We start from the raw sequence: 115,343 nt of genomic DNA on the forward strand, positions 1-115,343 counted from the left end.
CGAGTGGGCCGATCGCAAGGGCATCGCCTTGGACTTCATCGAGCCTGGGCGTCCAATGCAAAACGGTTTTATCGAACGCTTCAACGGCAGCTACCGGCGCGGCGTGCTGGACATGCATATCTTCCGCACGCTGAGCGAGGTCCGCAAACAGACCGAACACTGGCTGGCCGACTACAACCAGCAGATCCCGCACGACAGCCTGGGCGGGCTAACGCCCNTCTTCCGCACGCTGAGCGAGGTCCGCAAACAGACCGAACACTGGCTGGCCGACTACAACCAGCAGATCCCGCACGACAGCCTGGGCGGGCTAACGCCCACCGAGTTCCGTGATCAACATCAACCGCAGACCTCTAGTTTTAGCTGGCATTGAATTGAGGGGAGTCGACACGCTGGCGGTGACCACCTACTAATTGTAAGCGGCTGACAAAAGCGGCAGGCATCTGCCAGGTGGATGCGTATGGCGAGTACTGGGCATGCAAGTTATGTATGCCACTCGCGAACACCAGCCGCATCCACCTGACGGCTGCGAAGCAGGCCTCCTCGCCGCTCTTACTGACAGGCCTTGCCTTCCATCGTCTGCTGCGCAGCGAACATCGGTACCTGCGGGATCTTGCCGGCGGCGGCTTGTTGCTTGGCATCTTCCAGGTAGATGCGTGACTGGCCTTGGCCATCGAGCTGTGGTTTGGCATCTACCGGCTTGCGCCAGACGCGCACCACCGCCTGCTGCGCGGGGCAGGCCGCACTGGGGACGCGGATCACATCGTTGAAGATCCAGCCAGATGCGACGCTGGGCGTGGCCTTGGCGAAGTCCACGAAGCGTGCGCGCGGCTGGCAGGTGGGGCTGCTGCGCACCACCGACAATGTATACGGCTGTGCAGCATTGCCGGTGAACACGCCCTCCAGGCGTGCGCAGGCTTCGGGAATCTGGCGCAGGGTGTGCACGGCGCCGACCGCTTGGGCGGTGCCGGCTGGGCGCTGCTTCAATTCCGGCGTCGGTTCGGCAGCGAGCGCTTGGGCGCTGAGCAAGACTGCAGCGATCGTCACGGCATATTTTGCGGCATGGTTCGACATCGTCACTCCTGGATCGGCTCGATCACGTTGGCCGCAGGCTGTCATGCCGCAACTGAACGACGCGCCAAAGCCCGCGGTGGTGGCAGCGGCGCAAGGCGCGGCGCATACTCGCCCGCAATCCGGCCACCCGAACATCGCGACGCGCGTTACGGCCCCATGGCCGTCGAGTCCGTATTCGCCACTCCACTCGCTGCGTGCATCGCCCTTGGTTCGTCCGACCGGACGACATCCATTCGCTGGGAGGGGTCATGCTGGAACACTACGGGTTGTTACTCGCGCTGGGTTGTGCGGTCCTGGCAATCGTCTATGGGGGGGTGTCTGCACGCTGGGTGATCGCGCAGCCGAGCGGCAACGCACGCATGCAGGAGATCGCCGCCGCGATCCAGGAAGGTGCACGCGCGTATCTCAACCGGCAATACCTCACCATTTCGATTGCCGGCGGCGTGCTGTTCGTCCTGGTCGGGCTGTTTTTGAGCTGGTACACCGCCAGCGGGTTTGCGATCGGCGCGGTGCTGTCGGGGCTGGCCGGCTACATCGGCATGAACGTGTCGGTACGCGCCAACGTCCGTACGGCCGAGGCCGCGCGGCATGGCATCGGCCCTGCGATGGATGTGGCGTTCCGTGGCGGTGCCATCACCGGCATGCTGGTGGTCGGCCTGGGATTGCTCGGCGTCGCCGGCTATTACGCGCTGTTGCAGGCGCTGGGACTGCCGCTGGAGCGCAACCTGCATGCGCTGGTGGGGCTGGCATTCGGCTCGTCGCTGATCTCGATCTTCGCGCGCCTGGGTGGCGGTATTTTCACCAAGGGTGCGGACGTGGGCGCGGATCTGGTCGGCAAGGTGGAAGCCGGCATCCCCGAGGACGATCCGCGCAACCCGGCGGTGATCGCCGACAACGTGGGCGACAATGTCGGCGACTGCGCCGGCATGGCAGCGGATCTGTTCGAAACCTATGCAGTCACCGTGATCGCCACGATGCTGCTGGGCAGCCTGACCCTGGCCGAAACCGGTCCGCATGCGGTGCTGTACCCGCTGGTGCTCGGTGGCGTATCGATCATCGCCTCGATCGTGGGCGCGGGCTTCGTCAAGGTCAAGGCGGGCGATTCGATCATGGGCGCGCTTTACAGGGGCGTGATCGTCTCCGGCGTATTGGCCGCACTGGCCTACTGGCCGATCACCCAGTCGCTGATGCGCGACAACGCACACGGTGCAACATCGTTGTATGTCTGCGCCTTGATCGGGCTGGTCCTCACCGGCCTGATCGTGTGGATCACCGAGTACTACACCGGCACCCAGTACAAGCCGGTGCAGCACGTGGCCGCCGCAAGCACCACCGGTCACGGCACCAACATCATTGCCGGCCTGGGCGTCTCGATGAAATCCACTGCGCTGCCGGTCATTGCGGTCTGTGCGGCAATCTGGGGCGCGTTTCATTTTGGCGGCCTCTACGGCATTGCGACCGCGGCGACTGCGATGCTGTCGATGGCCGGCATGATCGTTGCGCTGGATGCATACGGGCCGATTACCGACAACGCCGGCGGCATCGCCGAAATGGCCGAGTTGCCGCCGGAAGTACGCAACATCACCGATCCGCTGGATGCGGTGGGCAACACCACCAAGGCGGTCACCAAGGGCTATGCGATCGGCTCGGCCGCCCTGGCCGCGCTGGTGCTGTTTGCCGACTACACGCACAACCTGCAGGCGGCCAATCCCGGCCAGGTCTTCGCCTTTGACCTGTCCGACCACACCGTGATCATCGGCTTGCTGATCGGCGGCTTGATCCCGTATCTGTTCGGCGCGATGGCGATGGAAGCGGTGGGGCGCGCGGCAGGCGCGGTGGTCGAGGAAGTGCGTCGCCAGTTCCGCGAGATTCCGGGGATCATGGCCGGCACCGCCAGGCCGCAGTACGACCGTGCGGTCGACATGCTGACCCGCTCGGCGATCCGCGAAATGATCCTGCCCTCGCTGCTGCCGGTGGTGGCGCCGGTGGTGGTCGGGTTGCTGCTCGGACCGCGCGCACTGGGTGGATTGTTGATCGGCACGATCGTGACCGGCCTGTTCCTGGCGATTTCGATGACCACCGGCGGCGGCGCCTGGGACAATGCCAAGAAGTACATCGAAGACGGCCACTTCGGCGGCAAGGGCAGCGAGGCGCACAAGGCTGCCATCACCGGCGACACGGTGGGCGACCCCTACAAGGACACCGCCGGTCCAGCGATCAACCCGCTGATCAAGATCATCAACATCGTGGCCCTGCTGCTGGTGCCGCTGCTTTGAGGGCGACCTGCCGCAAGCCGCGATCCGGCCGAAGCTAACGCGGTGGGACCCGGAACGTGCCAACGCACGTCCGGGTCCCCTACACCGCGCCAGGCCTTACAACGCCGGCAGCGCTTACCTGACGGCCACTGCGGGCCGGCCCCGTTGGCCTGCGGCCGGCGGTGCTGGCGTGCTGCATGGCCCGATCGCGACAGCCGCGCCTGCCCCGCTGCCCTGCCCTACCCTGACCGGACGCAATCCCTGCACCAGGCAGCACCGCGCAACAGCCTGCGGTGCCGCATGTCCTCAGAGGCAGCCGATCAAGCCATCGTAGATCGGCGGCGCGCCACCGGGCAGTGGCTCGAACAGCGGGTTGTTCACCGCCAGGGTGCGATACATCTCGTCCAGCCGCGTCCCGGCCTTCAGTGGCGCCGTGCAGCGCCAGACCCGGCTGTCCGAGCGCAGGTATCCGCTGCCGGGATCGACGCTGACCTCGCTGGCGCCGAAGGTCCAGATGCAGCTGCGCACCACCCCGCTCACCCGATGCACCGAGCAGCGGAAGCGCAGCGACTGGTAGTCGCTGAATTCACCGCCGCAGAAGGTGTCGCCGCAGATCTGGTCGAAGTCGTGTTCCAACCGCTGCTCCAGATCGACGAAGGCCTCCCAGCCCTCGCCATTGGCGGGCCAGTCCACCGCATCGACGTAGGTCGGCGGCGACGCAGGTGTTGCCGCGCCAGCGAGCTGGACAGCACCGGAGAGCAGCAGCACAAGAAGCAAACGCACAGGCTTGAACATGGCAGTTCCCGAGCAGTGGAGGAGTCTGCAGCGTGCGCCACGCCCCGGGCCACGACGATCAGGGAGCTTCCCGGGATGAATGCGGGCTATGCCGCACCCGGCAGTCAGAACATCGCCCATTCAGTGTCGCTGCACCGCAACAGCCGAACGCGTAGAATCGCGCTCCACACACTAGATGACGCCTCGGGAGTTACGCGCATGGGTCTTGAACTGGTCACCTCTGGCAAGAATCTGCCGGAAGAAATCAACGTCGTCATCGAAATTCCGAAGGACTCGGAACCGGTCAAGTACGAAGTGGACAAGGCCAGCGGCGCGATCTTCGTCGACCGCATCCTCTCCACCCCGATGCGCTACCCCTGCAACTACGGCTATGTGCCCAACACCCTGTGCGGCGACGGCGATCCGGCCGACGTCCTGGTGGTGCTGCCGCTGCCGTTGGTCCCCGGCTCGGTGGTGCGTTGCCGCCCGGTCGGCGTGCTGCGCATGAGCGATGAAGCCGGCAGCGACGAAAAGATCCTGGCGGTGCCGATCGAGAAGATCTTTTCCGGTTACGCGCATATCGAGGATATCAACCAGGTCTCCAGCCACTGGATGGAGCGCATCGGGCATTTCTTCGAGCATTACAAGGACCTGGAGAAGGGCAAGTGGGTCAAGCTGGACGGTTGGGGCGGCGCGGCCGAGGCCAAGCGCATCCTGGTGGAGTCGGTGGAACGCTATAATTCCGACGCACCCTGATCCAACGAGCGTGATGCAGCCCCGCAACCGCGGGGCGATCGGGATCACGCTTCCGGCGTGATCCCGGTGACCGCCGGCGGCAGATTGGGTACATTGCCGACAGCGTTTGGCCGGTGTCTGTCACCGGTGACTCTTGGGGAAGTGTCTTGCGTATTCTGTTTGTTGGGGACGAAGCCAGCCTTCCGTCCGAACTGAGCGACTACGTCGCCGATCTGGGTGATCAGTGGCAGGTGCAGCAGGTGGCCGACGGCAATTCGGCGATCGAAGCGGCTGCGTTGTCGCCATTCGATGCGGTCATCGTCGCTCCCGTCCTGCCCGACCTCACTTCCGCCACGTTGCTGGGGCAGATCCGCACGCTGCGGCCGGACACCATCCGTATTGCCTTGATCGACGCCCAGGACGGCCAGCGCACGCCGCCGGCGCGCATCATCGGCGTGGCGCACCGCTTCCTGCCGATGCCGCTGGCCCCGGAAGTCCTGCTTGAAGCCATCACCAGCCTGGAAGAACTGCGCGACCTGCTCGGCAATCCGCGCTTGCGCGCTGCGATCGGCCGGATCGAAAAACTGCCGTCGCCGCCGCACCTGTATCTGAGCCTGATGCATGCGCTGGAAGAGGAAGAAGGCACCGATGCGGCCGACATCGCCAAGCTGATCGCCGGCGATCCGGCAATTGCGGCCAAGGTGCTGCAGCTGTGCAATTCCGCGTTCTTCTCCGGCGGCCGCAGCATCACCGACCTGCGCACCGCAGTGACCCGCCTGGGCGTGGCCACGCTGCGCGACCTGGTCCTGGCCAGCGAGGTGTTTTCGGTACAGACACTGACCCCGGCCGAGCGCAGTGCGCTGCAGCGCCGCGCCCTGCTCTCGTCACGACTGGCAGCCAAGGTGTTGCCGCCCACCAGCGCAGAACTCGGCTCCACCGCGGCGCTGCTGGCCGACATCGGCCTGTTGCTGCCCGGCGTGCGCGACGAGCGCGAACCGCCAACGGAAGGCGGCGACGATCGTCTGGGCCACGCCGAAGCCGGCGCGTACCTGCTCGGTCTTTGGGGCCTGCCGATGCCGATCATCGAAGCGGTGGCCTTCCATCGTCACCCGCAGCGCTCCAGCCTGCGCAGCTTCTGGGTGACCGGCGCGGTGCATGTGGCGACCGCATTGGCCAGCGGCGAAACCGTGGACGAGGAGTACCTGTCCAAGGTCGGCGTGCTCACCCGCCTGCCGGCCTGGCGCGAGCAGGCCGATACCTTGCTGGGGCTTGCCGAGGCCTGAGGACGGCACCAGGGTGATGCAACAGGAAAGGCGCGACCTGGTCGCGCCTTTTTCTTTGCCTGTTTGCGAGAACGCAAATGCAGTCATGGCGCGATGCTGCTTGTCTGCGCATGCATCACCGCGCTCGCGATTTGCATGGATATCGCCACATGACTGGCGCGGCGACGTGCAGCAAGCCAGCAAGCGCGCTGGTCATCCCAGCACGGTGCAGCGCATGCTCAGGCAGACAGACACACGACGGGCATGGCAGCGCCAGCGCTTGCCAGACCTTGTCCCCACTCACTCTCCGGAAACAAAAAAAACGGGCCTTTCGGCCCGTTTTTTCAATCCTTACGACGCTTCGGTGATCAGAAGCGCTGGTTGTACTGCACAAACAGGAAGCGGTCGTAGTCGAGCATCGGATCGATCGCCGCGGTGCTGCTGTTGGTGATCGAGTAGGTGATCGGCGGCTGCTTGTTCCAGATGTTGCGGGCACCAACGGTCACGCTGCCATCCCACGGAGCCTGCCAGGTAACCGAGACGTCCTGGTAGGAGATCGAGCCCTTCTTGTTGGAACCGGTGCCACCGCCCCAGCCCGGATTCGGGGTCTGGTAGTTCGGGTTGTTGCACTCGATGCCTGCGGCTGCATCCCAGCAGTAATCACGGAAACCGCCGTAGTAGCGCAGGTTCCAGTTGGCCGACAACGCACCCAGCGACCAGTCCAGACCCAAGGTGGCACGCACGCGCGGGAAGTTCCAGTAGCCGGCGCTGTTTTCCCACTCTGCACCGGCTTCTGGTTGCGACTTGTAGGTCGCCAGGTAGTTGGTGTCGAGGTTGACGGCGAACTTGCCGTAGGCGGTTTCTGGCATGCGGTAACGCACGCCGAAGTTATAGCCTTCGGTTTCCAGGCGGCCCAGATTGACGTTGCCACGGCTCAACGTGGTGACCTGGCCAGTCACCGCATCGCGGCCGAAATCGGCGCAGTAGCTTTCCAGATTGTTGAGGTAGCAGTTGTTCAGCACATCATTGGCCGTCAGCGCGGTGATGATGTTGGAGATCGAGATGCGGTACCAATCCAGCGAGAAGTCCAGGCCCTGCACCCAATGCGGGCTGTAGACCATGCCGACGGTGCGGGTGATGCTGCGTTCCGGCTCCAGCTCGGCATTGCCCACGCCCGAGTTGAACGGCGCATTGCCCTGCACGTCGCGGCGGGTGACCGGATTGCCTGCGGTGTCGGTCTGGCGGAAACCAGCCGGCACTTGGCCTGCGCAACGTGCTGCCACGCTGCCGGTACCCAGCGAACCGAAGGTCGCATCGCACGGATCGGTGAAGGTATCGAACGTCTGCGAGCCACCACCGAAGGTGTCGGCCAGCGTCGGCGCGCGGAAGCCGGTGCCGTAGGTACCACGCACCAGCAGGTCGTCGATCGGCTTCCAGGTGAAGCTGAACTTGCTGTTGGTGGTATCGCCGAAGCGGCTGTAGTTGCTGTAACGCGCGGCCACGTCGAACGACAGTTCCTTGGCGCCCGGCAGATCCTTCAGCACCGGAATCAACAGCTCCAGGTAGGCTTCGTTGGTCTGGTAGCTGCCTTCGGTGGCCTGCGCGGCCAGATCGGTGGTGTAACCAGCGCTGGACAGCTGATCCGGATAGTCGTACCCGCTGATCTCACGGTGTTCGAAGCCTGCAGCGAAGCCCAGCTCACCGGCCGGCAGGTCGAACAGGCCGCCGGTGACGTTGGCGGTCCACTGCTTGCTCAGGCTCTGCTGCGTGGACTGACCCAGTGCATTGATGTACTGCAGCGCATTCGGGGTGGAGGCCGACGGGCCGCCCAGGATGTTGAACGGGGTGCACTGGCCCAGCGCATTGCTGGTGCCCAGCGGCAGCGGGCTGGCCGCGGTACCGCACTGCACCTGACCCTGCGCATTGAGGAACGACGGGCCCAGTGCCTTCTGCAGCGCCAGCAGGTTGATGTTGCCGCGCGAAACCTGGGTCACGTCGTACTTGTTGTAGTTGAAGCCCACGTCCCAGTTCCAGCCGTGGCTGCCGACATCGAACACGCCTTCCAGCGCTGCATCGAAGTGGGTGGACTTGACGTTGCTTTCGGTGGTGCGCGGCAACTCAACCGTACGACGGAACCAGCTGTTGATGTCCTGGCCGATCGGGTTGTAGTAGCTGGCACCGCTGATCGCCACCGGGAATTGCGGCTGCGACGTGGCTTGCAGCGGGTAACCGGCGATCTGCCGGTTGGACTCGCGCTCGGAGTACATCGCGGTGGACTTGAAGGTGATGCTGTCGGTGATGTTGTAGCTGCCGCTTGTGAAGACCGACTTGTTCTTGCTGGACTGCTGCAACATCATCTGGTCGACGGAGTTGTAATAGTCGTCCACGCCTGCGCCAACGTGATAGTTGGAGAGGTCGCGCGAATCAGCGCCAACGCCCTTGCCGTCGAAGGAACCGGTGTGATTCAGCACCCACTGGTTCGGCGACCACGTGCCCTGGCCAGCACCGACAACGTTGCCGTCGGTGTCGAGATAATTGCCTGCGCCTGGAGTTCCCACTGCACGCGGATCGTTGAAGCGACCCCACGGGCCAGTTGCGCTCAGGCTGTCTTCGATATGGTTCGGGCCGGCCGAGTAACGGGTCAGCGCCCGATCCTTGGCCCACACCGGATCTTCCTGGGTGTAGTTGACGCCGAACACCAGCGAGGCCCGGTCGGTGGTGGTGCCGGCGGTGAAGGAGTACTGCTCCTTGGAACCGTCGCCACGGCCGTTCTGGCCGAAGTACGCCGACGCTTCAGCGCCCTCGTAGTTCTGGCGCAGGATGATGTTGACCACGCCGGCCACGGCGTCGGAGCCGTAGATCGCCGAGGCACCGTCCTTGAGGACTTCGATGCGGTCGATCAGCGAGCTGGGAATGGTCGACATGTCGCTCAAACCTGCCAGGCTGCTGGTCCAACGCTTGCCGTTCACCAACACCAGCGTACGGTTCTCACCCAGGTTGTACAGGTTGACGTACTGCCCGCCCTGTTCCGGATTGGAGCTCAGCACCGCGGCCTTGCTGAAGGTCTGGGTACCGGCAATCGACAGGTTCTGGAGGATGTCGCCGACGCTGACCAGGCCCGATTTCTGGATGTCCTGCTGGCTGACGGTGAACACCGGCTGTGCGGTTTCGACGTCGACCGAGCGGATGCGCGAGCCGGTGATTTCGATGCGGTCCAGGGTCGTGGTCGACGGGGCGGACTGCTCTTGTGCATTGGCGGCAAAAGCCGGCGTCAACGCGATCGCAATACCGGCGGGCAACAGGCCCAGCCGCACTGCGGAGGTGCGAAGGTTCATCAATCTCTCCAGGGTTCGTTAGTGGCGCGTTAAGCGCCCCTGTGCAAATTACGATTGCGTGAACATCGTCGCTTTGCGCGTCACGTTCCGTGGCTTTGCCGAATCTGGCGGATTTGTCGTTTGGTCCCGGTAATGCGATGCGGAGACACCGAAACGCGCGCGGAACGCCCGCGCGAAACTGCAGCAGTTGTCGAAGCCGCTTGCGGCCGCAACCTCACCGATCATCATCGAGGTGTCGCGCAGCAGGTCGGAGGCGCGCTCCAGGCGCAGACGTGCCGACAGGGCCTGCGGGCTTTCCTCGTACAGGCTCTGGAACGTCTTGGAGACATACCAGCTGGAGAAGTTGGTCAGCTGCGCCAGCTCGCTGATGCGCACGACGCGGTCGCTGTTGCCTTCCAGATAGAGCCGTGCGCGTTGCATGCGACCGAACACCTGCCGGCGGCGACTGCGCGAGCGTCCAGGACAGCGCTGCTCCTGCGCGATGAAGTCGCGCTGCATCGCGGCCAGATGCAGCAACAGTGGGCGCGCCGATGCGCCGCCGTTCTGCGCGGCCGCGTTGCGCCACAGGCGCAGCGCAATCCGCAGATCGCCGCGCGACAGCTGGCTGCGCCCCGGATACAGGGTGGCATCGGTCAACTCGGTCAGCGATTGCAGGCTGTCGCCATCCAGGCTGACGCCGACACACAGCGCGCTGCGGTCGGCCTGCACGGTGGGATGCGATTCCTTGTCAAAGGCGATCCAGTCGCCGGCACGCAGGCGGAAGCGGCCTTCCTTCGACTCCACCCAGGCGCGACCGCGCAACTGCACCCACAACGTGAAGGTCGTGGCGGCGGTGCGGATGCTGCCCAGGCGCGAGACGGCCAGACAGGTCGTCGACGTCGGCTCGCTGGCACCGTCCAATGAAAGTGCGAGTCCGCGATCTGCGGTGATGACCTGTTGCATGGTGGCAGCCCCCTGTACAAAAGAGGGCGTAGTGTTTTGCCGAATCTGGCGTGAGTCAGGAAGTTCCGACGAAGGTCTGCCGAAATTGCCACGAAGTCTTTCCGAAGAATTTACGAGGTGATTTTCCGCAATACGATCAACAGGTTGGACACGACACCCAGGGGCGTGGCGAGGCGTTCCGGCAACTGCATGAAGGCGATCGAGCTGCCATCTTCCTCCGCCAGTGCCACGTACAGCGCGCCGCTGCGCTGATCCACGCTGAAGCCGTTGATGGTGGTGTACTTGGCCACATCCAGGCAACGCCCTGCCCCGGCATGCAGGTCGCTGTCATAAGTGGCGCAGGTGTCGGTGGACGACAGGTAATGCACCTGACCGCGCGCACCGGGCGCCCAGCTGCGATAGCGCCAGCGCGATGGCCGGTGCGGATCGACCGGCTGCAAGGTGTCGGCCGCCAGCGACGGAGCGACCTGCCATAGCCCACCGCCGGTCAGCCGCGTCAGTAACACCTGGCCACTGACGCGGTCCAGCCGCGCCTGCGAGACGTCCTGCAACGATGCCAGCGCGCGCCAGGGAGCGCTGCGCCTGTCGTAGAGGGTGGCGAAGGTACGACCGTCATCCGCTGCAGCCACGACCAGCAACCGGTCGGGATCGGGAAGATGGATCGCCTGCAATGGTCGCGCCTGCGGCACCGGTAGCCGCACCGCCTTGCCGGTGCTCGGGGTCACCTCGAACAGCGCCGCGTGCCCCTGCGCGTCGCTTCCGCTGACCAGCACGCGCTGCGAGTCGGACGACCAGTCGGCGGCCTGGCGCGCATCCGGCCGCAGGCCTTCGATCAGGCGCACCGAGCCAGGTTTGCCGACATCGCCCCACCACAGGCCGTACGCCCCGGAGCGGTTGGAGGCAAAGATCAGCTGGCGGCCGTCCGGCGCGATCATCGGCTGGTCGTCGCGCCCGCTGGAGGCAAACAGCCGGCGACGGATGTAGCCGCCATTCATGGGGTCGTGAATGACCTGATACACGCCAAATTGCGGCTTGCGCTGCACGAACACCAGCTGGCCATGCGCCACGTCCGGCGCCTGCGCATCGTCCACGCCCATGTCATGCAGGCTGCGGTCGACCAGATCGAGCCGATAGAGCCGTGCCTCGCTGTCCACGCGGCGCCCGAAGATCAGGCCACTGCCGTCGGGCAACCAGCTCCAGCCGCGGATATCGGCGTTGTCGTGAGTCAGTCGCTCGGCAGTGCCGCCGCCTGCCGGAATGCGCCACAGATCGCCAAGCTGCGGGTTGCGCAGGAAGACGATCCAGTGCCCGTCCGGCGAATAACGCGGCATGTAATCGAAATCGGTCGGCTGCGCGCTGTAGTTCAGCGGCTGCCATTGACCGGTTTCCAGCTCCAGCCGACGCATGCGCAGCGCACCGTGCGCGCCGGTCATGCTGCCGAACAGCAAGGCACGGCCGTCCGGCGACCAACTGAAACTCAGCATGTCCGCGCCATCGCAGCGCGCCACCTCGCGTGCGGCGGCCGGGCCGTTTGCAGCGGCAATCATGATGCGGCAGCTGCCATCGGGCGCCTGCCGCGAGAAGGCGATCTGGCGTCCGTCTGGCGACCAGGCCGGCAGCCGATCGGAGACGCCGGCTGCCGGCGTCTCCAGCACGCGCGGATAAGCGTTGTTGGTGGTCTTGACCAGGATCGAGGTGCCCGCGCGATCGCTGATCAACGAGGCGTAGGCCACCATCGCTCCATCCGGCGACAGGCTGGGCGTGAGATCGAAGCCGCCGCCCGCAGTGATGATCTGGTAAGGGCGCTTGGGGCTGCCCGGCACCGCCGAGGCCACCGTGGTGTCCTGGGCTGGCGCCCGCATCCATAGTGTCCGTGCTGCCAGCCCCAGCACCGCCAGCACCACCAGCAAGGCCACGCCGGCCACTGCCAAGGCCCGCCATCGGCGCTGCCGTGCCATCTCCGGCACCGATGGCGCCGGCGGCACCAATGGCGGGGGCTGCCGGATTGCCGGGCTGGGCTCCGCCGCGGCAGTGGCCGCTGCGCCGGCTGTGTGATCGCGGTCGCCAAGCACATCGGCCGATGCAGGTGCAGCCGGTGCACGCGCGGCGCCATCGGCCGACCTGTCCACCTGCTGCTCCCACGCGACCGGCGCCAGCAGGCGATAGCCGGTCTTGGCGATGGTCTCGATATGCTCGAAACGCTGGCTGCCGTCGCTGGCCAATGCCTTGCGCAGTTGCGTGACCGCCTGGGTCACCACATCGTTGGTCGGCAAAGTGTCGGGCCAGACCTCGGCCAGCAGTTGCTCGCGCGCCACCACCTGGCCCTGCTGCCGCGCCAGCGTCAGCAGCACCGCCAGGGACTTCGGCGCCAGCCGCGCGGGGCGCCTGGCGCCGGGCGCATGCACCTCGCGCGAGGCGACATCGACCACGCACTGGCCGACACGCAACCGGTCCGATGGCATCGCATTAGCGGGAGGAACACTCATCGGCAGGAAGACGCATCGGCATGCAAGGACTACAAAGAACGCATCACGCAGTTCGCGCGAAACGCCAAATTCAGCAAAGGACCACAACCAACTGTGTCATGCATCCATTTGGTGCAAATTTTACTCTATGCCTCGTTGCTTCCCTACGACAGGTGGCGACGTCAGGCTCTCTCTCTCGCCGACGAATTCAAATAATTACGATGTCCCCTTCGCGCCCCTGGCGCGATTTTTTTATCTGCGATTCAGCCAAATGCCGTGAAATGCTTGCGGAATGTAACCGCTTGCAGGACGCCGGTTGACGCGGCACTTGCGCACCGCGTCGTGATCTGCCTAAGCCGAAACTGAATTCTCCTTAAGCAAGCTGTCCGCTTTGCGGCACTGCATCGCCGATGCCACATGTCATGTGGCGCGATAGACCTGCGCCCCCTCTGCCAGGAACTGCGCCGACTTTTCCTGCATCCCCGCAGACAGCGCGTGCGCTTCGCCCATGCCATGCTCGGCCGCGTAGTCGCGCACGTCCTGGGTGATCTTCATCGAGCAGAAGTGCGGCCCGCACATCGAGCAGAAGTGCGCCAGCTTGTGCGCGTCCTTGGGCAGGGTTTCATCATGGAACTCCCTGGCCTTTTCCGGATCCAGCCCGAGATGGAACTGGTCGTCCCACCGGAATTCGAAACGCGCCTTGCTCAAGGCGTTGTCGCGCACCTGCGCACCGGGATGCCCCTTGGCCAGATCCGCCGCATGCGCGGCAATCTTGTAGGCCATGATGCCGTCGCGTACGTCCTGCCGGTTGGGCAGGCCCAGATGCTCCTTGGGCGTGACATAGCAAAGCATGGCAGTGCCGAACCAGCCGATCATCGCCGCGCCGATCGCGCTGGTGATGTGGTCGTAGCCGGGTGCGATATCGGTGGTCAGCGGCCCCAGGGTGTAGAACGGCGCCTCGCCGCATTCGCGCAGCTGCTTGTCCATGTTTTCCTTGATCAACTGCATCGGCACATGCCCCGGGCCTTCGATCATGGTCTGCACATCGTGCTTCCAGGCGATCCTGGTCAGCTCGCCCAGCGTTTCCAGCTCGCCGAACTGCGCTGCATCGTTGGCATCGGCAATGCAGCCCGGGCGCAAGCCGTCGCCCAGCGAAAACGCCACGTCATAGGCCTTCATGATCTGGCAGATGTCTTCGAAGTGCGTGTAGAGAAAGTTTTCCTTGTGATGGGCCAGGCACCACTTGGCCAGGATCGACCCGCCGCGCGAGACGATGCCGGTCACCCGCTTGGCCGTCAGCGGCACGTAGCGCAGCAGCACACCGGCATGGATGGTGAAGTAATCCACGCCCTGTTCGGCCTGCTCGATCAAGGTGTCGCGAAAGATCTCCCAGGTCAGCTCTTCTGCGCGCCCGTCGACCTTTTCCAGCGCCTGGTAGATCGGCACCGTGCCGATCGGTACCGGCGAGTTGCGGATGATCCATTCGCGCGTTTCGTGGATGTGCTTGCCGGTGGACAGGTCCATCACCGTGTCGCCGCCCCAGCGGATCGACCACACCAGTTTTTCGACCTCTTCTGCAATACCGGACGACACCGCGCTGTTGCCGATGTTGGCGTTGATCTTGGTCAGGAAATTGCGACCGATGATCATCGGTTCGCTTTCCGGGTGATTGATGTTGTTGGGCAGGATCGCGCGGCCGCGGGCAATTTCCTCGCGTACGAACTCCGGCGTGATGCGTTGCTGGATCGCGGCACCGAAGGCTTCGCCCGGATGCTGCTTGCGCAGGATCGCGTCGGTCACCGCTTCCAGGCGCTGGTTCTCGCGAATCGCCACGAACTCCATTTCCGGCGTGATGATGCCGCGCCGCGCGTAATGCATCTGGGTGACGTTGGCACCGTCGCGCGCCACCCGCGGCAGGTGCCGTGCGGGGAAACGCACCGCATCCAGGCGCGCATCGTGCTCGCGGCCGCGGCCGAAGCTGGAACTCAGGCCGTCCAACGCCACGGTGTCGTCGCGCTCGGCGATCCAGCGCGCGCGCAGCGGCGCCAGGCCGGCGGCAAGATCGATCGCGGCATGCGGGTCGGTGTACGGCCCGGAGGTGTCGTAGACACTGAGCGGGGCATTGTCTTCGCCACCGAACAGCGTGGGCGTGCGGGTCAATGCGATCTCGCGCATCGGCACCTGCAGGTCGGCGCGCGAGCCCTGCACGAAGATCTTGCGGGACCCTGGAATCGGCTGGGTCACGGCCCCGGACAGCGACCGGGCTTGTTGCTGCAAAACGGTAGGCGCGGCATTCATGGCATTCGTCCTGTGTGCTGGAAAACCAGCACCCACGGCGCTGGCTCTGCGAAGGAGTCGCAGGCGGACGAAGCGGCGGCGCTCAATGGCGATGCGCCCGTGCACGGCACGGACCATCGCATCTAACGAAGCTTCCCTACGCCGGTATCAGCCGGATCAGGTTCGAAGGGACTGTCTCAACCGCAGCGCACTGCGGTACCCCCACTTCGGCGGCGATTAAACCACATCGCACCCTGCGCGGCGAAAAAATGGCGCCAGCCGTCGGCACCGCGCTCGGCGACGAGATGCGCGCTTGGTGCATGCCGCTACGTGCAGCGGCCGCGCTCGCCTGGCGATGACCAACGCAGTGTTGTCACGGTCCGCTGCCTGGACACACCGGTTGTCACAACGCCCCCGTCGGGAAGTCGTTGTCCATGTGCCAGGACTGCCACGCCACCGGCCGCCTGGCACGCAGCAGCGCGATGGTGCCATGCAAGGACATTTCCACGGCGCATCGCACCGCTAGCCTGCAGTCACTACAACAAGAAACCTGTTCTCTCTCCCTGCCGCCGATCTTCGGCGGCTTTTTTTCCCCCTTGCCACAGCGGTCGCCACTTCGTTATCGTTCTGTGAAACAGGGGACGGACGACGCAGATGCAAGGGATGCACCGGTTTGGCTGGGCAGCAGTGCTGCTGATGGGAGTGTGCTCGGTGACCGCGCAGGCCACCCCTCCGCCGCCTGCAGAGGCCTTCGTCGAATCCGGCCCGATCTCTTCGCCGGCAATGTCGCCGGATGGAAAGCATCTGGCGGTCAGCGCGGATCTGGGCGACGGCAACTACGCGCTGGTGGTGTATCGCATCGCCGGCATGCAATCGACCACGATGCTGCGCCTGCCGCGCTATGAATTGCCGGTACGCATTGCCTGGGTCAGCGACCGTCGGCTGGTGATCGGCAAGGGGCGCAAGCTTGGCTCGCTGGAAGAGCCCATGCCGATGGGCGAGATCATCGCCACCGACCTGGATGGCAGCAATCAGCGCTATGTGTACGGCTACCTGCAAAGCACCCGCAACGCGGGGCTGGAGCGCGGGTTCGGCTACATCGAGGGCCTGCCGAGCCGCCGCAACGGGCACTTCTACATGCGGCGGTTGTCGCTGGATTCGCGCCACTCGATGCTCTATGACGTCGATGCCAGTACCACCACCCATCGCCTGATGGCCGATATCGACGTTCCCGATCTGCGCTTCGTGCTCGACCACGATGGCGTGGCGCACTACGCCTACGGCACCGACGACAACGATAACCCGTTGCTGTTCCGCCGATCGGGCAATGGCTGGTCGCCGATGACCCAGGTCCAGGCCAACTGGCGACCGATCGCATTTGCACGGCAGCCGGGCCGTGTCTACGGCTGGTACAGCGAGGCCGGCGGCCCGGCAGTCCTGGTGGCCAGCGATCCAGACGGCCAGCAGCGCAGCGTGCTCGCGTCGGATCCGTTTTACAGCGTGGACGATCTGCAGTGGGGCCCGGCACCGCAAACGCCGTTTGCTGCACGACTGGGACCCGGGCGACCGACATTGCGCTATGTCGAGCAGGACACTGCCGAAGCGCAGCTGCACCGGAGCTTGAGCCAGACCCTGGCCGGCCAGTACGTGGACTTCATCAACTTCACCGAGGACGGCAACGGCCTGCTGCTGCGGGCCTACAGCGACCGCGATGCCGGGGCCTGGTACATCTTCGACCGGCCAAGCAACACGCTGAAACTTGTCATCAAGGCACGCAGTGCGCTGCAGGCGGCGCAGATGAACGAGCGGCGCATGGTGACCTTTCAAGCCAGCGACGGGTTGATCCTGGACGGCGTGCTTACCGTCCCCGCCGCTGCTGCAAAGGGGCAGCGACTGCCGATGATCCTGCTGCCGCATGGGGGACCGCATGCAGATGGCGATGGCTGGGCCTTCGATACCGATGCCCAGTTCCTGGCCAGCCGCGGCTATCTGGTGCTGCAGGTCAATTACCGCGGCGGCCTGGGTCGAGGCAACCGGTTCGAGCGCGCCGGGTACCGCCAGTGGGGCGAGCGTATCCAGGACGACCTGATCGACGGCGTTCGCTGGGCAGTGAGCCAGGGACTCGCCGATCAGACGCGTATCTGCAGCTATGGCGCCAGCTTCGGCGCGTATGCCGCCATGATGGTGCAGGTCAAGGCGCCGGAGTTGTTCCGCTGCGCGGTCGGCGTGGCCGGCATCTACGATCTGCAGATGATGTACAGCAAGGGCGACATCAACCGCAGCGACTACGGCCTGAATTATCTGGAGCGCGCCATCGGCCGTGACGCGGCCGAACTGGCGGCGCACTCCCCGGTGACGCTGGCCGACCGCATCAAGGTGCCGGTGCTGCTCGTGCACGGCGAAGAGGACGAACGTGCCCCCTTTGCACAGGCCAAGAGCCTGCGCGCGGCATTGACGCGCAGCGGCAACGCGCCGCAGTGGATGGCCGTTGCCAAGGAAGGACACGGCTTCTACAAGGAGGCCAACCAGATCACGTTCTATCGCACCCTCGAACGCTTCCTGGCCGAGCAGCTGGATGGCAGCACTGCGGCAAAGACATCCAGTACGGTATCTGCCGCGCCGCAGTAACCAGGCGAGCTAGTCCAGCGTATAGCCCACCCGCAAGCCGCCCCAGTGCTTGCGGCCGACGTAGACCGGGGCCGACAGGTCGAACATGATCTGGCCGGTGTCGCGGCGATAGACCTGCAGGCGGTACGGGTCGGTATGCGCGCCCACGCTGCGGCCGACGCGGTCGGTGAACTTGCGCTTGGTGCGGTTGCCGACCAGATCGCGTTTGGGATCGCCGGTCAGCGGCTGGGTGAAGCGCAGGTTGTGCGTGGGCACATAACCATCGGGATTGGCGCAGATGGCGAACACGATCCAGGGATGCGCATCCAGCAGTGGCTCCTGCAGGGCGGGCAACACCTCGTCGCACAGCGCATCGAAGTCGGTGCTGAACTTGGCCGGCTCCACGCCGGCAATCGGCGTGTAGCTGCGTGCGAACAGCGCCGCTTCGTCGATCTGGCCGCGTGCGATGGCCTGCGCCAAGGCAGTGCCGATGCGGCCGGCGGTCGCCACGGCAAGTTCCTTGACGCGCGCGTGCCTGGGCACTGCCAGCGGGTCGGCCGGCAGACGGAACAGGCCCACGCAGTCGCGCAGGGTTTCGGTGCCGCGCTCCAGCGCCTCGCTGCGTTCGGCCACGTGCGCGGCATGCTGCAGATTGCTGCGGCCCAGCGCCACCACGCCATCGACGGCACGTTCGATGCCGCGGATCTCGCCGTCCTGCGCCTGGATCCGCCCGGCCACCGTGGTCATCGCGCTGCTGGCCTGGCCGAGCACGCGGGTGATGCCATCGAGCACCGCTTCGGTGCCGCGCGCGGAGGCAGCGCCCTCGCCCACTGCGGCACTGGTTTCGGCCAGGATCGCGCGCACGTCGCGCGCTGCCGCTGCCGCCCGTTCGGCCAGGCGGCGGATCTCGGTGGCGACCACCGCAAACCCGCGCCCGGCATCGCCGGCATGCGCAGCTTCGATGCTGGCGTTGATCGACAGGATGTTGGTCTGGAACGCCACCGCGTCAATGACTTCGATGACCTCGCCGGCACGCGCCGCGCGACGCTCCACCTCATGCATGGCCTGGCCCAGCGCGTGCGCCGCCGCCACGCCCTGCCGTGCGCTTTCGTCGGCGCCGGCAGCCAGTGCGATCACCTGCCCCAGCTCGGCATTGACGTCCTGCAGGCTGGCCGACAAGCGCTCCACCGCAGTCCGCGCACCATCCAGCGCCTCGGTCTGCGCCTGCGACTGACGCACCATCTGGTCGTTTTCGGCCACCAGCGGCGGCACTTCGGCAGCGATCTGCACCGACAACGCCACTGCCTGGCGGATCGCCTCGGCCAGATTGCCGAAACCGGCCTGCAGCCGGCGGCCCATCTCGGTCTCAGCCAACCCGGGCGGCAGCAACAGTTCCAGCGCGCAGCCGGCCAGCGCCTGGGCGGTGCGCTCGAGCACGGTGCGGTCTTCGTGTTCGGCCTGCAGCCGCGCCATCAACGGCTGCAGCAGCGGCGAGATCGGCACCGGCCGGCTGTCTTCGGCCAGACGGGTGGCTTCGCGCAGCAGGATCGCGGTTTCCACGTGCGGCAGCGACAGCATCCAGCCACCGTGCTCGCGGTCGCGGGCATAGCGCACGCGCCGGGCGGGGTCGTCGCCCGGCGCGGCCCACACGCCGTCTTCGCCGACCAGATCGGCCGCATCCAGTCCCCACAGCACCGACGCCGGCGCGCCCTGCAGCTCGCTGGCGGTCCTGCCCAGGACATCCAGACCGGCGCGGTTGCAGGCCACCACGCAGGCCTCGGCCGATAGCCGCAGCAGCGCGACCGGTGCATCGGGGAGCAGCGCCGCCTGCGTTTGCGACGGCGGATCGCGCGGTTGCATCGAGCTCATGGGAACTCCTAATCCATCACGATCATTAGCGGCGCGCCGCCGCTGGAGTTGAGCGGCGCCGCGCACCCGCAAGCGCTTTCCCGGTCGTCAGTAACCGGCGGCCTGCCCGTCCTTGCGGCTTTCCGACGCACCGTAATACACCCCGCTGGCCGGGTCGCGCGCGATCGCCTGGTACCCGCCATACGGACCATCGGCAAAGATCACCCGGTGGCCCTTGCGCATCAGCGCGCGAATGGTGTCGTAGGAAAAGCCGGTTTCCAGGTTGAGCTCGCCGCCGTCGCTCATCGCGGTGGCCTGCCCGGTCGGCTCGGTGGAGCCTTCGTGCTGGATGCGCGGCGCGTCGCCGGCTTCCTGCAGATTCATGTGGAAGTCCACCAGGTTCATCACGATCTGCACGTGGCCCTGCGGCTGCATCGCCCCGCCCATCACCCCGAAGCTCAGCCATGGCTTGCCGTCCTTGGTGACGAATGCCGGGATGATGGTCTGGAACGGCCGCTTGCCCGGCGCATAGCCGTTGGGGTGGTCCTTCTTCAGCACGAACATCTCGCCACGGTCCTGCAGGATGAAGCCCAGCCCCGGCGGCGCCATGCCGCTGCCCATGCCGCGGTAGTTGGACTGGATCAACGACACCATCATGCCGTCGGCATCGGCCACCGTCATGTAGATGGTGTCGCCTTCTTCCAGCTGCCTGGGCGTGCCGGGCTGCACCTCCTTGAGCGCCTTGTCCATGGAGATCAGCGATCGCCGTTGGGCGGCATACTCCTTGGACACCAGCCTGCCCAGCGGCGCAGGCTGGAAGGCCGGGTCGGCATAGAAGCGCGCGCGGTCGGCGAAGGCCAGCTTCTTGGCTTCGGTGAACAGGTGCACGTGCTCGGCCGAGCCATACGGGATCTTGGAAAAATCGTAGCCCTCCAGGATGTTGAGCATCTGCAGCGCGGCGATGCCCTGGCTGTTGGGCGGCAGCTCCCATACGTCGTAACCGCGGTAGTTGGTGCTGACCGGTTCCACCCATTCGCCCTGGTGGCTGGCCATGTCCTCATAGCTCAGATAGCCGCCATTGGCCTTGAAGTAGGCGCCGATGGTGCGGGCGATGTCGCCCTTGTAGAACGCATCGCGGCCGCCGTCGGCGATCTGCTGCAAGGTATTGGCCAGGTTCGGGTTCTTCCACAGCTCGCCCTTGCGCGGGGCGTGGCCGTCGATGGTGAACTGCTCCTTGAAGCCGGGGTACTGCGACAGGCGCGGCACCGAACGGTCCCAGTAATAGGCGATGGTCTCGGCCACCGGATGGCCTTCGCGGGCATAGCGGATGGCCGGGGCCAGGTTCTGCGCCATCGGCTTGCGCCCGAAGCGCTCATGCAACGCGAACCAGCCATCCACCGCGCCCGGCACCGACACCGGCAACGGGCCGGTCGGCGGGATGTCCTTCAGCCCACGGCGCTGGAACTCGGCCAGGGTCAGCGATTTGGGCGAGCGGCCCGAGCCGTTGTAGCCGTAGAGCTTGCTGGTCTTGGGGTCCCAGACGATGGCGAACAGATCCCCGCCGACGCCGTTGCCGGTCGGTTCCATCAGCCCCAGCGCGGCATTGGCGGCGATCGCCGCATCCACCGCCGAGCCACCGCCCTTCATCACATCCAGCGCGATCTGGGTGGCCAACGGCTGCGAAGTCGCCGCCATCGCATGCGGGGCGATGACTTCCGAGCGGGTGGCGAACGGCTGCCCGGTGATCCGGTCGGCAGCACTCAGAGGTGGCGCAAGCAGCGCCAGGGCAGACATTAACAACACAGGTACGCGACGCATGACAGAAGATCCCCGGACACCACAGGTGAGTGGCCAACCATACCAGCGGGTCGGGCCGACTCGCTCGGTGAGCACTGTCTGCCAGCACAAATGCCGCGCATTTAGTGACTCGCATCGCCCGTTACCGCCCTGCAGCGATGCGGTTTCAACAGCAACCATGCTGCTGCCACGCGGTTTCACGCGACACAGCGCCGATTGATGCGGCCGTTTCATGCGCAAGGGTTGACACCCGCACGGCAGCGGTGGTTATCTCAGTCGCATGCCGCACCGCCACACCACCTCGAACGCCCCAGTGTCCGCGCCCATCGGCGCGTCGGCAGCGTCGCTTCTCGTGCTCGTACTTATTACCTCGCCAACCGCTGCGGGACGGGACTTCGTGTAGGCAACAGACACACAAGGCTTCGATCAGACCCCGCACCGGCAACGGCGCGGGGTTTCGCGTTTCAGGGACCACCAAAAGTTTCGAATGACATGAACGACATCACTGACATCGCCGCAATGCCCATCACGCGCGCCCACCGGCGCGCTGGTGATTGCGCGCGCATGCGCAGTGCCATCGTCCATCCCCGCTGTGTTCGGCCGGCCAGTGTGCGCACTGCCGGCTGACCCGTTGATCCGCCACCCCTCTCTACTGCCAACCCCGCAAGGACATTCCATGAGCAACGACACCCAACCGAAAATCGCGATCATCGGCTACGGCAGCCAGGGCCGCGCGCATGCGCTGAACCTGCGCGATTCCGGCTTCGACGTCACCGTCGGCCTGCGTGCCGGTGGCCCGACCGAATCCAAGGCCCAGGCCGACGGCTTCACCGTCGTGGCACCGGCCGAGGCGGTGAAGAGTGCCGACCTGGTCGCGATCCTGACCCCGGACATGGTGCAGAAGAAGCTCTACGAAGAGGTCATTGCCCCGAACATGAAACAGGGCGCCTGCCTGCTGTTCGCGCATGGCCTGAACGTGCATTTCGACATGATCACCCCGCGCGCCGACCTGGACGTGGTGCTGGTCGCGCCGAAGGGCCCGGGCGCACTGGTACGTCGCGAGTACGAAATCGGTCGCGGCGTGCCGTGCATCTACGCGGTCTACCAGGACACCAGCGGCAAGGCCGAGCAGTTCGCGCTGACCTATGCCGGCGGCCTGGGCGGGGCGCGCGCCAACATCATCAAGACCACCTTCAAGGAAGAGACCGAAACCGATCTGTTTGGCGAGCAGGCAGTGCTGTGCGGCGGCGCCTCGTCGCTGGTGCAGGCCGGTTTCGAAGTGCTGGTGGAAGCCGGCTACCAGCCGGAGATCGCGTACTACGAAGTGCTGCACGAACTGAAGTTGATCGTGGACCTGTTTTACGAGGGCGGCATCACCCGCATGCTGGAATTCGTGTCCGAAACCGCGCAATACGGCGACTATGTCAGCGGTCCGCGCGTGATCGACGCCAGCACCAAGGCGCGCATGAAGGACGTGCTGACCGACATCCAGAACGGCACCTTCACCAAGAACTGGGTGGCCGAATACGAAGCCGGCCTGCCGAACTACACCAAGTTCAAGCAGGCCGACCTGGAGCACCCGATCGAGGAAGTGGGCAAGAAGCTGCGCGCCAAGATGGTGTGGCTCAACGGCGAACAACAGGCCACTCCCGCACCTGCGAATCAACAAGCGGCGTAATGCCGCCGCACCCCCACCGCTAACACCGAAGGTCCGCAACGCATGAACACCTCCGCACACAGCACGCCCCGCAACGGCGCGCGCTGGCTGACGCAGGCCCTGGAAGCCGAGGGCGTGGAAACGCTGTTCGGTTATCCGGGCGGCACCATCATGCCGTTCTACGACGCCCTGGTGGATTCCAGGCTCAAGCACATCCTGGTCCGTCATGAACAGGGCGCCGCCCTGGCCGCCAACGGCTACGCCCGCGCCAGCGGCCGGGTCGGCGTGTGCGTGGCCACCTCCGGCCCGGGCGCGTCCAACCTGGTCACCGGCATCGCCGATGCGATGCTCGATTCGGTCCCGATGGTGTGCCTGACCGGCCAGGTCGCCACCCCGTTGCTGGGGACCGATGCGTTCCAGGAACTGGACGTGTTCGGCATGACCATGCCGATCGTCAAGCACAGCTTCCTGGTGCGGCGCGTGGAGGATCTTCCGGACATGGTGCGCGAAGCGTTCCGCATCGCGCGCGAGGGACGTCCCGGGCCGGTGCTGATCGACCTGCCCAAGGACGTGCAGATTGCCGATGCGGCGCATCTGCCCGACCACGTGCCGGCGGCGGTGCTGCCGCCGCCGGCCCCGGAAGATGTAAAACTGGCGCAGGCCCTGGCGGCCATCGCCAGTGCCGAACGCCCGGTGGTTTATGGCGGTGGCGGGATCGCGCTGGCCGGCGCGGTGGAGGCGTTCCGGCGCTTTGTCGAAGCCACCGGCATTCCGACCGCGCTGACCTTGCGCGGCCTGGGCGCGTTGCCGCATGCGCATCCGGATTATCTGGGGATGCTGGGCATGCACGGCACCCGCGCGGCCAATATGGCCATCCAGGAATGCGACCTGCTGGTCGTCGTCGGCGCGCGCTTCGACGACCGTGCCACCGGCAAGCTGAGCGAGTTCGCACCCTTCGCGCGCGTCATCCACCTGGATGCCGACGCCTACGAGATTTCCAAGCTGCGCACGGCCGACATTGCCGTGCCCGGCGACGTGGCGGCCAGCCTGAAAGCGCTGAGCGCGGCACGCGGCAATTGCCAGGCATGGCGCACGCGCTGCTTTGCAAACCGCGAGAAATTCGGCGCCCGTTACGACGCGCCTGGCACCGATATCTACGCGCCGGCGCTACTCAAGCGCCTGAGCGAAGTGGCCCCGGCCGACACCATCATCGCCTGCGACGTGGGTCAGCATCAGATGTGGGTGGCCCAGCATTGCCGCTTCAACGATCCGCGCAACCACCTCACCAGCGGCGCGCTCGGCACGATGGGCTTCGGCCTGCCGGCGGCAATGGGTGCGCAGTTCGCCTGCCCCGACCGCACCGTGGTGCTGGTCTCCGGCGACGGCAGCTTCATGATGAATGTGCAGGAGCTGGTCACCATCGCGCGCTGCAAGCTGCCGGTGAAGATCGTGCTGCTGGACAACAGTTCGCTGGGCATGGTGCGGCAGTGGCAGGAACTGTTCTTCGCCGAGCGCTACAGCGAAATCGATCTGTCCGACAACCCGGATTTCGCGGCGCTGGCGCAGGTGTTCGGTATCCCGGCAAAGCGCATCATCGCGCGTGGCGACGTGGACGCGGCACTGGCCGAGCTGCTGGCACAACCCGGCCCCGGCTTGCTGCACGTGGCCATCGACGCGCGCGCCAACGTGTGGCCGCTGGTGCCGCCCAACAACGCCAACAGCACCATGCTGGACAGCAATCCCGCACATGCGGTCAAGGAGACGCCACATGCGTTACCGGCTTGATCTGGTGCTGAAGCCGGCCGAAGGCGCCTTGGTGCGCGTGCTCGGCATGACCGAGCGGCGTGGCTTTCGTCCCTGCGCCATCCAGGGCGCCTGCGCCCCGGACGATGCCGGCCGCTGGCATCTGCAACTGGACGTGGATAGCCCCCGGCCGCCGGAGACGCTGCGCCTGCAACTGGAAAAGGTCTACGACTGCGAGTCGGTGGTGATCACCGCACTGGACTCGGTCGAGGTCGCGGCATGAACGCCCAGACCTCGCGCGACCAGCAAACCGCCATCCGGAGGTATCTTCTTCCGGATCGGCCGTGCGCGTGCCGCAATGCCTGATTCCGGCCGCCCCTCCCCGCAGGAGCCAGACGTAGGCGACGTGGCCGTCAGCGTGGCCGACGTGCTGGCCGCACAGGCCCGCCTGCGCAAGTACCTGTCGCCCACGCCGCTGCATTACGCCGAACGCTTCGGCGTGTGGTTGAAGCTGGAAAACCTGCAGCGCACCGGCTCCTACAAGGTGCGCGGCGCATTGAACGCGTTGCTGGCGGGGCTGGAACGCGGCGACGAGCGTCCGGTGATCTGCGCCTCGGCCGGCAATCACGCGCAAGGTGTCGCGTGGTCGGCCTATCGGCTGGGTGTGCAGGCCATCACGGTGATGCCCTACGGCGCGCCGCAGACCAAGATCGCCGGCGTCGCGCACTGGGGCGCCACCGTGCGCCAGCATGGCAACAGCTACGACGAAGCGTTTGCGTTCGCGCGCGAGCTGGCCGACCAGAACGGCTATCGCTTCCTGTCCGCCTTCGACGACCCGGACGTGATCGCCGGGCAAGGCACGGTCGGCATCGAACTGGCCGCGCATGCGCCTGACGTGGTGATCGTGCCGATCGGCGGCGGCGGGTTGGCCTCCGGGGTGGCGCTGGCGCTGAAATCGCAAGGCGTGCGCATCGTCGGCGCGCAGGTGGAGGGCGTCGACTCCATGGCCCGTGCCGTGCGCGGCGATCTGCGCGAGATCACTCCCGTCGCCACGCTGGCCGACGGCGTGAAGGTCAAGATTCCCGGCTTTCTGACCCGCCGCCTGTGCTCCAGCCTGCTTGACGATGTAGTGATCGTGCGCGAGGCCGAATTGCGCGAGACGCTGGTGCGTCTGGCCTTGGAAGAACACGTCATCGCCGAGGGCGCTGGTGCGCTGGCCCTGGCCGCCGGTCGCCGCGTTTCAGGCAAACGCAAGTGCGCGGTGGTCTCTGGCGGTAATATCGACGCAACCGTGTTGGCCACACTCTTGTCCGAGGTGCGGCCGCGTCCGCCACGCAAGCCGCGTCGCCGCAATACCGAGCGGCTGCGCAGCGAACGCAGCGCCAAGTCACTTCCCGAAACACCCGCTTTTTCCCGCCCATCCGCAGTCGCTTCAACGCCTGTCACCGCCATCGCCGTAGAGGAGTCATCCTGGTGAACACGACCGTATCCAACCAGACCCCGCGTATCCGAATTTTCGACACCACCCTGCGCGACGGCGAGCAATCCCCCGGCTGCAGCATGACGCCCCAGCAGAAGCTGGTCATGGCGCGCGCGCTGGACGAGCTCGGCGTGGACATCATCGAAACCGGTTTCCCGGCCAGTTCGCTGTCGGACCGCGAGGCCGTTGCGATGATCGGCCGCGAGTTGCGTCGCCCCACGCTGGCGGTGCTGTCGCGCTGCCTGCAGGCCGATATCGAAACCTCCGCACGCGCGCTGGAAGCGGCCGCCAATCCGCGCCTGCATGTCTTCCTGTCCACCAGCCCGTTGCACCGCGAGCACAAGCTGCGCATGAGCCGCGAGCAGGTGCTGGAATCGGTACACAAGCACGTGACGTTGGCGCGCAGCTACATCGACGATGTGGAGTTTTCTGCCGAAGACGCCACGCGCACAGAGGAAGATTTCCTGATCGAGGTCACCCGCGTGGCGATCGCGGCCGGCGCCACCACGATCAACCTGCCCGACACGGTGGGCTTCACCACGCCGGAAGAAATCCGCGGCATGTTCTCGCGCCTGATCGCCAGCGTGGAAGGCGCCGACAGGGTCATCTTCAGTGCGCACTGCCACAACGACCTGGGCCTGGCCGTGGCCAATTCGCTGGCTGCCATCGAAGGCGGCGCACGCCAGGTCGAATGCACCATCAACGGTATCGGCGAGCGTGCGGGCAACTGCGCGCTGGAAGAAATCACCATGGCACTGAAGGTGCGCGGTGCGTTCTACAACATCGATACCGACATCAACACCCCGCGCATCGTCTCCACCTCGCAGTTGCTGCAGCGCCTGGTCGGCATGCCGGTGCAGCGCAACAAGGCGGTGGTGGGCGGCAACGCGTTCGCGCACGAATCGGGCATCCACCAGCACGGCATGCTGCGCCATCGCGGCACCTACGAAATCATGCGCCCGGAAGACGTGGGCTGGGAGTCCTCGCAGATGGTGCTTGGCCGCCACAGCGGCCGCGCCGCGGTGGAACAGCGCCTGCGTGCACTGGGTTACTTGCTGGAAGAAGAAGAAGTCAAGCTGGTGTTCGAGCAGTTCAAGGCGCTGTGCGAAAAGCAGCGCGTGGTCACCGACGCCGACCTGCAGGCGATGATGCAGGACGCCACCGTGCAGGAAGGTTACCGCCTGGCGTCGATGACCATCAGCGATGTGGGCAGCCGTGCGAACGCCTTGGTGGAATTGTCCGATCCGGAAGGTAACCGCGTGGCCGAGACCGCGCAGGGCAACGGGCCGGTGGATGCACTCTTCGGGGCCTTGGCCTCGGCCACCGGCGTGAAGCTGGAGCTGGACAGCTACCAGGTCCACAGCGTGGGCATCGGCGCGGATGCGCGTGGCGAAGCCAGCCTGAGCGTGCGCCACGACGGCGTGGAATACGAAGGCACCGGCACCAGCAAGGACATCATCGAAGCCAGCGCACTGGCGTGGCTGGATGTGGCAAACCGGTTGCTGCGCCAACGCGAGCGCGGCGTGGTAGCCGGCAAGACGGCGGCGGTGGCGTAACACACAGTGTAGCGATCTACCGCTCCGATCCACTCCGGGCGCCCAACGAAGCGATATGTTGGCCGTTCGGATTTGAGCCCGAGCGCAGGGTCGGCAGGAAATCGTGATGGCGCAATCCGGGTTCTGCTCAGCCCTTGCGGCAGCTTCCTGTCGCCCCCGTGGCACAACAGGTGCGTACTTCAAAATTTGTAGGTGAAGTTGGCGTACAACTGTCGCCCGATCGCGCTGTAGACGCGCGGAAAGTATGGCCACGCAGTATAGGTATCGTCGCGCGGGTGGATCCTATCGAATATGTTCACCACGCTGAGGCCGAGCGTGGCCTTGTCAGTGATCTGCTTGGCGATGTCCGCGTTCCAGATCACGTACGGCGCCACCCGCCCGGTCTCGGCGTAGTTGGGGCGCGAGCCGTATCGATAGCCGTACATGCTGGTCGTCCACTTGCCGACGCTCCAGTTCAGGCGCCAGTTGGCGCGGGTGCGGAACGCCAGGTAATCGACATCGTTCATCACGTCCACCGGCTTGGCACCGGCGAACTGCGCCACCTCCATCTTCAGCACGCGGGTGTAGCCGGCCTGAAGGCCCAGCGCGCCCCAGTCGCCGAGGTCGAGGCGGTAGCGCAGGGTGGCGTCCACGCCGTCGGTGCGCATCAGCGACTGGTTGATCGGGAAGGTCTCGAACGCGGTGATTTGGCCCTCGGCGGTGAGATCGGTGCCAGGGCTGCGGGTCACCGACTGGATGTAGAACTGACAGGCGGCCGACGCGGTATCGACCGGATTGCCCGCGCGATCACGGCCGAGCAGGCAGTTGGCGTTGTTCTCCAGTAGGCTCTCGCTGGAGATTGATTCGACCCGCCCTCGCAGTTCGATGCGGTAGTAGTCCGCGCTCAGCGACAGCGCCGGCAGCACGTCCCAGACCAAGCCCAGTGTGGTCGAGGTGCCCTTCTCCTCTTCCAGCAGCGGATTGGACGACTGGGTGGAGAAGGTCTGGTATTCGTGCGCGCTCGAACAGGCGACCGACAGCGGATCCAGCCCGTCGCGGCGGCATAGGTATTCGTCGGTGACGGTGGGGTTGTTGGCGCTGGTGCCTGCGTAGATCCACAACAGGTCCGGCGCGCGGAAACTGGTGGCATGGCTGCCACGCAGCAGCAGACTGTCGAACGGCCGCCATTCCAGCCCGACCTGCCAGGTGGTGGCGTCGTCGACCGAGGTAATGTCGTCGTACTTGTCGTAGCGCCCGGCCAGCGTCGCGTTGAGCCGGCTGAAGATCGGCACACGCAGCTCTACGCCGGCGGCGTAGCGGTCGCGCGGGCCGCCGCCGGGGGTCTGGGTGAGGTTGTAGATGCGCTCGTTGCCGGTGTAGTCCACGGTGGTGCGCGGATCTGGCTGAAGCTCGTACGTCTGCCGCGCCGCCTCCAGCACAGTGGCGATCTGCAGCATGCCGGCCGGCAGTTCGAACAGGTCGCCGCTGAACACGAACTGCGCCTGGTCGGTGCTGGATTCGCCGCGGCTGACTACGTCGGTGGTGAGCTGGTCGTACAGCGCCGCGCTGCCCGGCGCGAACAGCCTGTCGGGATAGAACTGGCGGATCTCGGTGCCGTCCGGGCGATGGCCCAGCACCGGACCCATGTAGTAGTCGCGCACCGCGTTGGTGAGGAAGCGCGGCCGATGCGTGGTGATGTCGTAGCGCGACAGCGACACGCTCGCATCCCAGTCGAAGCGGCCGTCGAACAGCTTGCCGCGCACGCCTGAGTTGAGGTTCCAAGACGTCTCGTCGTACTCGATGTTCTTGATCCCACCCACTTCCGAAGGCAGGAAGATGCGCTGCGCGGTGACCAGGCCCAGGGCCGGGTCGTAGACGGTGAACGCGCCTTCGCCGATGTAGTAGTGGGTCTGGCTGGAGCTTTCGTCCTTGGAACGGTTGGCCAGCACCTGCGCGTAGCCGGTGACGCTGTCGCTGAAATCGAAACTGCCGGACAGGTAGCCCGAGGTCTTGCCGTAGCCATTCTGCACCGAGCGGCCTTCGTAGTAGCCGAACGCCCCGCAGCGGTTTGGCGCGGCCAGGTTGTCGGAGGTCTTGTACGGCACGAACGACGGGTTGGTCGCCGCGCAGGTCGCGTCCAGCGCGCTGGCCGAAGTCGACAACGCGCCGCCGCTCGGCCAGAGATAAGTGTTGCCGCGGCGCAGGTAGATGCCGGAGATCGAGGCATTGGGGCTGACCGGGTCGGCCTTGTTGTCGGGATGGTCGTAGTACGAATCCAGGAAGTCGCGCTGGCGGGCAACGATCGCTTCGCGGCCAAGCCTTTCGAACGCATAGGTCAGGCTCCAGCGGTCGCCGGTGCGCCCGCCGCTCCATTGCAGCTGGCCGGTATCGCCGCCGCCGCGCGTGGTTGTGCCGCCACGCAGGCGCAGCGTGTTGCCGCTGAAATCGCGCTTGGTGATGATGTTGACCACGCCGGCCACCGCATCGGAGCCGTAGATCGCCGAGGCGCCGCCACTCATCACCTCGATGCGCTCTACCGCTGCGGCCGGGATGCTGCCCAGGCTGACCGCGGTGCCGTTGGCGCCGTAGGACTGCGGATAATCGGCCATGCGCTTGCCGTTGAGCAGGATCAGCTGATAGCCCGGGCCCAGGCCACGCAGGTTGAGATACTGGCCGTTGGGCGAACTGCCTGTCTGGTCGCTTTCGTTGAAGGCACTGCCACTGAACTGGGTCAGCGTACCGAGGGATTCCCACACGGTGCTGAAGCCCTGCTTGCGGATGTCCTCGGCAGTGATGACGGCCACCGGCGCCGGACCCTCCACCTGCGCACGCGCGATGCGCGAGCCGGTGACGGTGATCGTGTCCAGCTGGCGCGTGGCGGTTGACGTTTCCTGCGCCGCTGCAGGAAACGACGGCGCCGCTCCCGCCAGCAGCACAAGCGCCAGGCGCGACGGTCGTAGGTGAAAGCTGGGATGTACGACTCGGACGGACATGCAGATCTACCCTGCAAACGACGGGTTAACGATGACGATGACACGCGAGTCGACGCGCTGCCGGCATACGACGGCAGGCCCAATGCCTACACGCCCACACCATCGCACACCGCAGCGACTGGGTGACCGTGCCGAACGAATTTTTGTGTCGATTGCGATGTCTGGAGATAACAGTCTCTCGTGGAGACCACGCCGGAGGCTACCGGCCGGGACGACTGCGACACTCCAGCACTATCTGCCCGGACACGCTGCACGTCCGTCCAGGCAGGCCACATAAGCGGCCATGCCAACATGCGCTCAGACACCGCCGGTGGTTATCGACGGCAGGTAGATAAACGGGGAGTTTGGCTGGCTGATCATGCTCGGGAAGCATTCAACCAGCCAAACAAAGTGGCCAGCGTCCAGCACCATGACAGCCCCACTGGAGCCGCATGACTCAAGGAGGCAAGCGCTTTTCACAGCGCGGCCACCACCGCATCACCCATTGCCACCGTGCCCACCTTGGTGGTGCCTTCGGACCAGATGTCGGCCGTGCGCAATCCCTGGTCGAGCACCTTGCCGACCGCCTGCTCGATCGCATCTGCTGCAGCAGCCTGCGCGAAGGTGTAGCGCAGCATCATGGCCACCGACAGGATGGTGGCCAGCGGATTGGCGATGCCCTTGCCGGCGATATCCGGCGCCGAGCCATGACACGGCTCGTACATGCCCTTGCTGTTGGCATCCAGCGAAGCCGAAGGCAGCATGCCGATCGAGCCGGTGAGCATCGACGCCTGGTCGGACAGGATGTCGCCGAACATGTTGTCGGTCACGATCACATCGAACTGCTTGGGCGCACGCACCAGCTGCATCGCCGCGTTGTCCACGTACATGTGCGACAGCGCGATGTCCGGATAGTCCTTGGCCACTTCTTCGACGACGGCACGCCATAGCTGGCTCGATGCCAGTACGTTGGCCTTGTCGACCGAGCACAGCTTCTTGCCGCGCAGGCGTGCCATCTCGAAGCCGGCCTTGGCGATGCGGCGGATCTCGCTTTCGCTGTAGGGCAGCGTGTCGTAGGCCTGGCGCTCGCCGTTATCCAGCGTGCGCGTGCCCCGCGGCTGACCGAAATAAATGCCGCCGGTGAGCTCGCGCAGGATCAACAGATCCAGCCCGGACACCACCTCCGGCTTGAGCGTGGAGGCCTCGGCCAGCTGCGGATACAGCAGCGCCGGGCGCAGATTGGCGAACAATCCGAGCTGCGAGCGGATCTTGAGCAGGCCGCGCTCCGGGCGCAGCGCCGGATCGATGCTGTCCCATTGCGGGCCACCCACCGCGCCCAGCAGCACCGCATCGGCGGCGCGTGCGCGCTCCAGCGTTTCGTCGGCCAGCGGGCTGCCGTACTTGTCGTAGGCCGCGCCGCCCAGTTCGTCGTACACCAGGCCGAAGCCCAGTCCGTGCTGCGCATCGATGCGCGTCAGCACCTTGACCGCTTCGGCCATGATCTCCGGGCCAATGCCGTCGCCGGGAAGAATCAGAATCTGCTTGCTCATGCAATCCTCGTCAGTGAAATCAACACAGCGCAGCACGTCCTGACGCAACCGGGGCGTTGGTACGTGCCGGCGGAATTACTGCAGCGCGCCGAACAGCCACGGTTGACGCGCGCGATGCCCTTGCTCGAAGCGGCCGATCGCATCGGCGTCCTGCAGGGTCAGGCCGATATCGTCCAGCCCGTTGAGCAGGCAGTGCTTGCGGAACGCATCGATCTCGAAGCCGTATTCCACGCCATCGGGGCGGCGCACGCGCTGTGCGGCCAGATCCACGGTGAGTCGGTAGCCCTCGGTGGCCAGGCATTGCGCGAACAAAGCGTCCACTTCCGCTTCGGCCAGCACGATCGGCAGCAGGCCGTTCTTGAAACTGTTGTTGAAGAAGATGTCGGCAAAGCTGGGCGCGATCACCGCACGGAAGCCGTATTCGTCCAGCGCCCACGGCGCGTGCTCGCGCGAGGAACCGCAACCGAAGTTCTCGCGCGCCAGCAGCACGCTGGCGCCCTGATAGCGCGGGAAATTGAGCACGAACTCCGGGTTGAGCGGGCGCTGGCTGTTGTCGCGGCCGGGCTCGCCGATATCCAGATACCGCCATTCGTCGAACAGGTTCGGCCCGAAGCCGGTGCGCTTGATCGACTTGAGGAATTGCTTGGGAATGATCTGGTCGGTATCGACATTGGCGCGATCCAGCGGCGCCACCAGTCCGGTGTGTTGGGTGAAAGGGGTCATTGGGAGGCCGGGATTGGGGATTGGGGATTGGGGATTCGAAAAGGCTGGGGATGGCGGAGCGCTTTTTACGAATCCCGAATCCCTATTCCCGAATCTCCAAGGTCACGCACATCGACAAAATGCCCGCTGACCGCCGCCGCTGCGGCCATTGCCGGGCTGACCAGATGGGTGCGGCCGCCGGCGCCCTGGCGGCCTTCGAAGTTGCGGTTGGAGGTGGAGGCGCAATGCTCGCCGCTGCCCAGCTTGTCCGGATTCATGGCCAGGCACATCGAGCACCCCGGCTCGCGCCATTCGAACCCGGCCTCCAGGAACACCTTGTCCAGGCCTTCGGCTTCGGCCTGCGCCTTGACCAGGCCCGAGCCCGGCACCACCAGCGCCTGCTTGATGGTGGAAGCCACCTTGCGGCCCCTGGCCACCGCGGCGGCCGCGCGCAGGTCCTCGATGCGCGAGTTGGTGCACGAGCCGATGAACACGCGATCCAGGCGGATCTCGGTGATCGGCTGGTTTGCCCGCAGGCCCATGTACTTCAGCGCGCGCTCGATCGAGTCGCGCCGGGTCGGGTCCTGTTCGGTGGCCGGGTCCGGCACCTGCTGGTCCACCGCCAGCACCATTTCCGGCGAGGTGCCCCAGCTGACCTGCGGCTTGATGTCTTCGGCACGCAGCTCCACCACGGTGTCGAAGTGCGCGTCCGCATCGGAGACCAGCGTGCGCCACAGTGCAACGGCAGCCTCCCAGTCGGCCCCCCTGGGCGCGAACGGGCGGCCCTGCACGTAGGCAATGGTCTTTTCGTCCACCGCCACCATGCCCACGCGCGCACCGGCTTCGATGGACATGTTGCAGATGGTCATGCGCCCTTCCATCGACAGGTCGCGGATCGCGCTGCCGGCAAATTCCAGCGCATGGCCGTTGCCACCGGCGGTGCCGATCCTGCCGATCACCGCCAGCACGATGTCCTTGGCGGTCACCCCGAACGGCAGCGTGCCTTCCACCCGCACCTGCATGTTCTTCATCTTCTTGGCGATCAGGCATTGCGTGGCCAGCACATGCTCGACCTCGGAGGTGCCGATGCCGTGCGCCAGCGCGCCGAACGCGCCATGCGTGGAGGTGTGCGAATCGCCGCAGACCACGGTCATGCCCGGCAAGGTGGCGCCCTGCTCCGGGCCGACCACATGCACGATGCCCTGGCGCGCATCGTTCATCTTGAACTCGAGGATGCCGAAGTCGTCGCAGTTCTCGTCCAGGGTCTGCACCTGCAGGCGCGAGACTTCGTCGGAGATCGACTCCAGCCCGCCCTGGCGCTCGGCCCGCGTGGTTGGCACGTTGTGATCGGGCGTGGCGATGTTGGCATCGATGCGCCACGGCTTGCGCCCGGCCAGGCGCAGGCCTTCGAACGCCTGCGGCGAGGTCACTTCATGCAGGATGTGGCGGTCGATGTAGATCAGCGACGAACCATCGTCGCGGCGCGTGACCTCGTGCAGGTCCCACAGCTTGTCGTACAGCGTCTTGGCAGTCATTGCGGCGATCCGGTTGGCGGATGGTGGGAGTGCCCACCTGGCTGCATTCGATGCTAGGAGCTTGCCTTCGATAACGCAAATTCATATTGTTTATTCAACAAATGAAATTTGGGAATGGCAATGGACCTGGCAAGCCTCAGCGCCTTCGTGGCGATTGCCGAAAGCGGCAGCTTCTCGGCCGCCGGCGAGACCCTGCACCTGACCCAGCCGGCGGTGAGCAAACGCATCGCCCTGCTGGAAGGGCAGCTGTCGGCGCGATTGTTCGACCGCCTGGGCCGCCAGGTAGTGCTGACCGAGGCCGGCCAGGCCTTGCTGCCGCGCGCGCAACGCATCCTGGCCGAGCTGCAGGACACCCGCCGCGTGCTGGAGCATCTTGGCGCAGCGGTCGGCGGGCGGCTGAGCCTGGCCACCAGCCATCATGTCGGCCTGCATCGCCTGCCCGCCCTGCTGCGCCGCTTCGCTGCGGAGCATCCTCACGCAGCGCTGGACATCCAGTTCCTGGATTCGGAGCTGGCCTATGCCGCGGTGCTGCGCGGCGAGGTGGAGCTGGCGGTCACCACGCTGGCACCGGACACGCGTGCGCCGCTGCGCGCGCAACCGATCTGGCATGACCGCCTGCAGTTCGTGGTGGCGCCCGATCACCCGCTGGCGGCATTGCGCGCGGTGTCGCTGGAAGATGTGGTGGCGCATCCGGCGGTGCTGCCGGACCCGGGCACGTTCACCCATCGCATCGTCGCCGGCCTGTTTGCCGAACGCGCCCTGGTGCCGAGCCTGCGCATGACCACCAACTATCTGGAGACGATCAAGATGCTGGTGTCGGTCGGCCTTGCGTGGAGCGTCTTGCCGGAACGCATGATCGATCACCAGATCGTGGCGCTACCCTTGCCCGATGTGGCGCTGTCGCGCGAGCTGGGCTGCGTGACCCATGGCGGGCGCACCTTGTCGCGCGCCGCGCAGGCCTTTGTCGCCTTGTTGAATGCCCAGGCGGACCACGTGCAGGAGTGAGCGCGGCAGCGCCACGCACCCGGCAACGCGACAGGCTTACCGGTCCACCAGGCGGTCGCGCCCCAGCCGCTTGGCCTGGTACAGGCGGCGGTCTGCCAGTGCCAGCAATTCGCGGCGGCTCGGTGCTTCATCGCTCATCGCCATGCCCATGCTGGCGGTGCAGCGCACCGTCGCTCCCTGCGCCTCGATGCCGATTGCCGCCAGCCGCCGACGCATGCGCTCGAACAGCGCGCGCGCCTGTGCAACGTCCACGCCCACTGCCGCCAGCAGAAACTCTTCGCCGCCATGGCGCGCGGCGAAGCACTGCGCCTGATCCTGCTCGCTGAACGCTTCGCCGATCGCGCGCAGCACCGCATCGCCGACCTCATGGCCGTACTCGTCGTTGATGCGCTTGAAGTGGTCGATATCCATCAGCACCAACGCCAGCGGGGGGCCTCCGGCGCGCGCATCATCGAACCAGTGCTGCAGGACACGCTCGGCCTCGCGCCGATTGGGCAAGGCGGTCAGCACGTCGTGGCTGGCGCGGTATTCGAGCTGGCGCATCAGGGCTTCGCGCTCCTGGCTGGCCTGCTGCAGCGCGAGGTTCTTGTCGCTCAGCTCGCGGGTGCGCGCGTCGATCACCGTGTTGAGCTGGCGCTGACGACGGCGATAGCTGGCGGTACGCCACAGATAAAACCCGTAGATCAGGCCGCACAGCCCGACGATGCCCAGGGCGATCACTTCGCCACGCCGCCACCACGGCGGCGCCAGTGCGATCAGCAGGCTGGATTCGCCCAACAACGCGGTCTGCCGCCAGTCCACCGGCAGCGACATCGCCTGGACGCGGAAACGGAAACGGCCCGGCGGCAGATTGGTGTAGACCGCCTCGCTGGCGCTGTCGGCGTCCACCCAGTCCGGGTCGAAGCCTTCCAGCCGGTAGCGGTAGCGCACCTTGTCCGGGCCACGAAAATTCAATCCGGCATAGCCGATGGCGATGCGCCGGGTCTCGGCACCGAAGCGATGCGGGCCATTGAGCGGCTGCACCATGCCGTCGACCAGCAGCCGCTCGAACACGATCGGCACGCGATGGCCTTGCAAGGTGCCCACGCGTGCCGGGTCGATCACGCCCAGGCCGGCGGCGGTGGGAAACAGCAACTGCCCGGACCGGGTCATCCAGCCGGCCGGTGCGCTGCTGCCGTTGCCCTGATTGCCGGGCATGCCGTCGCTGCGATCCACCACTTCCACACTCAACTGCTCGCGCGTGCCGGCATCGATCTGGTCGAAGTTGCTGCGCGCGATGCGGAACACGCCATGGTTGCTCGACAACCAGAAGTAACCGCGGCCGTCGTCGATCACCCGGAACACCTTGTCGCGCGGCAGCCCGACCCGGTGGTCGTAGACGCGGAAGGTCTCTCCACTCAGGCGCAGCAGGCCGCGGTCGCTGGCGATCCACAGATCCCCCTTGGCATCGCGCAGGAAATCGAAGGCGTTCTGCCCGGGAAAATCCTGCTCGCCCAGCCATGCGCGCGTGCTGCCGTTTGCCGACAGCGCGGTCATGCCGCGATCGGTGCCGATCCACACGTTGCCCTGCGTATCGCGATACAGCACCTGCACCGAGCCATCGGGGACGCCATCGGCGGCGGTGTAGCGGCGTGCCTTGCCATTGCGCCAACGTACCAGCCCGGCAGTGGTGCCGATCCACAGCGTTTCCCCGTCGGGCAACACCGCGCGCACCGACAGCGACGGCAGGCCCTCGGCCGCGCCGATGCGCGCCAGCACGCGACCTTGCGCGTCCAGGCGCACCACGCCCTGGCTGTACGTGCCGGCCCAGACCCCGCCATCGCCGGCATCGGCCAGGGCCAGCACCGATTGCTCCAGCACGCGTCCGCCCTGCTTCGGCACCACCGACACCCGGCTGATCCGATTGTTGCGCCAGCGGTCCAGGCCCACTGCGCTGCCCACCCACACGGTGCCGTCGCCGGTCTGCAACACGGTGCGCACGTAGTCCGAAGCCAGGCCGTCCTCGTGGGTGACGCCGTGCGCGGCGCCTTCGGCAATGCGGAACAGGCCGTGCGTGCTGCCGACCCAGATCAGGCCCTCGGCGTCTTCCAGCAGCGCCGGGCTGGCGACGCCTGAAATGGCGATCTGTTCGTCCGGCGCGTCCGCACCGCCGTGCACCACCAGCGTGCCCGACGGCAGGCTCATCCACAGATGCCCACGCCGATCCAGCAGCAGGGCATCCACCCGCTGGCCCTGCCGGAACCGCTGCAGGCCGCCGCCGCGGCTCCACCACCACACGCCGTCGTCACCGGCGACCAGCAGGCCGTCCTGACGATCGCTGGCCAGCCGTCGCACCGGTGCGGCGCGCATGCCATGCGCCTTGCCCCAGGCCTCGGCGGCAGCCCCATCGGGGGGCAGACGATAGAGCCCGACTTCGGTACCCACCCACAGAGCGCCGTCGGTATCGGCCGCCAGCGCGGTGATGCGCGCGCGCGGCAGGCCGGCCTGGCGACCGACGTCCACCATCCGCCCGTCCGGCTCGATGCGGTACAGCGTCTGCGGCGTGCCTACCCACAACGCGCCATCGGCGCGTCGCAGCAACGCGCTGACCGCCAGATGCCGCGCCGACGCACCGCCCAGCTGCTGCCAGTTGCCGTCCTGGTAGTGGTAGACCCCGTCGAATGCGGTGCCGAACAGCATCCCGCCGGTGCTGTCGCGGACCACCACGAATACGCCCCCCAGCTCGACGCCCGGTGTGTTCTGACGGTCATACACGGTGAAGTCGCGGCCGTTGAAACGCGCCACGCCTTCCCAGGTGCCCAGCCAGATCAGGCCATCGGCCCCCTGCGCCACCGCATGCACCAGGTTGTGCGGCAGGCCGTCGTCCATGCTCCAGCGCGTGACGGTGTGATACGCGGTATGGGTCGGCAGCTGGGCGCCGGCCGGCCACGCGCCGAACAGCACGCAGGCCAGCACGACCCACCGCCACAGCAGCCCGGTCCGCCGCACGCATGTGCTGCGGACGCAGCCCGTATGCGTATGCGCCCCGACCCTGTCCACGCTCCCGTCCCTCGTTGTGTTGGCAAAAGGTGCCGCCGGCTTTGCGCCGACGCACCGTTAGTCAATCTATCACCGGGGCTTTTTCAACGCGCTAGGTGGATTCCCCACACGGATGAGACACACCATGACACCGGTAGGCATTCAGGTGAAACAATTACCCGCCATAACCAAGCTGGTGCGCAACCAACGCGTGGACGTAACCGTTTCTGAGTGCTTCAAGGCCTTTGGCAGGCGGCGAGTATAAATATAGAACCGGATGGTCTAGTATTGGCGACATGTCCAGCTCGCCCCCCCTCAAGTCCAAGGCCAGGAGCAACGGCCCCGGACGACCCAAGGATCTTGGGAAACGTGCCGCCATTCTTGGCGCCGCCCGCACCATGTTCATGGAGCAGGGATATGCCGGTGTCAGCATGGATGGCATCGCTGCCCAGGCGGGCGTGTCCAAACTCACCGTGTACAGCCATTTTGGCGACAAGGAGAGCCTGTTTTCCGAGGCGATCCGTGCACAATGCCAGCACATGATGCCGGACGACCTGTTCGATCACGCTCCCGAGGGGGCGCTGCGCGACCAGCTGATCGAAATCGCCGACGCCTTCTTCGCCATGGTCAGCACCGAATCGGCCATCGCCACCCACCGCATGATGATGGCGCCCGGCACGGGCGACGTGCATGTGCGCGAGATGTTCTGGGATGCCGGCCCCAAGCGAACCCAGCAGGCGCTGGCCGATTTCCTGTCCGCGCGCGTGACCGACGGCCAGTTGATGATCGACGATGTGGCACGTGCTGCCTCGCAATTCTTCTGCCTGCTCAAGGGTGAGCTGTATGCGCTGATGATGTGCGGCCTGCACGGCCAGCCCACCCGCGCGCAGGTGGACGAGCACCTGCAGGCCAGCGTGGATTTCTTTTTGAGGGCGTATGCGCCGCGCTGACCGTGCCCGGCCTTTGGTGGCGATGACTTCCGGCACTGCGTCGTTTGCCGGTGCGCAGCGATGCTAGATGCGCCAGTTGCCCCGTGCACCGGTAAAATGCCTGCCCCACCGCGTTGGATGACTGCACCATGACGATCGATTTCTCCCAGGCCCGCGAAAAGATGGTCGAACAGCAGATCCGGCCATGGGACGTGCTGGACCTGCGCGTGCTCGAGGTGCTGGCGCGCCTGCCGCGCGAGGCCTTCGTGCCCGAGGCCTACAAGACCCTGGCCTATGTCGATGTGGAAATCCCGCTGTCGGCCGGCCACAAGATGATGAAGCCGGTGGTGGAGGGCCGCATGCTGCAGGCGCTGGACCTGCAGCCGGGCGAAGACGTGCTGGAAATCGGCACCGGCAGCGGGTTTTCCACCGCCTGCCTGGCTGCGCTGGCGCGCGAAGTGCTGAGCCTGGAGATCGATCCGGCCCAGGCCGCCACCGCACGCGCCAATCTGGATGGCAGCGGGTTGGGCAGCAACGTGCGTATCGAAACCGCCGATGTGTTCGGCTGGCAGAGCGAGCGCCGCTTCGATGCCATCTGCGTGACCGGCGCGGTCGAGTCGCTGCCGACGCAGTGGCTGCAGTGGCTGCGCCCGAACGGGCGTTTGTTCGTGGTTCGCGGTCACGCGCCGGTGATGGAAGCCGTCCTGGTCCGTGGCGACGTCAACGCTCCGCGCATCGAATCGTTGTTCGAAACCGACCTCGCCTATCTCCAGGGCGCCGCACCGACGCCCCGATTCCAATTCTGATTCTGATTCCCAAGGAAGCTTCCCCGATGATCCGCCGATCCCTCGTCCTGGCGCTGGCCGCCGCCCTGTCTCCGATGGCCGCGAACGCCACCGATCTGCTGCAGGTCTACGAAATGGCCCGCAACGGCGATCCGCAGCTGGCAGTGGCCGAGTCCACCCGGCTGGTCAATCGGGAGGGTCAGGTGCAGGCGCGTGCGGCCTTGTTGCCGCAGTTGGACGGCACTGCCGGGTTCACGCAAGCGCATCGTGAACTCGAGGGCTTGCCTGGTCGGTCCACCACCAAGCAGCGTCAGTATGCAATCCAGGGCAGCCAGACCATCTTCAACTGGTCGCAGTTCGCCACCCTGCGCGCGCAGCGCGAAGTGGCCAAGGCAGCCGACTTCACATTGGAATCGGCCAACAACGACCTGATCACCCGCACCTCGGCGGCGTATTTCCAGGTCCTGGTCGGCATCGAATCGCTGGCGGCGGCAGAGACCAACGAAGCGGCCGCCAAGAAGCAGTTCGACTACGCCGACAAGCGCCTGGAAGTGGGCCTGGCCCCGATCACCGACGTGCACGAAGCGCGCGCCCAGTACGACCAGGCGCGTGCCGACACGATCAACGCGCGCAACACCTTGAAGGATTACTACCAGGCCTTGACCGAACTCACCGGCCAGCCGGTCACGTCCTTGCGCGCACTTCCCGAAGATTTCCGCCCGGAAGTCCCGGCGGCGTACAGCAATGTCGATCAGTTGGTGGCCACTGCCATCGCCGACAACCCGGCGCTGAAGTCGCAGCAGTTGCAGGTCAGCGCTGCCGAGGCACAGGTCGATGCTGCGCGTGCAGGTCATTACCCGACCCTCAATCTGTCCGGTAGCGTGGGGCGAACCAACAGCTGGGGCGGTGGTGGCCCGGTGGATGAAGCCGCGGGCAACTTCACAACCAACAATCGCGATATCGACACCGATTCGATCGGCATCACGCTGTCGATTCCGATCTTTGCCGGCGGCGCCACCCAGTCGGCCGTGCGCCAGGCGTTGTCACGCCGCGATATCCAGCAGGACACCTACGAGCAGCAGAAGCGCGCGCTGGACCGCAATACGCGCAATGCCTACCAGACCGTGGTTGCCGGCATCAGCGAAGTGGAAGCGCGTCGCCTGGCCGTGGTCTCCGCGCAGGCCGCATATGACGCCTCGCAGGTCGGCCTGGAAGTCGGCACGCGCACCGTGCTGGACGTGGTGCAGAACCAGCGCACCCTGTTCCAGGCGCAGCTGAACTACGCACAGTCGCGCTACACCTTCCTGCAGAACCGCCTGCTGCTGGGCCAGGCGATCGGCAAGCTCGACATCACCGACCTGCAGGACGTGAACCGCCTGCTGTCGCAGGATGCCGAGTCCAAGCTGCAGGGCAGTGGCTCGCTGCAGTAACGCAAGCCGCAGGTAACTGAAAAGGCGGGCGCAGGCCCGCCTTTTTCGTGGGTGATGCCATCGCATGCAAGCCGATCATCCACGCGTTGGCAGCGAGCCCTTGCCCGCCCACCATCGCGGGACAGGCCGTGAATCCGTGCCTGAAGGCGCTTATGCGGCATCCGTGCTGCATCAGGTCCGGCGACGGTGGGCAAAGACCACCAAGCTGGTCGGCATGCATGTTTCAGTGGCGCTGCACACTGCGACGCAACAGCAATGAGATGCTCAGGACGCCACGCCCTCGCTCACCACCGGCGGCAGGTCCGGCGCGATCTGCACCAGCGTCCTCGCCACTGCGCCCTTGCCGTTGGCGACCAGTGCCAGCCCTGCCGCGGCCATTGCTTCACGCTGGGCAGGGTCGCCGAGCAGGCGCGCGAGATCGTGATACACGCTGTCTGCGTCCTCGCAGATGGCCACCGCGTCGGCCTCGCGCATGCGCCGCGAAATCTCCGAGAAGTTATGCAGATGCGGGCCGGTGACGGCCGGCGTGCCGACTGCCGCCGGCTCGAGCAGGTTGTGCCCGCCGATCGGCTGCAGACTGCCGCCGACGAAGGCGACCTGTGCGCAGGCATAGAAACTCATCAGTTCGCCCAGGGTATCGATGACGAACACCTTGTCGCGCGCCTGCGGCCATTGCTGGCTCTTGCGCGTGGACACCGCCCAGCCACGCTCGCGCGCCACGGCCTCGACCTTGGGAAAGCGCTCGGGGTGGCGCGGCGCCCATAACATCAGCAGATCCGGAAACTGCAGCAACAGGCGCGCATGGATGTCGGCCACGGCCGCCTCCTCGCCTTCGTGCGTGCTGGCGGCAATCCACACCGGCCGCGAGGCCGGCACGTGCGTGCGGAACTGCGCGACCAGGGCCTGCAGCTGCGCAGGCGCGGCGATATCGAACTTGAGATTGCCCAGCGCGATCACCTGGTCGGGCCGCGCACCCAGCGTGACGAAGCGTTCGGCATCGTCGTGCGACTGCGCCGCCACGCAGGTGACGCTGCGCAGCGCGCGGCTGATCAACGGTGCCAGCAGGCGATAGCCACGCAGCGAGCGCGCCGACAGCCGCGCATTGAGGATGTACACCGGAATCCTGCGGTCGCGGCAGCCGAACAGCATGTTCGGCCACAGCTCGGTTTCCAGGATCAACGCCAGGCGCGGGCGGAAATGCTCCAGGAAGCGGCCGACGCTGCCCGGCACGTCATAGGGCAGATACACGTGGTCCACTGCATCGCCCCAGACCGCGCGCACACGCTCGGAGCCGGTGGGGGTGATGGTGGTGATGACCCAACGGATATCCGGGCGCTGCGCACGCAAGGCGTTGACCAGCGGCGCGGCGGCATTGACCTCGCCCACCGACACCGCATGCACCCACACGCGCGGGCGACCGCAGGCATGCGTGTAGGAGGCGTAGCGCTCGTTCCAGCGGTTGAAGTATTCGCGCACGCGAAACCCACGCCACACCAGGTGGTACACCGTCACCGGCAGCAACAGGTACAACAGCGCCGAGTACAGTCCGCGCAACAGCCATTCGATCGGGTCTTTCCGCATCGGTGCAGGATACGGGAGCGTTGCAGCGTGCGCATGTGCGCGCCGCCCCGCACACGCGATCCCTTAGAATTGGCGCATGTCCGAGTCCGCCAACGTCGCTGTCCGCCCTTCCCTGCGCAATCCCAGGCACTGGCCGATGTACCTGGCCCTTGCCGTCATGGTGATCGCCGGACGCCTGCCCTGGATGCTGCAGCGTGCGCTCGGGCGCGGCGTGGGCTGGATCGCGATGCGCCTGGCGGGCACGCGCCGGCGCGCTGCCGAGGTCAATCTCAAACTGTGTTTTCCCGAGCAGGACGATGCCTGGCGGGCGCGACTGTTGCGCGACAGTTTCGATGCGCTGGGCGTGGGCCTGTTCGAATTCGCGCGTGCCTGGTGGGGCAGCATCGATGCGATCCGTCCGGGCGTGCAGGTCGAGGGGCTGGAGCACCTGCAGCGCCTGCAGGAACAAAAGCGCGGTGTATTGCTGGTGTCCGGCCACTTCATGACGCTGGAAATGTGCGGGCGGCTGCTGTGCGACCACGTGCCGCTGGCCGGCATGTACCGCAGGCATCGCAACCCGGTGTTCGAGTGGGCGGTCAAGCGCGGGCGGCTGCGCTATGCCACGCACATGTTCGCCAACGAGGATCTGCGCGCCACCATCAAGCACCTCAAGCGCGGCGGTTTCCTGTGGTACGCGCCGGACCAGGACATGCGCGGCAAGGACACCGTGTTCGTGCCGTTCTTCGGGCATCCGGCGTCCACCATCACCGCCACCCACCAGTTGGCGCGGTTGACCGGCTGCGCAGTGGTGCCGTATTTCCATCGGCGCGAGGGTGGCCGCTACCTCCTCAAGATCGCACCGCCGCTGGCCGACATCCCCTCCGACGATGTGATCGCCGATACCACGCAGGTCAATGCGGCGATCGAGGACATGGTGCGCGAGGCGCCGGACCAGTACCTGTGGATCCACCGCCGCTTCAAGCGCCAGCCGGGTGGGCGCAGCGATTTTTACCGGTGATGCCGCCGCAGCGCAGCCGCATCACGCCTGCGTTCGCAGCCTCCTGCCTTGTTGTGCATCTCCCAGCAGCGGAATGGGTCGCGGCGGCTTTCCGCATGCATGCGCACAGCGCGCCTGCAACCGCAGTGGACGGGTGATCTAAGCCTGCCGCGCCCTTCCGCCGATTACGGCAATCGCCTTGATCGCCAGGGTTAGCGCAATTGCGCCTGGTCGGCATCGTCGTTGAGCAAGGCACCGGCATACAGGCCGGCCAGCATCAGGCTCAGCCCGCCCCAGAAGCTGGAATAGAACGCCAGATGCGTATTGAGCGGGAACACGGTTGCCACCAGCGCGATCATCGCCGGGCGTGCCTGCGCGCGCGCGGCCAGGCTGGAGTAGCGCCACGCGCGCCAGGCCTGGGCCGCACCGGCCAGCCACAGCAGCAAGCCGATCACCCCGGTTTCGGCAAGGATTTCCAGCACGATCTGGTGCGCATGGAAGGCCGGCCCGTCACCCCATGCCGGCGCCTGCGCGGGGGCCGGATTGCAGGCCGGATACGCCTGCCGAAATCCGCGTGCGCCCACGCCATTGAGCGGATGCGCGCGGATCATGCACAGCGCCGCGCCCCAGATCTGCGCACGCCCGGACAGGGCCTGGTCGACGCCTTGCTCGCCATCGCTAAAGGCCAGGGCGGTGCGCTGGATGCGCTCGCGCGCCTGCGGCGCCACCGCCACCACGCCGGCCGCCAGCAGCGCGCCGATCAGCGCCACTCCCAGCAGGCGACGGCCACCCAGCAACTGCCAGCCGGACAGCAGCACGATCACGCCATAGGTGATCCACGACGCCCGCGAACCCGCCAGCACCAACACCACCCCGACCGCCGCCGCCGCGCCTGCCCAGGCCCAGGCATGGCGCCGGCCAAGCGCCAGCAACAGGAAGGGCGACAGGCTGGCCAGGGTCTGGCCGAACTTGAGGTTGCACGGCCCCAGCACGCCGCTGAGGCGGTCGACCAGGGCCAGCTCCTGCGGCGTGCACAGGCCATGCCCGCTGATCAGCTGCTTGATCTGATCCAGGCCGAAGAACAACGGGCTGTTGCCGAACGCGGCCTGCAGCAGCGCATCCAGCGTCCACACCGCGCCGATCACTGCCAGGCCGGTGAAGGTGCGCCGACGCCGCTGCGCATTGGCCACCGCGATCGCGCACAACCACATGAACGGCAGATAGCGCAGATCGGTGGCCGACTTGCGCAGCGCGCGGCCCACGTCCACCGCATCGAACGCCGACAGCATCTGCGGCAGCCAGTACGCGAAGAAGAACACGCTGGTCAGCGCCCAGGCCGCACCGCTGAGCAGCCGGGTGCCGCCGCGGAACCGCGCATGCAGCAGGCGATACGCCGCAAACAGCGCGCCCAGCGACAACACCGTCTCGGCCAGCCCAGGCGTGGGCCACAGCGCCACGAACAGGAGCACCCACAGCGGCGCCCAGCGACCGGCATCGGGCGTCAGCACGGACGCGGGAGGGATGGCCTCAGCGGCGGAGTTCGTCATAGACCTTCAGGGTGGCCGCTTGCATGGCCTGCAACGTATAGGGAAGCACGGCGGGCGGTGGCGGCGCCTGCTGCAGCAACTGGAGCGCCTGGGTGCGCAAGGCAGCGGCATCGAAGGCCGGCACCGCGCCGCCGGGTTGCAGCTCGGCCAGCAGCTCGCCGACGCCGCCATGCGCCCACCCCAGCACTGGCCGGCCCACCGACAGGGCCTCCACCACGGTGCGGCCGAAGGCCTCGGGCTTGCGCGACAGCTGCAGCACCAGATCGCTGGCGGCATAGGCCTCGGCGATGCGTGCGGTGGGTTCGGTGAAGGCGACCGCCTCGGCCACGCCCAGTCTGGCGGCCTCGGCTTCCAGCTCGCGCAGATAGGCATCGCGGCCCGGCTCGCGCGCGCCCGGCAGCCACAACCAGGCCGGCACGCCGGCAGCGCGGACCTCGGCGAGCAATTGCAGGCCGTCGGCGTGCCCCTTCAGGCGCGTGCCGCGCCCGGGCAGCAGCAGCAGCGGCGCATCGGCCGGCAAGCCGGGCAGCACGCTCTGTGCCCAGCTGCGCGCACGGCGGTCCGGCTGCGGGCGACGCGGAAACTGGGCGATGTCGACACCGCGCGGGATCGTGCGCAGGCGCGCGGTGTCGGTCTGCGGATAGTGCGTGCAGACGTACTCGCGCACCGTCTGCGACACGCAGATCACCCGCTCGCCATAGGTCATCACCGCGCTGTAGCGGCTGGGCGAGTTGAGCCCGTGCACGGTGGTGACGAAGCGTGGCCGGGTGGCCTGCGGCATGCCGCGCAACGCGTACCAGCCCAGCCAGGCCGGCAGGCGCGAACGTGCATGCACGATGTCGGCGCCCAGTTCGGTGAACAGCCGGCGCAGGCCGACCACGTGACGCAGGGTCAGCAGCGACTTGCGTCCGATATCGAGGGTCAGATGTTCGCCGCCCGCCTCCAGCAGCGGCTGGACCAGCCGGCCACCGGCCGACACCACCACTGCGCGGTGGCCGGCACGCACCAGCGCAGCGGCGATTTCCAGGGTGGAGCGCTCGACGCCGCCGGACTGCAGCGCCGGCAGCAGTTGCACCACGGTCAGGCGGTGCATCCGGCCAGGATCAGTCGGCGAGCACGAACAGCGCGCCGCAGTACGGGCACTTGGCTTCGCAGTTGGGCTCGTCTTCGATCGGCAGATACACGCGCGGATGCGAGTTCCACAACGCCATCTGCGGCGTCGGGCAGCTCAGCGGCAGATCGCCGCGATGCACGGTGTAGCGCGATTCGGCATTGGCGGGCGCGGTGGCGGTCTGGCTCATGGCGGCACGATCGTAGGGGCAAAGGCAGAGCGCGGATTCTAGCAGCCTGCGTGGTGATCGGCCCATTGGCCCGACCAGGCCGGTTCGGGTGCTTGTTTCGGCGCTCCCCTGGCGCGGCCAAGGTCTGGGAACGCTGCGGCAGCTCCGGCGCTGCCTGCCCCCGGCCGGCAGCGCCAGGCAGCCACACCGGAACATCGCGCTTATCATCGCCACACGATGGCGCACCGCCCCGGCGTGCGCGCCGTGCCCGGATCGCGCGCACCGACCAGCCGGCCCTGCCCTGCGACATCGCCCCCAAGGAGACATCGCCACGTGACCTCGTCTGTTGTGCTGCTGCATCCGCGTGACCTGTGGTTCCGGCTGGTTGTTGCCCTGGGCGTCGCTGCGCCGCTGTCGGTGGGTGCGGCGACCGGGTTGTCGACCTCGTTCGAAGCCGGTCAGCCGTTGCCGGTGAGCGCGGCGGCAGGCGATGTGCAGATCGCCATCGGCACCGGTCCGGCCGCGCCGTATGCGGCCAGGCCGAACGCCGGCTACAGCGGTGCGCATGCGCTGCGGTACGACAGCCGTGGCGCAGGTGGGCGGCGCACCTTGTTGACCGGCGAGATCCCGATCGATGCCGATACCACGCTGTCCTGGCTGGTATTGCCCGAGAGCGTGGACGGCGCGCATGTGGCGTCGACCTTTGTGTCGCTGGATCTGCTGCTGGACGACGGCACACGCGTGTCGGCCAGTGCTGCGCGCGATCAGCATGGCATCGCGCTCGGTGCGCGGGCGCAAGGCGAGTCGAAGACGCTGTATCCGCAGCAATGGGCGCGCAAGGCGGTGCGGCTGGGCGACGTGCCCGGCCTGCGTGGCCGCCGTGTGCGTGCGATCGAGCTGGACGTCGTGCCGCCCGCAGGCGCGACCGCTACCGGCTGGATCGACGATATCGCGCTTGCCGAGGTACCGCTGACGCCGGTAACGCGCCCGTCGGATTGGGTGCTGACCACGCGCGGCACGCAGTCCAATGGCACGTTCTCGCGCGGCAATAATTTTCCGGCAACCGCGGTGCCACATGGCTTCAACTTCTGGACGCCGGTGACCGATGCGGGCACGCTGACCTGGCTGTACCGCTGGAACGAACACAACGATGCGGACAATCGCCCGCGCCTGCAGGCCTTGTCGCTCAGCCATCAGCCCAGCCCGTGGATGGGCGACCGCCAGACCTTTCAGGTGATGCCGTCGCTGGCGGCCGGCGTGCCGCCAGCCGATCGCAAACAGCGTGCACTGGCGTTTTCGCACGCCAATGAAACTGCGCGCCCCTATCGCTACGCGGTGCAGCTGGACAACGGGATCCAGGCCGAGATCGCACCGACCGACCATGCCGCGCTGTTCCGCTTTCGCTTCCCGGCGCACGGCGATGCCAATCTGGTGTTCGACAATGTGGACGCGCGCGGCGCGCTGCGGCTGGATGCGGCGACACAGACGCTTTCCGGCTACACCGATGTACGTAGCGGGCTGTCGACCGGCGCCACGCGCATGTATGTCCATGCCAGCTTCGACACGCCGTGGAAAGCCAGCGGCCTGAGCGACACCGGCCGGCCCACCGGCTGGATCAAGTTCGCTGCAGGCAGCACCCGGCAGGTGCAGATGCGCATTGCCACCTCGCTGATCTCGCTCGAGCAGGCCAGGCACAACCTGGCACTGGAAATCGCGCCGCAGGCAACATTCGAGCAGGTTGCCGCGCGGGCGCAGCAGGCCTGGGATGCATTGCTGGGTCGCCTGGAGGTGCCCGACGCCACCGCCGACCAGAAGACCACGCTGTATTCCAACCTGTACCGCCTGCACCTGTATCCCAACTCCGGCCACGAGAACGTCGGCAGCGCCAGCGCACCGGACTGGCGTTACGCCAGCCAGAGCAGCTGGTCGGACGACAACATCGATGGCAGCGCGGTGCGCAGCTTTGCGCCGATCCGCGATGGCCGGGTCTATGTCAACAACGGCTTGTGGGACACCTTCCGCACCGCGTGGCCGGCGTACGCCTTGTTCGCGCCCGACGCTGCCGGTGCGCTGGTGCAAGGCTTTCTGGAGCAGTCGCGCGCGGGCGGCTGGGTGGCGCGCTGGTCGTCGCCCGGGTATGCCGATCTGATGGTGGGCACCAGTTCCGACGTGGCGTTTGCCGATGCCTGGCGCAAGGGCGTGCAAGGCTTCGATCCGGCCGAGGCGTATGCGGCAGCGCTGAAGAACGCCACCGTGGTGCCACCGGATCGGCATGTGGGCCGCAAGGGCATGCCACGTTCGACCTTTCGTGGGTATGCCGATACCGACACGCATGAAGGCCTGTCGTGGTCGATGGAAGGCGCGCTCAACGATTTCGGTATCGCCAACATGGCCGATGCGTTGTCCAAGCAGGCGACGGCGGCAGCAGCGCGCGAGCGTTATGCGACCGAAGCGCTGTATTTCCGTCATCGTGCGGCCGGGTATGCGGCATTGTTCGATCCGGCGATCGGGTTCTTCCAGGGCCGCACACCGCAGGGCCACTGGCGCGTGGACGCGGCACGGTACGACCCGCGCGTATGGGGCCACGATTACACCGAGTCCAGCGGCTGGACGTTTGCATTCACTGCGCCGCACGATGGTGAAGGCCTGGCGACGTTGCATGGAGGACGCGCGCGCCTGGCAGCGAAACTGGATACGTTCTTTGCCACTCCCGAGACCGCCGAGGCCAGGTTCGCCGGCTCCTACGGCAACACCATTCACGAGATGACCGAAGCGCGCGATGTGCGGATGGGCATGTATGCGCACAGCAACCAGACCGCGCACCATATCCCGTGGATGTATCTGTACGCCGGGCAGCCGTGGAAGACGCAACGCATCACCCGCGAGATCCTGGCACGCCTGTACCTGGGCAGCGAGGTCGGCCAGGGCTATCCCGGTGACGAGGACAACGGCGAAATGTCGGCGTGGTATCTGTTCGCGGCGCTGGGACTGTATCCGTTGCGCATGGGCGCGCCGGAATACGTGATCGGCTCGCCGCTGTTCAAGCATGCCAGCGTGCGCTTGCCTGATGGCGGGACGCTGACGGTCAATGCGCCGCAGAATTCGCCGCAGAACGTGTACGTGCAATCGCTCAAGGTCAACGGAAAGCCCTGGCGCAAGACCTGGTTGCCGCATGCGGACATCGCCAGGGGTGCGACGCTGGACTTCGTGATGGGGCCTGCGCCCTCGCGCTGGGGCACCGGGCCGGACGATGCGCCACCGTCGCTGACCCCTGCGGGCAAGCGCCCTGCCCCATTACAGGATGTGCTCGGAGACACGGCGCGCATCACGCTGGCCGATGGTGGCGATGTCACTGCCTTGCATGACGACGATGCGGCAACGATTGCCACAGTTGCATCAACATCGACGCTGACGCTTGGCGGCATGGCGCGCGGCACGCCGACGCTGTATACGCTGACCAGCGGCAATACGGCCATTGCGGCCAGTGGCTGGACATTGGAAGCGCGTGCGGCCGATGGTGCGTGGACGGTGGTCGATCAGCGCCGTGAGGAAACCTTCGAATGGCCGTTGCAGACACGGCCGTTTCGTATTGCCGCACCTGGCGCCTACGCCGCGTATCGGCTGCGATTCAGTGCGCCTGCGAAAGTGCAGCTGGCGGAGATCGAGTTGCTGGGGGCGGAGCCTGCGGTGCGTTGAGGCGGAGGTTTATCGAAACGACGGTCGCACTGCTTTTTTTGAGGCAAGTGGGCTACCGCGCACGCATGCACTCAATCTAGATTCGCGTGACTGCCATCGGAGCTGGGTGCCATTGCAACGTCAGCGAGGCTGGTGAACCGTACCCTCACCCCAACCCCTCTCCCGGGGGGAGAGGNGTGACTGCCATCGGAGCTGGGTGCCATTGCAACGTCAGCGAGGCTGGTGAACCGTACCCTCACCCCAACCCCTCTCCCGGGGGGAGAGGAGCCTTGGGCGGTGCGACCGCGCATGCGTGCACGCATGCAATCTGGAGTCGCGTGACTGCCATCGGAGCTGGGTGCCATTGCAACGTCAGCGAGGCTGGTGAACCGTACCCTCGCCCCAACCCCTCTCCCGGGGGGAGAGGGGCTTTGAGCGGTGCTTATGGTGCAGCTGGCGGGTAGGTTTTCGGTGTTTTCCCGGTGCGCGGGTCAGCTACTGCTCNCCCCAACCCCTCTCCCGGGGGGAGAGGGGCTTTGAGCGGTGCTTATGGTGCAGCTGGCGGGTAGGTTTTCGGTGTTTTCCCGGTGCGCGGGTCAGCTACTGCTCTTTTCGCCAGCGTTCTTCTCGGCATCGCGCTGCTTGCGGATCTGCGCGTCCACCGCTGCGATCGCGGTCATGTTCATCACCCGGCGCGAGGTGGCGCTGGTGGTGAGGATATGCACCGGCTTGGAGATGCCCATCAGGATCGGGCCGATCGCCACGCCGTCGGTGAACACGCGCACCAGGTTGTAGGCGATGTTGGCCGCTTCCAGGTTCGGCAGCACGAACAGGTTGGCACGGCCCTTGAGCGTGCTGTTGGGCATGATCTGCTTGCGCAGCGCTTCGTCCCAGGCGGTGTCGCCCTGCATTTCGCCATCGATGTTGAGCTCGGGCTTGCGCTTGAGCAGGGCTTCGCGCACCTGGCGCATCTTCAGCGCATCGCGCGAGTCGTGGCTGCCGAAGTTGGAGTGCGACAGCAGCGCGATATTGGGCTCGATGCCGAACAGCTTGAGGCGGTACGCGGCCTGCAGCGTCGCTTCGACCACCTGCTCCACGGTCGGGTCTTCCTGCACATGCGTGTCCAGGAAGAAAAACACGCCCAGCTGGTTGATCACGCCGGTCATCGCCGAGGTGGAGCTCACCCGCGGTTCCAGCGGAATCACGCTGCGCGCGTAGCCCAGCTTCTTGTGGAAGCGGCCGACCACACCCGACAGCATCGCATCGGCTTCGCCACGCGCCACCATCACCGCGGCGATCAGGGTCGGACGCGAGCGCATCAGTTCCTTGGCGGCAGTGACGGTCACGCCGCGACGCTCGGTAAGCGCGTGGTAGTACTGCCAGTATTCGTTGAAACGGGGATCGTCGAGGATGTTGGTGATCTCGAAATCCACCCCGGCGGTCAGGCGCAGCCCCATGCGCTCGATGCGCGCCTCGATCACGTCCGGGCGGCCGATCAGGATCGGGAAGGCCAGGCCTTCGTCGACCACGTTCTGCACCGCGCGCAGCACCACTTCCTCCTCGCCTTCGGCATACACCACGCGCTGCTTGTCGGCGCGCGCACGGTCGTAGACCGGCTTCATCATCAGGCTGGTGCGGTAGACGAACTGGCCGAGCTTGTCGCGGTAGGCCTCCATGTCGGTGATCGGGCGCGTGGCCACGCCCGAATCCATCGCCGCCTGCGCAACGGCGGACGACAGCTCCACCAGCAGACGCGGGTCCAGCGGGCGCGGAATCAGGTATTCCGGGCCGAAACTCGGGGTCTCGCCGCCATAGGCCGCGCCCAGGTCGGAGGCCTCGCGCCGTGCCATCGCCGCAATCGCCTTGACGCAGGCGATCTTCATCTCCTCGTTGATGCCGGTGGCGCCCACGTCCAGCGCGCCGCGGAACAGGTACGGGAAGCACAGCACGTTGTTGATCTGGTTCGGGTAGTCCGAGCGGCCGGTGCCGATGATGCAGTCCGGACGCACCGCCTTGGCCGCTTCCGGGGTGATTTCCGGGTTGGGATTGGCCAGCGCGAAGATCACCGGCTGGCGCGCCATGCTGGCGACCATTTCCGGCTTGAGGATGCCGGCGGCCGACAGGCCCAGGAAGATGTCCGCGCCCTCGACGATCTCGGCCAGGGTGCGCTTGTCGGTGTCGCGCGCGTAGCGCTGCTTGTCCGGGTCCAGGTCGGTGCGGCCGGTGTGGATCACCCCATCGCGGTCCAGCGCCAGGATGTTCTCCGGCTTCAGGCCCAGCGAGACCAGCATGTTGACGCAGGAGATGCCGGCCGCGCCCATGCCGGTGGTGGCCAGCTTGACCTCTTCGATCTTCTTGCCGGTGACCACCAGTGCGTTGAGCACGGCGGCGCCGACGATGATCGCGGTGCCGTGCTGGTCGTCATGGAACACCGGGATGTTCATGCGCTCGCGCAGCTTGCGCTCGACGATGAAGCACTCCGGCGCCTTGATGTCTTCCAGGTTGATGCCGCCGAAGGTCGGCTCCAGGCTGGCGATGATGTCGACCAGCTTGTCCGGGTCGTTCTCGTTGATCTCGATGTCGAACACGTCGATGCCGGCGAACTTCTGGAACAGCACGCCCTTGCCTTCCATCACCGGCTTGGACGCCAGCGGGCCGATGTTGCCCAGGCCCAGCACCGCGGTGCCGTTGGTGATCACCGCCACCAGGTTGCCGCGCGCGGTCAGCTCGCTGGCCTGGGTGGGTTCTTCGACGATCGCCTCGCAGGCGAAGGCCACGCCCGGCGAATACGCCAGCGACAGGTCGCGCTGGGTCAGCATCGGCTTGGTCGCGGTGACCTTGATCTTGCCGGCCGGCTGCTGGCGGTGGTAGTCGAGGGCGGCCTGTTTGAAGTCGTCGTTGGACATCGGCGTTGTGGGTCTCGAAGGCGCAGGAGGACTGAATTCTACCCCCCTGCCTGAACATGGGCCTGTCGCGCAGCTGTCGGCGCGGCAGGAAGATCGCATGCCGCAACGCGTGATGCGGTGCGGCCAGTGGTGGCACGAAGCGAAAACGGCCCTGCATCCCGCCGGCAGCGCCGGCGGAATACAGGGCCGTAGGAAGCATCAGCGTGCGCTGATCGGGGCGACGACGTCGGTCGAGGCCACCGGTGCCTGCAGCGGCGGCGAGCCGCCATCCAGCACCAGCTTGAGCTGATCGCGGTCCAGCGCATTTTCCCAGCGCGACACCACCACCGTGGCCACCGCGTTGCCGATGAAGTTGGTCAGCGAGCGGCACTCGCTCATGAAGCGGTCCACGCCCAGGATCAGCGCCATGCCGGCCACCGGCACGTCCGGCACCACCGACAGCGTGGCGGCCAGGGTGATGAAGCCGGCGCCGGTCACGCCGGCCGCGCCCTTGGAGCTGAGCATCGCCACCGCCAGCAGGGTGATCTGCTGGCCCAGGGTCAGGTCCACGTTGGTGGCCTGGGCGATGAACAAGGCGGCCAGGGTCATGTAGATGTTGGTGCCATCCAGGTTGAACGAGTAACCGGTCGGCACCACCAGGCCCACCACCGACTTCTCGCAGCCGGCCTTTTCCATCTTCTCCATCAGCGAGGGCAGCGCCGACTCCGACGAGGAGGTGCCCAGCACCAGCAGCAACTCGGCCTTGAGATAGCGGATCAACTTGAGCACCGAAAAGCCGCACAACCGGCAGACGATGCCCAGGATCACCAGCACGAAGAACAGCGAGGTCAGGTAAAACGAGCCCACCAGCCAGGCCAGGTTGACCAGCGATTCCACCCCGTACTTGCCGATGGTGAAGGCGATCGCACCGAACGCACCGATCGGCGCGGCCTTCATCAGGATATGCACCAGGCGGAACACCGGCGCAGTCAGCGCTTCCAGGAAGCTCAGCACCGGGCGGCCGCGCTCGCCCACCAGCGCCAGCGCGATGCCGAACAGCACCGCCACGAACAGCACCTGCAGGATGTTGCCATCGACGAACGCGCTGATCAGCGTGGCCGGGATGATGTCCATCAGGAAGCCGACCAGGCTCAGCTCGTGCGACTTCTGCACGTAGGTGTTGACCGCGCTCTGATCCAGCTCGGCCGGGTTGATGTTCATGCCGGCGCCGGGCTGCACCACGTGCGCCACGATCATGCCCACGATCAACGCCAGCGTGGAGAAGAACAGGAAGTAGGTCATCGCCTTGGCGAACACCCGGCCCACCGTCTTGAGGTGGGTCATGCCGGCGATGCCGGTGACGATGGTCAGGAAGATCACCGGGGCGATGATCATCTTCACCAGCTTGATGAAGGCATCGCCCAGCGGCTTGAGGCTCTCGGCAAAGGCCGGCTCGAAGTGGCCCAGCAGGGCACCCAGGACGATCGCCACCACCACCTGGAAGTACAGCTGACGGTAAAAGGGAACGGGCGCCGGCAAGGGGCCGGCAGGCTTGCTGATGTGCATGACGCCACTCCGAGGGAACATAGAGGGCGCCTGAGCAGGCACCCGGTGCGGGCATTCTGGCCGTACGTCGCAGCCCTGGCCGATAGCCCATTGGTACTACGCACTGTCGCCGCGCTGAACGTCGCCTTACACTTCAGCCGCGCCGCCACCGGCCGTTAATTCCGTTTAACGCAGGCACCGCTTCCGGTGTCGTTGGCCGTCCGGAAACTGCGCGCCTGCTGAAGCTGTTCAGTGCGACCGCCATGGCAGGACGCCCGGCCCCTTCTCATTGCCGAAGAACACACCTATGCGCCTGTCCCCGCTCGTCCTCGCGTTGGCCATCGCCGCCGCGCCCGCTGCCGCCAATGCGGCCACCTCGCTGGAAAACTGGCCCACCAAATACACCTTCGGTGATGGCACCGAGCTCGGCCTGACCGGCAACTACGCCTACGACGACAACAACTTCTCCGGCGACGACCGCCTGGAAGACCGCACCGATTTCCGCCGCAAGGAATTCGGCGCCACCCTCAGGAAGAAGGGCGTCTACGACGCCATGGTGTATTTCGACTTCGAGGCCAAGCTGTGGCTGGACGTGTTCTTCCGCGTCGAGACCAAGGCCTTGTTCGGCCAGGATTACGGTCGCGTGCGGCTGGGCTACATGAAGGTGCCGGTGGGCCTGGAAGCGGTGCAGAGCTCGCGTGCGGGCAGCTTCATGGAACTGGGCCTGCCGGTGCAGGCGGTGTTCCAGGGCCGGCGCACCGGCGTGGAATGGACGCTGGAGCGCCAGCAGTACCTGCTGCAGGCCGGCGCCTATGGCGGCAAGGATCTGCAGGGTGACAATCCGGGCACCACCCAGGCCGTGCATGCCGCCTGGACCCCGCGCAAGGCGGAAGGCGACGTGCTGCACCTGGGCATCGCCGGCTCGGTGGAAAACCCGCGCGGCTTCAGCGACGGCCGCGGCGTGTCGTTCGGCCCGCGCGTACGCCTGCGTGCCCGCCCGGAAGCCGGCCTGACCGACGTGCGCCTGATCGACACCGGCACCATTCTCGATGTGGACCATGTGATCCGCACCGGCGTGGAAGCGGTGTGGATCCACGGCCCGTTCTCGCTGCAGAGCGAGGCGCTGCGCGCCGAGGTGGCGCGCAACGACAACCTGCCGCATTACATCGCGCAGGGTCAGTACCTCTACGGCACCTGGACGCTGACCGGCGAGTCGCGCAGCTATGCCGGCGGCGTCCCGGGCAACATCAAGCCGGCGCACGACTACGGCGCGGTCGAGCTGACCGCCCGCTACAGCCGCCTGGACCTGGAAGACAACCGCGTCAGCGGCGGCCGCCAGCACGACACCACCATCGGCGCCAACTGGTACCTCACCAGCCACTTCAAAATGCAGGCCAACTACAGCTGGGTGGATGCCACGCGCAACGGCGTGCATGAAACCCCGCACGTGATGGAGTTGCGCGCGCAGGTGCAGTTCTAAGCATGATGGCGCAGAAGTAACCCGGGCCTGATCGGCCGCGCGCGCCTTCCCTTCAACGCGCCAAGGCGGCAGCCCACACCAGCGCACGTGCCCCTGCGGCCGCCTCCTTTCGGGGATGCGGCCGCAGTCGTTTGTGGGTGCGGCCGTGTCGGCGCCTGGCGCAGGCCCTGTGCCGATAGCTGCACGATGCAGCGGTGCACCGCCATACTTGCCGGCATGTACGCCTCGCAACGCCGCCGCCTGCTGCTCACCCTGACCATCGTGCTGGGCGGCATGCTGGTGGCCATGGTTGCCGCCGGGCACTTTGTCGAACAGAACGCCCTGCACGAGGAAAGCGCCACCGTGCGGCGCCAGCTGCGCCTGTATGCGCAGGCCCTGCAGCAACGCGTCGATCGCTATCGCACCCTGCCGCAGATCCTGGCGCTGGACCCGGAACTGCGCGCGGCGGTCTCCGGGCCGTTATCGGCCGCGCAGGTGGAACGGCTCAATCGCAAGCTCGAGCGGGCCAACAACGTCACCCAGTCCTCCACGCTGACGCTCATCAACCGCGACGGCCTGGCGTTGGCTGCCAGCAACTGGCGCGCGGCGCGCAGCAACGTGGGCGTGGACTACGCCTTCCGCCCGTATTACCAGCAGGCATTGTCCAGCGGCAGCGGCAGTTTCTACGGCATCGGCATGACCACCAGCGAGCCGGGCTACTTCCTGTCGCAGGCCATCGTCGACACCGACGGCCAGGTGCAGGGCGTGGTGGTGATCAAGATCGCGCTGGCCGCGCTGGAACGCGAGTGGCTGCAGACCCCGGACATCGTGCTGGCCTCCGACGCGCACCAGGTGGTGTTCCTGGCCAGCCGCCCGCAGTGGCGCTACCGCATGCTGGCACCGCTGAGCCTGCGCGACCGCAGCGAGTTGCGCAGCACCCGCCAATACGCCGACCAGGACCTGCTGCCGCTGCGGCGCCGGCTGATCGAGCAGACCGGCAACGGCGGCGTGCTGGCCGAGGTCAGCGACCCACCGCTCGCCGGCCCGGTGCTGTGGCAGACCCTGGAGGTGCCCGAGAGCGGCTGGCGCCTGCACCTGCTGCACGACACCCGCGCCAGCGCGGCGGCCGGCCGCGCCGCTGCGATCGCCGCGGCCGGTGCGTGGCTGGCGCTGGCCTTGCTGTGGTTGTTCGTGCAACAGCGGCGGCGCCTGTCGGCATTGCGCCAGCGCAGCCGGCACGAGCTGGAGACGCTGCTGCAACAACATGCCGAAGAATTGCGCACTGCCCAGGATGGCGTGGTCACCGCCGCGCAACAGGCCAATGCCGGCTTGAGCCGCAGCCTGGAACACCTGCCGCAGGGCGTGGTGGTGATCGACGAGGCGCTGAATCTGGTGGCGTGGAATTCGCGCTATGTGGAACTGTTCCGCTTCCCGCCGGAACTGCTCAAGATCGGCCGCCCGATCGAAGACCTGTTCCGCTTCAACGCACGCCGCGGGCTGCTCGGACCGGGGCCGATCGAAGCGGCGATCGAGCGCCGCCTGAACCATTTGCGCAGCGGCAAGCCGCATATGCGCGAAAGCGAGAAGGAAGACGGCACGGTGCTGGAAATCCGCGGCAATCCGCTGCCCGATGGCGGATTCGTCACCAGCTATGCCGACATCACCAGCTACAAGAACGCCGCGCGCGAACTGCGCTCGCTGGCCGATGCGCTGGAACACCGCGTGGCCGAGCGGACCCGCGACCTGGCCGCGGCCAAGCGCGAGGCCGAAAGCGCCAACCGCTACAAGACCCGCTTCGTCGCCTCGGCCGTGCACGACCTGCTGCAACCGCTCAACGCCGCACGCATGTTCGTCTCGGTGCTGCGCGGGCAGGTGCGCGAGGCCGGCGGCGCCCGCGTGGTCGACAACATCGAAGGCGCGCTCGCCGCCCAGGACGCCATCCTCAACAGCCTGCTCGACATCTCGCGGCTGGAGGCCGGCAGCCTGAAGACCCGGGTGCGCGATTTCGCCATCGCCCCGCTGCTGGAAACCCTGGCCCGCGAGTTCGGCATCCTGGCCGAAGACCGCGGCCTGGTGCTGGAGTGGGTGCCTACCTCGGCGGTGGTGTTGAGCGATGAAAACCTGCTGCGGCGCATCCTGCAGAACTTCCTGTCCAACGCCATCCGCTATACGCCGCGTGGGCGCGTGCTGATCGGCTGCCGTCGTCGCGGCGGCTGGTTGCGCATCGAAGTGCACGACCAGGGGCCGGGCATTCCCGACGCCTTGCAGGACGAGATCTTCGAGGAATTCCGACGCCTGGACGACGGCGTGGCCAACGACCGCGGCGCCGGCCTGGGGCTGGCCATCGTCGAGCGCATCGGCCGGCTGCTCGGCCACCGCATCGGCCTGCGTTCCACCCTGGGCAGCGGCAGCGTGTTCTCGGTGACCGTGCCGCTGGGCGAGCGCGCGTCCATTGCCAGGCAGTTGCCGCCGCCGGTCAGCACCGCCGACAACGCCAACGACCCGATCCTGCACGGCTGCCGCGTGTGGTGCGTGGACGACGACCCGCGCGTGTGCGAGGCCAGCCGCGCCCTGCTGGAGCGCTGGGAATGCCGCGTGGACTTTGCCGGCGGCCCCGACGAGGCACTGGCCGCCGCCAACGCCGACGAGGTGCCGGAGCTGCTGTTGCTGGACGTGCGCCTGGGCGAGCACTACGGCCCCATCTTGCTGCCGCAGCTGGTGGCACGCTGGCAGCGCGAACCGCGCGTCATCCTGGTCACTGCCGAACCCGACCCGGCCCTGCGCGAACATGCGCTCGACCTGGGCTGGGGGTTCCTGGCCAAACCGGTGCGGCCGCCGGCCCTGCGCGCCCTGATGACGCAGATGCTGCTGCGGCGCGGGTGAGTTGCGCACTCGGCAGCATCGACCGGCAGGTAGGGCTGCGGTTGGTGGCTGGCGACGATTCCGGCTTGCCTACCGCCGACAGGCCGGATGATGGCGCACTGTGTTGCATCCGTCCCATGTAGCGATGTCCCGGCCCTGCGCGGCCTGGAGAGTTTCGCCGGATCGTTTCGGCGTACCGAACTGCGCACTGCTTCAAGCGCGCGCTGGCGATGGCGCTACAGTACTGGCGCGTCTGTCGCTGCGCATTGCTGCACCGTGCATCCCTCACCTGCCGATATTTCTCCTTCAAGGAGTTGGAGCTTCCATGTTCAGGCCTGCCTCCGTGATGTTGACCGCGTTGCTTGCCGCAGGCTGCGCGGCGGATCTGCCCGTGCATGCGTCCACGCCATCGGCGACCGTGCAGCCCTCTGGCCCGGCACGCGCGGACATGGACCCGTCCACGCTGCAGACCCTGGACCGCGTGCTGCACCAGGCATCCACGCATCGCGGCCTGAGTCCGGGGCATCTGATCAAGCTGCTCTCGGCGGAATTCCTCGGCACGCCGTATCAGGCCAACATGCTGCAAGGATCGGCCACCACGCCGGAGCGGCTGATCATCGACTTCAGGGGCCTGGATTGCTTCACCTATCTGGACTATGTCGAAGCGGCGCGCCATGCCCACTCGCAGCAGGACTTCGTCGATCGCGTGGTCCTCACCCGCTACGTCGATGGCGTCATCGGCTTCACCTCGCGCAAGCACTTCTTTTCGGACTGGGTCGCGCGTCCCTACCAGCTTGCCGACGACATCACCGCAACGCTCAGCCCCAACGCCGAGAGCGTGGACAAGGCGCTCAATCTCAAAGCCGACGGCAGCAACTATCTGCCCGGATTGCCGGTGGTGCAGCGGACCATCACCTACATCCCCGCCGCCAATGTGGACAGCACGGTGCTCCAGCAACTGCGCACCGGCGACTACGTGGGCAGGTACTCGCCGGCGCCCGGGCTGGACGTCAGCCATGTCGGCATCTTCGTGATGACCGACCGGGGTCCGATGTTGCGCAATGCCTCATCGCGCCCGGAAAACGAAAAGGTCGTGGACTCGCCGTTCATGGAGTACGTCGCCCGCACGCAGGGCATCGTCGTCTACCGCCCCAGGCCCTGATCCCGCTCGCCACGCGCGCAACCGCCGGTCCGGCGACAGGCATCGTCTCGGTCCGTTACGCCGGCGCATTGCCGGGATCGCGCAGTGTCGAGGCGCGTGGACGAGCGCTCGCCCGTCATCCGCTGCAGCGCGCGCCGGGTGAGCGTGCGATGCCGGCGCAGGGTGCGGCTCTGCACGATCGCCGCTGAGCGATCACGTGGAAGTTGGCGCAACGCCGGCACCCGCGCCCCCGGCCGGCAACGTGCCGGAGACCCGGGCGACTGCACCTGTTACACTATCGAGAACGATTCCCATTTGACTTTGCGTCGCGGAGCATGTCGCGTGCCCCGTCAGCGCCCTGGAGTTCTTGCTCGATGAAGCTTTCCGCCCATGGATCGGCCGGCATGCCGTTCGTTGCCACCCTCTGCCTGTTCGCCTCCGCCACCGCTTCGGCCCAATCGGACGTCACCGGCACCCTGGACACCGTGGTGGTGGCCGCCTCGCGCTCCAACATGACCGTGGCCGAGTCGCCACAGACGGTGCTGATCATCGACAAGGCGCAGATCCAGCAGCAGCTGACGATCTCCAGCAATTCCTCCGACGTGCTCGCCAACCTGATTCCCTCGTACACGCCCAGCCGCGGCAAGATGAACGGCAGCGGCGAAACGCTGCGCGGGCGCACGCCGTTGATCCTGATCGACGGCGTGCCGCAGTCCAATCCGATCCGCCCCACCGGGCGCGAGGCGCACACCATCGACTATGCGATGGTCGAGCGCATCGAAGTGATCCAGGGTGCCAATGCCATCAACGGGCTGGGTGCCACCGGCGGCACCATCAACATCATCACCCGGCGCCCGCAGGACGGCCCGTTGAACCAGCACATCGACGTGCAGGCCACCACGCCCACGTCCGAAACGCGCGCGGAAACCACCAGCGCCGAGACCCGTTACCGCGTGGACGGCCGCTCGGACAGGCTCGATTACCTGTTCTCGGCCAGCTACAGCGACCAGGGCCTGTCTGTGGACGGACAGGGCCGGCCGATCGGCGCCGACAATACCCAGGGCGACCTGATGACGTCCAAGGGCTACGACGTGCTGGCCAAGCTCGGTTACGCGCTCACCGACGCGCAACGCCTGAGCGTCAGCGTCAACCGCTACCGCATCAAGAACGACAACGACTACATCGGCATCCCCGGCAACCGTGCGCAGGGCCTGCCCACCACCTCGGTGCGCGGCACCCCGCAAGGCACCGCGCCCTGGAACGATGTGCTGACTTCCAGCCTGTCCTACACCCATGACGACCTGGCCGGCATGCAGCTGAGCGCGATGGTGTTCAACCAGGAATTCGAAGGGCTGTTCGGCGCCGACAACTCGTCCACGTTCCAGGACCCGCGCATCGCCCCGGTCGGCACGCTGTACGACCAATCGCGTTCGGTCGCCTCCAAGTGGGGCAGCAAGATCAGCCTGACCAGGGACGACCTGCTCGACCACCGGCTCAAGCTCACCGGCGGCGTCGACCTGCTGGCCGACACCGGCAAGCAGGACCTCTACGGCACCGGGCGCACCTATGTGCCCGAATCGGACTACCGCAACCTGTCGCTGTTCGTGCAGGGCGACTACAAACTGCTGCCCGAGCTGACCCTGCATGCCGGCGTGCGCCGCGAAGACGCCGAGTTGGAGATCGACAGCTACCAGACGCTGTGGCGCTACAACCGCGTCGCTGTCGAAGGCGGCACGCTCGATTTCAACCAGACCCTCTACAACGCCGGCCTGGTCTATACGCCGGTCGAGGGCGTGAGCTTTTTCACCAGCTATTCCGAAGGCTTCGGCATGCCGGACGTGGGCCGCGTGCTGCGCGCGATCAACACGCCGGGCACGCGCGTGGCCAGCCTGAGCACGCTGGAGCCGATCCTGACCAAGAGCGTGGAAGCGGGCACCCGCCTCACGCGCGGCGCCTTCGATGCGGACCTGAGCTACTTCCAGTCCAACTCGGACCTGGGCACGCGCGTGGTGCCGATCAACGGCGCCTTCATGATGAGCCGCGAGAAGACCCGCGTGCAGGGCGTGGACGCCAGCCTGGGCTATCGCCTGGATGCGGCGCATCGGCTGCGCCTGTCCTACGCCTACACCCGTGGCCGCTACGACAGCGACAACGACGGGCAGCTGGACGCGCGCCTGGACGGGCTCAACGTGGCGCCCAATCGGGTGATCGCCTCGTGGTCGGCGCAGTGGACGCCCAAGTTTTCCTCCTTCGTGCAGGCCCAGCACGCCTTCAGCCAATCCTTCGACGAGCCCGACAAGCGCTTCAGCGGCTACACGCTGGTGGATGCGACGTTCAACTACGCGTTGCCGCGTGGCGCCGTGCGCATGGGCGTGTCCAACCTGTTCGACAAGCAGTACATCACCTACTACTCGCAATCGGCCCTGGTCGAACCGCTGCGCTACTTCGCCGGGCGTGGCCGCACGTTGACGCTGGGATATTCGCTGGATTTCTGATGCCGTGGCGGGATCGCCGGCTGCACGTCTGCAGCCGGCAGCCTGGACGCTCACGCGCCGCACGGCGCCAGCGCTGCAGCGCCGAACCGCAACAGAAAACAATCGGCGCGATCACCCGATTCGATCAGCCCTCGCCTTCCGGCTCCAGCGCCTTGACCAGCACCGCCGCCTGCGTGCGGCTGTAGCAGTCCAGCTTCTTCAGGATCGCGGTGACGTGCACCTTGACGGTGTTTTCGGCCAGCCCCAGCTCGTGCGCGATCTGCTTGTTGAGCAGGCCATCGGCCAGGCTCAGCAGCACGCGGAATTGCTGCGGGGTGAGCTGGGCCAGCTTGGAGGCCAGTTGCGCGTCGGCCTCCGAGCGCTCGGCGGTCATCGGCGGGAACCAGGTGCCACCTTCCAGCACGCTGGCCACCGCGGTGCCGATCGATTCGGCCGGGGTGGATTTGGGAATGAAGCCGGCCGCGCCGAACTGCTGCGCGCGCCGGATCACGCGTGGATGATCGTTGGAGGAGATCACCACCACCGGGATGTCCGGATGCTCGCCCCGCACATGCAACAGCGCCGAGAAGCCGCGTGCGCCCGGCATCGCCAGGTCCAGCAGCACCAGCTCGGCCTGTGGGTGCGAGCGCAGCATCGCGCTCAGCGTGGCGGCGCTGGAGGCCTCCACCACATCGGCCTGCGGCAGGGTCTGCTGCAGCACATGGATCACGGCGGCACGGAACAGCGGGTGGTCGTCGGCGACGAGGATGGTGAGATCGGCCATGCGCCAAGTCTGGCACATGGCTGTGCCGGTTTCCCGCGCCCGGGCGTCCATCGCCCACCCGCTGCGCAGGCATCAGGCCTGTCGGCAGTCGGCGTATGCGTGGAGACCGCCCTCCCAGGCCGCGCACCCGCAAAGGCCCGGAACCCGCGCCGCGCTGACGCACAGCGATCCTGGCAGGTCGTCAGCGCCCGCCCTGGCGCGGCGGCTGCGTGCTGGCGCGCCAGGCATCCAGGAACTGCCGGCGCTTGAGCTTGTCCAGATACACCAGCAGGCCCGGGCCGAGCGGGATCGGGCGGAACGGAGGTTGCGCCGAACCGCCACGGCCGCCGGCGGCCGGCAGGATCGGCATCAGCCGCGCCTCGCGCGAGAGCACCTGCTGGCCGCGTGGCGACAGCAGGTAATCCAGGAACCGGCGCGCCTCCGGCGCATGCGGTGCGGTCCTGGGGATCACCGCGGTGCGCAAGGCCACCAGCGTGTAGTCCTGCGGCTGCACGATGCCCAGCGGGGCGCCGGCGTCGATCCGCGTCTGCGCATAGGAGCCCAGCACGTTGTAGGCCAGCAGCAGCTCGCCGCGGCTGACGCGGTCGAGCAAGGTGCCGGTGCGTTCTTCCAGCCTGACCTGGTTGGCCCCCAACGCGGCCAGCAACGCGCCGGCGATGCTGCCGACCTGCCCGTCCTGGGTGGCGAACAGATAGCCCACGCCGCTGCGCTCGACATCGTAGGTGCCCACCTTGCCGCGCAATGGCGCGTCGGGCGCGCGCAACAAGGCCAGCAGCTGCCGGCGCGTGCGCGGCACCCGTGCGGCCGCCAGCTTGCGCGTGTTGTAGACGATCGCCACCGGCTCGTAGCTGATGCCGAACACCTCGTGCCGCCATTGCGCCCAGGCCGGCAACGCTTCGGTCTGCGCGGAGCGATGCGCCAGCGCGTGGCCATCGTTGACCAGCTTGGTCTGCAGATCCATGCTGGCACTGATCAGCATGTCGGCGGCTGGTGTGGCCCTGCCCGGATGCAGGTAGTGATCGTAGATGTCCCAGGCGATCACGTCCTCGTAGATCACCTCGGTGCCCGGCTGCAGGCGCTGGTAGTCCTGGATGACCGCGCCGAACACCTCCAGGTCGGTGGAGCCCTGCACGCGCAATTGCGCCTGCGTCGGGCCGCGCGCGGGAAACACCCGCACGTCGCCGGGAGCGGCGCTGGCAGCGCCATGTGCCAGCAACACCGCCAACAGCAACAGCCTGCGCATCACCGTGTCCCTCCAGAAAAATGCAACGAGGCGATCAGCCCGCCGCCGACGCGGTTGCTCAGGTCGATGCGCCCGCCGTGCGCCTCGACCACGCGCTTGACGATGGCCAGCCCCAGCCCGGCGCCGCCGGCCGGTGCCTCCGGCCCGCGGACGAACCGCTCGAACACGCGCTCGGCTTCGGCAGCGGGAATGCCGGGGCCGTGATCGGCGATGGTCAGCACGTGATGGCTGCCGTCGCTGGTGAGCGCCACCTGCAACGGCGCCCCGGCGCCGTACTTGCAGGCGTTGTCGATCAGGTTCTTGAGCGCCTCGCGCAGCAGCAAGGCATCGCCGCGCAGCAGCGCCGGCTGCGGGTCGATCGCCAGCTGCACGCGCGGTGCGCCGTCGCTGCGCGGCAAGGCTTCGTGCAGGGCCTGGTGCAGGACTTCGGCCAGATCCACGGTGGCAAAGCGCTGCAGGTTGGCGCGATGGATGACGCTGGCGTCGCTGAGCAATTGATTGAGCAGCCGGCTCATGTGGCTGGCATTGCGCTCGATCGCCACCAGGCTGCGTTGCATCTCGCGCGGGTCGTCGTCGTCCATCGCCAGTTGCGCCTGGGCGCGCAACGCGGCCAGCGGCGTGCGCATCTGGTGCGCGGCTTCGGCCATGAAGGCGCGCAGGGTTTCGTTGCTGGACGACAGCCGCGCCATGAAGCGGTTGAGCGCGGTCACCATCAACTGCATTTCCTGCGGTGCCGGCACGCTCAGCGGTTTCAGGTCGGAGGGCTCGCGCCGCGACAGATCGCGCTCGATGCGCTGCAACGGGCGCAAGGCGCGATACACGCCCAGCCACACCAGGCCCAGGGCCAGCAGCGACAGCACGCCGATCGCCACCAGCGCGTTGAGCACTACATCGCGGGCCACCGCATCGCGCGCGCGCCGGGTCTGGCCCACCTGCACGCGCACCTCGCCCTGCCCGGAGGCCGATGCCACCCGATGCATCACCACCGCAAAGCGCACCGGCTCGCCGCTGTAGTCGGCGTCGAATAGCACCGGGCGCTCGTCGCCGGGCGCGCGCGCCGGCAGCGGCAGCATGTCCTCGCCGGTGATGGTGCGGCCTTGCGCGTCGAACACGCGGTAGAACACGCGGTCTTCCGGCGCCATGCCGAGCAGGTCCAGCGAGGCGTACGGCAGATCCACCTGCCAGTCGCCGCCGACCAACGCCACGCTGTCGATGATCGACAGCGCCGAGGACACCAGCAGGTGATCGTAGGAGCGGTTGGCGGCGCGCTCGCCGTAATCGCGCGCGGCAAAGAACAGCACCACCGCGCCCAGCAGCGACAGGCTGCCCAGGTACAGCAGCAGGGTGCGCCGGATCGACGGTGCCACCATGCGCGGCTCAGCCATCGAGGCCCGGCTCCACCGGCGCATGCGGGTCGGCCTCCTCGAGCTTGTAGCCGGCCCCGCGCACGGTGACGATGCGCAACGGCGCGCCCGCCAGCTTGCGACGCAGGCGGCCGACATACAGCTCGATCGCATTGGGCCCGGCATCGTCGTCGAAGCCGAACAAGCCGTTGCCGATCTCGTCCTTGCCCACCACCTGGCCCAGGCGCCCGATCAGGATCTCGAACAGGCGGTATTCGCGATTGGGCAACTCGATCGGCACCCCGTCCAGCACCAGCGTGTGCGCGGCGTTGTCGAACACGAACCCGCCGATCTGCACCACTTCGCTGGCCTGCCCGCGATTGCGTCGCAGCAGCACGCGGCAACGTGCCTCGAACTCGCGGAAGTCGAACGGCTTGCCCAGGTAGTCGTCGGCGCCGACATCCAGCGCCTGCACGCGGTCCTCGATGCCGTCGCGCGCGGTCAGCATCAGCACCGGCGTGGTATCGCCACGCTCGCGCATCCCGGCCAGCACGCGCAAGCCATCCAGCTTGGGCAGGCCGATATCCAGCACCACCAGGTCGAAACGCTGATAGCGCAGCACGCTCGCCGCCGCCAGGCCATCGGACTGCCAATCCACCGCATGCCCGCTACGGCGCATGCGCCGCACGATGGCATCGGCGAGGTCGGCGTTGTCTTCGACTAGCAGCAGGCGCATGAGGCTGGGATTGGGGAGTTGGGATTGGGGATTCGCAACGGCGGTTGGCCGCGGCCGGAAGGTAACAGGCCGCGCAGACAAAAGCTTCTTTCGCTCTTGCCAATCCCCAATCCCGACTCCCCAATCCCCGCCCCACACGACAGGTCCATGACAGCTTCGCCGGACTAGGCTGCCGCCAACGCGCCGCAGTGTGCTTGTGCGGCGCATCGCTGAACGTGATTCACACATGTACCTGGGAGGGTCTGTGAGCAACGACACCTTGCGTCTGCGCGTCTTCACCGCCTGCGCTGCATTGTGCCTGGCACCGGCGGCGCAGGCGGCCGAGGGCGACGGTCCGGTCACCGCCGAGGTGGGTGGGCGCGTGCACTGGGACTTCACCATGTTCGACAACGACGAACGCGGCACCCCCGAGCGCAACGACACCCAGTTCCGCCGCGCGTGGCTGGATGTGGCGGGCAAGTTCTACGGCTTCACCTACAAGGCCGAGGCGGAATTTGCCGGCCTGCAATACGAGTCCGGCAGCCGCGGCATCCTGGCGCGCGATGTCTACATCGCCAAGAAGTTTTCCGCCGGCACGCTGACCGTGGGCCAGTTCAAGCAGTACTTCTCGCTGGACGACCGCACCGGTTCCAACTACGGCCCGTTCCTGGAACGCGGATATGCGGCCACCACGCTGGCGCCGATCTACCGCAAGGCGATCTCCTGGCAGGCCAATCGTCCCGATGCGACCTGGTCCACGGCGGCCTACAGCCTGGAAAGTATCGACAACTCCTCCACCAAGGGCGGCGCGCTCGGCACCCGGCTGACCTTCGCACCGGAGATGGGCGAGGCGCGGCTACGCCACCTGGGCGTGTCGCTGGCGCACGAGCGCTATTCGCATCCGGGTAGCGGCGGTGCGGCGCCCCTGCTGATCCGCCCACGCCCGGAAAACGACCTGGCCAACAACAGCCGCATCACCCTGGCACGCTTTGCCGATGGCCGCGATACCGATGTCGACAAGTGGTCGCTGGAATACGCCGAAGTGCTGGGTCCATGGTCGTGGCAGAGCGAATTCAGCGGCGGCCTGCTCGACGACGGCTCCCAGCATGCCAAGGTGCTGGCCAGCTACGGCCTGGTCAGCTGGTTCGTCACCGGCGAGTCGCGCGGCTACGACCGCAAGACCGGGCGTTTCAGCCGCATCAACACGCCCAATCGTCCTTCCGGTGCATTCGAGCTGGCCCTGCGCTACGACTACATGCGCGGCGACCAGCACCTGGATGGCCAGCCCGATTTCATCAACGCCAGCACGCAGTCGTGGACGCTGGGCGGCAACTGGTACTTCAAGCCGAACCTGCGCGTGATGCTCAATGTGATCGACAGCCGCAACCGCGACCGCAGGGTCGATGCGGTGGTCGATCACACGCTGGCGGTGACCGGCCGGTTCCAGTACGACTTCTGATGACGGGCATGCGCGCACCAGTAGTCAAGCCGACCGGAACCAGCCGGCGCGCTGCGCAGCGCAAGCGTGGCGCCGCTGTCGTCACCGCCGCTCCGGCACACCGACCATGGCGCTCTTTGCAGCACGCGACGCTGCGCCCAGCCGCCGCACATACTCCGCACCCGCCTCATCGCCACTGCGTGTCCTGCGCAGCGGCGCGCTCCACTCTCCCCCTGCTGCACGCCTCAAAGGATTTGCCCGCATGCTGACCGCGCTCGGTTTCGGAATGGTGATCACCTTCATGTACCTGATCATGAGCAAGCGGCTGTCGCCGCTGGTGGCTCTGATCACGGTGCCGATCGTGTTCGCGCTGCTGGGCGGCTTCGGCACCGGCATCAACGAGATGATGCTCGACGGCATCAAGAAGATCGCGCCCACCGGGGTGATGCTGATGTTCGCCATCCTGTACTTCGGGGTGATGATCGATGCCGGCCTGTTCGACCCGCTGGTCGGCCGCATCCTGCGCCTGGTCAAGGGCGATCCGCTGAAGATCGTGATGGGCACGGCGATCCTGGCGATGCTGATCTCGCTCGACGGCGATGGCTCCACCACCTACATGATCACCGTGTCGGCGATGCTGCCGCTGTACCAGCGCCTGGGCATGAACGCGCTCAATCTCACCTGCGTGACCATCCTGGCCAGCGGCGTGATGAACCTGACCCCGTGGGGCGGCCCCACCGCGCGCGCCGCCACCGCCCTGCATGTGGATCCGGCCGACGTGTTCGTGCCGCTGGTGCCGGCGATGGCGATGGCGATCGCCGGCATCCTCGCGCTGGCCTGGTTGTTGGGCATGCGCGAACGGCGCCGCCTGGGCGTGGTGCGCCTGCCGGCCGACGGCAACTGGCTGGACACCAGCATCCCGGAGGAAAGCGATGCGCTGCCGCGGGTGGAAGATACCGAGGACATGAAGCGGCCCAAGCTGCTGTGGGTGAACCTGCTGCTGACCCTGGCGCTGATGGCCGCGCTGGTGGTGGGCGTGCTGCCGATGCCGGTGCTGTTCATGATCGGCTTTGCGCTGGCGCTGATGATCAACTATCCCAACCTGGCCGAGCAGCGCCGCCGCCTGGTCAATCACGCCGGCAATGTGCTGTCGGTGGTGTCGCTGATCTTCGCCGCCGGCATCTTCACCGGCATCCTCTCCAACACCGGCATGGTCGAGGCGATGTCGCGCAGCTTCCTGGCGGTGATCCCGGACAGCTGGGGCCCCTATCTGGCGGTGATCACCGCGATCGTCAGCATGCCGTTCACGTTCTTCATGTCCAACGACGCGTTCTACTTCGGCGTGCTGCCGATCCTGTCCGAGGCTGCCGGCCACTACGGCATCACCCCGGTGGAAATGGCGCGCGCCTCGCTGGCCGGGCAACCGGTGCATCTGCTCAGCCCGCTGGTGCCGTCGACCTACCTGCTGGTGGGCCTGGCCAAGGTCGACTTCGCCGACCATCAACGCTTCACGCTGAAGTGGGCGGTGTTGATTTCCCTGTTGATGCTTGGCGGCGGGCTGGTGTTTGGCCTGTTTCCGCTGGCGCGCTAGCCGCGCGCCGGGATTCGGCATTCGGGATTGGGGATTCGCCCAAGCCAGAGCGAACCAATGCCCGCTGTTACGAATCCCCTCATCCCCAATCCCGAATCCCAAACTCCGAAGGAGTTCAAGCAATGACACTTCGCATCGCATACGTCACCAGCGGCATGGGCAGCGTGGGTACCGCGATCTGCCAGAAGCTGGCGCGCAGCGGGCATACCGTGGTCGCCGGTTGCGGGCCCAATTCGCCGCGCAAGACCTCCTGGTTGCGCGAGCAACGCGAGCAGGGCTTCGAGTTCGTCGCCTCCGAGGGCAACGCCGCCGACTGGGAGTCCACCGTGGCCGCCTTTGCCAAGGTCAAGGCCGAGGTGGGCGAGATCGATGTGCTGGTCAACAACGCCGGCGGCAGCCGCGACACCTTGTTCCGGCAGATGAGCCGCGACGACTGGAATGCGGTGATCGCCAGCAACCTGCACTCGCTGTTCAACATCACCAAGCAGGTGGTCGACGGCATGACGTCGCGTGGTTGGGGACGCATCGTCAACATCGGCTCGGTCAGTGCGCACAAGGGCCAGATCGGGCAGATCAATTTCGCCACCGCCAAGGCGGCGATGCATGGCTTCAGCCGTGCGCTGGCGCAGGAAGTCGCCTCGCGCGGGGTCACCGTCAACACCATCTCGCCGGGCTATATCGCCAGCGCCTCGATCAGCAGTTTCCCGCCCGACGTGCTCGACCGCCTGGCCACCTCGGTGCCGATCCGCCGGCTCGGCAAGCCGGCCGAAGTCGCCGGGCTGTGCGCCTGGCTCGCCTCCGATGAAGCCGCCTACGTGACCGGTGCCGATTACGCGGTCAACGGTGGCCTGTACATGGGCTGAGAAACGCCGGGAAGACGGCGAGCGATCTTCAGGGGAGTGCCGACAGCGCGCACGCGCCGGCCTGCGGGTGGTGCGTGCCGGTTCCCAACGCCGGCCACGTCGCCAGGCGCTGAGCGCCGTCGCTCTCATGGTCGCGCTGAAGCTTCACTGCTCTAAGCTTCACTGCTCTAAGCATCACCACTTTAAGCATCACCGCTCCAAACAGCACTGATCTGCAGCATCGATGATCTGCGGCTCACCACCCAGCAGGCTCACGCTCGTCGTGGCCGCTGTCATGCACGCCGCGCCTGCCCTGCGCTTGCATGCAGGTGGGTGATGGCGCCTGACCAGCACGCACAAGCGACCGCCACTGCGTCGATCAACCCGTCTCCAGCGCGAACTGATTACACTCGGGTTTTTCCGCACTGCGCTGACATGGCCAAACCTTCAGAACGCGCCACGCCGGGTGCCCGCCCGCAGATGGCCGACATCGCCCGCATGGCGGGGGTGTCCGAATCCACCGTGTCGCGCGCCCTGGCCGGCAGCCCGGTGGTGGCCGAGCGGACGCGTGCCTACATCAAGCAGATTGCCGCCGATGCGGGCTACCAGGTCGATCCGATCGCGCGCAGCCTGCGCGCCAAACGCTCCAATACGGTGAGCGTGGCAGTGCCGATGATGCATGCGCTGGACCAGCCGCTGTCGGATCCCTTCATGATGACGATGCTGGCACTGCTGGCCGAGGAACTGACCGGGCGCGGCTACAGCATGCTGCTGTCCAAGCTGGACCGGCATCAGGACGGATGGGTGGAACAACTCGCACGCGGCAGCCGCTCCGATGGCGTGATCGTGCTGGGGCAAAGCTCCGAGCATGCCGCGCTGGACGAAGCCGCACGCGATGGCCTGCCGATGGCGGTGTGGGGCAGCCGCATCGACGGGCAGTCGTACATCAGCGTGGGCAGCGACAATTTCCAGGGCGGCGCGCTGGCCACCGACCATCTGATCGCCAGCGGCCGTCGCCGCATTGCCTTCCTGGGCGATGACCAGTTGCCCGAGGTTGCGCCGCGCTTTGCCGGCTATCGCCACGCGCTGCAGCGGCACGGGCTGGACTTCGATACGCGGCTGCACGCGCGCAGCCACTTTCTCAGCGAGGACGCCTACCGCCTCACCCGCGCCATGCTCAAGAAGACCGATCCGCCGGATGGGCTGTTCGCCGCCTCCGACGTGATCGCCGTCGGTGCGATCCGCGCCCTGGTCGAAGCCGGGCATCGCGTGCCGCAGGACATCTCGCTGGTGGGCTTCGACGATATTCCGCTGGCCGCCTACAGCCAGCCACCGTTGACCACGGTGCGGCAGGACCTGGGGCTGGCCGCACGCCTGCTGGTGGACCGGCTCTTGGCGCTGATCGGCGGCGAAGCGGTGGAGTCGGTGGAGATGCCGGTGAAGCTGGTGGTGCGTGAGTCGGCGTGAGGCCGGGAATGGGGATTGGGGATTGGGGATTGGGGATCGGGAATCGGGAATCGGGAATCGTAGGAGCGCGTGTCGGCGGCGGGTTGCACGCAATCGGTTGCTGCTACCACGCTGCTTTTCTTAGTGCCGTGGCAGTACGGCACTGCCGCGGCGGCTAGGCCGCCACGGCCCTGGGCTTGCGGACGCGTACGCACAGCATCGCCACCGCCGCTGCCAGCATCAGCGCGCCGGCCAGGCGGATCACGTTGCGCGGGTCGCCCTGCAATAGCCACGCGTAGTACAGCGGCAGGGTGACGATCTGGATCAGCATCGGCAGCACGATGAACAGGTTGAACAGCCCCATGTACACGCCGGTGCGCTCGGGCGGAATGCTGTCGGCCAGCATCAGGTAGGGGTTGCCCATCATGCTGGCCCAGGCCAGGCCGATGCCGACCATCGGCAGCAGCATCAGCCAGCGGTCCTGGATGCCGGGCAACACCCACATGCCCACGCCTGCCGCGACCAGGCAGGCCGCATGCGTGTACTTGGGGCCGATGCGGCGCACCACCGGCACCATCGCAAACGCGGCCAGGAACGCGATGAAGTTGTAGAACCCACCGATCTGCCCATTGACCAGGCCGGCCTCGCGGAAGCCATGCGAGGTGGCGTCGGTGGTGCCGAACAAGCTGGTCGACAGCGACAACACGATGTACTGCCAGTAGCAGAAAATCGCATACCACTGGAACAGCATCACCGGCGCGAGCTGGCGCATGGTCGGCGGCATCGCGCGCAGGGCGGTGTAGATTTCGCGCACGGTGGCGCCCAGCCCGGCACCGGTCTGGCGCATCCGCGCGATCTCTGCCGGCGCGATCGCCGGCTCGCGCACACTGCGCGCGGTGAGCAGGATCGAGGCCGCAGAGAACCCCGCACCGATCACGAACGCGGCGATGGTGACGTAGGGAATGTGGTGCGCATTGGCGGCGTCCTGGTTCATGCCCATCCACACCAGCAACGGCGGGGTCAGATAGGCCAGCGTCTGCGCAAGCCCGGTGAACGCGCTTTGGGTCAGATACCCCAGCGGCCGCTGCGGTGGCGCCAGCACATCGCTGACCAGGGCGCGGTATGGCTCCATCGCCACGTTGTTGGCCGCGTCCAGGATCCACAGCAAGCACACCGCCATCCACAGCGCAGTGCTGAACGGCATCGCCAGCAGGCACAGGCTGCACACCAGCGCGCCCAGCACCATGTACGGCATGCGCCGGCCCCAGCGGGTCACCGAGCGGTCGCTCCACGCACCGACGAACGGCTGCAGCACCAGCCCGGTGATCGGCCCGGCCAGCCACAGGTACGGCAAGCTGGCGTGATCGGCGCCCAGATAGTTGTAGATCGGGCTCATGTTGCTCTGTTGCAGGCCGAAACTGTATTGCACGCCGAAGAAGCCGGCGTTGAGCGCCAGGATGCGCGCGAAGGAGAACGGAGTGGCGGTCGACGACATGCGGAGCCCTGGGCATCGGTGCGGCTCCCAGTGGCCGCAGCGCACTGTACCCTGCCGTCTTTGCAATCGATTGTAACGCTGCGCCGCAACACGCTTTCGCTTACAGATACATGAGCTCGCCGAACCAAAAGCAATGCTGCATTGCAGGATTGCAATCGATTGTATTGGGGCGTATTACTGCGCTCGCACTGCAGGCCACACGGCCACTCCCTGGGAGGGGACGATGCAGGCGTCGGCCTACCACCATCCGTGAAAGAGAGAACCGCAATGCCCACCTTGCACACCCTGCGCCTGCACGCCCTGGCCTGCGCGGTCGTTTCCTGCCTGTGCGCGCCTGCCGCGCTGGCGCAGGACGCGACTACCGCCGCATCCGACACGCCGCCGGCCGCCGACAGCGCCGCGGTCAACCTGGATTCGGTGTTCGTCACCGGCACTTCCACCGCCACCACCAAGTTGAAATCCAGCGTGTCGGTCAGCACCGTCGGCGCCGAGGCGATCGAACAGTCGGCGCCGCGCAGCACCGCCGAAATCTTCCGCAACATTCCCGGCATCCGCTCCGAATCCAGCGGTGGCGAGGGCAACGCCAACATCGCCGTGCGTGGCCTGCCGGTGGCCTCCGGTGGCGCCAAGTTCCTGCAGCTGCAGGAGGACGGCCTGCCGGTGATGGAGTTCGGCGATATCGCCTTCGGTAACGCCGATATCTTCCTGCGCTCGGATTTCACGATGGATCGCATCGAAGCCATCCGCGGCGGCTCGGCCTCGACGTTCACCAGCAATGCGCCCGGCGGCATCATCAACTTCATCAGCAAGACCGGCGACACCGAAGGCGGCAGCGTCGGCGTGAGCCGCGGCCTGGATTACGACAACACCCGCGTGGACTTCAACTACGGCGCCCCGTTTGCCGAACACTGGCAGTTCAACATCGGCGGCTTCTTCCGCCAGGGCGACGGCGTGCGCGATGCCGGCTACACCACCGACAAGGGCGGCCAGCTCAAGGCCAACCTCACCCGCCTGTTCGAGAACGGCTACGTGCGTGTCTATGGCAAATACCTCAACGATCGCGCCGCCGGTTATCTGCCGGTGCCGACCTCGGTGCGTGGCCGCGACGGCTCGCCGGACCTGGGCGGCTTTGCCGGTTTCGATCCGGGCAACGACACCTTGTACAGCCGCAATTTCCGCAGCGATGTCGGCCTGGACGGCAACAACCGGCCGCGCCGCACCGACCTGGGCGACGGCATGCATCCGATCTCGCGCACCATCGGCGCCGAGGCCTGGTTCGACCTGGGCAACGGCTGGAACCTGAGCGAGAAGTTCCGCATCGCCGACAACAGCGGCCGCTTCGTCAGCCCGTTCCCGGCCGAGGTCACCGATGCCGCCACGCTCGCCGCCTCCATCGGCGGCGCCGGCGCGCAACTGGTGCAGGCCACAGGCCCCGACGCCGGCCAGGCCTACACCGGCAACGCGATCCGCACGCATCTGTTCAACGTGGCGATCAACGACCTGGGCAACGTCACCAACGACCTCAGCGTCTCGCGCGAGTTCGGCGGCGACGGCCGCACCCTCAACCTGCGCATGGGTTACTACACTTCGCGCCAGACCATCGACATGGACTGGACCTGGAACTCCTACGTGCAGACCCTGGGCCGCGATTCGCGCCTGCTCAACGTGGTCGATGCCGGCGGCGTGTCGCGCTCGCAAAACGGCCTGTACGCGTACGGCACCCCGTTCTGGGGCGATTGCTGCATCACCCGCAGCTACGACGTGCGCTACGACGTCAACGCACCGTATGTGGCACTGACCTTCGACAGCGGCAAGTTCAGCATCGACGGCAGCCTGCGTTACGACATGGGCGATGCGCGCGGCAACTATGCCGGCACCGCGATCGCGCAGAACCTGGACGTCAACGGCGACGGCGTGATCCAGCCGGTGGAACAGCGCGTGGCCACGGTCGACACCGCCAACGCGCGGCCGGTGGATTACGACTGGAACTACCTGTCGTATTCGTTGGGCAGCAATTACCTGATCAACGACGACCTGGGCGCATTCGCGCGCATCAGCCGCGGCGCACGCGCCAATGCCGACCGCCTGCTGTTCGGCGTGGTCCGCGACGACGGCTCGGTCTCCTCCGACGAAGGCGTCAACGTGGTCCGCCAGGCCGAAGCCGGCCTGAAGTGGCGCCGCGACGGGCTGAGCCTGTTCGCCACCGCGTTCTCCGCACGCACCGAGGAACAGAACTTCGAAGTCACCAGCCAGCGCTTCTTCAACCGCAGCTACGAGGCGCACGGCGTGGAGCTGGAAGCCAGCTACCGCTACGAAGGTTTCACCGTCAACGGCGGCCTGACCTGGACCGATGCGGAGATTTCCAAGGACCAGATCACCCCGGCAAACACCGGCAACGTGCCGCGTCGCCAGGCCGACGTGGTGTGGCAGTTGACGCCCAGCTATCGCGGCGACGGCTACCAGTTCGGCGTCAACCTGATCGGTACCACCGATGCCTACACCCAGGATTCCAACCAGCTGAAGATGCCCGGCTATACGCAGGTGAACCTGTTCGGCGACTACCGGGTGACCGACGCACTGACCGTCGCGCTCAACGTCAACAACCTGTTCAACGCCTTCGGCCTGACCGAGGCCGAGGAAGCCAGCATCCCGGCCAATGGCATCATCCGTGCGCGCTCGATCGCCGGCCGCACCACCAGCATCAGCCTGCGTTACGACTTCTAAGGACCCCTCGCCGGGCTGGTCCCGGCGCTTTCCAATGAGCACCTCCCCCACCGATCTCACTGCAGTGCGCGCGGCCTTTGCCGCGCCGCTGGACCCGCAGCGTGCGAGCACGCTGTTGCCGCGCTTCGACCGGCACGCGCCGCGCCTGCTGGATGCCCTGCACACCCTGTACGGCGCACGCCCCGACACAGCGGCCTGGCTGACGCAGTGGATGACTGCGTTGGGCAGCCTCGCACAGCAGCGCCCGCAAGCGCTGCAACAGCTGGACGTCATGCGCCAGCCCGGCTGGTTCGGCGAGCAGCACATGCTGGGCTACAGCGCCTATGTGGACCGCTTCGCCGGCACGCTGCAAGGCGTGGCCGAACGCGTGCCGTATCTGCAGGAGCTGGGCGTGCGCTATCTGCACCTGCTGCCGTTCCTGCGTGCACGCGCTGGCGATAACGACGGCGGCTTTGCGGTCAGCGATTACGGCCAGGTGGAGCCGGGCCTGGGCAGCAACGACGACCTGGTTGCGCTGACCACGCGCCTGCGCGAGGCCGGCATCAGCCTGTGCGCCGATTTCGTGCTCAACCACACCGCCGACGATCACGCCTGGGCGCAGGCGGCGCGGGCCGGCGATGCGCGCTATCTCGACTACTACCATCACTTCGCCGATCGCACGCAGCCCGATCAGTACGAAGCCACGCTCGGGCAGGTCTTCCCGCACACCGCGCCCGGCAACTTCACCTGGGTGGCCGGCACCGGCCGGTGGATGTGGACCACCTTCTATCCCTATCAGTGGGATCTGAACTGGAGCAACCCGGCAGTGTTCGGCGAGATGGCGCTGGCGATGCTGCAGCTGGCCAACCTGGGCGTGGAGGCCTTCCGCCTGGATTCCACCGCCTACCTGTGGAAGCGCCCCGGCACTGACTGCATGAATCAACCCGAGGCGCACACCTTGCTGGTGGCGCTGCGCGCGGTCACCGACATCGTTGCGCCGTCGGTGGTGATGAAGGCCGAAGCCATCGTGCCGATGACGCAGTTGCCGCCCTATTTCGGCAGCGGTGCCGACCAGGGCCACGAATGTCACCTGGCCTATCACAGCACGCTGATGGCGGCCGGCTGGTCGGCCCTGGCCTTGCAACGCGGCGACATCCTGCACAACGTCATCGCGCACAGCCCGCCACTGCCGGCCAACTGCGCATGGCTGAGCTATGTGCGCTGCCACGACGACATCGGCTGGAACGTGCTGCAACACGAAGCCGCCGGCAACACCGCGCAGCCGCCGTTCGCGCTGCGCGATGTCGCGCGCTTCTACGCCAGCCAGGTGCCGGGCAGCTATGCGCGTGGCGAGAGTTTCCAGAGCAGCGGCGACGGCGTGCACGGCACCAACGGCATGGCCGCAGCGCTGGCCGGCATCCAGGCCGCGCAGGAATCGGGCGACGCGGCAGCATTGGCCCTGGCAGTGGATCGGCTGGTGTTGCTTTATGCCATCGCCCTGGCGATGCCGGGTGTGCCATTGATCTATATGGGCGACGAACTCGCCTTGCCCAACGACATCGGCTACCGCGACGATCCGCAGCGTCGCCACGAAGGCCGCTGGCTGCATCGCCCGGCGATGGATTGGCAGCGTGCAGCACAGCGCGATGCTGCAGCCAGCGTGAGCGGCACGGTGTATCGCCGGTTGCGTGGATTGATCCGGCAACGTGCTGCGCTCCCCGCACTGGCTGCCAGTCAGGCGCTGGGCAGCATTGCGCTGGGCGATGCACGTCTGTTTGCGTTGACGCGTGGCGATGACTTCCTGGCCGTGCACAATTTCGGCGAGCAACCGCTGACGGTGGAGCTTGCCGCACTTGGGGGAGGCCGGTGGAAGATGCTGGCGGATGGCAGCGAGGCGGCTACCGAATCGCTGAGCGATGCCATGCGGCTGGTACTGCCGGCTTATGCGGTGCGCTGGCTGGAGCGTATTGCTTGAACGAGATGGTGCAGGCGCGTAGCGCTCCTGCAGCACGGACGATGTGCGGCTAGAGCGGACGATCTGTGACCCGGCTGCAGGGCCCTTGCCCGCCCGCCACCGCGGGATACGCTGCGAGTCTTGCAAGCCCTTGCGCGGCATCCAGGCTGCGCAAGGTCCCGCGACGGCGTGCGGGCAAGGACCGGTCGGGATGGCCGGCGCGCTTGGTTGCGGGCACTGGCTTGCGTCAGCTGGCGGATGCTGCGCCAGTCTGAAAGCGCAGCATGGAGACCGCTGGAAACGCCTGCGCTCCCTGTCAGACGGGTGCGGCCGGCGCTCGGTACCGGGGTGTATCGCGCTTGCACTCGGTCGCTGCGCACCGTCCGCGCCGCGCCGACGAGTGATCGCCACGTTTTGTTCGCCGCTCCACATCAGTAGCCGTGGGGTCTTCCGGTGGCCGCCCGTGCGTCACCGTGGGGCATCGCAGGATCAGCGCTTGGACAACTCGAGCAGTGCCTCGGCCGCCTTCTCCGACGACGCGGGATTCTGGCCGGTAATCAGCGTGCCGTCGGTGATCACATACACACCCCAGTCGGCGCCTTTCTCGTAACGTCCGCCGAGCTCGGTCAGCACGTCTTCGACCAGGAATGGCACGATCTTGGTCAGGCCCACGCCCTCTTCCTCGCTGTTGGTGAAGCCGGTGACGCGGCGGCCGTTGACCAGCGGCTTGCCATCGCTGCCCTTGACGCGGCGCAAGACACCCGGTGCGTGGCAGACCAGGCCGTGCGGCTTGTTGGCTGCGGCGAAGGCCTCGATCAGCGCGATCGAATCCGCGTCTTCGGCCAGGTCCCACAGCGGACCATGCCCGCCCGGATAGAACACCGCATCGAAGTCCTCGGCCTTCACGTCCGCCAGGCGATGCGTGCTTGCCAGGGCCTTCTGCGCATCGGCGTCCTGCTTGAAGCGCTTGGTCGCTTCGGTCTGCGCGTCGGGTTCGTCGCTCTTGGGATCCAGCGGCGGCTGGCCGCCCTTGGGCGAAACCAGGGTGATGTCGGCGCCGGCATCCTTGAAGACGTAGTACGGCGCGGCGAACTCTTCCAGCCAGAACCCGGTTTTCTTGCCGGTATCGCCGAGTCGATCGTGGGAAGTGAGCACCATCAGGATCTTCATCGCATTGCCTCGCATCATTGCCCGTCTCGGGCGAGGCGATCAGTGTCCGGATCAGCCCGTTGCAACATCGTGTAGAACGCGTCTGCGCCACGCATGCGGTTCAGCGCCACCTGGGGCGGCCATGCAGTCAGGGCGGGTAGTCTGCGCCGCGCGGCATCCACGAGTGACGTGCGACCACCGAGGTCGCGGCGCGCGTTCCCAGTGACCCGGCAAGTGGTCGCAACCGCTGGTAACGACGCTCAGACATTCATCGCCGGCGGCTGCAGCTGATCCATGCGGATGCGATTGGCGAACAACGAGAACGCCAGCATGCCGGCCAGCCCGCTGACCCGGCTCACCCACGGCGGCAACCAGCGCGGGGCGACCAGCACGCCGCTGTCGAACAAGGGCGCAAGGCGCGCCACATCGCCCAGGGCCATCTTGCCGGCGAACAGGTAACGGCACAGCTGCAACTGGTCGCGCTGCAGGGCATGCCGGAAGAACGTATGCACCGCGACCAGCCCGCGCAGGTACACCGTGTCCTTGGTGAAGGCGCCGCCGCCGGAAGTGGGGACGCCGCGGAACACGCGCTGCGCCGAGGAAAAGCTCTCCGCCGCGCTCTGACCACTGACGCTGAAATAACGGAAGACCTCGATGAAGTCCGCGCCGGCGCGCGCCATCGCAATCGCCTCGATACGCAGGCTGATGCGTTTCATGCGTTCGATATCGATGCTGCCGGTGATCTGCTCGGCAAACGTCGCCAGGCCTTCCTGCGTCGCGGTGGTCCGCGGCGAGGAAATGCCCAGGCTGGGCAGATGCAGCTGCGCGCGGCCGTTGAGCGCGGTGAGCGAATGCACCAGCGCTTCGTGATGGAACAACTGCGCGCGGTCGTAATCGCTGAAGGTCGCACCGCTGCGCAGGCGGATGCGATGCGCGCCGGCCGCCGCCTTGGCCAGCAGATCCGGATCCAGCGTGACGGTGATGACGCGCCCTTCGAAGAACCCGTCCAGATCGTTCTGCAACTGCATGCGCAAGGCGGTGGCCGACACCGGCACCTGCTCTTCCGGCGCCAGCAGCTCGCGATCCAGCTCCTGCGCGATCTGGATGAAATGCCGCGCCGCCTCGCGCGTGCTCGGGCCATTGCCCGGCATCGGATCGTCGGGCACGCCGAACAGCTGCGCCGAGTAATCGCTGACCGCCGCAGTGCCCAGCGACTCCAGCAGGCCGGCGGCCAGATCCCAGCTATGGGTCGAATCGATCAGGTAGGCGCCGATCGGATGGTGCGGGTCGGCCGCCCTGGCGATCGCGGACAGTTCGCGCCGGGTCTCGGCAAAATCCAGCGCCGGGTATTCCACCTGCGGCAGCTCCGGCTGCCCGCGTGCCACGCTCTGCAAAAATGGCTCCTGCAGCGAGCGTGGCCAGCTGGCCAGCGCCAGCAGGCGCACGCCGCGTACGGCCTTGACCAGGCGCGCATCCAGCGCCGCGTGGTGGACGATGTCCGGCGGGCCCTTGCGCAACGGCATGCTCAGCGTCGCCCGGTGCGATCGACGCTGGCAGGCCGCCGGCCCGATCCCTTGCCCCGGTTGTTCTGCGCCAGGCGCGTGGCGAGCTTTTCGGCCGCTGCGGCCACTTCCACGCGCAGCTTCATGTAGTTGGACACCCGCTCCGGGTCCAGCGTATCGGCCTCGATCGCCGCACGCACCGCACAACCAGGCTCGGCGATATGCGCGCAATCGTTGAAGCGGCATTGCGCCGCCAGCGCCTCCACATCGGAGAAGCCGCCTTCGGCAAGATCTTCCTCGCCGGTCGGCTTGAGCTCGCGCATGCCCGGCGTATCGATCAGGCAGGCGCCACTCGGCAACGGAATCAAGGCGCGATGGGTGGTGGTATGCCGGCCGCGCGAATCGTTCTCGCGCACCGCATTGGTCTTCATCTTCTGCGACCCGAGCAAGGTATTGGTCAGCGTCGACTTGCCGGCACCGGACGAGCCCACCAGCACCGCGGTGCGGCCATCGCCCAGCCACGGCCGCAGCGCCGCCACGCTGTCCGGATCCTTGGCATTGACCGCGCGCAGCGCGATGTTCTGCGCCTCCAGCTCCTCCAGCACCGCCAATGCATCCTCGGCGTATTCGGTCTGGTCGGCCTTGGTCAGCACCACCACCGGCTCGGCACCGCCACCGCCGACCAGCAGCAGATAGCGCTCGATGCGGCGCGGATTGAAGTCCGCATCCAGCCCGCACACGATGAACACCGTATCGATATTGGCCGCGATCACCTGCTGGTGGTAATGCTCGCCGGCCGCACCGCGCTTGATCGAGGTACGCCGCGGCAGCAGCGCCACGATGCGCTTGCCCTCCATCAGCACCCAATCGCCGACCGCCGCCCGCTCATGGCTGGGAAACCGCGGCCGCTGCCACTCCGGCAACGACTCGGCCTTGAGACTGGCCTCCGGGGTATCGGCCACCACATAGCCGGTACGGTGCTGCTCCACCACCCGCGCCGGCAGCGCCTGCGGATGCGCGGCGAAGACCGCCTGCCAGGACGCCTCTTCCGGCGGCCCGGGCCAGGGCCAGCCGATGGATTGGAGGGTGGGGTAATCGGGGGCTGCGTTGCTCATGGGGCGATTCTAGCTGGCCGGCCGCAGTGGCTTGTGCATTCGGCCCCGTGCCTGGCCTGAAGCGCCCCTTGACATCGTTGCCGATGCAAGCATGCCCGCCTGCCCTATTTCCGCTACCATGCCAAGCCTCACGCCTACAACCGGCCTGCCGTATGTCCACTGCCCCGCAAAAGCCGCTCGCCATCCGCGAGCGTCTGTCCGAAGTCCGCTACGAAATCCGGGGCGAGCTGGCGCGACGAGCGCGGGAGCTGGAGGCGCAGGGCCGCAAGCTGATCAAGCTCAATATCGGTAACCCGGGCGCGTTCGGGTTCCGTGCGCCGGAGCATCTGCAGCGTGCGATCGCCGACGACATGGGCCGCACCGATCCATACACCCATCAGCAAGGCCTGCCGGAAGCGCGCGAGGCCATCGCCACCGCATATGCGCGGCGCCAGCATCCGGATGCGCATCCGGACCGCATCTTCGTCGGCAACGGCGTCAGCGAGCTGATCGACCTGTCGCTGCGTGCGCTGCTCAATCCCGGCGACGAAGTGCTGGTGCCCTCGCCCGACTATCCATTGTGGTCGGCGGCTACCATCCTCAACGACGGCCGCCCGGTGTATTACCGCTGCGCGCCGGAAAACGGCTTCCAGCCGGACCCGGTGGAAATCGAGACATTGGTGTCTTCGCGCACCCGCGCCATCGTGCTGATCAATCCGAACAATCCCAGCGGCGCCAGTTACTCGCGCGAGCTGCTGGAGCGCATCGTAGCCATCGCCAGCAAGCACAACCTGCTGCTGATGGTCGATGAGATCTACGACCAGGTGCTCTACGACGACGCCGCCTTCGTGCCGGTGGCGCCACTGGCCGGTGCGCACCCATGCATCACCTTCAGCGGCCTGAGCAAGGTGCACCGCGCCTGCGGCTGGCGCGTGGGCTGGGCGCTGCTGTCGGGCGAGCAATCGCGCATCAACGACCTGCGTAACGCGATGGACCTGCTCGGCGCGCTGCGCCTGTGCGCCAACGTGCCGGGCCAGTACGCCATCGACGCGGCCGTCAACGGGCCGGACACCATCTCGGCACTGTGTGCGCCGGGCGGCCGCCTGTACGAAACCCGCCGCGCGGTGATCGAGGCCTGCGCGGCCAGCGAGCATTTGTCGCTGGTGGCGCCGGCCGGTGCGCTGTACGCGTTCCCGGCGGTGGTCGGCCCGGCCGCGCGCAACTTCGACGACCATGAATTCGCGCTCGACCTGATGAACGAGGAAGGCGTGCTGGTGGTGCCGGGTTCCAGTTTCAACGTGCCCTACCGTCACCATTTCCGCGTCACATTGATGCCGGAAGCGGCAGTGATGCGCGATGTGTTCGCACGCATCGACCGTGCGCTGACGCGCCGCGCCGAGGCGGTCACCAAGGTGGTGCCGCTCAAGTCACGCAGCGTGGCCTGATGGCGGCGGCCGGCACGCCGCTGCGCTATCTGGCGCTCGGCGATTCCTACACCATCGGCGAAGGCGTTTCCCCCGGGCAGCGCTGGCCGGTGCAACTGGTTGATGGCTTGCACGCCTACGGCTGGAATGTGGCGCCGCCGCAGATCATCGCCACCACCGGCTGGACCACCGACGAGTTGCAGGCCGGCATCGATACGGCCGCCCCGCAGGGGCCATTTGAGCTGGTGAGCCTGCTGATCGGTGTCAACAATCAATACCGCGGGCGCTTGCTGGACGCGTACCGCAGCCAGTTCGATGCGTTGTTGCTGCGTGCGATCGACTTGGCCGGCGGTATTGCGCCGCGCGTGTTCGTGCTGTCGATTCCGGACTGGGGGCTGACCCCGTTTGCGCATGCGCACGGCGGCGATGCGGCGCTGATCGGTGCCCAGATCGATGCCTTCAACCGCGTGGCCGCCGAACGCTGCGCTGCACGCTCGGTACGCTTTGTCGACATCACCGCCACCAGCCGCGATGGCGGCGACGCGGCCGACATGCTGGTCGACGATGGCCTGCACCCCTCCGGCGCCATGTATGCGCGCTGGACCGCATTGGCACTGCCTGCAGCGCGCGATGCCCTAAGCTAGCCGCGCACCACGCCTCATTGCCAAGGAACGACATTGCACAGCACCGCTACCCAACCCATGAGCCGTACGCAGGCGCTGGCGATCGCGCGCGCGTTCCTGCCGCCGCATCCGCTGGGCAATCGCTACGACTACTACTACACCCAGGCCAAGCTGCGTACCGACCCGCTGTATCCGGGCGTGCTGGCCGAGTTGCGCAACACCACCGCGCCGGTGCTGGATCTGGGCTGCGGGCTGGGCCTGCTCGCGCACGCATTGCGTGCCGACGGCCAGGCACTGGCGTATCACGGGGTGGATGTGGACGCGTCCAAGATCCGCCGCGCGCAACACATCGCGCAGCGCTCGGCACTGGGCAATACGCAGTTCGCGGTGGTCGACCTGAGCGTGGCCTGGCCGCAGCACCGCGGCAGCGTGACCATTCTGGATGTGCTGCAGTATCTGCAGGCCGACATGCAGGCCAGCCTGCTGCGCAGCGTGGCGCAGATGCTGACGCCGGGCGCGAAGCTGGTGATCCGCAGCGCATTGGGCGATGCCAGCAGCCGTGGCCGCACCAGCCGGGTGACCGACGTGCTGGCGCATCTGAGCGGCTGGATGCAGCGCATGCCGCGCAGTTATCCCACCCGCGACAGCCTGCAGGCGCAGCTGGATGCCGCCGGTCTGCGTGCGACATTTGCGCCGTTGTATGGCAACACGCCGTTCAACAACTGGCTGATCGTGGCCGAGCCGCGCTGAGGCGCTGCACGAAGCACTTGGCTCGCTTTAGAACGGCTGACAAGACGTAACGCGCGGTCGCCGGATGGGATGTGGACGGCACGCAAGGACCAGGATTGAGGCGCGGCATGCGGCATCGAGCACCGGCCGCGCAGTTGTTTTGACAGCCGCTGTTGACGTAATGGGGATGATCCCAGGCCACGTTGTCCCAGGCCAGTATCCTCACCGCACCAGAGAATCCGCTGGTTGCCTTCTTGAAAAACCCTGCACACCGACCATCCCGAGAGGTCCTTGCCCGCCCACCGTCGCGGGACCTTACGCGGCATGGATGCCGCGTAAGAGCCTCCATGGACGGATTCACGGCGTGTCCCGCGNTCGCGGGACCTTACGCGGCATGGATGCCGCGTAAGAGCCTCCATGGACGGATTCACGGCGTGTCCCGCGATGGTGGGCGGGCAAGGGCCATGCAGCCAAGCCGCAGAGCAGCCGCTCTACAACTGATCCATCCGCGCCGACCAATCACTTCGGGACAACCAAGCCATCGAGTCACCGCCGTTTAGATGCAGGCAAAGGCTTGGTTAGCCGAGTGCGCGGCGCCCTCACCGCTCGCGGGACACGCCGTGAATCCGTCCGTGGCGGCTCCGCGGCGGCATCCTTGCCGCCACACGGTCCCGCAAGCGGTAAGGGCACCGCGCCAGAGAGTTTGCAGGCTGCTTTGTTGAAGGCCATGCACAACGACCATCTCGTCTGGTCCCTGCCCGCCCACCGCCGCGGGACCTTCGGCGGCACGGATGCCGCGAAAGCGTGCCGTCTTGCGCAAGGTCAGAACTTCCAGGACAGCGTCAGCTCCACATCGCGCGGGTCGCCGTAGATCAGCTGGCTCTGGTAGACGATGTTGGCGTAGTACGTGCGGTCGAACAGGTTGCGCACGTTGAGCTGCGCCGACCATGCCTGGTTGATGTCGTAGCGCGCCATCGCGTTGGCCAGCACCACGCTTCCCTGGCTCAACCGCTGCGTGCTGCCCTGTGGCCCGGACATCAATTCGTGGATGGCCGACTGCCAGCTCAGCCCACCACCCACGCGCCACGGGCCGGTTTGCCAGCTGGTGAACAAGGTAGCTTCGCGACGCGGGCTGGTTGGATTCACATCGACGCCGCTGGCATCGTTGGCATCGAACTGGGCAAAGCCGAACGCGATCCGCCACTGCTCGGACAGCTGCCCGTCGAGCTGGAATTCCACGCCCTGGCTGACCGTGCCCTTCGCCGCAAGGAAGGCCTGAGTGGTGGTGCCGGGCACGAACTGTCCGGGGTCGTTGACCGCCGGGTTGTCCTGCTCGATCCGGAACACCGCCAGCGCCGCGTTGAGCTGGCCGCCGAGGTATTCGCCCTTGGCGCCGACCTCGTAGCTGTTGCCTTCCAGCGGGGCGAGATAGCGCCCGCTGCGGTCACGGTTGTTTTGCGGCTTGAAGATGCCGGTGTAGCTGGCGTAGAGCGAATGGTGGTCGTCCACGTCCAGGATCAGGCCGGCGTACGGCGTGGTGCGGCCACGGCGCTCGTAGGTGTTGGCCGGCACCAGCTGATCGGTGTTCTTCCAGTCGGTGACGCGTGCGCCGACGATGGCGGTGAGCGCGTCGGTCAGGCTGAAACGTCCGGCAGCGTAAGCGGCTACCTGGCGCACATCGCGCTCTTCGCCCTTCACCAGCGGCGTCCATTGCGGCTGCGCCATGCTGCCGGTCCAGGCGTAGACGCTTTCGGCCGTCAGCAGCTGCGACGGCTGCGGCCCGTTGGACCAGCTGCGCACGTTGCGGTTCATCCAGGTGGCACCGGCGACCAGTTCGTGGTTGCGGCCCCACCAGGTCAGCGGCACGCTGAGGTAGGCATCCAGGCTGTTTTGCGCAGTGAGTGCGGGATAGCGCCCACCAAAGTTGGTGGCAAGGCCCAGGCCGGTAGCGCGGTCCGGGTAATCGAAGTAGCCGAACAGCACCGACTTCCAATCGGCTTCGAAACGCTGATGCGAGTACTCCACGTGCAGCTGTGCACCGTTGTCGAAGCGATGGGTCAGGCCTGCGAAGGCATTGGTGGTGTCGGCCACGCCGCGCGCCCAGCGCGGCGTGAACGAATCCGAGCGTGCAAAGTCGGTGCGGCTGCCGTCGCTGAAGTACGCCGGCACGCCGCCCCAGGTGGTGCCGCGGCCGTCGTTGCGCTGCTTGTTGACGCCGATGTAGCCGCGGGTGGCATCGCTGAAATCCGCATCGACGATGCCGTAGAACAGCGACGACTGCTTGCTGTAGTAATCGCGGAACGACTGCTTGTCCTCGTAGCTGGCAACCACCCGTCCACGCACGTTGCCGGCGGCGTTCAACGGCGATTGCAGGTCGAGCGTGCCGCGATAGCGGTCCCAGCGCCCTGCCGACAGATCGACGCGACCGGTGAACACATCGCTGTCGGCATGCTTGCGCACCAGGTCGATCGATGCCGCCGGGTTGCCCGCGCCGGAGGTCAGGCCGTTGGCGCCGCGGACGATTTCCACCCGGTCGTAGATCGCCATGTTCTGCTGCACATCGCCGGTGTAGTCGGTGGGAATGCCGTCGATGCGGTAGTAGTCCACTTCGAAGCCGCGCGCATTGATGTAGGTGCGCTCGGTGTCCCAGGTCGGCGAGTTGAAGCCGGCGACGGTGTCGGTGACGTCCTGCAGCGATTGCAGGTTGCGGTCGAGGATCTGCTGGCGGGTCACCACCACCACCGACTGCGGCGTCTCGCGCAGCGACAGCTCCAGCCGGGTCGAACTGCGCGCGACATCGGCAGTGTAGGAATCGGTGCCTTCGGTCGCGGCGCCGCGATGGGCCTGGATCTGCAGGCGGTCCAGATCGACCGGGTCGCGCGTGCCCGACTGCGCCGCAGCCGCCAACGGCCACGCGCAGGCCAGCGCCAGCAGGGACGACGCCAGCGGGAGCTGCGGCGAACGGAAATCTGCACGCATGACAGCGCGCGCAGTGACGATGCAATGGGACATGGAGTCAGCCTCAAGAGCGGAGATGGCCGTCGATGACGGCTTGAGGCTGGCGCCGGCAGCGCCCTCGAAAGGCGCGCACCGTTTGCTGGCTGGGGGCGCATGGTCGATCCACGTTAAATCGCTGTCAATACATGCGTGGATCAGCGCCGGGTTTCGACGCCGCTGGCTCCGGGCGGCTCCGGCACTACCGACGATGCGCCATACCGGAGCAGGTCCGGCAGACACGGACGATGGATCATCCCTGCGTGGGCCCGCGTCACCTCATCGCGACGCGGTCCGCAGGACCTCAGTCCGGACGCCGCCCCGCCAGGCCGCGCGCGCGCATCGCTTCCAGCACGCCGCGCAGGATGGTGAGGTTGTGGCCGTGCGCGGCGCCTTCGTGCAGCAGCACGATCGCGCCGGGGCGCAGGTCGCGCACGATGCGGGCCACGGTGGCCTCCGGCTCGCAGCGCACCCCGTCGAAACCGCGCGCGCTCCAGGCCACGCGGGTCAGCCCGTGCGCACGCAGCGGCGAGGCGACGAAGGGATTGGTCATGCCGACCACCGAGCGGTACAGGCGCGGCGCCTGTCCGGTGATGGCAGCCAGGGTGCGCTGGGCCAGGCCGATCTCCTGCGCCATGCGGCGCGGTCCCAGCGCCCAGAACCAGGCCTGCGGATGGGTATGACTGTGGTTGCCGATCCCGTGCCCGCGGCGCACGATCTCGCGCACCAGTTCAGGCCGCCGCTCGGCGCGTGCCCCGACCACGAAGAACGTTGCCTGGGCATCGTAGGCGTCGAGCAGGTCCAGGATCGCCGGGGTGTCGTCGGAGGGGCCATCGTCGATGGTCAGCCACACCTGCGGCGCGCGGCCCGGCAGGCGCGCCAGCACCGGTGCGTACAGGCGCGCGCGCGGCAGGAACACCGGCACCACGAACACCGCATGCGACAGCAGCAGCGCCGGCACGCCCCAGACCCAGCCCAGATGCCACCACAGCAGCGCCACCGCTGCCTGCGAGAGGGCCAGCAGGCCGACCCAGCGGTACGGGTGCGAGGGGATGCGATACAGCGTTTGAAGCGTGGTCATGCCGCATGATGCCACGCGGCGTAGAATGCCCGGACTCCACGATCTGACCGAAGTGCTGCCATGTCCCTCGATCCCGCCCTGCGTTCCCGCATCGATACGCTGCTGCAATCCAGCCGCGTGGTGCTCTTCATGAAAGGCCAGCCCGGCATGCCGCAATGCGGTTTTTCGGCCAAGGCGGTCGGCGTGCTGGACGGCCTGGGCATCGACTATGCCCACGTCAACGTGCTGGCCGACCAGGAGATCCGCGAAGGCATCAAGGCCTATGGCGACTGGCCGACCATTCCGCAGCTGTACGTGGACGGCGAACTGATCGGCGGCAGCGACATCATCCTGCAGATGGCCGACAGCGGCGAGTTGAGCAGCATGCTCGGCCTGCAGGCGCCAGACCGGACTCCGCCCAGGATCACCATCACCCCTGCCGCGGTGGAGATGCTCAAGGGCGCGCTGGCCGATGCCCCGGATGCCTCGCTGACGCTGGCCATCGATGCCAACTTCCAGCCCAACTTCCAGCTGGCGCCGACCAACCCCAACGCCATCGCCGCCGAATCCAACGGCCTGCGCGTGCAGTTCGACCTGGCCAGCGCCCGCCGCGCCGACGGCATCACCATCGACTGGGTGGACGACATCCGTGGTCGTGGCCTGGCCATCGACAATCCCAACGCGCCCAAGCCGGTGCAGGAGCTGTCGGTGCGCGACGCCGACGACCGCCTGAAGGCCGGCACGCTGACCCTGGTGGACGTGCGCCCGGCCGATGAGCGCGCACTGGCCACGGTCAATGCACCGTTCCGTACCCTGGATGTGCACGAGCGCGCCGCTATCGAACAACTGCCCAAGGACACCCCGCTGGCGTTCCTGTGCCACCGTGGCGGGCGCAGCCTGCAGGCGGCCGAGCACTTCCGCGGGCTGGGCTTCAGCAACGTCTACAACGTCACCGGCGGCATCGACGCATGGTCGGACGACGTGGACAACGGCGTCGCCAAGTACTGAGCACAGACGCGTCGCGCCAGTGTTAACAGCGCGGCACGGAGAGACGGGCGCTCCAGTGAGCGCCCGTCTCTCGTTGCAAGAACGTTTCGGCCAGCTATTCCGCCAACCCGTGCCGAGCTGGCTACAATCGGTCAATCCACACGCTGGGCACGATCTGCAAGCCCCGTTACAGGCGGGAAAATCTCTTCTGTGGCCTGCAGACTCTGGTTTCCGCTGCGACAGGAAATTCCACCGGCCTGCTAGCTATGACAGTCTCAACCAGCCATTCACGCATCGAGCCATGCGATAGGGATCAGGATTGACGGATGTCTAGGCACTATCCCAATCTCAACCCCAAAAAAGCCCTGATCTGGCGCATCGTTCATCGCGACAACCTGCCCTGGATCCTGGACAACGGCCTGCATTGCGGTAACAGCGGCCTGCTGAGTTCTGACTGGGTCAGCATCGGCAACCCGGAGTTGATCGACAAGCGCGCCACTCATCCTGTGCCGCTCGCACCAGGCGGGGTCCTGAACGATTACGTGCCGTTCTACTTCACTCCATTTTCGCCGATGCTGCGCAACATCCATACCGGCTGGGGAGGTATTCAACGACGGACGAACGAAGAGATTGTGATACTCGTTGCTGGCCTACATCATGTCGCGGCACGAGGATGGTCCTTCCTGTTCACCGACAGCCACGCCTATTATCAGTTGACAACGTTCCATTCCGATTTGGCCAACCTCGACAAGATCGACTGGCCATTACTCCAGGCGCGCGATTTTCGGCGCGACCAGGAGGACCCGGCCAAGTTCGAGCGATATCAGGCCGAAGCATTGGTGCACCGATACTTGCCAGTCGATGGCTTACTCGGCATCGTGTGCTACACGGACGACATGAAGCTGTCCATCGAGCATCAACTCAAGGCTCGCAACCTGACACTTCCCGTTTATGCCCGCCCCGAGTGGTACTTTTGATGATTACGTTCACGCAAGGAAATTTGCTGCAGGCGCGTGTCGAGGCATTGGTCAACACGGTCAACACCGTCGGCGTGATGGGCAAGGGTATTGCGCTGATGTTCAAGGAGCGCTTCAACGAAAATTTCCTCCGGTATGCCGCTGCCTGCAAGGCAAAGCAGGTGCGCACCGGCAAGGTGTTCGTCACTGCGGTCAACGAACTGAACGGACCACGCTGGATCATCAACTTTCCGACCAAACAGCACTGGCGTGGCGATTCGCGAATCGAATGGATTAAGGAAGGATTGCAGGATCTGCGCATCTTCTTGATCGAGAACAGGGTCGAATCGATTGCCATCCCGCCACTGGGCGCAGGCAATGGCGGCTTGGACTGGGCCGAGGTGCGTCCGCTGATCGAAGAGGCGCTGGCCGGTCTGGAAACCAACATTCTCGTGTTTGAGCCCACTGCGAAGTATCAAAACGTCGCAAAGCGCTCCGGCGTGGAGAAGCTGACTCCAGCACGCGCATTGATTGCCGAACTGGTACGCCGCTATTGGGTACTAGGCGTGGAATGCAGCCTGCTGGAAATCCAGAAACTTGCATGGTTCCTTGAACGCAACATCGAGCGCGCGGGCTTGCCCACCCTGGATTTGCGCTTTGCGCCACACAAGTACGGGCCGTATGCCGACCGTCTACGCCATCTTCTGGACGGGCTGGACGGCAGCTATCTCCACTGTGACAAGCGAATCGGCGACGCTGATCCCCTAGATATCATCTGGTTCGATGATGCCCGCAAAAGCTTTGTCCAGACCTATCTCAAGAGCGAAGCCAGACAGTATGTGCCGGCACTGGAAGCTACTGCGGCCTTGATCGATGGCTTTGAATCTCCTTTCGGCATGGAGTTGCTGGCAACGGTTGACTGGCTAATTGTGCAGGAAAGTATCTCCCCGCAAGTGGCAGACATGCGCGAGGGTATACGCCACTGGCCGGGCGGCCCGGACGCAGCCGTGCGGAAAGACAGGCTGTTCGATGACCGCGCCCTGGGCATCGCCTTGGAACGACTGACATCAAGGGCAAGCGCAGTGACCTGAATCATCGAGCTGCGCTATTCCGCGCTGCATGTTTGCTGAAACTCCCGGTGTATCAGACAACGTGGCGAGTCGTAAGGCGGGTGCGGACGGCGCGCTCTGAAGCGCAGTGTAAGAGTGGTACATGCCGATGGCGAACACCATCCGCCCCCGCCTGACGGCCGCGCAGTGATATTGCTGGAATCTCTTAGTACGCGCGTTATCAGACTCCTCAAGGCGAGCGACATCCGTCGCCGTCCCTCAGCCGGCAAATCCACCTTCATCGAGAAACCGCTGCTCTTCGGCGGTGGTCTCGCGTCCCAGCACCGCATTGCGATGCGGGAAGCGTCCGAAGCGCTGGATGATCTGCTGGTGCTCCACCGCCCAGCGCGTGGTTTCCGCATCGTCCAGCGCGGTGATCAGCTGCACCGAACGCGCCTGCTCCTGCAGGTCTTCGGCATGCTCGAACGGCAGGTAGAAAAACAGCCGCAACTGCGCCGAGACCTGCTGATCGAAGCCGCTGGCGAGCGCCTGCCTGGCCTGGGACAGCGCCAGGCCATCCGTGGCATAGGCATGCGCACTGCCGCGGAACGCGTTGCGCGGGAATTGGTCGAGCAGGATCAGCAAGGCCAGTGCATCTTCGGCGCGTTCCATCCAGTGCGCATACTCGCCACGCGCCGCCGCGAAGTGCTGCTCGCTGAAATGCTGGCGGAAGTTGGCATCGAACGCATCGTTATGGGTGAACCAGCGGGCCGGGCCGGCCAGTTCCCAGAAAGCCAGCACCACGTCGGCCTGTTTGTTGCGTTCTGATTTGACGATCATCGACGTTTCCCCTGACGAATACGGCACAGCATGCACATGCGCATGTGATGAGGCCGCCGCCACCGGCGATGCAGCACTTGGCAAGCACGCCGCCGGCCGCTAGGTTTGCCGCTGACGTTTTCGTTACACCGGGGAAATCCATGCGTTCCATCCTGTTCGCCGCCCTTGGCGCGGCGCTGCTGTGCGGGCCTGCGTCTGCGGCATCGCGTTTCGTGCAAGACCCCTACCCCAGCACCTACCACGCGCTTGCGTCCGGTCCGGTGCTGATCCAGCACGCCACCGTGCTCACCGGCACCGGCCAGCGGCTGGACGACGCCGACGTGCTGCTGCGCGACGGCAAGGTGGCCGCGGTCGGACGCGGGCTGGAGGCGCCAGCCGATGCACGCCGCGTCGACGGCACCGGCAAGTGGATCACCCCCGGCATCATCGACGTGCACTCGCATCTGGGCGTCTACCCCAGCCCCGGCGTCGGCGCGCATAGCGACGGCAACGAGATGACCGCGCCGGTCACCCCGAACGTGTGGGCCGAGCATTCGATCTGGCCACAGGATCCGGGCTTCGGCACCGCCCTGGCTGGCGGCGTCACCTCGCTGCAGATCCTGCCGGGCTCGGCCAACCTGATCGGCGGGCGCGGCGTCACCCTCAAGAACGTGGCCTCCACCACCTACCAGGGCATGAAGTTTCCCGGTGCGCCCTGGGGCCTGAAGATGGCCTGCGGCGAGAACCCCAAGCGCGTGTACGGCGAAAAAGGGGGCCCTGCCACCCGCATGGGCAACGTCGCCGGCTACCGCGCCGCCTTCATCGATGCGGCCGAGTATCTGCAGAAGAACGCACCGAAGAAGGCCGAAAAGAAGCGCCACTGGTGGAGCCGCGGCGGCGACAACGACAGCAGCGGCGATGCCGGCGGCAAGCGCGACCTCAAGCTCGATACGCTGGCCGGCGCGATCAACGGCGACATCCGCGTGCATATCCACTGCTACCGCGCCGACGAGATGGCGACCATGCTGGACCTGTCCAAGGAATTCGGCTTCCACATCGCCGCCTTCCACCACGGCGTGGAAGCCTACAAGCTGGCCGACCGGCTGGCGCAGGACAACGTCTGCGGCGCGCTGTGGGCCGACTGGTGGGGCTTCAAGATGGAAGCCTTCGACGGCATCCAGGAAAACATCGCGCTGGTCGACCGCCCGGCCAACAGCTGCGCCATCGTGCATTCGGATTCGGAAGAAGGCATCCAGCGCCTGAATCAGGAAGCGGCCAAGGTGATCGCCAACGCGCGCCGCAGCGGCATGGAGATCCCGCCCGAGCGTGCGATCCGCTGGCTCACCAGCAATGCCGCCAAGGCGCTCGGCATCGAGCAGCAGACCGGCGCACTGGAGCCGGGCAAGATGGGCGATGTGGTGGTGTGGAACGGCAATCCCTTCAGCTCCTACGCGCTGGCCGAACAGGTCTACATCGACGGCGCGCAGGTCTACGACCGCCGCAACCGCGCACTGCAGCCGGTCTCGGACTTCATGCTCGGCCAGGAGGTGGCACGATGAGCCGCGCCAGTCTTGTTCGCCCGCGCCTGCGCGCGATCTCCGCAGTGGTCTTGGCAGTGCTTGCCCTGCCCGCATTCGGCCAGCAGGTGCTGATCCGTGGCGCCACCGTGCATACCGCCACCGCACAAGGCACGCTGCGCGATACCGATGTGCTGGTGCAGGGCGGGGTGATCCGCGCGATCGGCCGCAACCTGGCCGTGCCCACCGATGGCCGCGTGGTCGAGGCCAGGGGCCGCCCACTGACGCCGGCCCTGTTCGGCGGCATCACCGAGATCGGCATCGAGGAAGTCTCCGGCGAAGACAGCACCGTGGACAGCGGCGTCAAGCTCAGCGACCAGCCGATGCGTCCGGAATTCGACGTCACCCTGGCCTACAACCCCGATTCGGTGCTGGTGCCGGTGGCGCGCGTGGAAGGCATCGGCTTCACTGCACTGGGCGCGACCACCAGCGGTGCCTTCATCGCCGGGCAGGGCGGCGTGGTGCGGCTGGACGGCAGCCCGGACCCGGTCGGCCCGCATGCGTTGTTCATCCGCATCGGCGCGGCGGCGTCCGACCTCACCGGCAGCTCGCGCGCCGCGCAGTGGATGCTGCTCGACCAACTGGTGGCCGAAGCGCGCGGACGCGTGCCGGCCGACTCGCCGCACGCGCTGCTGACCCCGGTCGGCCGCAGCGTGCTGGCCAACTACCTGGGCGGGCAAGGCCGCATCGTGGTACAGGTGGAGCGCGCCGCGGACATCCGCCAGTTGCTGCGTTGGGCGCAGCGGGAAAAGGTGCGCATCGCCATTGCCGGTGGCACCGAGGCCTGGAAGCTCGCGCCGCAACTGGCGCAGGCCAACGTGCCGGTGCTGGTGGACGCGCTGGCCGACCTGCCGTCCACCTTCGACCAGATCGGCGCGACGCTGGAAAACGCCGCACGTCTGCGCGCGGCCGGCGTGGAGGTCAGCTTTGCCCAGAGCGGCGATGCCTCGCACAACGCGCGCAAACAGCGCCAGCTGGCCGGCAATGCGGTGGCCAACGGCTTGCCGTGGGAAGCCGGCCTGGCCGGCCTGACCCGGGTGCCGGCAGAGATCTTCGGCGTGGCCGATCGCATCGGCAGCATCGCAGTCGGCAAGCAGGCCGACCTGGTGCTGTGGGAAGGCGACCCGCTGGATGTCGCCCACTATGCCGAGCAGGTCTGGCTGGGCGGTCGCGACATGCCGATGCGCTCGCGCCAGACCGAGCTGCGCGAGCGCTACATGCAACCGGCCGGCGCATTGCCGCGGGCCTATCTGAAGTGATCGGGAGCGGCGTGCGGTTGCGCGCGCCGCCGTTGCGATACCGCCACATTGCGACAGCTGCCGGCGCCGCGTGCGCTGGCACACTGCATGCCTTGCTCGCCGGCAGCATGCCGGCGGCATCGTCTGCAAAGGACTGTCCATGCGCCTGTCATGCATCCTGATCGCATCGCTGGTGCTGCACCCACTCGCTGCCTTCGCCCAATCGGGCTGGGTCGACCGGCAAGGCCGGTCGGTTCCCGCCTCGCCCAGCCGTACCACCGTGCAGGACTTTGGCGCCAGCCTCCTGGTGACTTCCGATGCGGACTGGGAGCAAAAATGGAACACGCCCAGCGATACCGTGCCGCACTTCAAGGCCGTCGATCATGTCGGCACCGGCGAGGCGTTGTTCGTGCTGACGTTCCTGTCCAACCCCGGCCTGGACGAGCGCCGCCATGCCGATGTGGTGTGCAGCATCCGGGTGACCGACCCCACCGGGCATGTGGCGCAGGACACGGTCGATACGCCGTGCCTGCAGGGCGAGATCAAGGGCGCCCCCCGCAATGTCCATCTGGCGCAGGCGACCTTGCAGGTGATTGCCGAAGCGAGCGATCCGCCCGGCCGCTGGCAGGTGCAGGTCACGGTCAAGGACCGCCGGCGCGGCGTCAGCATTCCGCTGACCGGCGCGTTTACGCTCGGGCGCCAACGCACCCGCGTGCCAGCGCAATGATCCGCATGACGTTGGGCGTGCGCTGCGTCTACCTGCTGCTCGCACTGGCCGTGTTTGTCATCGAAGTGGCGATCGGCGCTGGCACACTGGGCGGGCCCTGGGTGCGCGGCAGCCTGGGCGATGTGCTGGCGGTGATCCTGGTGTATTGCGGGTTGCGCGGTGTGCTTGCGCTGCCGCCACGCCGGGCGTGCGTGCTGGCGGTGGCGATCGGGTGCCTGATCGAAGGGCTGCAGGCGCTGCATCTGGCCGACCGGCTCGGGCTGCGCCCGGGCAGTGCGGCCTACATCGCGCTCGGCAATACCGCCACCGTGCACGACCTGCTGATGTATCTGGTCGGCGGCGGCGTGGCGTACATCGGCGATGTGCTGTCATGCCGCATCGCTGCGTCTTCCCGGCGGCAAACGCCGCATTGATGCATTCCTTCGGGCCTACCGCATGTTTTCCGTCTCCTCATTGGCACTGACCGACAGCGTTGGCGTCCTGTTTCGGCAGCAGCAGCGGCGTGCCTGCGCCGCCGCTGCGTCACCGTGACCTCGCTGTTCCAGGGAGGCGGCTTGCGCTCGATCGACCGCGTCGTGCTGCGCCAGGCACCGGCCAATCTGCTGCGCGGGCTGGAAGCGGTCGGCGGGCGGCTGATCCTGACCGCCGATGCGCTGCACTTCCAGCCGCATCCCTACAACCTACAGACCCGGTCGCTGACCGTGCCCCTGAGCCAGATCGCAGCACTGCAACCGCGCTGGACGCGCTTGTTCGGCCTGCTGCCGGTGGCGCCAACCTCGCTGGCGGTGCAGCTGCCCGACGGCGCCGAGCACCGTTTCGTGATCGGCAAACGCGAGCAGTGGATGACCGCCATTGCCGCGGCGCGCGACGCCCTGCGCTGACGCTCTCCGGCAACTGCAGACGCACCGATGCGCAAGGTCGCAGGCGGCGACGCAGGCAGCCCTGCGAATCCCCGACGAACAGGTGGCCGGGTGCGTGCGGGTCCACGCAGCGAGCGCGCCACCCGCGCAAGGCAGGCATCCAGGCATGGCCGCCTGCAGATACAAACCGTGTTGCCGCAGCAGGCACACGCTGCCTGGTAAGCAAGACTGCCCGACACCCCGGATCACCGCTTGCAGCTGCGGGCGGCCCTTGCTGGCGTGCTTGCGGAACAACCGCGCGCAGGCGACACCGTGCGGGCCGATCACCGTGGCCTGGCCAGTGCGCGACGCACGCAGTGCATGCGCCGCGCAGCTGCCACCTCGTCGACCCTCAAGCGGTCGGCGGTCTTCGATGATCGTCCGGCCAGCGCAAATGATGCGGGAAGCGGCGCGTGTCGTGCTGCACGCCGGTATCCGGCACCACGTGCGCAGCCTCAGCCATGCGGCCGACGGGCGCCGTACTTACTGCGCATCCAGCGTCGCGCTGACCTTGGCCCAGCCATTGCCGCGGACCACTTCAAAACCGGCTTCGGCTGCATGCAGATACATGCTGTTGTTGTAGCGCCCATCCTTGGACCGGTTGGTCTGCAACCAGTTGAGGAAGGGCTTGGCGTCCACGTTGAGGCTGCCGCTGGTCTTGAGCGTGGCCTGCCCGGCGGTACCGGTCGGGATGAAGGTGTAGACGTAGTAGCCGGCACCGGAGTTGAAGCCCTCCCACAGGTCGAAGGTGCGCCCGCCGGCGGTGATCACCTTGCTGGCGGTCAGGGTGCCGATCGGCCAGGAGTTGTGGTCGCCCCAGATCATCACCTCCAGCTGGGGATTGCCCTTGGCGGTATCCCAGCGGAAGAAGATGTCGTAGGCAAAATCGCCTGCGAGATTGGTCCCGCCCGCGCTGTAGCTGAACTTGAGCGGGATCTTGCTCAATGAGGATATCTGCCGCGGAAACAGCGTGTCGCTGGTCGGGTTCCAGTCGTAATGCCAGCCGCGCACGATCGCCGGGTAGCCATAGAGGTTGTAGTCGGCGAAGTTGAAGGTGACGGTCAGCTCCGGCGTACTGCCGGTGCCGAACGTGCCCTGGATGATGTTGTTGGGATCGTTGAAGTTGTTGACCCACGCATAGTGGTTGCCGAAGATCTTGTAGGGACCGGCCAGCGCCGCCGGCGCCAGGGCCACCAGACCCACGGCCAGCGCAGCCTTCCACCAGCGCGATGCGCGCCGCCGCGTGGCCGGCGCCTGTGTGGCGGTCTGAGTGAGGATGCTGGATTGGCTGTTTTGCATGTTGACTCTCTCCGTGTGGGTTCAGCGCGGCGATGCCGGTGCGGCAGCGTCGAGAAGCCGCTTTGCAGCGGGCGCGTTGGACCCTAGCAGCGGGGTTGTGAGGGGAGCTATAGCAATTGCGGCAGGCCTCGCTCGCCATCCGCGATAGCGGGCGCTACCTGGCAACCGAAGCGTGCGCCGATCCTCAGTTCGCAGCGCAAAGTGCGGCGCGACCGGATGTATCGGTCATCTGCATGACGGCGCGGTGCACGCCAATGGTGCATAGCCACATGGGTATGGCCCGCGTGTCGGCCGCACCGGTGGCCGCTGGCGCAACGACGCCTGCGCCGGCATCGCGCCCTGCCCGATGCCCGGCGCCAGGCTCCCGTCGCGCAGTCATTGCACAGGGCTGCCCGGGGGTGATCGGCAGGCCTACTCGCGTCCGCTGTTTTGCGATAGCGTTCGCAGTTACAGAGCACGCAACAGCCGGAGGGGGCGACGATGCGCATCGGGATCGTGGTGGACAGTGCCTGCGATGTGCCGCAGGACTTCATTGAACGCAACAACGTCATCGTCTTGCCGATCAGCGTGCGCATCGGCGAAGCGGTGCTGGCCGATCACCGCGATGAGGAAGCGACGCTGAGCTTTTTGCAGGCGCATGTGGCCGAACGCGGGCACGAGGCGGAGACCACGCCGCTTTCGGTCAACCAGATTCGCGACCTGTTCCTGCAACGGCTGGTCATCGACTACGACCACGTGTTCTGCCTGACCATCTCCAAGCTGCGCAGCCAGATCTACGACAACGCGATGCAGGCCAGCTTCGCGATCCTCAACGACTACAAGCCGATCCGGCAGGCCGCCGGCCATACCTCGCCATTTGCGCTGCGCGTGATCGACACCCTCAACCTGTTCGCCGGCCAGGGCATCACCGCCGTGGAAGCAGTACGCCTGCGCGAGCAGGGCCAGGGCGTTGCGGCGATTCGCGGCCGGCTCGAACAGCTGGCCGAGCACACCTATGGCTACATGATTCCGCGCGACCTGTACTACCTGCGCGCGCGTGCACGCAGCAAGGGCGATCGCAGCGTGGGCCTGATCGGCGCCGCGCTCGGCAGCGCGCTGGATATCAAGCCGGTGCTGCGCGCCTACCGCGGCATCACCGAGCCGGTGGCCAAGTTGAAAGGTTTCGAGCCGTCGGCCGAAAAACTGTTCGGCTTCACCGTGCGCAAGATCCGCGAGGGCTTGATGACGCCGACCGTATGCGTAGGTTACGGCGGCGAGCTGGCCGAGTTGCATGCGCTTCCCGGTTACGCTGCCCTGCAGAACGCCTGCCAGACGCACAACGTGGAACTGTTCGAAAGCGTGATGAGCCTGACCGGCATGGTCAACGTCGGCAAGGGCGCACTGGCAGTGGCATTCGCGGCCGAAGCGCATACATTCTCGGCCTGACCGCATGCATTCCTGGCCTGAAAAACATGGTCGACGGTGGCGCCCTGACTGGCCGCGGGATACGCCGTGGATCGACACACACGCAGCCGACAGCTCGGGGCGCGGCATCATTTATCAGATGCAATCAAAAGCCAAGTTCGCCGAGTGCGCGATGTCCTCACCAGACGGTTGGTCGGCCACCTTCTTGAAAGCCTGCTGCTCGGCCTGCGGTGGGCAGACGGAACGTTTGCAGGTTGCATGCGGAAGGCCTGCCTGTTGCTCCGCCTGCGCCAGAACTGATCAGGCGTAGTCAGACGCAGCGCGATCCGAACAGCGAGCGCCACGCCTTGCTTGCAACTACATACACCGACCATCTCGACAGGTCCTTGCCCGCCCCGCGTCGCGGGACCTTACGCGGCAGGGATGCCGCGTAAGCGCTTACAAGGACGTNCTTGCAACTACATACACCGACCATCTCGACAGGTCCTTGCCCGCCCCGCGTCGCGGGACCTTACGCGGCAGGGATGCCGCGTAAGCGCTTACAAGGACGTCCTTGCAGCGTGTTCCGCGATGGTGGGCGGGCAAGGGCCCTGCAGCCGGGCAACCGCCCTGACGCTCTGCAAGACTCCCAGCGCCGGAAAGGACATCCCGCCGATCAGGTCGGTCGTGTCCGGGTGGGTTGCCGTTACGCATTCAATGAACGGCGATTGGTCCACGCGTACACCTGATCGGGGGGACGCGGTCGGCCACCCACCGCGCCGTTAGCCCGGCGCAGCGTTACCGCAACGGCACGTTCAATACCGATGGCGTTGCCACCGGCGAGGTGAACGTCACCGTGCCGCCGCCATCGCTGGCATCGGTATAGCGCGCGTCGTGCGTGTCGATTACCAGCACCAGGCGCTGCCCTGCCGGAATCTCCGCAGCAGCCGCCTGCAGCGGCCAATCCAGCGTCACGGCGCGGCCCGGCGTGGCCCCGCGCAGCGAGTACGGCGCATGCGTGATCAGTTGCGCCACCCCCAATGCATCCATGCGATACAGATACGCGAACAGGCTGAGCGTCGATTGGCTGGGCACCACGGTCACGCGCAGCGATGGACTGCCGGCCAGCCGGCGTGCCGTGTTCGACGGCGCGCCCACCCACACTGCCGCGCCGATGCGATTGACCAACGGAATCGACGTGGTGACCGGCACGCCGATGCCTTGCAACAGACCGCTGACCAGTACCACGCCCGAGTCCGCCAGCGTCGGCACATCGGTGGCGATGCGCGATTGCCATCCGCTGGCGGTACCGCCGATCAGGCCGCCGGTGGGGCTGAGCAACCCGGCCGGTGCGGATAGCCCCAGGCGCGTGTTGCCCTGTTGCACCGACGCCCAGTCCGGGTACTCCAGCCATTGCCCCGCGCGCGGCGACAAGCGCACCGGCGCCTCGCCGTCCACGCCGTTGCGCAGCTGCTTGAGATGGCGATCGAACCAGCGCGTGGTCGCCGTATAGACCTCGTTGGGCAGGCCCAGCGCGCCCGGCAGTTCAGCGGTGGCGTGATCGCCCTGGCTGAGCAGCAACTGCTTGGGTCCGCGCAGCTGGTTGAAGAACGCGATGGTCTGATTCGGCGGAAACAGCCCGTCGTTGAAGGCGTTGCCCAGCAGCACCGCGGTGCCCCGCGCATTGAGCGCAGCCACCTCGCTCACCGGGCTGCGCGACGCGGCCTGCGGCAGGAAGCCCTGCACTGCGCCGTCGTAATCGCCAACGGCAACCCGTGTACTGATCTGCGCCAGATCCGGGCCGGGGCGTCCGGTCAACGCGCCGGCACCGACCAGGAGTCCAACGCCTTGCTGGCTGACGGTGCGATTGGAATACAGCGAGGCTTCCAGATCCGCCCAGCCGCTGAGTGCAGCCACGGCCTTGATGCGCGGATCGCGCTCGGCCGCCAGCAGGCTGATGCCCGCCCCGTACGAGATGCCCGACGCTCCGATCGCATTCGGGTTGGCCGGCGTATGCGCCAGCGCCCAGTCGATCACCGCGCTGACGTCTTCCACCGTGTCGGCACCGGCAATGTCGATCTGCCCGGCCGAGTCCCAGAACCCGCGCGAGGTATAGCTGACGACCACGTAGCCATCGCTGGCCAGTTGGGTCGCACGGCCGAGGTATTCCAGGTTCGGCAACGACCAGCTGGCCGGCATCACGATCAGCGGAAACGGCCCGCTGCCCTGCCCCTGCGGCACCAGGACCAGCGCGCCCATCGGCGCGCCATCCCAACCGGGAATGCGTTCGTAGGTCTTGCTGAAGGCGCCCGCCACTGCCGACGCCGAGGCCACCAGCATCGCCAGTGCGGCGATGCCTCCGATCCAACGCTTGTTCATGCCGATCTCTCCCACGCAAGGCCAGGCCGGGATGGCCCAGCGGCAACTGCCATGCATCCGTGGTTCGGGGGAGAACGTCACGAACGTACCAGACGGTACGGTATGGCTCAAGGGCCGGGAATCGGGAATCGGGAATCGGGAATCGGGAATCGGGAATCGGGAATCGGGAATCGGGAATCGGGAATCGGGATTCGGGATTCGGGATTCGGGATTCGGGATTCGGGAGGCGGGAGGCGGGAGGCGGGAGGCGGGAGCGCGTGTCCGCGATCGCGGACACGTGCTGAAGTGCAAGCCGGCGGGCGCCATCGTGTGGCCGATCCCGACCCGCAGACTTGGCTGCGATTCAGCACGCCCGCACAACGCCTCCTGCGCGAACCGCTCAGCCCACGAAGTGTTGATATCCGCGCTGCGGCGGCTGCCACGGCTTGCCGTCGGCGTCGTGGACCACCACGCCCGGCGTGGCCACGATCCGGCCGATGCGCGTCACCGCGACTGCGGCGAAGTCCATCGCCTGCAGCACCGCCTCGCGGTGTTGCACGGGCGCGGTAAAGCACAGCTCGTAGTCGTCGCCGCCGCCGAGTTGCCAGCCGATGCATTGCAGCGCGCTGGTCCCGGCGCTGCGCGGCATCGCCGGCAATGCCGTCAGCGCCAGCTGCGCGCCCACCCCGCTGCGCTCGCACAGATGCCCCAGATCGGCCAGCAAGCCGTCGGAGACATCCACACAGGCATGCGCAAGCCCGCGCAGGCGCAGCCCGGCCTGCACGCGCGGCTGCGGGCGCAGCAGGCGGCCGCGCCACTGCTCGTGCACCGGATCGGCCGCCGCGCAGGTCACGTCCAGCTGGCCGGCCTGCCACAGCGACAACGCCGCGGCCGCCTCGCCCGGCGTACCGGTCACCCACACATCGTCGCCCACACGCGCCCCATCGCGACGCAACGCCGCACCCGGCGGCAGGCTGCCGATCGCGGTCACCGCGCACGACAACGGCCCGCGCGTGGTGTCGCCACCGACCAGTGCGATGTCGTGCGCGTCGGCCAGTGCAAAGAAGCCATCGGCGAACGCCTCGACCCAGTCGGCATCGTCGTGCGGCAACGACAGCGACAAGGTGCACCAGCGCGGCTGCGCACCCATCGCGGCCAGATCGGACAGATTGACCGCCAGCGTCTTCCAGCCCAGATCCTCGGCACGCGTCTCGTGCGGAAAATGCACGCCGGCATTGAGCGTATCGGCGGTGATCGCCAGCTGCTCGCCCGGCGGCGGCTGCAGCAACGCCGCATCGTCGCCAATGCCCAACGGCACATCCGCACGCGCCGCAATGCGCGCGCGCAAGCGGGCAATTAGATCGAATTCGGGCATGGGGACGGGAATCGGGAGAAGGGAATCGGGAATCGCAAAAGCGCGTCAGGAGATATCGGAAACGGTGTTCTTACGATTCCCCATTCCCGGCTCCCCATTCCCGCGGCGCCTCAGGCGCCGCCGGTGCCCGACTCCACCTTGCGCCACTCCACCGAGGCGCGATCCAGCACGCCGTTGACGTAGGTGTGGCCGTGCTCGGAGCCGAAGCGCTTGGCGGTTTCGATCGCTTCGTTGATGACCACGCGGTACGGCACGTCCTGGCGATACAGCAGTTCATAGGCCGCCAGGCGCAGCACCGCACGTTCGATCGCGTCGACCTCTTCCACGCCGCGATCCAGATACGGGGTCAGCGCGGTATCCAGCTCGGCGCGGTTGCTCAGCACGCCTTCGACCAGGTTTTCGAAATAGGCCAGATCGGCCACTTCGTGCGCCTGCTCGTGCGCAAACTGGGAGATCACCTGCTTGGCGAACCCGCCGGAAATCTGCCAGGCATACACCGCCTGCAAGGCACGCCGACGCGCGCGCGAACGCAGCACCGGATCGATGCCGTCGCGACGGACGTGGCGGGCATGTCCACCGGACTTGCTCATGGCAACAACTCCATCAAATTGACCAGTTCCAATGCCGCAAGCGCGCATTCCTCGCCCTTGTTGCCATGGCTGCCGCCGGCACGCGCCTCGGCATCTTCCACCCGCTCGACCGCCAGCACGCCGTTGAGCACCGGCACGCCGGTCTGCAACTGCACGCTCATCAGGCCTTCGGCGCACAGGTCGGCGACGTGTTCGTAATGGCGGGTGTCGCCGCGGATCACGCAGCCCAGCGCGATGATCGCCGCATGCTGGCCGGATTGTCCCAGGCGGTTGGCCGCGATCGGAATTTCCCAGGCGCCCGGCACGCGGACCACGTCGATGGCGTCCTCGCCGATGCCGTTGCCGGCCAGGCTCTGGCGCGCACCGGTGACCAGCGCGTCGGTGATGCGGGCATTCCAGCGGCTGGCGATGATCGCAAAGCGCGCGGTGGTGGGGCGGAGATCGCCTTCGTAGTGGGTCATGCGGGTCGGCAACTCGAGGGGGCGGCAAGTTTAACAGCTGCCGGGGCCTGGCCCCTGCTGATGGGTGCCGGCCGGGGCGCCGAAGCAGGCCCGGCCACGTCTGCAACAGGCTGCGGGCGCACAGCAGCGGCTGGCGCAGCCGCAGGCCGGCGTGGTCGTTGCGCAACCACCGCAGGAACCGCTCGACCGACACGGTTCCTGCGGTGCGTGTGGCAACGACCGGAGCGCCGACGCCAGGCCGCCGGCCCTGCGTCAGGGCAGCGCGGCAACCGGCACCGAGCGCACGCCTTCGCCGGGATGGCATTCCAGGTACTCCACCACCTCCAGCCCGAACCCGGCCAGGCCCACCTGACGGCGCGGCGTGCCCAGCACGCGCAACTTGCCCAGGCCCAGCTCGGCCAGGATCTGCGCGCCGGCGCCATTACGCCGCCACTGGCTGACGTCCTTGGCGTTGGTGGCCGCTTCCGGTTGCTGGCGCAGCCGCGCCAGCAGGGATTCGCTGTCGCGCGGCGCCGACAGCACCACCATCACGCCCTGCCCTTCGGCGGCGATCGCACGCAGCGCATCGGTGGCCGCCACGCCGAAGTCGTCGCGCTGCCAGTGCAGCAGATCGGCCAGCGGGTTTTCCACCTGCACGCGCACCAGCGTCGGGGTGGCCGGATCGGGCGTGCCGCGCACCAGCGCAAAATGCAGGTCGTGCGCAATGCGGTCGCGGTAGGTCACCAATTGAAACGCACCGAACTCGGTGCTGATCTCGCGCGCGTCCACACGCTCGACGGTGTGCTCGTTGGCCAGGCGATAGGCGATCAGATCGGCGATCGACCCCATCTTCAACCCGTGCTCGCGCGCGAACACTTCCAGCTGCGGGCGCCGCGCCATGCTGCCGTCCGGGTTGAGCACTTCCACCAGCACGCCGGCCGGCTCCAGTCCGGCCAGCATCGGCAGGTCGCTGGCCGCTTCGGTGTGGCCGGCGCGGGTCAGCACGCCGCCGGGCTGCGAGATCAACGGGAAGATATGCCCCGGCTGGCTCAGGTCCTGCGGCTTGGCATCCGGCCGCACCGCGGTGCGGACCGTGTGCGCACGGTCGTAGGCGGAGATGCCGGTGGTCACGCCCTCGGCCGCCTCGATGCTGACGGTGAAGTTGGTCTGGAACTGCGCGGTGTTGTTGCGCACCATCGGTGCCAGGCCCAGCTGCGCGCAGCGTTCGCGGGTCAGCGACAGGCACACCAGCCCACGCGCGTGGGTCACCATGAAATTGATGTCCGACGGCTTGACCAGCTCGGCGGCCATGATCAGGTCGCCTTCGTTCTCGCGGTCTTCGTCATCGACGATCACCACCATGCGACCGGCGCGCAGTTCCTCGATCAATTCCGGAACAGGGGCGAAGTTCATGCCGCACCCCGCGTGCCGAGCAGGCGTTCGACGTAGCGCGCCACCAGATCGATCTCCAGATTCACCGCCGCGCCGACCGCCGTCCGCGCAAACGCGGTGTTGGCCACCGTGTGCGGAATCAACGCCACCTCGAAGCCGTCCTCGTCCACTTCGTTGACGGTCAGGCTGACCCCGTCCACGCAGATCGAGCCCTTCTTGGCGACATAGCGCAACACCGAAGGCGGGGCGGCAAACCGCCAGCGCTGCGCGCGTGCATCGTCATGCACCGACTGCACCTGGCCCAGGCCGTCGACATGGCCGCTGACCAGATGCCCGCCGAGGCGGTCGGTCGGGCGCATCGCGCGTTCCAGATTGAGCAGCGCGCCTTCCGGCAGCGCGCCCAGCGTGGTCAGCGACAGGGTTTCGGTGGACGCATCGGCCTGGAAGCTGCCGGCATCGAACGCAATCACGGTCAGGCACACGCCGTTGACCGCGATGCTCTCGCCCAGTTGCACAGAGTCGAATGGCAGGTTGCCGGTGGCGAAGGTGAAACGCACATCGCCGCCTTGCGGCTGGCGCGCTGCCAGATGGCCGACGCCTTCGATGATTCCGGTAAACATCAGCACACCCCCGTCTTTGATGACGACAGCGCGGACGCAGTGCGGTGGAAGATCGCGACGCAGCGCGACGGGTAACGCAGGGACATAGTCGTTTCTCGCAGGAGTTGAGCGAAAAACGCCACAAGGCAAACAGGCGCGCGCACAGCCGCAAGGCTGCGCGTTGGCCGTCTTCTTTCATCCGGACTATACCGTCGGCCCCGGCATCGCACCGGATCTGCTGACCTTGCGTCGCGGGGGTTGGCGTGGATCCGCTCAACTCCGATGCGCAAGCGCTCGCGGGCTCGCATGCTTGCGCATGCCTACCGCCGGTGGGGAATCGCACCCCGCCCTGAAGACGTTCGTGAGTACCGGCGAACCGGCATGCAAAGTCTAGCAGGGCCCATCGGCGCGATGGCTGAGCGTCAGCTGAGGCTGGCGGGACACTGCGTCGCGTCGGGACCCGCCCCATCGCCAGGATTGTGAAGAATATGTTAATTTAGCCACCGCGACGGGAGACGTCGCGTTTTCCCTCCCGCAACGGGACGGAGACACGGACATCAATTCGGAGAGAGACATCCAATGCGTAACACCCTGATCCTGGCTGCCCTGCTGGCCGCCGCACCGTTTGCCGCATCGGCCGAAGGCCTGAGCTATTCCTACGTCGAAGGCGGCTGGAACCGGACCGAAATCAACGTCAACGATGCGTCCGACGACATCGACGGCGGCTACATCCGCGGCTCCTGGCAGATTGCCCAGCCGACCTACCTGCTGGCCAGCTACGAGCGTGCCACCAAGGACTACAACCTCGGCAGCGGCTTCGTGATCGACGGCACCCTGCAGCAGGCCACGCTGGGGATCGGCTACCGCCAGGAAATGACCGAGCGCGTCGAGTTCACCGCCGACATCAGCGTGCTGCGCACCAAGATCGAATCCGACCTGCGCCTGCGCGGTCGCTCGATCGACAACGCGTCCGACTCGACCAACCTGGGCTTTGCCAACCTGGGCCTGCGCGGCAAGCCCTCGCCGCGCACCGAAGCCTGGATCAAGGCCGGCTACATCGACGGCAGCGACGTGGACGAAGGCGAATTCGTCGGCACCCTGGGCGGCCAGGTCAACTTCACCCGCACCTGGGGCCTGGTTGCCGAAGCGCAGTTCGTCGACAACGCCAACCAGTACAAGGCGGGCGTGCGCGCAAGCTTCTGACCGGCGCGCCGCAGATGCACGAAGGCCCCGCATGCGGGGCCTTTTTCATGCGCGCAACCACACGCCCGCGCGGCATCGGGCAAGGCCGTGCAGTGCTCATCCGGCAACATCCGGCGCATAGCGCAGACGCAGATCCTGCCCCAGCTGGCGCACATCCAGCAGCTGCAGCGCAGACCGCTGCGCCATCGTCTCGATGCCCAGCCCGGCCAGCAGCGGCCTGGCGGTATCGCCCAGCAGCACCGGCGCCAGGTAGACCAGCAGTTCGTCGACCAGCCCGGCCTGCAGCAGCGCACCGCTCACTGTTGCGCCGGCTTCCACGTGCACCTCGTTGATGCCGCGCTCGCCAAGCAGGGCCAAGACGGCCGTCAGATCGAAGCGGCCGGCATGCAACGGCATCGCAAGGAACTGCGCATCGTCCAGCGACGGCGCGGCCACATCCTCGCCATGCAGATACAACGTGGGCGCATCGCCCTGGCGAATGGTGTTGCATGCCAACGTCCGCAAGCCGGCGTCGAGCACCACGCGCAGCGGCGGCACGAACGGCGTGTCATCGCCCAGCCGCACCGTCATCGATGGGTCGTCGGCCAGCACCGTTCCCGCGCCAGTGAGGATCGCGCCGGCACGCGCACGCCAGCGCTGCACATCCGCGCGCGCATCGGCGCCGGTGATCCACTTGGATTCCCCGCTGGCCAGCGCAGTCCGTCCATCCAGGCTGGCGCCGAGCTTGACCCGCAGCCACGGCCGCCCGCGCTCCACACGCGACAGGAAGCCCCGGTTGAGCGCGCGCGCCTGTGCCTGCAGGACCCCGCTGAGCACCTCGATCCCGGCCTCGCGCAGCAGCGCAAACCCGCCCCCATTGACCTGCGGAAACGGGTCGGCCATCGCCGCCACCACACGCACCACTCCGGCATCGATCAAGGCCAGGGCACAGGGCGGCGTGCGTCCGTAGTGCGCACACGGCTCCAGCGTGACGTAAGCGGTGGCGCCCCGCGCCAGCGCGCCGGCCGCACGCAGCGCGAACACTTCCGCATGCGGGCCGCCGGCACGTTGATGGAAGCCTTCGCCTACGCACACGCCATCGCGCACGATCACGCAGCCCACCATCGGATTGGGCCGCGTGGTGTAGGCACCGCGCTCGGCCAGGCGCAGTGCCTGGGCCATCCAGCGATGATCGTCGGCTGTCACGCGCACTGCAGCACCGGCGCGACCTGCATCACCACGATCTGCATCGGCCCCAGCAGTAATTCTGCATGCGCATGCCAGCCCAGCCGCTGGTAGTACGGCACCAGCACTGGTTGGCAATACAGATACAAGGCCGGCACGCCAAGACGCGCGGCGGCCTGCACGCAGTGCGTCACCAGCGCCTCGCCGATGCCCTGCCCGCGCGCCTGCGGCTGTACGTACAGCGACGCCAGCCAGGGCGACCACTGGCGAACACGCGCATCGTCGTTGTCCAGCAGGCTGACCGACCCGAGCCACTGTGCCTGATCGAGCGCAACCCACGTGGTCGGGATCACGCCGTCGCGGCTGTGGCTGCGCAGCTCGCGCAAGGCCTCATCGAAATTCCAGTCCGGCAACAGGCTGCCGAAGGCCTGCAGATGCGCCTGCGCGATGGCCGGCAACAGCTCCGGCGTGTCGGCCACGCAGGCGATGCGCATCGCGCTCACCGCTTGCCGGGCTTGCCGGCGCGTTCCAGCGCCGCTTCCAGCAGCGGCAATTGCTCGATGCCGACCGGCAGCTCGCGCTCGAGCTTTTCGATTTCCTCGCGGAAATCGGCAACGTCCTGGAAGCTGCGGTACACCGAGGCAAAGCGTACGTAGCCCACATGATCGAGCTTGCGCAGCTCGACCATCACGTACTCGCCCACCCGCAGCGAGCCGACCTCGCGTTCGCCGGACATGCGCAACTGATGCACCACCGCCCGCACCGCCGCTTCGATCTGTTCTTCGGACACCGGGCGTTTCTGCAGCGCGCGGTCGAAGCTGGTGCGCAGCTTGCGCGCATCGAAGGCCTCGCGCCCACCGTCGCTCTTGACCACGGTCGGCAGCTTGAGTTCGATCGTCTCCAGGGTGCTGAAGCGCTCGCCGCACGCCTCGCACTCGCGGCGCCGACGAATCGTCGTGCCGTCTTCGGACACCCGCGAATCGATCACGCGGGTGTCGTTGTGCTGGCAAAAAGGGCAGTGCATCAGGGCGCCGGGATTGGAGAGTGGGGATTAGGGATTGGCAACAGCAGGTGCAAGGACGCGCTTGCTGCGCATCCCCAATCCCGAATCACCAATCCCGGCATCTCAGCCGTACACCGGATACTTCTTGCACTGCGCCGTCACCGCGTCGCGGACCTTGGCCAGCACCGCTTCGTCGCTGGGGGCGTCGAGCACGTCGGCGATCCAGTTGGCCAGGTCGATGCTGTCCTGCTCCTTGTAGCCGCGGGTGGTGATCGCCGGGGTGCCCAGGCGCAGGCCGGAGGTGACGAACGGCGAGCGCGGGTCGTTGGGCACCGAGTTCTTGTTGACGGTGATGTGCGCCTTGCCTAGCGCGGCTTCGGCGTCCTTGCCGGACACGTCGCGGCCGATCATGTCCACCAGCATCAGGTGATTCTCGGTGCCGCCGGAGACGATCTTGTAGCCGCGCGCGATCAGCGTGTTGGCCATCGCCTGCGCGTTCTTGACCACCTGCTGCTGGTAGGTGGTGAATTCCGGCTCCAGGGCTTCCTTGAACGCCACCGCCTTGGCCGCGATCACGTGCATCAGCGGACCGCCCTGGATACCGGGGAACACGATCGACTGCAGCTTCTTCTGCAGTTCTTCGCTGGCGCCCTTGGCCACGATGATGCCGCCGCGCGGGCCGCGCAGGGTCTTGTGGGTGGTCGAGGTGACCACGTGCGCATGCTCCATCGGGCTGGGATACACACCGGCGGCGACCAGGCCGGCCACGTGCGCCATGTCCACGAACAGATACGCACCGACGCTGTCGGCGATGGCGCGGAAGCGCGCCCAGTCGATCTTCTGCGAGTAGGCCGAAAAGCCCGCCACCACCATCTTCGGCGTGTGCTCGGTGGCCAGGCGCTGGACCTCGTCGTAGTCGATCAGGCCCTGCTCGTTGACGCCGTACTGCACGGCGTTGAACAGCTTGCCGGAGACGTTGACCTTGGCGCCGTGGGTCAGGTGGCCGCCGTGGGCCAGGCTCATGCCCAGGATGGTGTCGCCGGGCTGCAGCAACGCCAGATACACCGCCTGGTTGGCCTGCGAGCCACTGTGCGGCTGCACGTTCGCATAGTCGGCGCCGAACACCTGCTTGATGCGCTCGATCGCCAGCTGCTCGGCGATGTCGACGTACTCGCAACCACCGTAGTAGCGCTTGCCCGGATAGCCTTCGGCGTACTTGTTGGTCAGCTGGCTGCCCTGCGCTTCCATCACCAGCGGGCTGCAGTAGTTTTCGCTGGCGATCAGCTCGACGTGATCCTCCTGGCGGCCGGCTTCGTCGGCGATGGCCTTGGCCAGTTCGGGGTCGTAGGTTTCCAGTCGGACGTCGCGCGAGAACATGCAGAGCTCCGGGGCAGCTGTGGCCAGTAAGGGCGCCGATTGTAAGCCCCCGCACGGACAGGTGACCAATGGCGCCGGCGCAGGCCGTGCGCGGGGCGGTTTCCCCCTGAACGACAAAGGCGCACCGGGGTGCGCCTTTGTGGATGCTGCGCCCGCTGGCCAGGCCGGGCCGGCGCTGCGGCCTAGTTGTTGAGCACCAGGTCGGCAATCACGCCGGTTGCAATGGCCACCAGCAGCAGGTTGCCGGTGTTGTCGCGCTGCCAACGGTAGCCATACGGCGGGCGGCGCAGGTTGTAGCGGTCGTAGTCGTTGATCACGTAGACCGGGCCGTGGTAGCGCTGACCGCGGGCCCAGTACGCGCGCGGCGGCGGGCCGGCGCGGTAGTAGGCGGGGCGATCGTAGACATAGACCCGATTGCGGTCGTAGCGACGGTCCTGATAGCGCGCGTCGCGATAGCCCTCGCGGTAGCCATTGCTGTAGTAACGGCGGTCCTGGCGCCACTCGCGGCGGTCGGCGCGGCGGTCGTCACGCCACTCGCGGCGGTCATCCCGGCGGTCGTTGCGCCAGTCGCCGCGATGGTCGCGGTGGCCGTGGTCGTGCCCACGGCGGTCGTCGCGGTCCCAATCCCCGGCAAATGCGGCCGGTGCGGCGAAGCCCAGCGCCAAGATGGAGGAAAGCACAACAGTCACGATGCGTTTGCGGTTCATGGGATTGCTCCTGTCTGCGATGTCGCAATTTCATTAAGACGCTGACCGCCTTAACGCATTCTTGCTGGAATCGATTACGAAAACGCCTATTCAGGTGGGAAGTAAGCTGCCGTTTAGCTGCCGGATCGCCGGCGCGAGCCGGGCCGCTTGCCCGTATAATCGGCGCAATCCCTTTTCCGCTGCCTCCGGCCCCGGCCGGCGGGCTGCCTGCGTCCACGGAGCACCCATGTCGCAATACATCTACACCATGAACCGCGTCAGCAAGGTGGTCCCGCCCAAGCGGCAGATCATCAAGGACATCTCGCTGAGCTTTTTCCCGGGCGCCAAGATCGGCCTGCTGGGCCTGAACGGCGCCGGCAAGTCCACGGTGCTGAAGATCATGGCCGGCGTGGATACCGATTTCGAGGGCGAAGCCCGTCCGCAGGCCGGCATCAAGGTCGGCTACCTGGCGCAGGAACCGCAGCTCAATCCCGAGCACACCGTGCGCGAAGCGGTCGAGGAAGGCGTGGGCGACGTGCTGCAGGCACAGGCCGCGCTGGATGCGGTGTACCTGGCCTATGCCGAGGAAGGCGCCGATTTCGACGCGCTGGCCAAGGAACAGGAACGCCTGGAGGCGATCCTGGCCGCCGGTGACGCGCACACCCTGGAGAACCAGCTGGACGTGGCCGCCGATGCGCTGCGCCTGCCACCGTGGGAAGCGATCGTGGGCAAGCTGTCCGGTGGCGAAAAGCGCCGCGTGGCGTTGTGCCGCCTGCTGCTGCAGAAGCCGGACATGCTGCTGCTGGACGAACCGACCAACCACCTGGACGCCGAGTCGGTGGAGTGGCTGGAACAGTTCCTGGCGCGCTACACCGGGACCGTGGTGGCGGTCACGCATGATCGCTACTTCCTCGACAACGCCGCCGAGTGGATCCTGGAACTGGACCGCGGCCGCGGCATTCCGTGGAAGGGCAACTACACCGACTGGCTGACCCAGAAGGACGAGCGCCTCAAGCAGGAAGACAACCAGGAGAAGTCGCGCCAGAAGGCGATCCAGAAGGAACTGGAATGGTCGCGCCAGAATGCCAAGGGCGGCCGCACCAAGGGCAAGGCGCGTCTGGCCCGCCTGGAAGAGCTGCAGTCGGTGGATTACCAGCGCCGCAACGAGACCAATGAAATCTTCATCCCGCCGGGCGAGCGCCTGGGCAATGCGGTGATGGAGTTCAAGAACGTCTCCAAGAAGTTCGGCGACCGCCTGCTGATCGACAACCTGTCGATGATCGTGCCGCCCGGCGCCATCGTCGGCATCATCGGCCCCAACGGTGCCGGTAAGTCGACCCTGTTCAAGATGATCACCGGCGCGGAGAAGCCCGATTCCGGCGAGATCGTGGTCGGTCCGACCGTGCAGCTGTCGTACGTGGACCAGAGCCGCGACAAGCTGGAAGGCAGCCACAACGTGTTCCAGGAAATCGCCGGCGGCCTGGACATCCTCAACATCAACGGTGTGGAAATCCAGTCGCGCGCCTACATCGGCCGCTTCAACTTCAAGGGCCAGGACCAGCAGAAGATGGTCGGCTCGCTGTCCGGTGGTGAGCGCGGCCGCCTGCACATGGCCAAGACGCTGCTGCAGGGCGGCAACGTGCTGCTGCTCGACGAACCGTCCAACGACCTGGACATCGAAACGCTGCGTGCGCTGGAAGATGCATTGCTGGAGTTCCCGGGCAACACCTTCGTGATCTCGCACGATCGCTGGTTCCTGGATCGCATCGCCACGCACATCCTGGCGTTCGAAGGCGACTCGCACGTGGAGTTCTTCCAGGGCAACTACCGCGAGTACGAAGAAGACAAGCGCCGCCGCATGGGCGATGACGCCGGTCCCAAGCGCCTGCGCTTCAAGGCGCTCAAGTAAGCACGACAAGGGCGCCGCGAGGCGCCCTTGTCATATGCGATGCGGTTGCGCGACTACAGGTCGTAGGACAGCACGTCTTCGAAGCCGAAGGTGTCGAAGTTCTCGATCCGCGAGGGGTACAGCCGGCCGACCAGATGGTCGTACTCGTGCTGCACCACGCGGGCGTGGAAGCCTTCGGCCTCGCGTTCGATCGGGCTGCCGTCCGGCGCGAAGCCGCGGTAGCGAATGTGGCGATAGCGCGGAATGACGGCACGCAGGCCGGGAATGGACAGGCATCCCTCCCAACCGTTTTCCATCTCCTCCGACAGCGGTTCGATCTGTGCATTGGCCAATGCGGTGCGCGGTACTGCCGGCGCCTCGGGATAGCGATCGCTGGCTTCGAAGCCGAACACCATCAGCTGCAGATCCACCGCGATCTGCGGTGCGGCCAGACCGACACCACGCGCATCGTCCATGGTCTCGAACATGTCGGCCACCAGCGTGCGCAGCTCGGCGCTGCCCAGGTTGGTCACCGGTGGCGCCACGCGCAGCAAGCGCTTGTCGCCCATGCGGATAATTTCGCGAATCATCTGGCTGCTCCGGGGAAACGTCGGGGTGATTTTAGGACCTCTGTGGTAGGGGCAGGTGAGGCTGGGGATTGGGGATTGGGGATTGGGGATTGGGGATTGGGGATTGGGGATTGGGGAATGGGGAATGGGGATCGGGGATCGGGATTTGGGATTTGGGATTTGGGATTTGGGATCGGGGATCGGGGATCGGGGATCGGGGATCGGGGATCGGGGATCGGGGATCGGGAATTAGGGTGACCGCGCCTGATGTGGGATGACTGCGTGTTTCGGGTATCTGTCTCAGCCCGTTACGCGTTGCCCGGCAGCGTCGAGCACGCGTTCGCCGTCTTCCTTGACGAAGCCGTGCGTCGCCGGCGGCAGCAGGTCCAGCACCCGTTCGCAGGGGCGACACAAGCGCGTCCCCAGCGCGGTTTGCACGAAGGGGCGGTTGATCAGGATCGGATGCGTGAGCATGGCGCTCAGCAGCGCTGCGTCGTCCAGC

The 115,343-nt window shown here is 66.8% G+C and carries 83 protein-coding genes, 1 pseudogene and 2 riboswitches (1 of these 86 only partly in view); of the genes and pseudogenes, 40 read left to right on the forward strand and 44 right to left on the reverse strand.

The window, feature by feature from the left end:
• A pseudogene (locus C0541_RS16415) lies at nucleotides 1–262 on the forward strand (integrase core domain-containing protein); the annotation flags it as partial.
• Between the two features lie 287 nt (nucleotides 263–549).
• On the opposite strand, the gene C0541_RS16420 reads toward C0541_RS16415, so the two are convergent.
• Nucleotides 550–1,071 (reverse strand): hypothetical protein, encoded by a 522-nt coding sequence (locus C0541_RS16420; RefSeq protein ID WP_115049925.1) that lies wholly within the window; start codon nucleotides 1,069–1,071, stop codon nucleotides 550–552.
• 248 nt (nucleotides 1,072–1,319) lie between these two features.
• On the opposite strand from C0541_RS16420, the gene C0541_RS16425 reads away from it, so the two are divergent.
• Nucleotides 1,320–3,347, forward strand: coding sequence for a sodium-translocating pyrophosphatase (locus C0541_RS16425; RefSeq protein WP_115049927.1), 2,028 nt, complete (start codon nucleotides 1,320–1,322; stop codon nucleotides 3,345–3,347).
• A gap of 285 nt (nucleotides 3,348–3,632) precedes the next feature.
• On the opposite strand, the gene C0541_RS16430 is transcribed toward C0541_RS16425, so the two are convergent.
• Nucleotides 3,633–4,121 carry a hypothetical protein gene (locus C0541_RS16430; RefSeq protein WP_115049929.1) on the reverse strand — a complete coding sequence of 163 codons (489 nt, stop codon included), beginning with the start codon at nucleotides 4,119–4,121 and terminating at the stop codon, nucleotides 3,633–3,635.
• Between the two features lie 198 nt (nucleotides 4,122–4,319).
• Between C0541_RS16430 and ppa the strand changes: the two genes are divergently transcribed.
• Nucleotides 4,320–4,856 carry an inorganic diphosphatase gene (gene ppa, locus C0541_RS16435; protein ID WP_005990841.1) on the forward strand — a complete coding sequence of 179 codons (537 nt, stop codon included), beginning with the start codon at nucleotides 4,320–4,322 and terminating at the stop codon, nucleotides 4,854–4,856.
• A gap of 113 nt (nucleotides 4,857–4,969) precedes the next feature.
• Nucleotides 4,970–6,118, forward strand: coding sequence for an HDOD domain-containing protein (locus C0541_RS16440; RefSeq protein WP_161960106.1), 1,149 nt, complete (start codon nucleotides 4,970–4,972; stop codon nucleotides 6,116–6,118).
• Nucleotides 6,119–6,465: 347 nt separating this feature from the next.
• On the opposite strand, the gene C0541_RS16445 is transcribed toward C0541_RS16440, so the two are convergent.
• From C0541_RS16445 to thiC, 4 genes are all read right to left on the reverse strand, one after another.
• Nucleotides 6,466–9,432, reverse strand: a complete 2,967-nt coding sequence (locus tag C0541_RS16445; RefSeq protein ID WP_161960107.1) for a TonB-dependent receptor plug domain-containing protein — start codon at nucleotides 9,430–9,432, stop codon at nucleotides 6,466–6,468.
• Between the two features lie 48 nt (nucleotides 9,433–9,480).
• Entirely contained in the window at nucleotides 9,481–10,374 is an 894-nt protein-coding gene (locus tag C0541_RS16450; protein ID WP_115049935.1) for a helix-turn-helix domain-containing protein, read from the reverse strand.
• 110 nt (nucleotides 10,375–10,484) lie between these two features.
• Nucleotides 10,485–12,836, reverse strand: coding sequence for a winged helix-turn-helix domain-containing protein (locus tag C0541_RS16455; RefSeq protein WP_115049937.1), 2,352 nt, complete (start codon nucleotides 12,834–12,836; stop codon nucleotides 10,485–10,487).
• Between the two features lie 423 nt (nucleotides 12,837–13,259).
• Nucleotides 13,260–15,137, reverse strand: coding sequence for a phosphomethylpyrimidine synthase ThiC (gene thiC, locus C0541_RS16460; RefSeq protein WP_115049939.1), 1,878 nt, complete (start codon nucleotides 15,135–15,137; stop codon nucleotides 13,260–13,262).
• 115 nt (nucleotides 15,138–15,252) lie between these two features.
• A riboswitch (TPP riboswitch) is annotated at nucleotides 15,253–15,350 on the reverse strand.
• 420 nt (nucleotides 15,351–15,770) lie between these two features.
• Here thiC and C0541_RS16465 point away from each other — a divergent pair.
• On the forward strand, nucleotides 15,771–17,744 hold the full coding sequence (locus C0541_RS16465) for a prolyl oligopeptidase family serine peptidase (RefSeq protein WP_115049941.1): 1,974 nt from the start codon (nucleotides 15,771–15,773) through the stop codon (nucleotides 17,742–17,744).
• A 9-nt stretch (nucleotides 17,745–17,753) separates the two neighbouring features.
• Here the strand turns inward: C0541_RS16465 and C0541_RS16470 are convergent, their stop codons facing one another.
• Together C0541_RS16470 and ggt are read right to left on the reverse strand one after the other, a co-directional pair.
• Nucleotides 17,754–19,592, reverse strand: coding sequence for a methyl-accepting chemotaxis protein (locus C0541_RS16470; protein ID WP_161960108.1), 1,839 nt, complete (start codon nucleotides 19,590–19,592; stop codon nucleotides 17,754–17,756).
• A gap of 87 nt (nucleotides 19,593–19,679) precedes the next feature.
• Nucleotides 19,680–21,389, reverse strand: coding sequence for a gamma-glutamyltransferase (ggt, locus tag C0541_RS16475; RefSeq protein WP_115049943.1), 1,710 nt, complete (start codon nucleotides 21,387–21,389; stop codon nucleotides 19,680–19,682).
• A 655-nt stretch (nucleotides 21,390–22,044) separates the two neighbouring features.
• On the opposite strand from ggt, the gene ilvC reads away from it, so the two are divergent.
• The 5 genes from ilvC to C0541_RS16500 all read left to right on the forward strand — a co-directional run bounded on the left by ilvC (nucleotide 22,045) and on the right by C0541_RS16500 (nucleotide 27,804).
• Entirely contained in the window at nucleotides 22,045–23,046 is a 1,002-nt protein-coding gene (ilvC, locus tag C0541_RS16480) for a ketol-acid reductoisomerase (RefSeq protein ID WP_115049945.1), read from the forward strand.
• Nucleotides 23,047–23,088: 42 nt separating this feature from the next.
• Complete coding sequence (gene ilvG, locus C0541_RS16485) at nucleotides 23,089–24,810, forward strand: acetolactate synthase 2 catalytic subunit (RefSeq protein ID WP_115049947.1); 1,722 nt, start codon at nucleotides 23,089–23,091, stop codon at nucleotides 24,808–24,810.
• On the forward strand, nucleotides 24,794–25,051 hold the full coding sequence (locus C0541_RS16490) for an ACT domain-containing protein (protein ID WP_115049949.1): 258 nt from the start codon (nucleotides 24,794–24,796) through the stop codon (nucleotides 25,049–25,051). Before ilvG ends, C0541_RS16490 begins: the two co-directional genes overlap by 17 nt.
• A 123-nt stretch (nucleotides 25,052–25,174) precedes the next feature.
• Nucleotides 25,175–26,245: a threonine dehydratase gene (locus C0541_RS16495; protein WP_238601357.1), complete on the forward strand. Its 1,071-nt coding sequence runs from the start codon at nucleotides 25,175–25,177 to the stop codon at nucleotides 26,243–26,245.
• Nucleotides 26,242–27,804 carry a 2-isopropylmalate synthase gene (locus tag C0541_RS16500; protein ID WP_115049954.1) on the forward strand — a complete coding sequence of 521 codons (1,563 nt, stop codon included), beginning with the start codon at nucleotides 26,242–26,244 and terminating at the stop codon, nucleotides 27,802–27,804. The genes C0541_RS16495 and C0541_RS16500 overlap by 4 nt, the downstream gene beginning before the upstream one ends.
• A gap of 179 nt (nucleotides 27,805–27,983) precedes the next feature.
• Here the strand turns inward: C0541_RS16500 and C0541_RS16505 are convergent, their stop codons facing one another.
• The 4 genes from C0541_RS16505 to leuC all read right to left on the reverse strand — a co-directional run bounded on the left by C0541_RS16505 (nucleotide 27,984) and on the right by leuC (nucleotide 34,542).
• Nucleotides 27,984–30,776 (reverse strand): TonB-dependent receptor plug domain-containing protein, encoded by a 2,793-nt coding sequence (locus tag C0541_RS16505; protein ID WP_115049956.1) that lies wholly within the window; start codon nucleotides 30,774–30,776, stop codon nucleotides 27,984–27,986.
• Between the two features lie 455 nt (nucleotides 30,777–31,231).
• Entirely contained in the window at nucleotides 31,232–32,305 is a 1,074-nt protein-coding gene (gene leuB, locus C0541_RS16510; RefSeq protein WP_115049958.1) for a 3-isopropylmalate dehydrogenase, read from the reverse strand.
• 75 nt (nucleotides 32,306–32,380) lie between these two features.
• Nucleotides 32,381–33,028 (reverse strand): 3-isopropylmalate dehydratase small subunit, encoded by a 648-nt coding sequence (gene leuD / locus C0541_RS16515; protein ID WP_115049960.1) that lies wholly within the window; start codon nucleotides 33,026–33,028, stop codon nucleotides 32,381–32,383.
• A 65-nt stretch (nucleotides 33,029–33,093) separates the two neighbouring features.
• Nucleotides 33,094–34,542 carry a 3-isopropylmalate dehydratase large subunit gene (gene leuC, locus C0541_RS16520; protein WP_115049962.1) on the reverse strand — a complete coding sequence of 483 codons (1,449 nt, stop codon included), beginning with the start codon at nucleotides 34,540–34,542 and terminating at the stop codon, nucleotides 33,094–33,096.
• Nucleotides 34,543–34,662: 120 nt separating this feature from the next.
• Between leuC and C0541_RS16525 the strand changes: the two genes are divergently transcribed.
• Nucleotides 34,663–35,547, forward strand: coding sequence for a LysR family transcriptional regulator (locus C0541_RS16525; protein ID WP_115049964.1), 885 nt, complete (start codon nucleotides 34,663–34,665; stop codon nucleotides 35,545–35,547).
• Nucleotides 35,548–35,583: 36 nt separating this feature from the next.
• Here C0541_RS16525 and C0541_RS16530 read toward each other — a convergent pair whose 3' ends face one another.
• Nucleotides 35,584–38,586, reverse strand: coding sequence for a ligand-binding sensor domain-containing diguanylate cyclase (locus tag C0541_RS16530; RefSeq protein WP_115049967.1), 3,003 nt, complete (start codon nucleotides 38,584–38,586; stop codon nucleotides 35,584–35,586).
• 275 nt (nucleotides 38,587–38,861) lie between these two features.
• On the opposite strand from C0541_RS16530, the gene C0541_RS16535 reads away from it, so the two are divergent.
• The 3 genes from C0541_RS16535 to C0541_RS16545 all read left to right on the forward strand — a co-directional run bounded on the left by C0541_RS16535 (nucleotide 38,862) and on the right by C0541_RS16545 (nucleotide 41,709).
• The gene (locus C0541_RS16535; RefSeq protein WP_115049969.1) at nucleotides 38,862–39,515 is read left to right on the forward strand and encodes a TetR/AcrR family transcriptional regulator; all 654 of its coding nucleotides are present in this window, start codon (nucleotides 38,862–38,864) and stop codon (nucleotides 39,513–39,515) included.
• A gap of 128 nt (nucleotides 39,516–39,643) precedes the next feature.
• Entirely contained in the window at nucleotides 39,644–40,300 is a 657-nt protein-coding gene (locus C0541_RS16540) for a protein-L-isoaspartate O-methyltransferase family protein (RefSeq protein WP_115049971.1), read from the forward strand.
• Nucleotides 40,301–40,326: 26 nt separating this feature from the next.
• Nucleotides 40,327–41,709: a TolC family outer membrane protein gene (locus C0541_RS16545; protein WP_115049973.1), complete on the forward strand. Its 1,383-nt coding sequence runs from the start codon at nucleotides 40,327–40,329 to the stop codon at nucleotides 41,707–41,709.
• Nucleotides 41,710–41,973: 264 nt separating this feature from the next.
• Here the strand turns inward: C0541_RS16545 and waaA are convergent, their stop codons facing one another.
• A complete protein-coding gene (waaA, locus tag C0541_RS16555) occupies nucleotides 41,974–43,290 on the reverse strand; it encodes a lipid IV(A) 3-deoxy-D-manno-octulosonic acid transferase (RefSeq protein ID WP_115049976.1) in 1,317 nt (438 codons plus the stop codon).
• Nucleotides 43,291–43,366: 76 nt separating this feature from the next.
• On the opposite strand from waaA, the gene C0541_RS16560 reads away from it, so the two are divergent.
• Complete coding sequence (locus C0541_RS16560; protein WP_115049978.1) at nucleotides 43,367–44,287, forward strand: LpxL/LpxP family Kdo(2)-lipid IV(A) lauroyl/palmitoleoyl acyltransferase; 921 nt, start codon at nucleotides 43,367–43,369, stop codon at nucleotides 44,285–44,287.
• A gap of 191 nt (nucleotides 44,288–44,478) precedes the next feature.
• Here C0541_RS16560 and C0541_RS16565 read toward each other — a convergent pair whose 3' ends face one another.
• From C0541_RS16565 to C0541_RS16575, 3 genes are read right to left on the reverse strand one after another with little or no spacing between them, the layout of a single operon-like run.
• Nucleotides 44,479–45,813, reverse strand: a complete 1,335-nt coding sequence (locus C0541_RS16565; protein WP_115049980.1) for an O-antigen ligase family protein — start codon at nucleotides 45,811–45,813, stop codon at nucleotides 44,479–44,481.
• Nucleotides 45,794–46,906, reverse strand: a complete 1,113-nt coding sequence (locus tag C0541_RS16570) for a glycosyltransferase (RefSeq protein WP_115049982.1) — start codon at nucleotides 46,904–46,906, stop codon at nucleotides 45,794–45,796. Before C0541_RS16570 ends, C0541_RS16565 begins: the two co-directional genes overlap by 20 nt.
• 10 nt (nucleotides 46,907–46,916) lie before the next feature.
• Nucleotides 46,917–47,114 carry a zinc-finger domain-containing protein gene (locus C0541_RS16575; protein ID WP_006451050.1) on the reverse strand — a complete coding sequence of 66 codons (198 nt, stop codon included), beginning with the start codon at nucleotides 47,112–47,114 and terminating at the stop codon, nucleotides 46,917–46,919.
• Nucleotides 47,115–47,426: 312 nt separating this feature from the next.
• On the opposite strand from C0541_RS16575, the gene C0541_RS16580 reads away from it, so the two are divergent.
• Complete coding sequence (locus C0541_RS16580; RefSeq protein WP_115049983.1) at nucleotides 47,427–50,789, forward strand: GH92 family glycosyl hydrolase; 3,363 nt, start codon at nucleotides 47,427–47,429, stop codon at nucleotides 50,787–50,789.
• Between the two features lie 575 nt (nucleotides 50,790–51,364).
• Here C0541_RS16580 and C0541_RS16585 read toward each other — a convergent pair.
• Nucleotides 51,365–53,674: an NADP-dependent malic enzyme gene (locus tag C0541_RS16585; protein WP_115049985.1), complete on the reverse strand. Its 2,310-nt coding sequence runs from the start codon at nucleotides 53,672–53,674 to the stop codon at nucleotides 51,365–51,367.
• A 198-nt stretch (nucleotides 53,675–53,872) separates the two neighbouring features.
• Entirely contained in the window at nucleotides 53,873–55,219 is a 1,347-nt protein-coding gene (locus C0541_RS16590) for a dicarboxylate/amino acid:cation symporter (protein WP_115049987.1), read from the reverse strand.
• A gap of 286 nt (nucleotides 55,220–55,505) precedes the next feature.
• Here C0541_RS16590 and C0541_RS16595 point away from each other — a divergent pair, with 286 nt between their 5' ends.
• The 4 genes from C0541_RS16595 (at nucleotide 55,506) to C0541_RS16610 (ending at nucleotide 63,155) form a co-directional block, all read left to right on the forward strand.
• On the forward strand, nucleotides 55,506–56,678 hold the full coding sequence (locus tag C0541_RS16595) for an OprO/OprP family phosphate-selective porin (protein ID WP_115049989.1): 1,173 nt from the start codon (nucleotides 55,506–55,508) through the stop codon (nucleotides 56,676–56,678).
• Nucleotides 56,679–56,894: 216 nt separating this feature from the next.
• Nucleotides 56,895–59,540: a hybrid sensor histidine kinase/response regulator gene (locus tag C0541_RS16600; RefSeq protein WP_115049990.1), complete on the forward strand. Its 2,646-nt coding sequence runs from the start codon at nucleotides 56,895–56,897 to the stop codon at nucleotides 59,538–59,540.
• Between the two features lie 304 nt (nucleotides 59,541–59,844).
• The gene (locus C0541_RS16605; protein WP_115049992.1) at nucleotides 59,845–60,681 is read left to right on the forward strand and encodes a DUF1460 domain-containing protein; all 837 of its coding nucleotides are present in this window, start codon (nucleotides 59,845–59,847) and stop codon (nucleotides 60,679–60,681) included.
• A gap of 353 nt (nucleotides 60,682–61,034) precedes the next feature.
• On the forward strand, nucleotides 61,035–63,155 hold the full coding sequence (locus C0541_RS16610; RefSeq protein WP_238601348.1) for a TonB-dependent receptor: 2,121 nt from the start codon (nucleotides 61,035–61,037) through the stop codon (nucleotides 63,153–63,155).
• A 124-nt stretch (nucleotides 63,156–63,279) separates the two neighbouring features.
• Here C0541_RS16610 and C0541_RS16615 read toward each other — a convergent pair whose 3' ends face one another.
• The 4 genes from C0541_RS16615 to C0541_RS16630 form a co-directional block, all read right to left on the reverse strand.
• A complete protein-coding gene (locus tag C0541_RS16615; protein ID WP_024938967.1) occupies nucleotides 63,280–63,918 on the reverse strand; it encodes a response regulator in 639 nt (212 codons plus the stop codon).
• Nucleotides 63,919–64,099: 181 nt separating this feature from the next.
• Complete coding sequence (locus C0541_RS16620) at nucleotides 64,100–65,161, reverse strand: ABC transporter substrate-binding protein (RefSeq protein WP_115049996.1); 1,062 nt, start codon at nucleotides 65,159–65,161, stop codon at nucleotides 64,100–64,102.
• Nucleotides 65,161–66,546 (reverse strand): sensor histidine kinase, encoded by a 1,386-nt coding sequence (locus C0541_RS16625; RefSeq protein WP_115049998.1) that lies wholly within the window; start codon nucleotides 66,544–66,546, stop codon nucleotides 65,161–65,163. Before C0541_RS16625 ends, C0541_RS16620 begins: the two co-directional genes overlap by 1 nt.
• A complete protein-coding gene (locus tag C0541_RS16630) occupies nucleotides 66,539–67,240 on the reverse strand; it encodes a response regulator transcription factor (protein ID WP_115050000.1) in 702 nt (233 codons plus the stop codon). Before C0541_RS16630 ends, C0541_RS16625 begins: the two co-directional genes overlap by 8 nt.
• Before the next feature lie 244 nt (nucleotides 67,241–67,484).
• Here C0541_RS16630 and C0541_RS16635 point away from each other — a divergent pair, with 244 nt between their 5' ends.
• The 4 genes from C0541_RS16635 to C0541_RS16650 all read left to right on the forward strand — a co-directional run bounded on the left by C0541_RS16635 (nucleotide 67,485) and on the right by C0541_RS16650 (nucleotide 72,557).
• Entirely contained in the window at nucleotides 67,485–68,678 is a 1,194-nt protein-coding gene (locus C0541_RS16635; protein ID WP_115050002.1) for an OprO/OprP family phosphate-selective porin, read from the forward strand.
• Nucleotides 68,679–68,919: 241 nt separating this feature from the next.
• Nucleotides 68,920–70,248, forward strand: coding sequence for a CitMHS family transporter (locus tag C0541_RS16640; RefSeq protein WP_115050004.1), 1,329 nt, complete (start codon nucleotides 68,920–68,922; stop codon nucleotides 70,246–70,248).
• 122 nt (nucleotides 70,249–70,370) lie between these two features.
• Nucleotides 70,371–71,111: an acetoacetyl-CoA reductase gene (phbB, locus tag C0541_RS16645; protein ID WP_115050006.1), complete on the forward strand. Its 741-nt coding sequence runs from the start codon at nucleotides 70,371–70,373 to the stop codon at nucleotides 71,109–71,111.
• Nucleotides 71,112–71,525: 414 nt separating this feature from the next.
• Nucleotides 71,526–72,557, forward strand: coding sequence for a LacI family DNA-binding transcriptional regulator (locus C0541_RS16650; RefSeq protein ID WP_115050008.1), 1,032 nt, complete (start codon nucleotides 71,526–71,528; stop codon nucleotides 72,555–72,557).
• Nucleotides 72,558–72,711: 154 nt separating this feature from the next.
• On the opposite strand, the gene C0541_RS16655 is transcribed toward C0541_RS16650, so the two are convergent.
• Complete coding sequence (locus C0541_RS16655) at nucleotides 72,712–74,031, reverse strand: MFS transporter (protein WP_115050010.1); 1,320 nt, start codon at nucleotides 74,029–74,031, stop codon at nucleotides 72,712–72,714.
• Nucleotides 74,032–74,298: 267 nt separating this feature from the next.
• Here C0541_RS16655 and C0541_RS16660 point away from each other — a divergent pair, with 267 nt between their 5' ends.
• Nucleotides 74,299–76,755: a TonB-dependent siderophore receptor gene (locus C0541_RS16660; RefSeq protein WP_161960109.1), complete on the forward strand. Its 2,457-nt coding sequence runs from the start codon at nucleotides 74,299–74,301 to the stop codon at nucleotides 76,753–76,755.
• Between the two features lie 34 nt (nucleotides 76,756–76,789).
• A complete protein-coding gene (locus C0541_RS16665; protein WP_115050014.1) occupies nucleotides 76,790–78,709 on the forward strand; it encodes an alpha-amylase family protein in 1,920 nt (639 codons plus the stop codon).
• 468 nt (nucleotides 78,710–79,177) lie between these two features.
• Here the strand turns inward: C0541_RS16665 and C0541_RS16675 are convergent, their stop codons facing one another.
• The 3 genes from C0541_RS16675 to rsgA form a co-directional block, all read right to left on the reverse strand.
• The gene (locus tag C0541_RS16675) at nucleotides 79,178–79,858 is read right to left on the reverse strand and encodes a type 1 glutamine amidotransferase domain-containing protein (protein ID WP_115050018.1); all 681 of its coding nucleotides are present in this window, start codon (nucleotides 79,856–79,858) and stop codon (nucleotides 79,178–79,180) included.
• A gap of 239 nt (nucleotides 79,859–80,097) precedes the next feature.
• Nucleotides 80,098–81,360, reverse strand: coding sequence for a flavohemoglobin expression-modulating QEGLA motif protein (locus C0541_RS16680; protein WP_115050020.1), 1,263 nt, complete (start codon nucleotides 81,358–81,360; stop codon nucleotides 80,098–80,100).
• Nucleotides 81,361–81,362: 2 nt separating this feature from the next.
• Entirely contained in the window at nucleotides 81,363–82,454 is a 1,092-nt protein-coding gene (rsgA, locus tag C0541_RS16685) for a ribosome small subunit-dependent GTPase A (RefSeq protein WP_115050022.1), read from the reverse strand.
• 152 nt (nucleotides 82,455–82,606) lie between these two features.
• Here rsgA and C0541_RS16690 point away from each other — a divergent pair, with 152 nt between their 5' ends.
• From C0541_RS16690 to C0541_RS16700, 3 genes are read left to right on the forward strand one after another with little or no spacing between them, the layout of a single operon-like run.
• Nucleotides 82,607–83,878: a pyridoxal phosphate-dependent aminotransferase gene (locus tag C0541_RS16690; RefSeq protein ID WP_115050024.1), complete on the forward strand. Its 1,272-nt coding sequence runs from the start codon at nucleotides 82,607–82,609 to the stop codon at nucleotides 83,876–83,878.
• Nucleotides 83,878–84,501 carry an SGNH/GDSL hydrolase family protein gene (locus tag C0541_RS16695; protein WP_115050026.1) on the forward strand — a complete coding sequence of 208 codons (624 nt, stop codon included), beginning with the start codon at nucleotides 83,878–83,880 and terminating at the stop codon, nucleotides 84,499–84,501. The genes C0541_RS16690 and C0541_RS16695 overlap by 1 nt, the downstream gene beginning before the upstream one ends.
• Nucleotides 84,502–84,558: 57 nt before the next feature.
• Complete coding sequence (locus C0541_RS16700; RefSeq protein ID WP_115050028.1) at nucleotides 84,559–85,230, forward strand: methyltransferase; 672 nt, start codon at nucleotides 84,559–84,561, stop codon at nucleotides 85,228–85,230.
• 801 nt (nucleotides 85,231–86,031) lie between these two features.
• Here the strand turns inward: C0541_RS16700 and C0541_RS16710 are convergent.
• Both C0541_RS16710 and C0541_RS16715 read right to left on the reverse strand, forming a co-directional pair.
• Nucleotides 86,032–88,221: a TonB-dependent siderophore receptor gene (locus C0541_RS16710; protein WP_115050030.1), complete on the reverse strand. Its 2,190-nt coding sequence runs from the start codon at nucleotides 88,219–88,221 to the stop codon at nucleotides 86,032–86,034.
• A 286-nt stretch (nucleotides 88,222–88,507) separates the two neighbouring features.
• Complete coding sequence (locus C0541_RS16715; protein WP_115050032.1) at nucleotides 88,508–89,284, reverse strand: polysaccharide deacetylase family protein; 777 nt, start codon at nucleotides 89,282–89,284, stop codon at nucleotides 88,508–88,510.
• A 60-nt stretch (nucleotides 89,285–89,344) separates the two neighbouring features.
• Here C0541_RS16715 and grxD point away from each other — a divergent pair, with 60 nt between their 5' ends.
• The 3 genes from grxD to darG all read left to right on the forward strand — a co-directional run bounded on the left by grxD (nucleotide 89,345) and on the right by darG (nucleotide 92,297).
• Nucleotides 89,345–90,271, forward strand: a complete 927-nt coding sequence (grxD, locus tag C0541_RS16720; RefSeq protein ID WP_115050034.1) for a Grx4 family monothiol glutaredoxin — start codon at nucleotides 89,345–89,347, stop codon at nucleotides 90,269–90,271.
• 305 nt (nucleotides 90,272–90,576) lie between these two features.
• A complete protein-coding gene (gene darT / locus C0541_RS16725; protein ID WP_115050036.1) occupies nucleotides 90,577–91,227 on the forward strand; it encodes a type II toxin-antitoxin system toxin DNA ADP-ribosyl transferase DarT in 651 nt (216 codons plus the stop codon).
• A complete protein-coding gene (gene darG, locus C0541_RS16730) occupies nucleotides 91,227–92,297 on the forward strand; it encodes a type II toxin-antitoxin system antitoxin DNA ADP-ribosyl glycohydrolase DarG (protein ID WP_115050038.1) in 1,071 nt (356 codons plus the stop codon). Before darT ends, darG begins: the two co-directional genes overlap by 1 nt.
• A gap of 237 nt (nucleotides 92,298–92,534) precedes the next feature.
• On the opposite strand, the gene C0541_RS16735 is transcribed toward darG, so the two are convergent.
• Nucleotides 92,535–93,095, reverse strand: coding sequence for a DUF924 family protein (locus tag C0541_RS16735; protein WP_115050040.1), 561 nt, complete (start codon nucleotides 93,093–93,095; stop codon nucleotides 92,535–92,537).
• A gap of 140 nt (nucleotides 93,096–93,235) precedes the next feature.
• On the opposite strand from C0541_RS16735, the gene C0541_RS16740 reads away from it, so the two are divergent.
• The 5 genes from C0541_RS16740 to C0541_RS16760 all read left to right on the forward strand — a co-directional run bounded on the left by C0541_RS16740 (nucleotide 93,236) and on the right by C0541_RS16760 (nucleotide 97,497).
• Nucleotides 93,236–94,633 carry an amidohydrolase gene (locus C0541_RS16740; protein ID WP_115050042.1) on the forward strand — a complete coding sequence of 466 codons (1,398 nt, stop codon included), beginning with the start codon at nucleotides 93,236–93,238 and terminating at the stop codon, nucleotides 94,631–94,633.
• The gene (locus tag C0541_RS16745) at nucleotides 94,630–95,910 is read left to right on the forward strand and encodes an amidohydrolase family protein (protein WP_115050044.1); all 1,281 of its coding nucleotides are present in this window, start codon (nucleotides 94,630–94,632) and stop codon (nucleotides 95,908–95,910) included. The genes C0541_RS16740 and C0541_RS16745 overlap by 4 nt, the downstream gene beginning before the upstream one ends.
• Before the next feature lie 139 nt (nucleotides 95,911–96,049).
• Nucleotides 96,050–96,616, forward strand: coding sequence for a hypothetical protein (locus C0541_RS16750; RefSeq protein WP_115050046.1), 567 nt, complete (start codon nucleotides 96,050–96,052; stop codon nucleotides 96,614–96,616).
• Complete coding sequence (locus C0541_RS16755) at nucleotides 96,613–97,029, forward strand: DUF2809 domain-containing protein (RefSeq protein ID WP_115050048.1); 417 nt, start codon at nucleotides 96,613–96,615, stop codon at nucleotides 97,027–97,029. Before C0541_RS16750 ends, C0541_RS16755 begins: the two co-directional genes overlap by 4 nt.
• A gap of 141 nt (nucleotides 97,030–97,170) precedes the next feature.
• Nucleotides 97,171–97,497, forward strand: a complete 327-nt coding sequence (locus C0541_RS16760) for a hypothetical protein (protein ID WP_193725933.1) — start codon at nucleotides 97,171–97,173, stop codon at nucleotides 97,495–97,497.
• Nucleotides 97,498–97,998: 501 nt separating this feature from the next.
• Here C0541_RS16760 and C0541_RS16765 read toward each other — a convergent pair.
• Nucleotides 97,999–98,814, reverse strand: coding sequence for a GH12 family glycosyl hydrolase domain-containing protein (locus C0541_RS16765; RefSeq protein WP_115050053.1), 816 nt, complete (start codon nucleotides 98,812–98,814; stop codon nucleotides 97,999–98,001).
• Between the two features lie 480 nt (nucleotides 98,815–99,294).
• Here C0541_RS16765 and C0541_RS16770 point away from each other — a divergent pair, with 480 nt between their 5' ends.
• Nucleotides 99,295–100,239: a DegV family protein gene (locus C0541_RS16770; RefSeq protein ID WP_115050056.1), complete on the forward strand. Its 945-nt coding sequence runs from the start codon at nucleotides 99,295–99,297 to the stop codon at nucleotides 100,237–100,239.
• Between the two features lie 756 nt (nucleotides 100,240–100,995).
• Here C0541_RS16770 and C0541_RS16775 read toward each other — a convergent pair.
• From C0541_RS16775 to C0541_RS16805, 6 genes are all read right to left on the reverse strand, one after another.
• On the reverse strand, nucleotides 100,996–102,576 hold the full coding sequence (locus C0541_RS16775; RefSeq protein WP_115050058.1) for a CocE/NonD family hydrolase: 1,581 nt from the start codon (nucleotides 102,574–102,576) through the stop codon (nucleotides 100,996–100,998).
• Nucleotides 102,577–102,955: 379 nt separating this feature from the next.
• A complete protein-coding gene (gene thiL / locus C0541_RS16785; protein ID WP_115050060.1) occupies nucleotides 102,956–103,930 on the reverse strand; it encodes a thiamine-phosphate kinase in 975 nt (324 codons plus the stop codon).
• A gap of 110 nt (nucleotides 103,931–104,040) precedes the next feature.
• Entirely contained in the window at nucleotides 104,041–104,520 is a 480-nt protein-coding gene (gene nusB, locus C0541_RS16790; RefSeq protein WP_115050062.1) for a transcription antitermination factor NusB, read from the reverse strand.
• Complete coding sequence (gene ribH, locus C0541_RS16795) at nucleotides 104,517–104,981, reverse strand: 6,7-dimethyl-8-ribityllumazine synthase (protein WP_039423375.1); 465 nt, start codon at nucleotides 104,979–104,981, stop codon at nucleotides 104,517–104,519. The genes nusB and ribH overlap by 4 nt, the downstream gene beginning before the upstream one ends.
• Nucleotides 104,982–105,233: 252 nt before the next feature.
• The gene (ribB, locus tag C0541_RS16800) at nucleotides 105,234–106,373 is read right to left on the reverse strand and encodes a 3,4-dihydroxy-2-butanone-4-phosphate synthase (RefSeq protein WP_115050064.1); all 1,140 of its coding nucleotides are present in this window, start codon (nucleotides 106,371–106,373) and stop codon (nucleotides 105,234–105,236) included.
• A complete protein-coding gene (locus C0541_RS16805) occupies nucleotides 106,370–106,972 on the reverse strand; it encodes a riboflavin synthase (protein WP_115050436.1) in 603 nt (200 codons plus the stop codon). Before C0541_RS16805 ends, ribB begins: the two co-directional genes overlap by 4 nt.
• A gap of 162 nt (nucleotides 106,973–107,134) precedes the next feature.
• A riboswitch (FMN riboswitch) is annotated at nucleotides 107,135–107,312 on the reverse strand.
• A gap of 218 nt (nucleotides 107,313–107,530) precedes the next feature.
• Between C0541_RS16805 and C0541_RS16810 the strand changes: the two genes are divergently transcribed.
• Complete coding sequence (locus tag C0541_RS16810; protein WP_115050066.1) at nucleotides 107,531–108,154, forward strand: hypothetical protein; 624 nt, start codon at nucleotides 107,531–107,533, stop codon at nucleotides 108,152–108,154.
• 96 nt (nucleotides 108,155–108,250) lie between these two features.
• On the opposite strand, the gene ribD is transcribed toward C0541_RS16810, so the two are convergent.
• The 5 genes from ribD to C0541_RS16835 all read right to left on the reverse strand — a co-directional run bounded on the left by ribD (nucleotide 108,251) and on the right by C0541_RS16835 (nucleotide 112,405).
• A complete protein-coding gene (gene ribD / locus C0541_RS16815; RefSeq protein ID WP_115050068.1) occupies nucleotides 108,251–109,345 on the reverse strand; it encodes a bifunctional diaminohydroxyphosphoribosylaminopyrimidine deaminase/5-amino-6-(5-phosphoribosylamino)uracil reductase RibD in 1,095 nt (364 codons plus the stop codon).
• Nucleotides 109,336–109,821: a GNAT family N-acetyltransferase gene (locus C0541_RS16820; RefSeq protein WP_193725934.1), complete on the reverse strand. Its 486-nt coding sequence runs from the start codon at nucleotides 109,819–109,821 to the stop codon at nucleotides 109,336–109,338. The genes ribD and C0541_RS16820 overlap by 10 nt, the downstream gene beginning before the upstream one ends.
• On the reverse strand, nucleotides 109,818–110,342 hold the full coding sequence (nrdR, locus tag C0541_RS16825; RefSeq protein ID WP_006453216.1) for a transcriptional regulator NrdR: 525 nt from the start codon (nucleotides 110,340–110,342) through the stop codon (nucleotides 109,818–109,820). The genes C0541_RS16820 and nrdR overlap by 4 nt, the downstream gene beginning before the upstream one ends.
• Nucleotides 110,343–110,444: 102 nt before the next feature.
• On the reverse strand, nucleotides 110,445–111,698 hold the full coding sequence (glyA, locus tag C0541_RS16830) for a serine hydroxymethyltransferase (protein ID WP_115050070.1): 1,254 nt from the start codon (nucleotides 111,696–111,698) through the stop codon (nucleotides 110,445–110,447).
• A 182-nt stretch (nucleotides 111,699–111,880) separates the two neighbouring features.
• Nucleotides 111,881–112,405: an RcnB family protein gene (locus C0541_RS16835; RefSeq protein ID WP_115050072.1), complete on the reverse strand. Its 525-nt coding sequence runs from the start codon at nucleotides 112,403–112,405 to the stop codon at nucleotides 111,881–111,883.
• 226 nt (nucleotides 112,406–112,631) lie between these two features.
• Here C0541_RS16835 and ettA point away from each other — a divergent pair, with 226 nt between their 5' ends.
• Entirely contained in the window at nucleotides 112,632–114,293 is a 1,662-nt protein-coding gene (gene ettA, locus C0541_RS16840; protein ID WP_115050074.1) for an energy-dependent translational throttle protein EttA, read from the forward strand.
• Nucleotides 114,294–114,346: 53 nt separating this feature from the next.
• On the opposite strand, the gene def is transcribed toward ettA, so the two are convergent.
• Together def and arsC are read right to left on the reverse strand one after the other, a co-directional pair.
• Entirely contained in the window at nucleotides 114,347–114,862 is a 516-nt protein-coding gene (def, locus tag C0541_RS16845; RefSeq protein WP_115050076.1) for a peptide deformylase, read from the reverse strand.
• A gap of 279 nt (nucleotides 114,863–115,141) precedes the next feature.
• Nucleotides 115,142–115,343 carry the 3' end of an arsenate reductase (glutaredoxin) gene (arsC, locus tag C0541_RS16850; protein ID WP_115050078.1) on the reverse strand. The gene runs 221 nt beyond the window's last position, so 202 of the gene's 423 nt are visible here — the last part of the coding sequence; its start codon lies off the right edge, out of view; the stop codon is at nucleotides 115,142–115,144.

Source organism: Xanthomonas arboricola (assembly GCF_003353015.1).
Classification (GTDB): domain Bacteria; phylum Pseudomonadota; class Gammaproteobacteria; order Xanthomonadales; family Xanthomonadaceae; genus Xanthomonas; species Xanthomonas arboricola_E.

Coding starts and splice junctions, on each gene's coding strand:
- C0541_RS16420 (WP_115049925.1), bottom strand. CDS start 1,071: ATGTCGAACCATGCCGCAAAATATGCCGTGACGATCGCTGCAGTCTTG.
- C0541_RS16425 (WP_115049927.1), top strand. CDS start 1,320: ATGCTGGAACACTACGGGTTGTTACTCGCGCTGGGTTGTGCGGTCCTG.
- C0541_RS16430 (WP_115049929.1), bottom strand. CDS start 4,121: ATGTTCAAGCCTGTGCGTTTGCTTCTTGTGCTGCTGCTCTCCGGTGCT.
- ppa (WP_005990841.1), top strand. CDS start 4,320: ATGGGTCTTGAACTGGTCACCTCTGGCAAGAATCTGCCGGAAGAAATC.
- C0541_RS16445 (WP_161960107.1), bottom strand. CDS start 9,432: ATGAACCTTCGCACCTCCGCAGTGCGGCTGGGCCTGTTGCCCGCCGGT.
- C0541_RS16450 (WP_115049935.1), bottom strand. CDS start 10,374: ATGCAACAGGTCATCACCGCAGATCGCGGACTCGCACTTTCATTGGAC.
- C0541_RS16455 (WP_115049937.1), bottom strand. CDS start 12,836: ATGCCATCGGACCGGTTGCGTGTCGGCCAGTGCGTGGTCGATGTCGCC.
- thiC (WP_115049939.1), bottom strand. CDS start 15,137: ATGAATGCCGCGCCTACCGTTTTGCAGCAACAAGCCCGGTCGCTGTCC.
- C0541_RS16465 (WP_115049941.1), top strand. CDS start 15,771: ATGCAAGGGATGCACCGGTTTGGCTGGGCAGCAGTGCTGCTGATGGGA.
- C0541_RS16470 (WP_161960108.1), bottom strand. CDS start 19,592: ATGAGCTCGATGCAACCGCGCGATCCGCCGTCGCAAACGCAGGCGGCG.
- ggt (WP_115049943.1), bottom strand. CDS start 21,389: ATGCGTCGCGTACCTGTGTTGTTAATGTCTGCCCTGGCGCTGCTTGCG.
- ilvC (WP_115049945.1), top strand. CDS start 22,045: ATGAGCAACGACACCCAACCGAAAATCGCGATCATCGGCTACGGCAGC.
- ilvG (WP_115049947.1), top strand. CDS start 23,089: ATGAACACCTCCGCACACAGCACGCCCCGCAACGGCGCGCGCTGGCTG.
- C0541_RS16490 (WP_115049949.1), top strand. CDS start 24,794: ATGCGTTACCGGCTTGATCTGGTGCTGAAGCCGGCCGAAGGCGCCTTG.
- C0541_RS16505 (WP_115049956.1), bottom strand. CDS start 30,776: ATGTCCGTCCGAGTCGTACATCCCAGCTTTCACCTACGACCGTCGCGC.
- leuB (WP_115049958.1), bottom strand. CDS start 32,305: ATGAGCAAGCAGATTCTGATTCTTCCCGGCGACGGCATTGGCCCGGAG.
- leuD (WP_115049960.1), bottom strand. CDS start 33,028: ATGACCCCTTTCACCCAACACACCGGACTGGTGGCGCCGCTGGATCGC.
- leuC (WP_115049962.1), bottom strand. CDS start 34,542: ATGACTGCCAAGACGCTGTACGACAAGCTGTGGGACCTGCACGAGGTC.
- C0541_RS16525 (WP_115049964.1), top strand. CDS start 34,663: ATGGACCTGGCAAGCCTCAGCGCCTTCGTGGCGATTGCCGAAAGCGGC.
- C0541_RS16535 (WP_115049969.1), top strand. CDS start 38,862: ATGTCCAGCTCGCCCCCCCTCAAGTCCAAGGCCAGGAGCAACGGCCCC.
- C0541_RS16540 (WP_115049971.1), top strand. CDS start 39,644: ATGACGATCGATTTCTCCCAGGCCCGCGAAAAGATGGTCGAACAGCAG.
- C0541_RS16545 (WP_115049973.1), top strand. CDS start 40,327: ATGATCCGCCGATCCCTCGTCCTGGCGCTGGCCGCCGCCCTGTCTCCG.
- waaA (WP_115049976.1), bottom strand. CDS start 43,290: ATGCGGAAAGACCCGATCGAATGGCTGTTGCGCGGACTGTACTCGGCG.
- C0541_RS16560 (WP_115049978.1), top strand. CDS start 43,367: ATGTCCGAGTCCGCCAACGTCGCTGTCCGCCCTTCCCTGCGCAATCCC.
- C0541_RS16565 (WP_115049980.1), bottom strand. CDS start 45,813: ATGACGAACTCCGCCGCTGAGGCCATCCCTCCCGCGTCCGTGCTGACG.
- C0541_RS16570 (WP_115049982.1), bottom strand. CDS start 46,906: ATGCACCGCCTGACCGTGGTGCAACTGCTGCCGGCGCTGCAGTCCGGC.
- C0541_RS16575 (WP_006451050.1), bottom strand. CDS start 47,114: ATGAGCCAGACCGCCACCGCGCCCGCCAATGCCGAATCGCGCTACACC.
- C0541_RS16585 (WP_115049985.1), bottom strand. CDS start 53,674: ATGTCCAACGACGACTTCAAACAGGCCGCCCTCGACTACCACCGCCAG.
- C0541_RS16590 (WP_115049987.1), bottom strand. CDS start 55,219: ATGCACATCAGCAAGCCTGCCGGCCCCTTGCCGGCGCCCGTTCCCTTT.
- C0541_RS16595 (WP_115049989.1), top strand. CDS start 55,506: ATGCGCCTGTCCCCGCTCGTCCTCGCGTTGGCCATCGCCGCCGCGCCC.
- C0541_RS16600 (WP_115049990.1), top strand. CDS start 56,895: ATGTACGCCTCGCAACGCCGCCGCCTGCTGCTCACCCTGACCATCGTG.
- C0541_RS16605 (WP_115049992.1), top strand. CDS start 59,845: ATGTTCAGGCCTGCCTCCGTGATGTTGACCGCGTTGCTTGCCGCAGGC.
- C0541_RS16610 (WP_238601348.1), top strand. CDS start 61,035: ATGAAGCTTTCCGCCCATGGATCGGCCGGCATGCCGTTCGTTGCCACC.
- C0541_RS16615 (WP_024938967.1), bottom strand. CDS start 63,918: ATGGCCGATCTCACCATCCTCGTCGCCGACGACCACCCGCTGTTCCGT.
- C0541_RS16620 (WP_115049996.1), bottom strand. CDS start 65,161: ATGCGCAGGCTGTTGCTGTTGGCGGTGTTGCTGGCACATGGCGCTGCC.
- C0541_RS16625 (WP_115049998.1), bottom strand. CDS start 66,546: ATGGCTGAGCCGCGCATGGTGGCACCGTCGATCCGGCGCACCCTGCTG.
- C0541_RS16630 (WP_115050000.1), bottom strand. CDS start 67,240: ATGCGCCTGCTGCTAGTCGAAGACAACGCCGACCTCGCCGATGCCATC.
- C0541_RS16640 (WP_115050004.1), top strand. CDS start 68,920: ATGCTGACCGCGCTCGGTTTCGGAATGGTGATCACCTTCATGTACCTG.
- phbB (WP_115050006.1), top strand. CDS start 70,371: ATGACACTTCGCATCGCATACGTCACCAGCGGCATGGGCAGCGTGGGT.
- C0541_RS16650 (WP_115050008.1), top strand. CDS start 71,526: ATGGCCAAACCTTCAGAACGCGCCACGCCGGGTGCCCGCCCGCAGATG.
- C0541_RS16655 (WP_115050010.1), bottom strand. CDS start 74,031: ATGTCGTCGACCGCCACTCCGTTCTCCTTCGCGCGCATCCTGGCGCTC.
- C0541_RS16660 (WP_161960109.1), top strand. CDS start 74,299: ATGCCCACCTTGCACACCCTGCGCCTGCACGCCCTGGCCTGCGCGGTC.
- C0541_RS16665 (WP_115050014.1), top strand. CDS start 76,790: ATGAGCACCTCCCCCACCGATCTCACTGCAGTGCGCGCGGCCTTTGCC.
- C0541_RS16675 (WP_115050018.1), bottom strand. CDS start 79,858: ATGAAGATCCTGATGGTGCTCACTTCCCACGATCGACTCGGCGATACC.
- C0541_RS16680 (WP_115050020.1), bottom strand. CDS start 81,360: ATGCCGTTGCGCAAGGGCCCGCCGGACATCGTCCACCACGCGGCGCTG.
- rsgA (WP_115050022.1), bottom strand. CDS start 82,454: ATGAGCAACGCAGCCCCCGATTACCCCACCCTCCAATCCATCGGCTGG.
- C0541_RS16690 (WP_115050024.1), top strand. CDS start 82,607: ATGTCCACTGCCCCGCAAAAGCCGCTCGCCATCCGCGAGCGTCTGTCC.
- C0541_RS16695 (WP_115050026.1), top strand. CDS start 83,878: ATGGCGGCGGCCGGCACGCCGCTGCGCTATCTGGCGCTCGGCGATTCC.
- C0541_RS16700 (WP_115050028.1), top strand. CDS start 84,559: ATGAGCCGTACGCAGGCGCTGGCGATCGCGCGCGCGTTCCTGCCGCCG.
- C0541_RS16710 (WP_115050030.1), bottom strand. CDS start 88,221: ATGTCCCATTGCATCGTCACTGCGCGCGCTGTCATGCGTGCAGATTTC.
- C0541_RS16715 (WP_115050032.1), bottom strand. CDS start 89,284: ATGACCACGCTTCAAACGCTGTATCGCATCCCCTCGCACCCGTACCGC.
- grxD (WP_115050034.1), top strand. CDS start 89,345: ATGTCCCTCGATCCCGCCCTGCGTTCCCGCATCGATACGCTGCTGCAA.
- darT (WP_115050036.1), top strand. CDS start 90,577: ATGTCTAGGCACTATCCCAATCTCAACCCCAAAAAAGCCCTGATCTGG.
- darG (WP_115050038.1), top strand. CDS start 91,227: ATGATTACGTTCACGCAAGGAAATTTGCTGCAGGCGCGTGTCGAGGCA.
- C0541_RS16735 (WP_115050040.1), bottom strand. CDS start 93,095: ATGATCGTCAAATCAGAACGCAACAAACAGGCCGACGTGGTGCTGGCT.
- C0541_RS16740 (WP_115050042.1), top strand. CDS start 93,236: ATGCGTTCCATCCTGTTCGCCGCCCTTGGCGCGGCGCTGCTGTGCGGG.
- C0541_RS16745 (WP_115050044.1), top strand. CDS start 94,630: ATGAGCCGCGCCAGTCTTGTTCGCCCGCGCCTGCGCGCGATCTCCGCA.
- C0541_RS16750 (WP_115050046.1), top strand. CDS start 96,050: ATGCGCCTGTCATGCATCCTGATCGCATCGCTGGTGCTGCACCCACTC.
- C0541_RS16755 (WP_115050048.1), top strand. CDS start 96,613: ATGATCCGCATGACGTTGGGCGTGCGCTGCGTCTACCTGCTGCTCGCA.
- C0541_RS16765 (WP_115050053.1), bottom strand. CDS start 98,814: ATGCAAAACAGCCAATCCAGCATCCTCACTCAGACCGCCACACAGGCG.
- C0541_RS16770 (WP_115050056.1), top strand. CDS start 99,295: ATGCGCATCGGGATCGTGGTGGACAGTGCCTGCGATGTGCCGCAGGAC.
- C0541_RS16775 (WP_115050058.1), bottom strand. CDS start 102,576: ATGAACAAGCGTTGGATCGGAGGCATCGCCGCACTGGCGATGCTGGTG.
- thiL (WP_115050060.1), bottom strand. CDS start 103,930: ATGCCCGAATTCGATCTAATTGCCCGCTTGCGCGCGCGCATTGCGGCG.
- nusB (WP_115050062.1), bottom strand. CDS start 104,520: ATGAGCAAGTCCGGTGGACATGCCCGCCACGTCCGTCGCGACGGCATC.
- ribH (WP_039423375.1), bottom strand. CDS start 104,981: ATGACCCACTACGAAGGCGATCTCCGCCCCACCACCGCGCGCTTTGCG.
- ribB (WP_115050064.1), bottom strand. CDS start 106,373: ATGAACTTCGCCCCTGTTCCGGAATTGATCGAGGAACTGCGCGCCGGT.
- C0541_RS16805 (WP_115050436.1), bottom strand. CDS start 106,972: ATGTTTACCGGAATCATCGAAGGCGTCGGCCATCTGGCAGCGCGCCAG.
- C0541_RS16810 (WP_115050066.1), top strand. CDS start 107,531: ATGCGTAACACCCTGATCCTGGCTGCCCTGCTGGCCGCCGCACCGTTT.
- nrdR (WP_006453216.1), bottom strand. CDS start 110,342: ATGCACTGCCCTTTTTGCCAGCACAACGACACCCGCGTGATCGATTCG.
- glyA (WP_115050070.1), bottom strand. CDS start 111,698: ATGTTCTCGCGCGACGTCCGACTGGAAACCTACGACCCCGAACTGGCC.
- C0541_RS16835 (WP_115050072.1), bottom strand. CDS start 112,405: ATGAACCGCAAACGCATCGTGACTGTTGTGCTTTCCTCCATCTTGGCG.
- ettA (WP_115050074.1), top strand. CDS start 112,632: ATGTCGCAATACATCTACACCATGAACCGCGTCAGCAAGGTGGTCCCG.
- def (WP_115050076.1), bottom strand. CDS start 114,862: ATGATTCGCGAAATTATCCGCATGGGCGACAAGCGCTTGCTGCGCGTG.